113 protein-coding genes, 2 pseudogenes and 1 riboswitch (1 of these 116 cut by a window edge) are annotated in these 107,575 nt (G+C 67.7%); of the genes and pseudogenes, 55 read left to right on the top strand and 60 right to left on the bottom strand.

What is annotated here, in order from left to right:
- Positions 1 to 1,021: the 5' portion of a monovalent cation:proton antiporter-2 (CPA2) family protein gene (locus tag ACP7AB_RS06475; RefSeq protein WP_425988699.1), read on the bottom strand. The gene continues 839 nt to the left of window position 1, outside the view; the window shows 1,021 of its 1,860 coding nt (coding positions 1-1,021); the start codon lies at positions 1,019 to 1,021; its stop codon lies beyond the left edge, outside the window.
- A gap of 60 nt (positions 1,022 to 1,081) precedes the next feature.
- Positions 1,082 to 1,888, bottom strand: coding sequence for an alpha/beta hydrolase (locus ACP7AB_RS06470; protein WP_425988697.1), 807 nt, complete (start codon positions 1,886 to 1,888; stop codon positions 1,082 to 1,084).
- 45 nt (positions 1,889 to 1,933) lie between these two features.
- Between ACP7AB_RS06470 and ACP7AB_RS06465 the strand changes: the two genes are divergently transcribed.
- The 6 genes from ACP7AB_RS06465 to ACP7AB_RS06440 all read left to right on the top strand — a co-directional run bounded on the left by ACP7AB_RS06465 (position 1,934) and on the right by ACP7AB_RS06440 (position 7,490).
- Positions 1,934 to 2,188 (top strand): Lrp/AsnC family transcriptional regulator, encoded by a 255-nt coding sequence (locus ACP7AB_RS06465; protein WP_303694133.1) that lies wholly within the window; start codon positions 1,934 to 1,936, stop codon positions 2,186 to 2,188.
- 260 nt (positions 2,189 to 2,448) lie between these two features.
- On the top strand, positions 2,449 to 3,627 hold the full coding sequence (locus ACP7AB_RS06460) for an acyl-CoA dehydrogenase family protein (RefSeq protein ID WP_425988694.1): 1,179 nt from the start codon (positions 2,449 to 2,451) through the stop codon (positions 3,625 to 3,627).
- A 4-nt stretch (positions 3,628 to 3,631) separates the two neighbouring features.
- Positions 3,632 to 4,753, top strand: a complete 1,122-nt coding sequence (locus ACP7AB_RS06455) for an acyl-CoA dehydrogenase family protein (RefSeq protein WP_425988691.1) — start codon at positions 3,632 to 3,634, stop codon at positions 4,751 to 4,753.
- A gap of 220 nt (positions 4,754 to 4,973) precedes the next feature.
- On the top strand, positions 4,974 to 6,281 hold the full coding sequence (hmgA, locus tag ACP7AB_RS06450) for a homogentisate 1,2-dioxygenase (RefSeq protein ID WP_425988688.1): 1,308 nt from the start codon (positions 4,974 to 4,976) through the stop codon (positions 6,279 to 6,281).
- A gap of 14 nt (positions 6,282 to 6,295) precedes the next feature.
- The gene (locus ACP7AB_RS06445) at positions 6,296 to 6,646 is read left to right on the top strand and encodes a hypothetical protein (protein WP_425988685.1); all 351 of its coding nucleotides are present in this window, start codon (positions 6,296 to 6,298) and stop codon (positions 6,644 to 6,646) included.
- Positions 6,647 to 6,686: 40 nt separating this feature from the next.
- Complete coding sequence (locus ACP7AB_RS06440) at positions 6,687 to 7,490, top strand: DUF1295 domain-containing protein (protein WP_425988682.1); 804 nt, start codon at positions 6,687 to 6,689, stop codon at positions 7,488 to 7,490.
- Between the two features lie 93 nt (positions 7,491 to 7,583).
- On the opposite strand, the gene ACP7AB_RS06435 is transcribed toward ACP7AB_RS06440, so the two are convergent.
- From ACP7AB_RS06435 to ACP7AB_RS06375, 13 genes are all read right to left on the bottom strand, one after another.
- Complete coding sequence (locus ACP7AB_RS06435; protein ID WP_425988679.1) at positions 7,584 to 7,874, bottom strand: hypothetical protein; 291 nt, start codon at positions 7,872 to 7,874, stop codon at positions 7,584 to 7,586.
- A gap of 82 nt (positions 7,875 to 7,956) precedes the next feature.
- Positions 7,957 to 8,925, bottom strand: a complete 969-nt coding sequence (gene glk / locus ACP7AB_RS06430) for a glucokinase (protein WP_425988676.1) — start codon at positions 8,923 to 8,925, stop codon at positions 7,957 to 7,959.
- The gene (edd, locus tag ACP7AB_RS06425) at positions 8,922 to 10,796 is read right to left on the bottom strand and encodes a phosphogluconate dehydratase (RefSeq protein WP_425988673.1); all 1,875 of its coding nucleotides are present in this window, start codon (positions 10,794 to 10,796) and stop codon (positions 8,922 to 8,924) included. The genes glk and edd overlap by 4 nt, the downstream gene beginning before the upstream one ends.
- Complete coding sequence (pgl, locus tag ACP7AB_RS06420) at positions 10,796 to 11,503, bottom strand: 6-phosphogluconolactonase (RefSeq protein WP_425988670.1); 708 nt, start codon at positions 11,501 to 11,503, stop codon at positions 10,796 to 10,798. Before pgl ends, edd begins: the two co-directional genes overlap by 1 nt.
- Before the next feature lie 144 nt (positions 11,504 to 11,647).
- Positions 11,648 to 13,105, bottom strand: coding sequence for a glucose-6-phosphate dehydrogenase (gene zwf, locus ACP7AB_RS06415; protein WP_425988668.1), 1,458 nt, complete (start codon positions 13,103 to 13,105; stop codon positions 11,648 to 11,650).
- Positions 13,106 to 13,143: 38 nt separating this feature from the next.
- Positions 13,144 to 13,767, bottom strand: a complete 624-nt coding sequence (gene hisIE / locus ACP7AB_RS06410) for a bifunctional phosphoribosyl-AMP cyclohydrolase/phosphoribosyl-ATP diphosphatase HisIE (RefSeq protein WP_303694121.1) — start codon at positions 13,765 to 13,767, stop codon at positions 13,144 to 13,146.
- 148 nt (positions 13,768 to 13,915) lie between these two features.
- Positions 13,916 to 14,698, bottom strand: a complete 783-nt coding sequence (hisF, locus tag ACP7AB_RS06405) for an imidazole glycerol phosphate synthase subunit HisF (protein ID WP_425988665.1) — start codon at positions 14,696 to 14,698, stop codon at positions 13,916 to 13,918.
- Positions 14,699 to 14,732: 34 nt separating this feature from the next.
- Complete coding sequence (gene hisA / locus ACP7AB_RS06400; protein ID WP_425988662.1) at positions 14,733 to 15,467, bottom strand: 1-(5-phosphoribosyl)-5-[(5-phosphoribosylamino)methylideneamino]imidazole-4-carboxamide isomerase; 735 nt, start codon at positions 15,465 to 15,467, stop codon at positions 14,733 to 14,735.
- Entirely contained in the window at positions 15,464 to 16,063 is a 600-nt protein-coding gene (gene hisH, locus ACP7AB_RS06395) for an imidazole glycerol phosphate synthase subunit HisH (protein ID WP_425988659.1), read from the bottom strand. The genes hisA and hisH overlap by 4 nt, the downstream gene beginning before the upstream one ends.
- A gap of 145 nt (positions 16,064 to 16,208) precedes the next feature.
- A complete protein-coding gene (hisB, locus tag ACP7AB_RS06390; protein WP_425988656.1) occupies positions 16,209 to 17,636 on the bottom strand; it encodes an imidazoleglycerol-phosphate dehydratase HisB in 1,428 nt (475 codons plus the stop codon).
- A gap of 211 nt (positions 17,637 to 17,847) precedes the next feature.
- Positions 17,848 to 19,155, bottom strand: coding sequence for a histidinol dehydrogenase (hisD, locus tag ACP7AB_RS06385; RefSeq protein WP_425988653.1), 1,308 nt, complete (start codon positions 19,153 to 19,155; stop codon positions 17,848 to 17,850).
- On the bottom strand, positions 19,155 to 20,036 hold the full coding sequence (gene hisG / locus ACP7AB_RS06380) for an ATP phosphoribosyltransferase (RefSeq protein ID WP_425988650.1): 882 nt from the start codon (positions 20,034 to 20,036) through the stop codon (positions 19,155 to 19,157). Before hisG ends, hisD begins: the two co-directional genes overlap by 1 nt.
- A gap of 7 nt (positions 20,037 to 20,043) precedes the next feature.
- Positions 20,044 to 20,364 (bottom strand): YerC/YecD family TrpR-related protein, encoded by a 321-nt coding sequence (locus ACP7AB_RS06375; RefSeq protein WP_303694114.1) that lies wholly within the window; start codon positions 20,362 to 20,364, stop codon positions 20,044 to 20,046.
- Positions 20,365 to 20,648: 284 nt separating this feature from the next.
- Here ACP7AB_RS06375 and ACP7AB_RS06370 point away from each other — a divergent pair, with 284 nt between their 5' ends.
- The 5 genes from ACP7AB_RS06370 (at position 20,649) to ACP7AB_RS06350 (ending at position 27,121) form a co-directional block, all read left to right on the top strand.
- Positions 20,649 to 22,055, top strand: a complete 1,407-nt coding sequence (locus ACP7AB_RS06370) for a circularly permuted type 2 ATP-grasp protein (protein ID WP_425988647.1) — start codon at positions 20,649 to 20,651, stop codon at positions 22,053 to 22,055.
- Positions 22,056 to 22,249: 194 nt separating this feature from the next.
- On the top strand, positions 22,250 to 23,188 hold the full coding sequence (locus ACP7AB_RS06365) for an alpha-E domain-containing protein (protein WP_425988644.1): 939 nt from the start codon (positions 22,250 to 22,252) through the stop codon (positions 23,186 to 23,188).
- The gene (locus ACP7AB_RS06360) at positions 23,188 to 24,024 is read left to right on the top strand and encodes a transglutaminase family protein (RefSeq protein WP_425988641.1); all 837 of its coding nucleotides are present in this window, start codon (positions 23,188 to 23,190) and stop codon (positions 24,022 to 24,024) included. Before ACP7AB_RS06365 ends, ACP7AB_RS06360 begins: the two co-directional genes overlap by 1 nt.
- A 94-nt stretch (positions 24,025 to 24,118) precedes the next feature.
- Entirely contained in the window at positions 24,119 to 24,895 is a 777-nt protein-coding gene (locus ACP7AB_RS06355; RefSeq protein ID WP_425988639.1) for a peptidase, read from the top strand.
- A 138-nt stretch (positions 24,896 to 25,033) separates the two neighbouring features.
- Positions 25,034 to 27,121 (top strand): TonB-dependent receptor, encoded by a 2,088-nt coding sequence (locus tag ACP7AB_RS06350; protein ID WP_425988637.1) that lies wholly within the window; start codon positions 25,034 to 25,036, stop codon positions 27,119 to 27,121.
- A gap of 45 nt (positions 27,122 to 27,166) precedes the next feature.
- On the opposite strand, the gene ACP7AB_RS06345 is transcribed toward ACP7AB_RS06350, so the two are convergent.
- Both ACP7AB_RS06345 and ACP7AB_RS06340 read right to left on the bottom strand, forming a co-directional pair.
- A complete protein-coding gene (locus ACP7AB_RS06345; RefSeq protein WP_425988634.1) occupies positions 27,167 to 29,191 on the bottom strand; it encodes a TonB-dependent receptor in 2,025 nt (674 codons plus the stop codon).
- Between the two features lie 207 nt (positions 29,192 to 29,398).
- A complete protein-coding gene (locus tag ACP7AB_RS06340) occupies positions 29,399 to 30,802 on the bottom strand; it encodes a UDP-N-acetylmuramate--L-alanine ligase (RefSeq protein WP_425988631.1) in 1,404 nt (467 codons plus the stop codon).
- Between the two features lie 43 nt (positions 30,803 to 30,845).
- On the opposite strand from ACP7AB_RS06340, the gene ACP7AB_RS06335 reads away from it, so the two are divergent.
- From ACP7AB_RS06335 to ACP7AB_RS06310, 6 genes are all read left to right on the top strand, one after another.
- Entirely contained in the window at positions 30,846 to 31,664 is an 819-nt protein-coding gene (locus ACP7AB_RS06335; protein WP_425988628.1) for an LD-carboxypeptidase, read from the top strand.
- A gap of 262 nt (positions 31,665 to 31,926) precedes the next feature.
- Positions 31,927 to 32,859, top strand: a complete 933-nt coding sequence (locus tag ACP7AB_RS06330; RefSeq protein WP_425988626.1) for an alpha/beta fold hydrolase — start codon at positions 31,927 to 31,929, stop codon at positions 32,857 to 32,859.
- A complete protein-coding gene (locus ACP7AB_RS06325) occupies positions 32,856 to 35,444 on the top strand; it encodes a hypothetical protein (RefSeq protein WP_425988623.1) in 2,589 nt (862 codons plus the stop codon). Before ACP7AB_RS06330 ends, ACP7AB_RS06325 begins: the two co-directional genes overlap by 4 nt.
- Positions 35,441 to 36,442, top strand: coding sequence for a protein-L-isoaspartate O-methyltransferase family protein (locus tag ACP7AB_RS06320; RefSeq protein ID WP_425988620.1), 1,002 nt, complete (start codon positions 35,441 to 35,443; stop codon positions 36,440 to 36,442). The genes ACP7AB_RS06325 and ACP7AB_RS06320 overlap by 4 nt, the downstream gene beginning before the upstream one ends.
- A gap of 201 nt (positions 36,443 to 36,643) precedes the next feature.
- Entirely contained in the window at positions 36,644 to 36,862 is a 219-nt protein-coding gene (locus ACP7AB_RS06315; protein ID WP_425988619.1) for a DUF5961 family protein, read from the top strand.
- A 54-nt stretch (positions 36,863 to 36,916) separates the two neighbouring features.
- Entirely contained in the window at positions 36,917 to 37,378 is a 462-nt protein-coding gene (locus ACP7AB_RS06310; protein ID WP_425988616.1) for a hypothetical protein, read from the top strand.
- An 83-nt stretch (positions 37,379 to 37,461) separates the two neighbouring features.
- Here the strand turns inward: ACP7AB_RS06310 and ACP7AB_RS06305 are convergent, their stop codons facing one another.
- The 4 genes from ACP7AB_RS06305 to metX form a co-directional block, all read right to left on the bottom strand.
- On the bottom strand, positions 37,462 to 38,055 hold the full coding sequence (locus ACP7AB_RS06305) for a hypothetical protein (protein ID WP_425988614.1): 594 nt from the start codon (positions 38,053 to 38,055) through the stop codon (positions 37,462 to 37,464).
- Positions 38,030 to 38,701 (bottom strand): Mov34/MPN/PAD-1 family protein, encoded by a 672-nt coding sequence (locus tag ACP7AB_RS06300; protein ID WP_425988611.1) that lies wholly within the window; start codon positions 38,699 to 38,701, stop codon positions 38,030 to 38,032. The genes ACP7AB_RS06305 and ACP7AB_RS06300 overlap by 26 nt, the downstream gene beginning before the upstream one ends.
- A gap of 456 nt (positions 38,702 to 39,157) precedes the next feature.
- The gene (gene metB / locus ACP7AB_RS06295; protein WP_425988609.1) at positions 39,158 to 40,351 is read right to left on the bottom strand and encodes a cystathionine gamma-synthase; all 1,194 of its coding nucleotides are present in this window, start codon (positions 40,349 to 40,351) and stop codon (positions 39,158 to 39,160) included.
- Positions 40,348 to 41,394, bottom strand: a complete 1,047-nt coding sequence (gene metX, locus ACP7AB_RS06290; protein WP_425988606.1) for a homoserine O-succinyltransferase MetX — start codon at positions 41,392 to 41,394, stop codon at positions 40,348 to 40,350. Before metX ends, metB begins: the two co-directional genes overlap by 4 nt.
- A 78-nt stretch (positions 41,395 to 41,472) precedes the next feature.
- Positions 41,473 to 41,590: riboswitch (SAM riboswitch) on the bottom strand.
- A gap of 190 nt (positions 41,591 to 41,780) precedes the next feature.
- Here metX and ACP7AB_RS06285 point away from each other — a divergent pair.
- The 9 genes from ACP7AB_RS06285 to ACP7AB_RS06245 all read left to right on the top strand — a co-directional run bounded on the left by ACP7AB_RS06285 (position 41,781) and on the right by ACP7AB_RS06245 (position 51,596).
- Positions 41,781 to 41,915: a hypothetical protein gene (locus ACP7AB_RS06285; RefSeq protein ID WP_425988603.1), complete on the top strand. Its 135-nt coding sequence runs from the start codon at positions 41,781 to 41,783 to the stop codon at positions 41,913 to 41,915.
- A 103-nt stretch (positions 41,916 to 42,018) separates the two neighbouring features.
- Positions 42,019 to 43,758: a homoserine dehydrogenase gene (locus ACP7AB_RS06280; protein WP_425988601.1), complete on the top strand. Its 1,740-nt coding sequence runs from the start codon at positions 42,019 to 42,021 to the stop codon at positions 43,756 to 43,758.
- Positions 43,759 to 43,761: 3 nt separating this feature from the next.
- On the top strand, positions 43,762 to 44,700 hold the full coding sequence (thrB, locus tag ACP7AB_RS06275) for a homoserine kinase (RefSeq protein WP_425988598.1): 939 nt from the start codon (positions 43,762 to 43,764) through the stop codon (positions 44,698 to 44,700).
- Between the two features lie 68 nt (positions 44,701 to 44,768).
- The gene (thrC, locus tag ACP7AB_RS06270) at positions 44,769 to 46,172 is read left to right on the top strand and encodes a threonine synthase (protein ID WP_425988595.1); all 1,404 of its coding nucleotides are present in this window, start codon (positions 44,769 to 44,771) and stop codon (positions 46,170 to 46,172) included.
- Between the two features lie 60 nt (positions 46,173 to 46,232).
- Positions 46,233 to 47,138: a sulfate adenylyltransferase subunit CysD gene (gene cysD, locus ACP7AB_RS06265; protein ID WP_425988592.1), complete on the top strand. Its 906-nt coding sequence runs from the start codon at positions 46,233 to 46,235 to the stop codon at positions 47,136 to 47,138.
- Positions 47,138 to 48,961 (top strand): sulfate adenylyltransferase subunit CysN, encoded by a 1,824-nt coding sequence (gene cysN, locus ACP7AB_RS06260; RefSeq protein WP_425988590.1) that lies wholly within the window; start codon positions 47,138 to 47,140, stop codon positions 48,959 to 48,961. The genes cysD and cysN overlap by 1 nt, the downstream gene beginning before the upstream one ends.
- A gap of 35 nt (positions 48,962 to 48,996) precedes the next feature.
- Positions 48,997 to 50,019, top strand: coding sequence for a tRNA dihydrouridine(20/20a) synthase DusA (gene dusA / locus ACP7AB_RS06255; RefSeq protein ID WP_425988588.1), 1,023 nt, complete (start codon positions 48,997 to 48,999; stop codon positions 50,017 to 50,019).
- Between the two features lie 45 nt (positions 50,020 to 50,064).
- On the top strand, positions 50,065 to 50,742 hold the full coding sequence (locus ACP7AB_RS06250; RefSeq protein WP_425988586.1) for a hypothetical protein: 678 nt from the start codon (positions 50,065 to 50,067) through the stop codon (positions 50,740 to 50,742).
- A 29-nt stretch (positions 50,743 to 50,771) separates the two neighbouring features.
- Positions 50,772 to 51,596: a sulfite exporter TauE/SafE family protein gene (locus ACP7AB_RS06245; protein ID WP_425988584.1), complete on the top strand. Its 825-nt coding sequence runs from the start codon at positions 50,772 to 50,774 to the stop codon at positions 51,594 to 51,596.
- Positions 51,597 to 51,901: 305 nt separating this feature from the next.
- On the opposite strand, the gene ACP7AB_RS06240 is transcribed toward ACP7AB_RS06245, so the two are convergent.
- Entirely contained in the window at positions 51,902 to 52,408 is a 507-nt protein-coding gene (locus ACP7AB_RS06240; RefSeq protein ID WP_425988582.1) for a TIGR02281 family clan AA aspartic protease, read from the bottom strand.
- Positions 52,409 to 52,540: 132 nt separating this feature from the next.
- Positions 52,541 to 52,756 (bottom strand): DUF1289 domain-containing protein, encoded by a 216-nt coding sequence (locus ACP7AB_RS06235; protein WP_425988580.1) that lies wholly within the window; start codon positions 52,754 to 52,756, stop codon positions 52,541 to 52,543.
- Between the two features lie 151 nt (positions 52,757 to 52,907).
- Here ACP7AB_RS06235 and ACP7AB_RS06230 point away from each other — a divergent pair, with 151 nt between their 5' ends.
- Positions 52,908 to 53,060, top strand: coding sequence for a hypothetical protein (locus ACP7AB_RS06230; RefSeq protein ID WP_425988578.1), 153 nt, complete (start codon positions 52,908 to 52,910; stop codon positions 53,058 to 53,060).
- Positions 53,061 to 53,257: 197 nt separating this feature from the next.
- On the opposite strand, the gene ACP7AB_RS06225 is transcribed toward ACP7AB_RS06230, so the two are convergent.
- The 3 genes from ACP7AB_RS06225 to ACP7AB_RS06215 are packed head-to-tail and all read right to left on the bottom strand — an operon-like array spanning position 53,258 to position 56,241.
- Entirely contained in the window at positions 53,258 to 54,280 is a 1,023-nt protein-coding gene (locus ACP7AB_RS06225) for an HlyD family secretion protein (RefSeq protein ID WP_425988576.1), read from the bottom strand.
- Positions 54,281 to 54,304: 24 nt separating this feature from the next.
- The gene (locus tag ACP7AB_RS06220; RefSeq protein ID WP_425988573.1) at positions 54,305 to 55,072 is read right to left on the bottom strand and encodes an ABC transporter ATP-binding protein; all 768 of its coding nucleotides are present in this window, start codon (positions 55,070 to 55,072) and stop codon (positions 54,305 to 54,307) included.
- Positions 55,069 to 56,241 carry an ABC transporter permease gene (locus ACP7AB_RS06215; RefSeq protein ID WP_425988571.1) on the bottom strand — a complete coding sequence of 391 codons (1,173 nt, stop codon included), beginning with the start codon at positions 56,239 to 56,241 and terminating at the stop codon, positions 55,069 to 55,071. Before ACP7AB_RS06215 ends, ACP7AB_RS06220 begins: the two co-directional genes overlap by 4 nt.
- 91 nt (positions 56,242 to 56,332) lie before the next feature.
- Here ACP7AB_RS06215 and ACP7AB_RS06210 point away from each other — a divergent pair, with 91 nt between their 5' ends.
- Positions 56,333 to 58,519 (top strand): S46 family peptidase, encoded by a 2,187-nt coding sequence (locus tag ACP7AB_RS06210; protein ID WP_425988568.1) that lies wholly within the window; start codon positions 56,333 to 56,335, stop codon positions 58,517 to 58,519.
- Positions 58,520 to 58,536: 17 nt separating this feature from the next.
- On the opposite strand, the gene pgsA is transcribed toward ACP7AB_RS06210, so the two are convergent.
- From pgsA to ACP7AB_RS06195, 3 genes are all read right to left on the bottom strand, one after another.
- Positions 58,537 to 59,178, bottom strand: coding sequence for a CDP-diacylglycerol--glycerol-3-phosphate 3-phosphatidyltransferase (gene pgsA, locus ACP7AB_RS06205; protein WP_425988565.1), 642 nt, complete (start codon positions 59,176 to 59,178; stop codon positions 58,537 to 58,539).
- 72 nt (positions 59,179 to 59,250) lie between these two features.
- Positions 59,251 to 59,877: a carbonic anhydrase gene (locus ACP7AB_RS06200; protein ID WP_425988562.1), complete on the bottom strand. Its 627-nt coding sequence runs from the start codon at positions 59,875 to 59,877 to the stop codon at positions 59,251 to 59,253.
- 118 nt (positions 59,878 to 59,995) lie between these two features.
- Positions 59,996 to 60,871 (bottom strand): LysR family transcriptional regulator, encoded by an 876-nt coding sequence (locus ACP7AB_RS06195; RefSeq protein ID WP_425988559.1) that lies wholly within the window; start codon positions 60,869 to 60,871, stop codon positions 59,996 to 59,998.
- A gap of 86 nt (positions 60,872 to 60,957) precedes the next feature.
- On the opposite strand from ACP7AB_RS06195, the gene ACP7AB_RS06190 reads away from it, so the two are divergent.
- Entirely contained in the window at positions 60,958 to 61,596 is a 639-nt protein-coding gene (locus ACP7AB_RS06190; RefSeq protein WP_425988556.1) for a class I SAM-dependent methyltransferase, read from the top strand.
- Positions 61,597 to 61,774: 178 nt separating this feature from the next.
- Here the strand turns inward: ACP7AB_RS06190 and ACP7AB_RS06185 are convergent, their stop codons facing one another.
- Both ACP7AB_RS06185 and uvrC read right to left on the bottom strand, forming a co-directional pair.
- A complete protein-coding gene (locus ACP7AB_RS06185) occupies positions 61,775 to 62,083 on the bottom strand; it encodes a YdeI/OmpD-associated family protein (RefSeq protein WP_425988553.1) in 309 nt (102 codons plus the stop codon).
- Positions 62,084 to 62,119: 36 nt separating this feature from the next.
- Positions 62,120 to 64,024 (bottom strand): excinuclease ABC subunit UvrC, encoded by a 1,905-nt coding sequence (gene uvrC / locus ACP7AB_RS06180; RefSeq protein ID WP_425988550.1) that lies wholly within the window; start codon positions 64,022 to 64,024, stop codon positions 62,120 to 62,122.
- Between the two features lie 113 nt (positions 64,025 to 64,137).
- On the opposite strand from uvrC, the gene ACP7AB_RS06175 reads away from it, so the two are divergent.
- Positions 64,138 to 64,506 (top strand): hypothetical protein, encoded by a 369-nt coding sequence (locus tag ACP7AB_RS06175; RefSeq protein WP_425988547.1) that lies wholly within the window; start codon positions 64,138 to 64,140, stop codon positions 64,504 to 64,506.
- A gap of 82 nt (positions 64,507 to 64,588) precedes the next feature.
- Here ACP7AB_RS06175 and ACP7AB_RS06170 read toward each other — a convergent pair whose 3' ends face one another.
- The 8 genes from ACP7AB_RS06170 to ACP7AB_RS06135 form a co-directional block, all read right to left on the bottom strand.
- The gene (locus tag ACP7AB_RS06170) at positions 64,589 to 64,798 is read right to left on the bottom strand and encodes a flagellar hook protein FlgE (protein WP_425988544.1); all 210 of its coding nucleotides are present in this window, start codon (positions 64,796 to 64,798) and stop codon (positions 64,589 to 64,591) included.
- Positions 64,795 to 66,477, bottom strand: a complete 1,683-nt coding sequence (locus tag ACP7AB_RS06165) for a pilus assembly protein TadG-related protein (RefSeq protein WP_425988541.1) — start codon at positions 66,475 to 66,477, stop codon at positions 64,795 to 64,797. The genes ACP7AB_RS06170 and ACP7AB_RS06165 overlap by 4 nt, the downstream gene beginning before the upstream one ends.
- 102 nt (positions 66,478 to 66,579) lie before the next feature.
- A complete protein-coding gene (gene mtgA, locus ACP7AB_RS06160; protein ID WP_425988538.1) occupies positions 66,580 to 67,275 on the bottom strand; it encodes a monofunctional biosynthetic peptidoglycan transglycosylase in 696 nt (231 codons plus the stop codon).
- A 234-nt stretch (positions 67,276 to 67,509) separates the two neighbouring features.
- Complete coding sequence (locus ACP7AB_RS06155) at positions 67,510 to 68,475, bottom strand: WD40 repeat domain-containing protein (RefSeq protein WP_425988535.1); 966 nt, start codon at positions 68,473 to 68,475, stop codon at positions 67,510 to 67,512.
- 144 nt (positions 68,476 to 68,619) lie between these two features.
- Positions 68,620 to 69,690, bottom strand: a complete 1,071-nt coding sequence (locus tag ACP7AB_RS06150; RefSeq protein WP_425988532.1) for a CobW family GTP-binding protein — start codon at positions 69,688 to 69,690, stop codon at positions 68,620 to 68,622.
- A gap of 207 nt (positions 69,691 to 69,897) precedes the next feature.
- Positions 69,898 to 70,863: a cation diffusion facilitator family transporter gene (locus ACP7AB_RS06145; protein WP_425988529.1), complete on the bottom strand. Its 966-nt coding sequence runs from the start codon at positions 70,861 to 70,863 to the stop codon at positions 69,898 to 69,900.
- A gap of 9 nt (positions 70,864 to 70,872) precedes the next feature.
- The gene (locus tag ACP7AB_RS06140) at positions 70,873 to 71,532 is read right to left on the bottom strand and encodes a hypothetical protein (RefSeq protein WP_425988526.1); all 660 of its coding nucleotides are present in this window, start codon (positions 71,530 to 71,532) and stop codon (positions 70,873 to 70,875) included.
- Positions 71,533 to 71,775: 243 nt separating this feature from the next.
- The gene (locus tag ACP7AB_RS06135; protein WP_425988523.1) at positions 71,776 to 73,098 is read right to left on the bottom strand and encodes a class I SAM-dependent methyltransferase; all 1,323 of its coding nucleotides are present in this window, start codon (positions 73,096 to 73,098) and stop codon (positions 71,776 to 71,778) included.
- A gap of 301 nt (positions 73,099 to 73,399) precedes the next feature.
- Between ACP7AB_RS06135 and rplU the strand changes: the two genes are divergently transcribed.
- The 3 genes from rplU (at position 73,400) to ACP7AB_RS06120 (ending at position 74,998) form a co-directional block, all read left to right on the top strand.
- Positions 73,400 to 73,957, top strand: a complete 558-nt coding sequence (gene rplU / locus ACP7AB_RS06130) for a 50S ribosomal protein L21 (protein ID WP_425988520.1) — start codon at positions 73,400 to 73,402, stop codon at positions 73,955 to 73,957.
- Positions 73,958 to 74,013: 56 nt separating this feature from the next.
- Positions 74,014 to 74,301 (top strand): 50S ribosomal protein L27, encoded by a 288-nt coding sequence (rpmA, locus tag ACP7AB_RS06125; protein WP_425988517.1) that lies wholly within the window; start codon positions 74,014 to 74,016, stop codon positions 74,299 to 74,301.
- A gap of 163 nt (positions 74,302 to 74,464) precedes the next feature.
- Positions 74,465 to 74,998, top strand: coding sequence for a GNAT family N-acetyltransferase (locus ACP7AB_RS06120; protein ID WP_425988514.1), 534 nt, complete (start codon positions 74,465 to 74,467; stop codon positions 74,996 to 74,998).
- 165 nt (positions 74,999 to 75,163) lie between these two features.
- On the opposite strand, the gene ACP7AB_RS06115 is transcribed toward ACP7AB_RS06120, so the two are convergent.
- The 3 genes from ACP7AB_RS06115 to ACP7AB_RS06105 form a co-directional block, all read right to left on the bottom strand.
- Positions 75,164 to 75,361, bottom strand: a complete 198-nt coding sequence (locus tag ACP7AB_RS06115) for a hypothetical protein (RefSeq protein ID WP_425988511.1) — start codon at positions 75,359 to 75,361, stop codon at positions 75,164 to 75,166.
- Between the two features lie 121 nt (positions 75,362 to 75,482).
- The gene (locus ACP7AB_RS06110; protein WP_425988508.1) at positions 75,483 to 76,004 is read right to left on the bottom strand and encodes a BA14K family protein; all 522 of its coding nucleotides are present in this window, start codon (positions 76,002 to 76,004) and stop codon (positions 75,483 to 75,485) included.
- Between the two features lie 56 nt (positions 76,005 to 76,060).
- Complete coding sequence (locus ACP7AB_RS06105; RefSeq protein ID WP_425988505.1) at positions 76,061 to 76,558, bottom strand: hypothetical protein; 498 nt, start codon at positions 76,556 to 76,558, stop codon at positions 76,061 to 76,063.
- Positions 76,559 to 76,728: 170 nt separating this feature from the next.
- Here ACP7AB_RS06105 and ACP7AB_RS06100 point away from each other — a divergent pair, with 170 nt between their 5' ends.
- Entirely contained in the window at positions 76,729 to 77,931 is a 1,203-nt protein-coding gene (locus ACP7AB_RS06100) for a threonine ammonia-lyase (RefSeq protein WP_425988502.1), read from the top strand.
- On the top strand, positions 77,912 to 78,436 hold the full coding sequence (locus ACP7AB_RS06095; RefSeq protein ID WP_425988499.1) for an FKBP-type peptidyl-prolyl cis-trans isomerase: 525 nt from the start codon (positions 77,912 to 77,914) through the stop codon (positions 78,434 to 78,436). The genes ACP7AB_RS06100 and ACP7AB_RS06095 overlap by 20 nt, the downstream gene beginning before the upstream one ends.
- A 75-nt stretch (positions 78,437 to 78,511) precedes the next feature.
- On the opposite strand, the gene queG is transcribed toward ACP7AB_RS06095, so the two are convergent.
- The 3 genes from queG to ACP7AB_RS06080 all read right to left on the bottom strand — a co-directional run bounded on the left by queG (position 78,512) and on the right by ACP7AB_RS06080 (position 81,554).
- A complete protein-coding gene (queG, locus tag ACP7AB_RS06090; protein WP_425988496.1) occupies positions 78,512 to 79,702 on the bottom strand; it encodes a tRNA epoxyqueuosine(34) reductase QueG in 1,191 nt (396 codons plus the stop codon).
- A 181-nt stretch (positions 79,703 to 79,883) separates the two neighbouring features.
- Positions 79,884 to 80,555: a glutathione S-transferase family protein gene (locus ACP7AB_RS06085; protein ID WP_425988493.1), complete on the bottom strand. Its 672-nt coding sequence runs from the start codon at positions 80,553 to 80,555 to the stop codon at positions 79,884 to 79,886.
- A gap of 36 nt (positions 80,556 to 80,591) precedes the next feature.
- Positions 80,592 to 81,554, bottom strand: coding sequence for a cation diffusion facilitator family transporter (locus tag ACP7AB_RS06080; protein ID WP_425988490.1), 963 nt, complete (start codon positions 81,552 to 81,554; stop codon positions 80,592 to 80,594).
- Between the two features lie 131 nt (positions 81,555 to 81,685).
- On the opposite strand from ACP7AB_RS06080, the gene ACP7AB_RS06075 reads away from it, so the two are divergent.
- From ACP7AB_RS06075 to ACP7AB_RS06060, 4 genes are all read left to right on the top strand, one after another.
- Positions 81,686 to 82,876, top strand: coding sequence for a citrate/2-methylcitrate synthase (locus tag ACP7AB_RS06075; protein WP_425988487.1), 1,191 nt, complete (start codon positions 81,686 to 81,688; stop codon positions 82,874 to 82,876).
- 24 nt (positions 82,877 to 82,900) lie between these two features.
- Positions 82,901 to 83,710 carry an undecaprenyl-diphosphate phosphatase gene (locus ACP7AB_RS06070; RefSeq protein ID WP_425988484.1) on the top strand — a complete coding sequence of 270 codons (810 nt, stop codon included), beginning with the start codon at positions 82,901 to 82,903 and terminating at the stop codon, positions 83,708 to 83,710.
- A gap of 39 nt (positions 83,711 to 83,749) precedes the next feature.
- Complete coding sequence (locus ACP7AB_RS06065; RefSeq protein ID WP_425988481.1) at positions 83,750 to 84,070, top strand: Mpo1-like protein; 321 nt, start codon at positions 83,750 to 83,752, stop codon at positions 84,068 to 84,070.
- A gap of 78 nt (positions 84,071 to 84,148) precedes the next feature.
- Positions 84,149 to 84,673, top strand: a complete 525-nt coding sequence (locus ACP7AB_RS06060) for a hypothetical protein (RefSeq protein ID WP_425988478.1) — start codon at positions 84,149 to 84,151, stop codon at positions 84,671 to 84,673.
- Here ACP7AB_RS06060 and ACP7AB_RS06055 read toward each other — a convergent pair.
- From ACP7AB_RS06055 to ACP7AB_RS06040, 4 genes are all read right to left on the bottom strand, one after another.
- Complete coding sequence (locus ACP7AB_RS06055) at positions 84,670 to 85,359, bottom strand: hypothetical protein (RefSeq protein ID WP_425988475.1); 690 nt, start codon at positions 85,357 to 85,359, stop codon at positions 84,670 to 84,672. The genes ACP7AB_RS06060 and ACP7AB_RS06055 overlap by 4 nt on opposite strands.
- Positions 85,360 to 85,420: 61 nt before the next feature.
- A complete protein-coding gene (locus ACP7AB_RS06050) occupies positions 85,421 to 85,999 on the bottom strand; it encodes a hypothetical protein (protein ID WP_425988472.1) in 579 nt (192 codons plus the stop codon).
- An 18-nt stretch (positions 86,000 to 86,017) separates the two neighbouring features.
- Entirely contained in the window at positions 86,018 to 87,199 is a 1,182-nt protein-coding gene (locus ACP7AB_RS06045; protein WP_425988469.1) for a helix-turn-helix domain-containing protein, read from the bottom strand.
- A gap of 41 nt (positions 87,200 to 87,240) precedes the next feature.
- A complete protein-coding gene (locus tag ACP7AB_RS06040) occupies positions 87,241 to 87,795 on the bottom strand; it encodes a 3D domain-containing protein (RefSeq protein ID WP_425988466.1) in 555 nt (184 codons plus the stop codon).
- Positions 87,796 to 88,016: 221 nt separating this feature from the next.
- Between ACP7AB_RS06040 and ACP7AB_RS06035 the strand changes: the two genes are divergently transcribed.
- Entirely contained in the window at positions 88,017 to 88,604 is a 588-nt protein-coding gene (locus tag ACP7AB_RS06035) for a glutathione S-transferase family protein (protein WP_425988463.1), read from the top strand.
- A 160-nt stretch (positions 88,605 to 88,764) separates the two neighbouring features.
- Here ACP7AB_RS06035 and ACP7AB_RS06030 read toward each other — a convergent pair whose 3' ends face one another.
- Entirely contained in the window at positions 88,765 to 90,123 is a 1,359-nt protein-coding gene (locus ACP7AB_RS06030) for a M28 family metallopeptidase (RefSeq protein ID WP_425988460.1), read from the bottom strand.
- A gap of 98 nt (positions 90,124 to 90,221) precedes the next feature.
- On the opposite strand from ACP7AB_RS06030, the gene ACP7AB_RS06025 reads away from it, so the two are divergent.
- The 7 genes from ACP7AB_RS06025 to ACP7AB_RS05995 all read left to right on the top strand — a co-directional run bounded on the left by ACP7AB_RS06025 (position 90,222) and on the right by ACP7AB_RS05995 (position 96,021).
- The gene (locus tag ACP7AB_RS06025; protein ID WP_425988457.1) at positions 90,222 to 90,896 is read left to right on the top strand and encodes a nitroreductase family protein; all 675 of its coding nucleotides are present in this window, start codon (positions 90,222 to 90,224) and stop codon (positions 90,894 to 90,896) included.
- A gap of 29 nt (positions 90,897 to 90,925) precedes the next feature.
- Entirely contained in the window at positions 90,926 to 91,987 is a 1,062-nt protein-coding gene (locus tag ACP7AB_RS06020) for a S1/P1 Nuclease (RefSeq protein WP_425988454.1), read from the top strand.
- A 63-nt stretch (positions 91,988 to 92,050) separates the two neighbouring features.
- Positions 92,051 to 92,842, top strand: a complete 792-nt coding sequence (locus ACP7AB_RS06015) for an RNA methyltransferase (RefSeq protein WP_425988451.1) — start codon at positions 92,051 to 92,053, stop codon at positions 92,840 to 92,842.
- A 157-nt stretch (positions 92,843 to 92,999) separates the two neighbouring features.
- A complete protein-coding gene (locus ACP7AB_RS06010; protein WP_425988448.1) occupies positions 93,000 to 94,106 on the top strand; it encodes an S-(hydroxymethyl)glutathione dehydrogenase/class III alcohol dehydrogenase in 1,107 nt (368 codons plus the stop codon).
- 322 nt (positions 94,107 to 94,428) lie between these two features.
- Positions 94,429 to 94,812: a VOC family protein gene (locus tag ACP7AB_RS06005; protein WP_425988445.1), complete on the top strand. Its 384-nt coding sequence runs from the start codon at positions 94,429 to 94,431 to the stop codon at positions 94,810 to 94,812.
- A gap of 148 nt (positions 94,813 to 94,960) precedes the next feature.
- Complete coding sequence (fghA, locus tag ACP7AB_RS06000; RefSeq protein WP_425988442.1) at positions 94,961 to 95,794, top strand: S-formylglutathione hydrolase; 834 nt, start codon at positions 94,961 to 94,963, stop codon at positions 95,792 to 95,794.
- Positions 95,791 to 96,021, top strand: coding sequence for a hypothetical protein (locus ACP7AB_RS05995; RefSeq protein ID WP_425988439.1), 231 nt, complete (start codon positions 95,791 to 95,793; stop codon positions 96,019 to 96,021). Before fghA ends, ACP7AB_RS05995 begins: the two co-directional genes overlap by 4 nt.
- Here ACP7AB_RS05995 and ACP7AB_RS05990 read toward each other — a convergent pair.
- The gene (locus ACP7AB_RS05990) at positions 96,018 to 96,260 is read right to left on the bottom strand and encodes a hypothetical protein (RefSeq protein ID WP_425988436.1); all 243 of its coding nucleotides are present in this window, start codon (positions 96,258 to 96,260) and stop codon (positions 96,018 to 96,020) included. The genes ACP7AB_RS05995 and ACP7AB_RS05990 overlap by 4 nt on opposite strands.
- Before the next feature lie 501 nt (positions 96,261 to 96,761).
- On the opposite strand from ACP7AB_RS05990, the gene ACP7AB_RS05985 reads away from it, so the two are divergent.
- The 5 genes from ACP7AB_RS05985 (at position 96,762) to ACP7AB_RS05965 (ending at position 100,375) form a co-directional block, all read left to right on the top strand.
- Positions 96,762 to 97,376 (top strand): superoxide dismutase, encoded by a 615-nt coding sequence (locus ACP7AB_RS05985; protein ID WP_425988433.1) that lies wholly within the window; start codon positions 96,762 to 96,764, stop codon positions 97,374 to 97,376.
- Positions 97,377 to 97,490: 114 nt separating this feature from the next.
- Entirely contained in the window at positions 97,491 to 98,417 is a 927-nt protein-coding gene (locus ACP7AB_RS05980; RefSeq protein WP_425988430.1) for an MBL fold metallo-hydrolase, read from the top strand.
- A 150-nt stretch (positions 98,418 to 98,567) separates the two neighbouring features.
- A complete protein-coding gene (gene rpsD, locus ACP7AB_RS05975; protein ID WP_425988427.1) occupies positions 98,568 to 99,185 on the top strand; it encodes a 30S ribosomal protein S4 in 618 nt (205 codons plus the stop codon).
- Between the two features lie 151 nt (positions 99,186 to 99,336).
- Positions 99,337 to 99,918, top strand: coding sequence for a hypothetical protein (locus tag ACP7AB_RS05970; RefSeq protein ID WP_425988424.1), 582 nt, complete (start codon positions 99,337 to 99,339; stop codon positions 99,916 to 99,918).
- A 64-nt stretch (positions 99,919 to 99,982) separates the two neighbouring features.
- Complete coding sequence (locus ACP7AB_RS05965) at positions 99,983 to 100,375, top strand: hypothetical protein (RefSeq protein WP_425988421.1); 393 nt, start codon at positions 99,983 to 99,985, stop codon at positions 100,373 to 100,375.
- Here the strand turns inward: ACP7AB_RS05965 and ACP7AB_RS05960 are convergent.
- The 7 genes and pseudogenes from ACP7AB_RS05960 to ACP7AB_RS05930 all read right to left on the bottom strand — a co-directional run.
- Entirely contained in the window at positions 100,372 to 101,442 is a 1,071-nt protein-coding gene (locus ACP7AB_RS05960) for a sensor histidine kinase (protein WP_425988418.1), read from the bottom strand. The genes ACP7AB_RS05965 and ACP7AB_RS05960 overlap by 4 nt on opposite strands.
- Before the next feature lie 219 nt (positions 101,443 to 101,661).
- Positions 101,662 to 102,072 carry an acyl-CoA thioesterase gene (locus ACP7AB_RS05955; protein WP_425988977.1) on the bottom strand — a complete coding sequence of 137 codons (411 nt, stop codon included), beginning with the start codon at positions 102,070 to 102,072 and terminating at the stop codon, positions 101,662 to 101,664.
- Positions 102,073 to 102,091: 19 nt separating this feature from the next.
- Positions 102,092 to 102,451 (bottom strand): Grx4 family monothiol glutaredoxin, encoded by a 360-nt coding sequence (gene grxD / locus ACP7AB_RS05950; RefSeq protein WP_303694035.1) that lies wholly within the window; start codon positions 102,449 to 102,451, stop codon positions 102,092 to 102,094.
- Positions 102,452 to 102,542: 91 nt separating this feature from the next.
- Positions 102,543 to 103,451 carry an oxidoreductase gene (locus ACP7AB_RS05945; protein WP_425988414.1) on the bottom strand — a complete coding sequence of 303 codons (909 nt, stop codon included), beginning with the start codon at positions 103,449 to 103,451 and terminating at the stop codon, positions 102,543 to 102,545.
- A 6-nt stretch (positions 103,452 to 103,457) separates the two neighbouring features.
- The gene (locus ACP7AB_RS05940) at positions 103,458 to 103,700 is read right to left on the bottom strand and encodes a BolA family protein (RefSeq protein WP_303694033.1); all 243 of its coding nucleotides are present in this window, start codon (positions 103,698 to 103,700) and stop codon (positions 103,458 to 103,460) included.
- A gap of 106 nt (positions 103,701 to 103,806) precedes the next feature.
- Complete coding sequence (locus ACP7AB_RS05935) at positions 103,807 to 104,340, bottom strand: GNAT family N-acetyltransferase (RefSeq protein WP_425988410.1); 534 nt, start codon at positions 104,338 to 104,340, stop codon at positions 103,807 to 103,809.
- A pseudogene (locus ACP7AB_RS05930) lies at positions 104,337 to 104,627 on the bottom strand (JAB domain-containing protein); the annotation flags it as partial. The pseudogene ACP7AB_RS05930 and the gene ACP7AB_RS05935, both read right to left, overlap by 4 nt.
- A gap of 32 nt (positions 104,628 to 104,659) precedes the next feature.
- Here ACP7AB_RS05930 and ACP7AB_RS05925 point away from each other — a divergent pair.
- The 3 genes from ACP7AB_RS05925 (at position 104,660) to ACP7AB_RS05915 (ending at position 107,175) form a co-directional block, all read left to right on the top strand.
- Entirely contained in the window at positions 104,660 to 106,375 is a 1,716-nt protein-coding gene (locus ACP7AB_RS05925) for a recombinase family protein (RefSeq protein WP_426046121.1), read from the top strand.
- 193 nt (positions 106,376 to 106,568) lie between these two features.
- Positions 106,569 to 106,907 carry a hypothetical protein gene (locus ACP7AB_RS05920; RefSeq protein WP_426046120.1) on the top strand — a complete coding sequence of 113 codons (339 nt, stop codon included), beginning with the start codon at positions 106,569 to 106,571 and terminating at the stop codon, positions 106,905 to 106,907.
- Between the two features lie 7 nt (positions 106,908 to 106,914).
- Positions 106,915 to 107,175, top strand: coding sequence for a hypothetical protein (locus tag ACP7AB_RS05915; RefSeq protein WP_426046119.1), 261 nt, complete (start codon positions 106,915 to 106,917; stop codon positions 107,173 to 107,175).
- Here ACP7AB_RS05915 and ACP7AB_RS05910 read toward each other — a convergent pair.
- Together ACP7AB_RS05910 and ACP7AB_RS05905 are read right to left on the bottom strand one after the other, a co-directional pair.
- A complete protein-coding gene (locus tag ACP7AB_RS05910) occupies positions 107,172 to 107,345 on the bottom strand; it encodes a helix-turn-helix domain-containing protein (protein ID WP_426046118.1) in 174 nt (57 codons plus the stop codon). The genes ACP7AB_RS05915 and ACP7AB_RS05910 overlap by 4 nt on opposite strands.
- 158 nt (positions 107,346 to 107,503) lie before the next feature.
- A pseudogene (locus ACP7AB_RS05905) lies at positions 107,504 to 107,575 on the bottom strand (ATPase); the annotation flags it as partial.

The raw sequence follows: 107,575 nt of genomic DNA, 5'->3' as shown, positions 1-107,575 counted from the left end.
CCCCGCCCTCGCCCATCAGGGCGGCGCGCAACAGCCCTTCGCCGTGGCTCTGTTTCAGCCGGGCGACGGCATAGACGCCGATCATCTTCAGCGCCGAGAAGGCCACGACCCCGCCCAGCACCCAGGCCCAGTCGCGCACGACCACGGCGAGGTCCAGCGACATGCCGATGGCCAGGAAGAACAGGCCGAGCAGGATGCCGCGGAACGGCTCCACATCGGCCTCCAACTGGTGCCGGAACGTCGATTCCGACAGCAGCACGCCGGCCAGAAAGGCGCCCATGGCCATGGAGAGTCCGCCCAGACTGACGGCAAAGGCGGAGCCCAGCACCACGACCAGCGCGCCCATGGTCATGACCTCGCGCCCGCCGTAGCGAGCCAGAAGGCGGAACAGCGGGTTCACCAGCCAGCGCCCCGCGACGTAGACCCCGGCCACGGCCGCGACCGCCGACCCGATGGTGACCCAGACCGGCCGGGCGGCCTCCACGGCGGTCCCGTAGGCGCCGGCCAGGGCGGCGACGATCGCCAGCAGCGGCACGATGGAGATGTCCTCGAACAGCAGCACCGACACGACCCGCTGGCCCGCCGGTCCGGATTTCTCGTTCCGCTCGTCAAGCAGCTGCATGACGATGGCCGTGGACGACAGGGCGAAGCCGAAGCCGGCGATCACCGCCGCATACCAGGGCAGGCCCGCCAGCAGGGCGGCGCCGGTCAGCAGGACGGCGCAGGTCATCACCTGCACGGCGCCGAGGCCGAAGATTTCCCGCCTCAGGCTCCAAAGCCGCGCCGGTCGCATCTCCAGCCCGATGATGAACAGGAACAGCACGATGCCGATCTCGGCCACATGCAGCATGGTCTCCGGCTCACGCACGACGCCCAGGGCCGACGGTCCCAGGATCAGACCGGCGGCCAGATAGCCCAGTACGGCGCCCAGGCCGAACCGCTTGAACAGGGGCACGGCGACGACCGCCGCCGCCAGCAGCGCCACCGCGTGGCCCAGACCCATTCCCGTCGGTTCCGCCATGATCCGTCCCGTGCCGCGAGGCTCTATAGTGGCGACGCTTTGCCGCGATTGCGAGGGGCGTCAGGCTTTCGCCAGCTCCACGATCCGCTTCACCAGCCCGCTCTCCGGGTCGCACAGCGGGTCCAGGACGGTGAAGTGGTTCAGGCCCGGCAGGGCCTCGAACCGCGTCTCCACCCCCTTGCCGCCCCAGTGGTCCGCCATGTCCCGTGACTGGCGCACGAACTCGCTCGTTTCGTCCGCCCCGACGACGCAATCCAGCACCGTTCCGCCCGGCGTCGATCCGTTCGGGACGGGCCAGTGAACCGGCGACAGGGCGGCCGCCTCGCGCGCATCCAACCGCAGCGCAGCGTTGAGCGAGGTCGGGATCAGCGGCTCCAGATCGAACAGGCCCGAGATCGCGACGGCCGCCGAAGCCCGTCCCTCCGACAGCATGCAGGCCGCCAGATGCCCGCCGGCGGAATGGCCGAACACCGCCGGTCGCCTGCCGGTCCGCGTGCGGATCAGCGCCACCGCATCCCGAATCTCGCCGACGATCCGCCCCAGCCGCACATCCGGGCACAGGTCATAGGAGGGCACGGCCAGGCTGACGCCATGCTTCAGAAACGCCGGCGCGATCCAGCTGAACCACGATCGATCCAGCGCCTGCCAGTAGCCGCCGTGGACGAAGACCGCGACCGGCGCGTCCGGCCCGGCCTCGAACAGGTCCATGACCTCACGCTTGCCGCGGCCATAGGGCAGGGCGGTCGGCGGATGGACCGCCCGCGCCGCCTCCGCATCCGTCTTCCACCGGGCCATGACGACCGGATGATCGGGCACGGCGGCCCGGTTGTTGTATTCCGCTTCGAGATCGAGGGTCTTACCGGCCACGTCCGCATCCGCTACTCAAGCCCCCGAACACCGGAGCCCACGACCATGATGACCGCCATCTTCGTCTTCATCAAATGCGAGCTGGGCCACGCCAATGATGTCGCCGCCGACATGGTCGACAATGTCGAATATGTCTCGGAGGTCTATTCCACCTCGGGCCAGTACGATCTGCTGGCCAAGTTCCAGCTGCCCCGGGAGATGGACATCGGCACCTTCGTCACGAAGTCGGTCCAGACTCGCCCCCACATCCGCGACACCTTCACCGTCATCACCTTCTCGCCCTTCCTGCCGACGAAGTGACGCCTGGCGTCTCCTCCCCGTGCGCGCTTGCGCATGGGGAGGTGGCGGCGAGCCCTTGCGAGCTGACGGAGGGGTTCTTGCCGCGACAAAGAACCCCTCCGTCTCTCCGGCTCCGCCTCCGAGCCGCCTCCCCATCGCGAAGCCGCGACAGGGAGGAGACAAAACGCTCGAAGCTGACGCGGCGTCACGGTGGCTTCTCCAGACTGATCGCTGCTAACCTGTCCGCCTGAGGCGCAGGCACAGGCGTCAGGGAGCGAACCATGGCCGATCTGGAAACCTTCCGCGCGGAGACGCGCGCCTGGCTCGAGGCGAACTGCCCGGCGGAATGCCGCGGTCCGCTCGACAATGACGAGGACCGCGTCTGGGGCGGCCGCAACGCAACCTTCAAGACCCCGGCCCACAAGCGCTGGATGGACGTCATGGCCGCGCGCGGCTGGACCGCGCCCCAATGGCCGACCGAGTACGGCGGCGGCGGTCTCGACCGGGAAAAAGCCAAGGTCCTGGCCTCGGAGATGCGCCGCATCGACGCCCAGATGCCCCTGTCGTCCTTCGGCGTCTGGATGCTGGGCCCGGCCCTGCTGCAGTTCGGCACCGAGGAACAGAAGAAGCGCTTCCTGCCCGAGATCGTGCGTGGCGAAATCCGCTGGTGCCAGGGCTATTCCGAACCCGGCGCCGGTTCCGACCTGGCCGCCGTCCAGACCCGCGCCGAGGATCGCGGCGACCACTGGATCATCAACGGCCAGAAGATCTGGACCTCCTACGCCGACAAGGCCGACTGGATCTTCTGCCTGATCCGGACCGATACTGAGGCGCCGAAACACCTCGGCATCTCCTTCGTCCTGTTTGACATGGCGACCCCCGGGGTGACGACCCGGCCGATCGAGCTGATCTCCGGCAAGTCCGCCTTCTGCGAGACCTTCTTCGACGACGTCCGCGTCGAGAAGGTGAATCTGATCGGCACGCTGAACCGCGGCTGGGACGTGGCCAAGGCCCTGCTGGCCCACGAACGCACTATGATCGGTGGCATCGGCGACATCGGCCGTCCCATCAGCCAGGTCGCGGCCGACTCGATCGGCCTGGACGACACGGGTCGCCTCGACGAGCCGATGCTGCGGACCAGGATCGCCGAGCTGGAAATCGACGCCGCCGCCTTCCGTCTGTCGATGGAGCGGGTCGGCGACCAGGTGAAGGCCAAACAGGTCTCTCCGGCCATCGCCTCAATGCTGAAATACTACGGCTCGGAGCTGAACAAGCGTCGCCATGAACTGGCCATGGCCGCCGGCGGCTCGGACGCCCTGGAGTGGGAGAGCGAGCGCTCGCACAAGGGCACGCCCGCCCGCGACTGGCTGCGCACCAAGGCCAATTCGATCGAGGGCGGCACCTCCGAGGTTCAGCTGAACATCATCGCCAAACACCTGCTTCAGCTGCCGGGAGCCTGAGCCCATGCCCCTGATCCTGACTGAAGAGCAGACCATGCTGAAGGACGCCGCCGAAGGCTTCCTCAGCGAAAACGCGCCCATCGCCCACTTCCGCAAACTGCGGGACACGAAAGATGCTGACGGCGTGTCGCGCGACCTGTGGAAGGCGTTCGGCGAGATGGGATTCGCCGGCGTCATCATCCCCGAGGAACACGGCGGCTCCGGCCTCGGCGCGGTCGAGGCGGGCATCGTGGCCGAGGGTCTGGGTCGCACCCTGACGCCTTCGCCCTTCTTCGGCTCGTCGATCCTGGCCGCCCGCATCCTGATCGATGCGGCTTCCGCCGATCAGCAGTCCGCCTGGCTGCCGAAGATCGCGGCGGGAGAGGCCATTCTGTCACTGGCTCTCGATGAGGGGCCGAAACACCAGCCGTCGCGGATCGCCACCACGGCCGAACGCAGCGGCAACGGCTTCAAGCTCAACGGCGCCAAGGGCTTCGTCCTCGACGGCCATATCGCGGACGCCCTGATCGTGGCGGCCAGGACCGACGCCGGCGTGACCCTGTTCCTCGTCGATCCGAAGACCTCGGGCGTCGAGATCGAGCGCACGGTCATGGTCGACGCCCACAACGCCGCCCGCATCACCCTGACCGATGTCCATGTCGATGCTGACGCCGTCATCGGCGACGTCAATGCGGGCGAGGCGGCTCTCGAGGGCGCACTGAACCTTGGCCGCGCCTGCGCCGCCGCCTGTCTGACCGGCGCCGGCGACCAGGCCTTCCTGACCACGGTCGAATACCTCAAGACCCGCAAACAGTTCGGCAAGCTGATCGGCGAGTTCCAGGCCCTGCAACACCGCGCCGCCCACCTGTTCACCGAGCTGGAACTGGCCAAGGCCGCCGTCCTCGGCGCCCTGCAACGCATCGACGCCGGCGCCCCGAAAGCCGACCTCGCCGTCTCCATCGCCAAGGCCAAGGCCGGCCGCGTTGCGGAGCTGGCGGTCCAGGAAGCGGTCCAGATGCACGGCGGCGTCGGCATGACCGAGGCGTACGATGTCGGCCTCTATATGAAGCGGGTGCGGGTGCTGAACGAACTCCTCGGCGACGCCGGCTTCCACGCCGAGAAGCTGGCGCGGGCTGGGGGATACTAAACCCTCCCTCTCCCGGCGGGAGAGGGCTTGAGGCCCGCAGAGCGATAGCGATGCGTCTTGGCCGAAAGGGCGAGGGGCTGGCGCTAGCCGGCGAGGGCACGCCCCTCACCCTTTCACGCAAGGACGCCGGCAAGCCGTCGTGCGCTCAAGCCCTCTCCCGCCGGGAGAGGGTGACGCGCTGAACCACCCCCGCTAAACCTCCCGCCAAGGGAGACTCTGCATGACGCTGAACAGCGCGACCTATCTGACCGGTTTCGGCAACCACTTCGCCACCGAGGCCGTCCCCGGCGCCCTGCCGATCGGCCGGAACTCGCCGCAGAAGACGCCGATGGGCCTCTATGCCGAGCAACTCAGCGGCACGGCCTTCACCGCCCCGCGCGCCGAGAACCGCCGCAGCTGGCTCTATCGCCTGCGCCCTTCGGCCCAGCATCCGGCCTATCAGCCGTTCGATCAGGATCGCGTCCGCTCCGGCCCCTTCCACGACGCCCCGCCCAGCCCGAACCGCATGCGCTGGGACCCTCTGCCCCTGCCGACCACGCCGACCGACTGGGTCGACGGCCTGGTCACCTATGGCGGTACTGGCGATGCGGAGGCCCAGGTCGGCGTCGGCATCCACCTCTACGCCGCCAACCGGTCGATGACGGACCGCGTCTTCTACGACGCCGACGGCGAGCTGCTGATCGTGCCGCAGGAGGGCGACCACGCCTTCGTCACCGAGTTCGGACGGATCGAGGCCAGCGCCGGCCATATCGTCGTCATCCCGCGCGGCGTGCGCTTCCGCGTCGAGTGCAGCGGCCCCATCCGCGGCCCCATCCGCGGCTATGTCTGCGAGAACTACGGCAGCCCCTTCCGTCTGCCCGACCTCGGCCCCATCGGCTCCAACGGCCTGGCCAATCCCCGCGATTTCGAGACCCCGGTCGCGGCCTTCGAGGACGTCACCCGCCCTACGGAATGCGTGCAGAAATACGCCGGCCGCCTGTGGGTCACGACCTTCGATCACTCGCCGCTCGACGTCGTCGCCTGGCATGGCAACAACGCGCCCTACCGCTGGGACACGGCCCGATTCAACACCATCGGGACGGTCAGCTTCGACCACCCGGACCCCTCGATCTTCACCGTCCTGACGTCGCCATCGGACACGGTCGGCACGGCCAACTGTGACTTTGTCATCTTCCCGCCGCGCTGGATGGTGGCCGAGGACACCTTCCGTCCACCGTGGTTCCACCGCAACGTCATGAGCGAGTTCATGGGTCTGGTGACCGGCGCCTATGACGCCAAGGAGGGCGGCTTCGCCCCCGGCGGCGCCTCGCTGCACAACTGCATGAGCGGCCACGGCCCGGATCAGGCGAGCTACGAAAAGGCGGTCTCGGCCGACCTCAAGCCACACAGGCTGGACAACACCCTGGCCTTCATGTTCGAGACCCGTCTCCCGATCCGCACCACGGAATGGGCGCAAACCACGCCGACGATGCAGCTCGACTACGACGACGTCTGGACCGGCTTCGCCAGGGGCGACGTCTCCAAATAAGCTAAGGACTATCCATGCGCATCCTGATCGTCGCCCTCGCCCTGTTGTCCGCAGCCTGCTCGCCGATGGCTGAACAGGCCCCGGATGCCGGCGCCCCGACCCAGACCGCCGGGGCGGCTTGCGCCGCGCGGGGCGGGGAGATCATGCGCGTCGGCCGGTTGCAGACCTCGCGCTGCGTCGTGCCCTTCCGGGACGCGGGCAAGGTCTGCCGCGACGGCGACGACTGCCTCGGCGACTGCCGCGCCGAGACCGCCGGTCCGCGCGAGGGAGCGGTCACCGGCGTCTGCGCCCCCAATGACCTGCCGTTCGGCTGCAACACGCCGATCGAGAACGGCCGCGCGGGCCCGACTCTGTGCGTCGACTGAGGCGACGCATCCGTGCAGGTCATGCTAGCGTTTCTGTCGCATGACCCTGCCTGAACTCGCCGCCCTGCTGGGTCTCAACCTGGCCGTCCTCGTCGTCGTGATGCTGGCCCTCTGGGGGCTGGCGCTGCGGCTGAAGGACGTCAGCTTCATCGACGGCGTCTGGCCCTTGGGGATGCTGCTCCTGGCCCTGATCACCTTCCCCCGCACCGACGGCGATCAGACCCGAAAATTCCTGCTGCTCTGGCTCTGCGCCGTCTGGGCCGTCCGCCTGGCCTGGCACCTGCTGCGCCGGTGGCGCGCGAACGGCGTCGACGGCCGCTATGCCGAGATCGTCGAGACCCAGGAGAGGGAGCACGGCTGGAGTTTCGGCAAGACCGCCCTGCTGTTCGTCTTCCTGCCCCAGGCGTTTCTGGGGTGGTTGACCTCCCTGCCGGTGCAACTGGGCCAGGTCGAACACGGGCCGATCGGCTGGCTCGGCTGGATCGGCGCCCTCGTCGTCGTCGTCGGAATTGGTTTCGAGAGCGTCGGTGACGCCCAGCTGGCGGCCTTCCGCAAGGATCCGAAAAACAAGGGCAAGGTGCTGGACACGGGCCTGTGGCGCTACACTCGCCACCCCAATTATTTCGGCGACGCCTGCGTCTGGTGGGGGCTGTGGCTGATCGCGGCCGAGACCGGCTGGGTCGGGATCGCCTCGGTGGTCGGGCCGATCTTCCTGACCTTCACCCTGACCCGCTGGTCGGGGATCGGCATCACCGAGAAGGCCATCGGCAAGTCCCGGCCGAAATACGCCGACTACATCCGCCGCACGAGCGCCTTCGTGCCCATGCCGCCGAAGAAGCTCTGACCGGCCAAACGAAAACCCCCGCCGCTTTCGCGACGGGGGCTCCGTGAACCTTCCAAAGGACAGGCGGGGCTCATGAAACCCCGACAGCGCTCCTTAGTTCGCCGGCGGCGTCGTGACCGGGGCGGCCGGAGCGGCCGGGTCGGACGGCGAGGTGTTCGGCGTGTTCGAGGTGGTCATGCCGCCGTCGGCGTTGCCGGCCTGTTGCTCGATTCGGTCGGCTTCGGCGTTCAGGGCGGTTTCCTGCTGTTCGGTCGGAGCGGCGGCGGCCTGCTGCTCCAAGGCGTCGGCCTGGACTTCGGCAGACTTGTCGGCGGCGGATTCGCCACAGGCGGCGAGCGAGCCGGCCAGGGCGATGGCGGCGGAGGCGATGATCAGTTTACGCATGGGGAATTCCTTCCAGTGAAGCCGGAAAAATGCGCGGCCTCACGGAAGGTTCACGGGTGCGTGAAGAAAAATATGATCGACGTTACGCGATGTCGGCAAAGGCGACCCGTGCGGCCCCGAGCAGAGCGGCCTGTTTGTGGGTGATCACCCAGGTCGGGATATCGGCCATATAGTCCCGGAACCGGCCCTTCCTCTCGAACCGCTCACGGAAGGGGCTGGCCTTCAGGAAGGACAGGATGCGCGGCGCGATTCCGCCGGCGATATAGACCCCGCCCCGCGAACCCATCGTCAACGCCACGTCGCCGGCCACGGCGCCCAGGATGGCGCAGAACCGGGCCAGGGTGGCGCCACAGTGGCTGCGCGGGTCGGCCAGAGCCTCGTTCGTGATCTGGGCAGGATCATCGATATGGGTCTCGCGGCCGTCGATCTGGGCCAGGGCCCGGTGCATGTTCAGCAGGCCCGGACCGCAGATCAGCCGCTCGATCGACACCCGGTCGTAGCGCTGGCGCAGGATGCGCAGGATTTCGTCCTCGACCGGATCGCCCGGCGCGAAACAGGCGTGGCCGCCTTCGGACGGCAGGGCGATCTCCCGGCTGTGGATATCCCGCGCGAGGGCCGAGACGCCGAAGCCGGTGCCGGGGCCCAGCACCGCGATGGCGGAATGCGGATCGCCTTCGGTCGGGCCGCCCAGATGCGCCAGATCCGCTGCCGGCACGACCGGCGCGCCCCAGGCCAGGGCTTCGAAGTCGTTGATCAGCCGCACAGGGTTCAGGCCCAGGGTCTGAAGCTCGGCTTCAGACACCGCCCAAGGGCTGTTGGTCAGGTCGATGGCCCCGTCGGTCACGGGTCCGGCCACGGCGATGACGCCTCCCGAGGGTTTGACCTCGCAGCCATCGATGAAGGCCGCGACCCCTTTCAGGAAGGTCGGATACTGTTCGGCCGGGAAGCTCTCGTGGTGGTCCAGCGTGATCTGTCCGTCGACCATGCGGGCGAGGGCGAAGCGGGCATTCGTTCCGCCGACATCGCCGACGAGAAGGGGGCTGTCGCTCATGCGTCGATCTCCCGGTTGTGCACATTGGGATCGGCGACATCGCGGATCTCGGGTTGCTGCTGCGTCGGTTCGGCCGCGAAACAGATCGAGGCGCCGCGCTCGGCCGACGACACGGCCGCGCGGAAGGCGCCGAACAACTCGCGGCCATAGCCCCAGCTCTGCACCGAGTTCGGCCGTGCCCGCTCGCGTGTGGTCAGGTCGGCGTCGATGGCCAGGACCCCGGCCTCGGCGTCCAGTCGGACGATGTCGCCCTCGAGCACATAGGCCAGCGGCCCACCCTCCAGCGCTTCCGGCGTCACATGGATGGCCGCCGGGGTCTTGCCCGAGGCGCCCGACATCCGGCCGTCGGTGACGAGGGCGATCGGCACGCCGCGATCCTGCAGCACGCTCATCAGGGGCGAGAGGGAGTGCAGTTCCGGCATGCCGTTGGCCTTCGGCCCCTGGAAGCGCAGGACGATCACGCCGCCTGCATCCAGTTCGCCGCGCTGGAAGGCCGCCAGCACGTCTTCCTGGGCGTCGAAAACCCGTGCGGGGCCTTCGACCCTTCGATGCTGCGGCTTCACGGCCGAGATCTTGATCACTGCCCTGCCGAGGTTGCCCTTGACCAGCCGCAGGCCGCCCTCGCTGTCGAAGGGGTCGGAGGCGGGACGCAGGATGTCGCGGTCCAGGCTCTCGGCCACGCCATCCTTCCAGCCCAGTTCGCCGTCGATCATCGCCGGCTCCTGGAAATAATGATGGATGCCCCGGCCCATGATGGTGGTGACGTCGGAATGGATATGACCTGCCCGGGCCAGTTCCCGCGCCACGAAGGCGACGCCGCCCGCCGCTTGGAAGGCGTTCACATCGGCTGATCCGTTCGGATAGATCCGGGCCAGCAACGGGGTCACGGACGACAGCTGGTCCATGTCGGTCCAGTCGATCAGCACCCCTGCCGCCCGCGCCATGGCGACCAGGTGGATGGCGTGGTTGGTCGATCCGCCGGTGGCGAGCAGGGCCACGATCATGTTGACGATGGATTTCTCGTCGATGACGTCGGCCATGCGGCCTTCGCCGCTGACGGCCAGTTCGACCGCTCGCTTTGCGGCGGCCGCCGTCAGGGCGTCGCGCAGGCCCGTCTCCGGGTGAACGAAGGCGGTCGACGGCATGTGCAGGCCGCCCAGCTCCATCATCATCTGGTTGGAGTTGGCCGTGCCGTAGAAGGTGCAGGTGCCCGGCGAATGGTAGGAGCCGACCTCGCTGGCCAGGAGGACGTCGCGGTCGACCTTGCCCTGGGCGTATTCGGCCCGCACCCGCGCCTTTTCGGCATTGGGGATGCCCGAGGGCATCGGTCCGGCGGGGGCGAAGACGACGGGCAGGTGGCCGAACGCCAGCGCCCCCATGAACAGGCCCGGCACGATCTTGTCGCAGACGCCCAGCATCATGGCCGCGTCGAAGGCGTCGTGGGTCAGGGCGACCCCGACCGACATGGCGATGACGTCGCGGCTGAACAGCGACAGTTCCATCCCCGGCCGACCCTGGGTGACGCCGTCGCACATGGCGGGGGTGCCGCCGGCGACCTGGGCCGTCGCGCCGACCTCGCGGGTGGCCTTGCGGATCACATCCGGGAAGCGTTCGAACGGCTGATGCGCCGACAGCATGTCGTTGTAGGCGGTGACGATGCCGACGTTGGGCGTCTTGCCGTCCATCACCTTCAGCTTGTCGACGATGGTCTGGCCCGCGAAGGCGTGGGCCCAGTTGGCGCACGACAGCTTGGCCCGGCCGATGCCGCTGTCCCGCGCCGCATCCATGCGGCGGATGTAGTCGGTCCGCGTCTCTCTCGAGCGTTCGATGATGCGTTGGGTGACTTCCGCCACGACAGGGTGAAGAGCCATCAGTTCGCCTCCGTCCAGACGATTTCGAGCGGGACCTTCGCGGCGATCATCGCCGCGATCGGTTGCACGGCCGGATCGCCCTGGGCCTCCCGCTCGAACACCGAACGCTTGGCTGCGCCTTTCAGGCCCAGGATCACCCGACCCGCCGACATCAGGTACGGCAGGTTGATCGAGATCCGCTCCAAGCTCGGCGCCATCCCGTCACGCCCGTGCGGCACGCCCAGCACCGTGGGCTTCAGCGTCGGCGACAACAGGGTCTTCAGCGTCGGGCTGCCGGGGAACATCGAACAGATGTGCCCGTCCTCGCCCATGCCCAGAAGCACTGCGTCTAACCGCTCGCCGGCCGCGGCCAGCCCGTGCGCCGCCACCGCCGCCGCCCGGTCGACCGTGACCTCGGAATGGTACAGCGGAATGAAGGTCGCCCGTGACGCCGGCCCCTGCAGCAGCACAGCCTTGATCAGCCGCGCGTTCGATTTCGGGTCGGTCTCGGGCACATAGCGCTCATCCACCAGGGTGACCGCGATCTTGTCCCAGCCGATATCCGCCTGGGCCAGGCGGGCATAGACAGGTGAGGGGGTCGACCCGCCGGGACCGGCGAACAGGGCCCTGCCGTTGGCGAGGACGGCGGCGGCCAGGGTTTCCTCCAGCCGCCCGGCGATGGTGGCGGCCCAGGCCTCGATGATGGGGAAGGTCTCGATTTCGGCCATCTTATTTCCGTGCATCCCCGCGAAGGCGGGGACCCAGTTCTGTCGTGAGGCACAAGGTCCGTTGGCGGCTGGGCTCACACGGCGCCGCTGATCGCCCAAAGGCCTGGGTCCCCGCGTTCGCGGGAATGCACGGAGTGAAGCGGGTCATGCTTGCGTGTTCCAGTCCCGGCCGGTTCGCACCATCAGCATGTCGGCGGTATCCGGGCCCCACGTTCCCGCCCTATAAGGCTGCGGCTTGACCTTGCCGTCGACCCAGGCCTGCGACACGCCGTCGACCCATTCCCAGGCCTTTTCCGCCTCGTCGCGGCGCACGAACAGGGTCGAATCCCCGTTCAGCGCATCGAGCAGCAGCCGCTCATAGGCGATCCGGCGGCGCGGGGGCTTGTCCCCGGCCCCGCCGACGCCCCACGACAGACTCATCTGGATCGGCTGAAGCTGCATCCGCTGATCCAGACCCGGCTTCTTGTTCATGACCGTCAGGGAGATGTCTTCCTCGGGCTGCAGCTCGATGACCATGCGGTTGGCGCTGTCTTCCTCGTGGCCGTTGTCGCCGAAGATCGAGTGCGGCACCGGCTTGAACTGGATGACGATCTCGGTCCGCTTCTCGGGAAGACGCTTTCCGGTGCGCAGGAAGAACGGCACACCGGCCCAGCGCCAGTTGTCGATGTCCACGCGGATGGCGACAAAGGTCTCGGTGTCCGAGTCCGCCCCGCGCTCCTCGTCGTAGCCCGGAACGCGCTGGCCCTCGACGGTGCCCGAAACATACTGGCCCCGCACGGTGGTGCGTTCGGCGTCCTCTTCGGTGATGGGGCGAAGGGACCGGATGACCTTGACCTTCTCGTTGCGCACCGAGTCCGGATCGAGGTCAGACGGCGGCTCCATCGCCACCAGACACAACAGCTGCAGCATGTGGTTCTGCAGCATGTCCCGCAGGGCGCCGTACTCGTCGTAGTAGGGCCAGCGGTCGCCGACCCCGACGGTCTCGCCGACCGTGATCTGGACATGGTCGATCGACAGGTTGTTCCACAGCGGCTCGAAGATGACGTTGCCGAACCGAAGCGCGATCAGGTTCTGGACCGTCTCCTTGCCGAGGTAGTGGTCGATGCGGAACACTTGGTTCTCGCTGAACGCATCGGCGACCGCGTCGTCGATGGCGCGGAAACTCTCCAGGTCGCGACCGACCGGTTTTTCCAGCACCACCTTGTCGTCGGCCTCGGCCAGACCCGCCGCCCGCATCGCGGTGACGATCCTGGCGTACAGGGACGGCGACACCGCCAGGAAGCTGGTGCAGGCGCCCGGCCCGACCTTGTCCTTCAGCGGCTTCAGGCTCTCCGCCGAGGTGGCGTCGACGGCGAGATAGTCGAGGCGCGCCTTCATCCGGCTCCAGCTGGCGTCATCCCAGGCGTCGTCGGCCTTGGCCTTGCCTTCGACGGCCGCGCGGACCTTCTCGACATACTCGTCCCGGCTCTCCTCGGAACGGGCCGCGCCGATGATTTTCAGCCCGTCCGGCAACAGGCCATCGTGCTCCAGGAAATAAAGCGAGGGCAGCAGCATGCGCATCGCCAGATCGCCGCCGCCGCCGAACAGCACTAGAGCCGTCATGCTTGCCTGTCTCCCTGTCGGGGACGAGGCCCCGTCGTCTATTGTGGTTGTTTGGCCGGTCGCTCGCGCGAGGCCAACACGTCCAGCACCGCCTGAAACGACAAGTGACGCGCCCGTAACAGAACGAGCAAGTGGTAGATCAGGTCCGCCGCTTCGGATGCGACCTCTTCATCAGGCCCGGCGGCGCCGGCCAGGGCCGTCTCCACGCCCTCCTCGCCGACCTTCTGTGCGGCCCGCTTGGGCCCCTGCGCCAGGAGTTTCGCCGTCCAGCTGCTCTCCGGATCGGCGCTCGCGCGTTCTGCGATGGTCCGTTCCAGCCGCGCGATACGGCCCAGGCCCGGCGCGTCCGCATCGCCGAAACAGCTGGTCGTCCCGAGGTGACAGGCCGGTCCCATCGGCCGCACCGCCAGCACCAGGGCGTCGCCGTCGCAGTCGGGCGTGATCGACACGACCGTCAGCCGGTTGCCGGACGTCTCGCCCTTGCGCCAACGGCCGCCCCGCGAGCGCGAGAAGAAGGTCGCCTCGCCGCTCTCGATCGTCTCCTCCAGCGCCGCCCGATCCATATAGGCGAGCGTCAGCACCTGGAGGGTGTCGGCGTCCTGCACCACGGCCGGGATCAGGCCGGCGCCCTTTGCGAAGTCGAGGCTGGATGGATCGATCATCTTAGGTTCCGTGCATCCCCGCGAAGGCGGGGACCCAGTTCTTTTGCGACGCACGGCGTCCGGGATTGATGTGAGGGACGCGCCGGGCTCTGCCCGATCGTTTGAAAAGCTTGGTCCCCGCCTTCGCGGGGATGCATGCAGAGGGTCGTCACTGCCGCACCTCAACACCCGCGCCCGCCAGGAACGCCTTGAGATCCGGCACCGTGATCTGTCCGGAGTGGAATACGCTGGCCGCCAGCGCGCCCGACACGTTCGCCCCACCTTCGGAAAGAGGAGCGAACACGTCGAGGAAATGTGACGCCGCCCCGGCCCCACCCGAGGCCACCAGAGGGATGGTCAGCCGCGCCCGCGCGTCGGCCAGCTGCGCCGTGTCATAGCCCTTGCGCACCCCGTCCTGGTCGATGCAGTTCAGCACGATCTCGCCGGCGCCGCGCTCCTGCGCCTCGACGATCCAGTCCATCGTCCGCCGCCCGGCGAGGCGCCGCGCATCGGGATCGCCGGTGTATTTGTGCACGACATAGTCGCCGTCCTCGCGCCGACTATCGACGCCGACGACCACGCACTGCGACCCCAGCCGCTCGGCTATCTCGGAGATCAGCCCCGGCCGTTCCAGTGCCGGCGAGTTGATCGAGACCTTGTCCGCCCCGTTGTCGAGACAGGCGGCCGCCTGATCCACGCTGCGGATTCCGCCCGCCACGCAGAAGGGAATGTCCAGCAGCCGCGCGATATCCCGCACCCAGCCATAGTCCAGCGTCCGCCCCTCGGGGCTCGCGGTGATGTCATAGAAGACCAGTTCGTCGGCGCCCTCGTCGCGATAGCGGGCGGCGAGTTCGCAGGCGTCGCCCATGTCGACATGCCCCTCGAAGCGCACGCCCTTCACGACCCGGCCGTCCTTGACGTCCAGGCAGGGGATGATGCGTCGAGCCGTCATTGGACGGCGCGCTTCTTGAGACGGGAGGCGGCGGTCAACTCACAGCCTCGATCGCCTGAAGCGCGGTGAACCGGCCCTCATAGATCGCCCGCCCGACGATAGCGCCGTCGCAGCCGATGGCCTTCGCCGCCCGCAGGTCCTCCAGCGAGGAGACCCCGCCCGATGCCTGCACCTTCAGCTCCGGCCGCCGCTCCAGCACTTCGGCCAGCAGCTCCAGATTCGGCCCTGTCAGCGCCCCGTCCCGGCCCACGTCGGTGATCAGCACATGTTTCAGCGTCCCGACAGGATAGCGATCCAGCGCCGCCCAGAGGTCCAGCCCCGCCGCCTTGGTCCAGCCCTTCAGCGAGGGTACGGGAACCCCGTCCTCGCCGACCCGAACGTCGAACGCCAGAGTGATCCGATCCGGGCCGAACCGCTCCAGCCATCCCGCCACCACGACCGGATTGCTGACCGCCAGCGATCCGACCACGACCCGCGACACGCCCGCTGCCAGCAGCCGCTCCACATCGTCGACGTCGCGCACGCCGCCGCCCGACTGGATCTTGACCTCGATACTGCCGGCCAGTTCGCCGACCAGGGCATGCTGCACCGCGCGGCCTGCCTCGGCGCCGTCCAGGTCGACGATGTGGATCCAGGTCGCGCCCTCGGCGACGAACGCCGCCAGCCGCGCGGCCGGGACCTGATCATACTCGGTCACCTGATCGAACCGGCCGTGCATCAGCCGCACGCAGACGCCGTTCCGCAGATCGATGGCGGGATAGACGATCATGCGTCGAGCTCCAGGAAGTTTCGCAAGATTTGCGCGCCGGCCTTCGCCGAACGCTCCGGGTGAAACTGGCAGCCCCAGCGATTGCCGCGTCGCACCATGGCCGGAACCTCGGCGCCGTATTCGGCGCAGGCGATGGTCGCATCGGTGTCGGGACAGACGTAGGAATGCACGAAATAGGCATAGTCGCCCTGGCGAACGCCCTGCAGGATCGGGTCGTCGGCCAGCCCATGGAGCTGGGACCAGCCCATGTGCGGCACCGGCAGGTCGTCGCGAACAGGCATCCGGGTGACCCGTCCGGGAATGAACCCGAGCATCGTCGCCCCGCCGTTCTCCTCGCTCTCGGCGAACAGCAGTTGTTGGCCGAGGCACAGGCCCAGCAGCGGCCGTTCGAACCTCTTGATGATGTCGGTCAGGCCGAGGGCGCCCATCCGCTCCATGGCGTAGCCCGCCGCCCCGACGCCCGGCAGGACGATGCGCTCGGCCTCCGCGATCACGGCGGCGTCCGAGGTCACGACGACTTCGGCGTCCAGCCGCTCCAGCGCGAACTGGACGGACGCGGTGTTCCCCGCGCCGAGATGGACGATGGCGACGGTCATTTAAATCCTCCCCCATTGGGGGAGGTGGCGCGGCGCCGCTTTGCGCCATGGCGGAGGGGGCTCGCAGAGAACATGGTGTCCGGGGCTGGCCCCCTCCACCGCTTCGCGGTCCCCCTCCCCCGACGGGGGAGGAATGATGCGGCCATCACAGCACCCCCTTGGTGCTCGGCACGGCGTCGCCCTCGACCCGGATGGCCTGCCGCAGCGCCCGGCCGAAGCCCTTGTAGGCGGCCTCGGTCTTGTGGTGGTCGTCGTCGCCGGTGACCGAGATATGCACCGCCGCCCCCATGGCCTCAGCCAGCGAGCGGAAGACGTGGGCCGTCAGGTCGGTGCGATATTCACCGATGAAGGGCGTCGCGAACGTCCCCTCGAACAGGGGATAGGGCCGTCCCGACAGGTCGATGGCCACTTTGGCCTGGGCCTCGTCCATCGCCAGGACGAAGCCATACCTCTGGATGCCGCGCCGCTCGCCCAGCGCCTGTTTCAGCGCCTGGCCCAGGGCGATGGCGCTGTCCTCGATCGTGTGGTGCGGATCCGTGTGCAGATCGCCTTCGCATTGCAGGCGCAGCGAAAACCCGCCGTGCGCCGCCACCTGTTCCAGCATGTGGTCGAAGAAGCCGACGCCGGTCTCGATCCTGATCGGCCCGGTCGCGTCGAGATCGACGGCGCAGACGATGCGCGTCTCTTTCGTGTCGCGCACGGCCTGCCCGACCCGGTGCGGCCGCGTCTTGGCCGGCGCCAGACCGAGCGCCGTCAACAGCCGGTCGTTGACCTCCGCCTTGATCGAAACCGGCAGCCTCAACCGGTCGCCAGAACGGTCCGCCGCCACGCCGTATCTCGTCAGCTCGGCCAACGTCGCCTCGATGTCCGATGGCCGCGCCATCAGGATCGGCCCGACGCCGCTCTCGACGACCATGGCCCGGCCGATCTCGCGGGCCAGCCGCTCCCGTTCGCGCCGCACGGCCGCGATCCGCCCCGCCGTCTCGATCATCCGCGACGGGTCCAGGGCCTGGATCGCCAGCCGCACCACAGGCTCGGGCAGGGCGTAGGGTTCGACCACCTCCGCCAGCCGTGCCAGGGTGTGCGCCTGACCCAGCGCCGCCCCGACCCGCGCCCCGGCCAGCCCATAGGCCAGCGACAGGCTGCGCAGCACGACCAGATTGGCGTGGTCCGCGATCAGGGTCGTCGCCGACGGCGCATCCGCGAACTCGACCAGCCCCTCGTCGACGACCAGCAAGGCCGGCGCGACCCGTTCCGCGATCTCGGCCACGGCTTCCGGTGAGCCCAGAGCGCGGATCACGACCGCCGCCCGCTCGCCGTCGCTGGCGCGATAGATACGGCCCAGCCCGGCATAGGGCTCGGCGTCGGGCGCCTCGACCGACCGGCCGTCGCGCGCCGCCAGTCGCCAGACCAGTTCCAGGCCGTGCGTCAGCCCGCGCACCGCCAGCACCTGATCGGCCGCGACGCCATAGACCTGGGCCATCCGCGCCTGCAGCGCCGACGCCTCGCCGGGATAGTTCTCCAGGCCCTCGCCGCCGGAGACGAGGGGGGCATAGGGGGCGGGCAGGGTCATCGTAGTCCTCCCCCATAGGGGGAGGGGGACCGCCCCCCGGTCCGAGCTCCGCTCGGCCGGACGACAGGCTCCGCGGTGGAGGGGGTTGGCCGCGAATGCGGAGTCCAGGGCGAGCCCCCTCCGTCTCTACGCTTCGCTTCGAGCCTTGAGGATCGGCTCGTATACGAGCCGACCGCAAGCCCCCGATGGGGGAGGATTGTCAGGGCAGGTCTCATCCCACGCTCCTCAGATCTGCTGCGCGGGCGTGGGCCTCCAGCCCCTCGAGCCGCGCCAGCCGCGCCGCGATCGGCCCCAGCCGTTCGGCGCCGGCCTCGGTCACCGTCTGCACCGACATTGAGGTCATGAAGCTGGACGTGGTGATCCCGCCCAGCGTCCGTGCGCCGCCGTCGGTCGGCAGGACATGGCTCGGCCCCGCCGCATAGTCGCCGAGGGTCTCGGCCGCCCAGCGCCCGACGAAGACCGCGCCCGCCGCACGAATGGAGGGCACCAGCTTTTCGGCGTCCTCGACATGCAGGGCCAGGTGCTCGGGGCCATAGAGGTTCGACACCGCCACGGCCTCGGCCAGATCGCCGACCAGCACCGCCCGCGCCTCGGCCAGAGACGCGCGCGCGATGGCTTCGCGGGGCAGGGTGGAGACCTGCTCCTCGACCGCTTCGAGCACCGTGTCGATCGTCGCGGCCCGGTCGGCGACCAGCACCACCTGGGCGTCGGCGTCGTGTTCGGCCTGGCTCAGCAGGTCGGCCGCGACCAACTCCGCATCGGCGAACCGGTCGGCGATGACCAGCAGTTCCGAAGGCCCCGCCGGCATGTCCGCCGACGGCCCGCCGGGCAGCGACGAGGCATAGCGTTTCGCCTCGGCCACATAGGCGTTGCCCGGCCCGAACAGCTTGTCGCAGGCGGGAATCTCGCCGTCGTCGAGCGTCACGCCGAAGGTCATGGCGGCGATCGCCTGCGCTCCACCCAGCAGCCACAGGGCGTCGAGCCCGGCCTCGGCGGCGGCGAGGATCATCGCCGGATGCGCCGAACCGTCCTTCGACGGCGGGGTCACGGCGACGCGGGTCGTCACGCCCGCGACGCCCGCCGGAATGGCCAGCATCAACAGGGACGAGAACAGCGGCGCCGTCCCGCCGGGCGCATAGAGACCGGCCGCGCCGATGGGGCGCCAGACAATCCGCGAGGTCACGCCCGGCGTCGTCTCGACCCGTTTCGAATCCTCGGGCGTCGTGGCCTGATGGAAGACGCGCACATTCTCCGCCGCGACCCGCAGCGCCCGCGTATCCGCCGGGGGCAGGGCGTTGCGCGCCTCGGCGACCACGGCGTCGGTGATGGCGATGCGCCGCGGCGGCGCGCCGTCCAGCTTGATCGCCCACTCGGTCACGGCCTCGCCGCCGCGCGCCTGCACGTCGTCAAAGATCGCGCGCACGACGTCGCCGACACGCGTTTCCGAGCGCCGTTTCGGCCGCGCGAGGGCGTCTTTCCGCTCCGCCGCATCCAGCGATGACCAGTCGAACCGCTTCATCACATCATCTTCTCGATCGGCAGGACCAGGATGGCCGAGGCGCCCGCCCGCTTCAGCTTCTCCAGCGTCTCCCAGAAGACGGCCTCCTGACACACGGCGTGGACCGCGACCGCATCGTCCCGGCCCATCAGCGGCATCACCGTCGGCGCGCCGGCGCCCGGCAGGATCGCCGTGATCTCGTCCAGGGCTGAGCGCGGGGCGTTCAGCATGACATATTTGGCCCCCTGCGAGGACACCACGCCGGCCATCCGCTCGATGATCGAATCCAGCAGGTGCTGCAGCCCCGGCTCCGGCGCCACGGGCGACCGGATCAGCACGGCCTGGCTTTCGAACACCGTCTCCTTGGCGATCAGGCCGTTGGCTTCCAGCGTTGCTCCCGTGGAAACCAGGTCGCAGATCGCCGCGGCCAGTTTCAGCCGGGGGGCCACCTCGACGGCCCCGCGCATGACGACGGTCTCGGCGCCGATCCCACGCTCATCCAGATAACGCCTGAGGATCTTCGGATAGGAGGTTGCGATCCGCAGCCCCTCCAGAGAGGTCGGTCCAGCGTAGTCGAGCGTGGGCGGGCAGGCGAGCTTCAGCGTGCACTTGCCGAAACCCAGCGGCATGATCACCGAGGCGTTCGCGCCACCGTTCTTGCCTTCCTCCAGCACATTCTCGCCGACGATGCCGAGGTCGCAGACTCCATCCGCCACGAAGGTCGGGATGTCGTCGTCGCGCACCCGCAGCAGGTCGATCGGATAGTTCTCGACCTTGTAGAGCAGGTCGTTGGCGCCCTTCACGACGCGAAGGCCGGCGTCCCGCACCAGGTCGAGGCTGCGGTCGGCCAGGCGGCCGGATTTCTGCACGGCGATGCGAAGTCGCCCCTGTACGGTACTCATGGGGAAGTCAGGCTTTCTTGTTCATTCGGTCCAGGACGAGGCGATAGCCCTGATGGTTCATTTCGCGCAGGAAACGCGCGACGCGGACGACGGTTGTCGGGCTGGCGCCCGCTTCCACGGCGATTTCGCGATAGGTCCTGGACTTCTCGTCCAGCAGTCTCGCCACGGCCCAGCGCTCGGCGAAGGCGCGCAGTTCGGCGGGGGTGCACAGGTCGGACAGGAAGGCGTCCAGCTCGGCAGGCGTCTTCAGCGACAGGAGGGCGTCGTACAGCGCCATCCGGTCGTCGGCGGCCTTGTTCACGGCCTTGCGGGAAAGAGGATCGGACATCTGCGCGTTCCACTATGCTGTAACAGTGGAACGGTCAAGGCCTGAGTCACGACCCTCCCTCTTGCGGACGAGGGCGTCGCCTTCCCGCTCCAGAACCCCTTCCTGGCAAAGCTTGCCCCGATGCGCCGGGATGTCGTGACCCGTCAGACCCCCCCCTCCCTCGATGGGGGAGGAATAATTCCGCACCGCAACAAAACTGTTGCGTATCGGTTGTTGCCCGGTCCACGCTGCCCCCGTCACCAGAGTGGCCGCCAGGTTCGGGAGCGACCGTCACGTTCGACGAAATGTCAGGCCATGCCGGATCCCAGGAGGTCCGAAAGAGCTACCGGACGCTTGCCCGGTGGCTCGAAACCGCGCCGCCGGACCTGCTCCAGGCCCGGTCGCGTCAGGCGGAGTTGTTCTTCCGCCGCATGGGCGTGACCTTCGCGGTCTATGGCGACGTTGAATCGAACGAGCGTCTCATCCCCTTCGACGTGGTGCCGCGCATCATCGGCAAGTCCGAATGGGATGAGCTGGAAAAGGGGCTGAAGCAGCGCGTCAGCGCGATCAACGCCTTCCTGAAAGACGTTTACGGCCCGCAGGAGTGCATCCGCGCCGGCATCGTCCCGGCCGAACTGATCTTCACCAACCCACACTATCGGCCGGAGATGCAGGGCCGGCGTCCGCCGGGCGACATCTGGACCCACATCTGCGGCGTCGACCTGGTCCGGACGGGCGAGGACGGGTTCGTGGTGCTGGAGGACAATTGCCGCACGCCGTCGGGCGTCTCCTACATGCTGGAGAACCGCGAGATGATGATGCGGTTGTTCCCCGACCTCTTCGCCGAGCACCGCATCCGCCCGGTCGAGACCTATACCGACATGCTGCTGGCCAGCCTCCGCGCCAGCGCCCCGGACCACGCCGGCGCCGATCCGAACGTCGTCGTCCTGACGCCCGGCCCCTTCAACTCGGCCTACTACGAACACAGCTTCCTGGCCGACAAACTGGGCGTCGAACTGGTCGAGGGCGGAGACCTGTTCGTCAATGACGACATCGTCTTCATGCGCACGACCGAGGGCCCAAAGCGGGTCGACGTCATCTATCGCCGCGTCGACGACGACTGGATCGATCCCCTGACCTTCCGTCCGGACTCCACGGTCGGCGTGCCCGGGCTGATGGCGGCCTACACCGCCGGCAACGTCACCCTGTCGAACGCGGTCGGCACCGGCGTCGCCGACGACAAGGCGGTCTACACCTATATGCCCGAGATCATCCGCTTCTTCTCCGGCGGCGACCCGATCCTGGGCAACGTTCCCACCTGGCGTTGCCGCGAGCCGGACGCGCTCAAGGAGGTCCTCGACAAGCTGCCCGAACTGGTCGTCAAGGAGGTCGGCGGCTCCGGCGGCTACGGCATGCTGGTCGGCCCTGCCTCGACCAGGGCCGAGATCGAGGCCTTCCGCGCCAAGCTGATCGCCGATCCCGACGACTTCATCGCCCAGCCGACCCTGGCCCTGTCGACCGCCCCGACGCTCGACAGCAGCGGCGGCCTGTCGCCCCGCCACGTCGACCTGCGCCCGTTCGTCCTGTCCAGCCCCGCCGGTATCCGCGTCGCGCCGGGTGGCCTGACGCGTGTGGCGCTGAAACAGGGCTCGCTGGTGGTCAACTCCAGCCAGGGCGGCGGGACCAAGGACACCTGGGTGCTGGATGACTGAGGCCGCAACATTCCTCCCCCATCGGGGGAGGGGGACCGCGAAGCGGTGGAGGGGGTCCGCCCCGGACACCGTTTCGGATGCTTTCCCCAACCGTCGATCGAGGCTGTGCGCCCGACGCAATCATGCGCTGCCAGCCCCCTCCACCACGGCGCAAGCGCGCCGCGGTCCCCCTCCCCCGATGGGGGAGGAATAGAATGCTGAGCCGCACCGCAGAGAGCCTGTACTGGACCGGCCGCTATATGGAGCGCGCCGACTTCCTGGCGCGCATCCTCGAGGCCGCCGTGCGTCTGGCCGCCCTGCCGGCCCGCGACGGCGCCGCCGCCAACGCCTGGGCCTCGGCCATCGCCTCGGCCGGCGTATCGCGTCAGTTCGCGGCCAGCGGCCGCACCCCTTCGGAGAAGTCGGTCCGCGAATTTCTGGCCTTCGCCCCGGACAATCCCTCCTCGATCAGGGCCTGCATCACGGCCGCCCGCACCAACGCCCGGTCGGTCCGCACCGCCCTGACCATCGAGCTGTGGGAGGCGATCAACGGAGCCTGGAACGGCCTCAACGAATTCGGCGAACCGACCAAACGCGATGACTTCGTCCGTTTCCTCGAATGGGTGAAGAACGTGAGCCTCGCCGTCGAGGGCGCCTCGTCACGGACCATGCTGCGCAACGACGCCTACTGGTTCCTGCGCCTCGGCATGGCGATCGAGCGGGCTGACAACACCGCCCGTCTGCTGGACGTCAAATACCACCTGCTGCTTCCGGCCGGAGAACGGGTCGGCGGCCAGCTCGACTATTTCCAATGGACCACCCTGCTGCGCGAGGTCTCCGCCCTGACCGCCTACCGCTGGGTCTATCGGGAGTCTGTGCGCCCCTGGCTGGTCGCCGACCTGATGGTGCTGAACCGCCAGATGCCGCGGTCCCTGGCCAGCTGTCAGGGGATGATCGTCTCCTATCTGGACCGGCTGGCCACCGACTACGGGCGCCGCGGCCCGGCCCAGCGCATCGCCTCGGCCCGACTGACGCGGTTCAACGAGACCAATATCGAACAGATCTTCCAGTCCGGCCTGCACGAATACATCCTGGCCTTCCTCAGCGAGAACAACGCCCTGGCTGCGGCCGTCCACGATCAGTACCTCGTCTGATGCGTATCCGGATCGATCACGAAACCCGCTACGCCTACGACCGCGCCGCCCGGTTCATCGTCCAGGTGCTGCGCCTGACGCCGCGCTCGACCGAGGGCCAGCAGGTCCGCGACTGGCGCATCGAGACCGACGTCGACGCCCACCTGCGTCGCTCAGAAGACGCCTTCGGCAACATCGTACACACCCTCTATACCGAGCGGCCCACCAACGCCCTGATGGTGCGGGTGACCGGAGAGATCGCGACCGTGGACACCGGCGGCGTCCTGCGCGGATGCCCCGAGCGGCTCTCGCCTCTCGTCTTCCTGCGCGACACTCCCCTGACCCACGCCGACGGACCGTTGCGCCAACTCGCCGCCGAGGTCGGGGAGCAGGGTGATACGCTCGCCCGCCTGCACCGTCTGATGCAGGCCATCAACAGCACGGTCGCCTTCATGGTCGGCTCGACCACCGCCGACCACACCGCCGCCGACGCCTGGGCCCAGCGTCAGGGCGTCTGCCAGGATCACGCCCAGATTTTCATCTCGGCCGCCCGCCGCATGGGCATCCCGGCCCGCTACATCTCCGGCCACCTGCACCGCACCGACGGGATCGAGAACCAGGAGGCCGCCCACGCCTGGGCCGAGGCCTGGGTCGAGGATCTGGGCTGGGTCGGCTTCGACGCCGCCAACGGCATCAGTCCGACCGAACACTATGTCCGCGTCGCCTGCGGTCTCGACGCGCTCGGCGCCTCGCCCATTCGCGGCATCAGCTACGGCGGGGGGCGCGAGACCATGACCGTGGCGCTGCGTGTGCGCCAGATGCAACAGACCCAGCAGCAACAGCAGTCGCAGGCCTGATCATGAACGCCGTTAACCTCGTGTTGAATCCCGAATCTGTTAACGTCAGTGTTCCATTCGGATGGAGGCCCCGGTTCGGGGCCGGTCTTTGTCTATGACTTACTGCGTCGGCATGATGGTGGATGAGGGTCTGGCGATGATCGCCGACACCCGCACGAACGCCGGTGTGGACAACATCTCCTCCTACAAGAAGCTGCACGTCACCGAGATCACCGGCGACCGCGTCATCTCCATCGCCACCGCCGGCAACCTGTCGGTGACCCAGACGGCCCTGGCCATGCTGGCCGAGGGCGTGCGCATGCCCGGTCACGACGTGCCGGAAACGCTCGAGACCTGCCCGACCCTGTTCCGCGCGGCCCAGCTGGTCGGCTACTGCCTCAACCAGGTGCGCCAGGACCTTCAGCCGACGGTCGCGGCCGATGCGCTGAAGGTCACGGCCTCCATGCTGCTCGGCGGCCAGATCAAGGGCGGCAAGATGGGCCTCTACCTGATCTACGCCCAGGGCAATTTCATCGAGTGCGGGACCGATACCCCCTACCTCCAGATCGGCGAGTTGAAGTATGGCAAACCCATCCTGGACCGGGCCCTGCGCCCCGACACCCCGATGTCCGAGGCGGTCAAACTGGGGCTGATCAGCTTCGATTCGACCATCCGCTCGAACATCGCCGTCGGACCGCCCTTCGACATGATCGTGATCCCGCGCGACGCCCTGCACGGCGACCAGCGCCGCATCGAGGCCGACGATCCCTACTTCAAGGATCTCGGCCGCCTCTGGTCCGAAGCCCTGGCCCAGGCGCATCGGACCATGCCCGCCCCGCCGTGGATGGAACCGACCCCCGCCGCGCGACCCTGTATCTCGGTGGTGGGATAAGCTTCCCCTGTCCCTGTGGGAGAGGCAGACCAGCCCGCGCTCTGAGAATGAAACTGCGACTAACTCGCAAATTGGCTTGCCTGCTCCGGCCAGGCTGCTATTGCGACCGCATCGCAGTTTCAACACCGGATCGTCGCATTGTCCCTCCCCAACGCCGTCACTCTTCGCGTAGTGATCTCAGCCTCTGCCGCCCTCCTGACGGCGCTTCCCGCGACGGCCCTGGCGCAGTCTGGCCCGACCGATCTGGAGCCCATCATCGTCACCGGCGTGACGCGCGGCTATATCGCGCTCAACTCGGTCACCGCGACCAAGACCGACACCGCCCTGATCGACGTGCCGCAAAGCGTGACGGTGGTGACCCGCGCGCAACTGGACGACCAGGCGCTGTACAGCCTTGGCGACGTCCTGCGCTACGTTCCCGGCGTCACCGTGGGACAGGGTGAAGGCAATCGCGACCAGATCACCCTGCGCGGCCAGAACACCACGGCCGACTTCTTCATCGACGGCGTGCGCGACGACACCCAATACTATCGCGGACTGTACAATCTGGAGCGGGTGGAGATCCTGAAGGGGCCCTATGCCCTGATCTTCGGTCGCGGCGGTGGCGGCGGGATCATCAACCGCGTCCAGAAGGCGCCCAGCGCGGCCGGACAGTTTCTGGGTCTCCGGGCCAGCGCGAACAGCTTCGGCGCCTACGACCTGTCTGCAGACCTGAATGCGCCGATCGGCGCCATGGCCGCGTTCCGGATCAACGCCGTCTACGAGCAACTCGACAATCATCGCGATTACTATGAGGGGGAGCGGTTTGCGGTGAACCCGCATGTCGCCGTCGACCTCGGCAACGGCTGGAAGGCCGGTCTGTCCTACGAACATATCGACGACGACCGGGTCACCGACCGCGGCGTGCCTTCGCTCGCAGGCGAGCCGATCCGGGGCTATCGTGACCAGTTCTTCGGCGTTCCCGGCGTCAACCGCACCACTCTGCAGGCCGACATCGTCAAGCTGCGGATCGACGGCACCGTCACGCCTGACCTGTCGTTCTCGACCACGGCCCTCTATGGCGACTACGACAAACTCTACACCAACGTCTTCCCGAGCGCGGCGGCGACAGCCCGGACCGGCACGGTGGCGCTGGATGCCTATAGCGATCCGACCACTCGCCAGAATCTGCTGATCCAGAGCAACCTGGTCTGGACCGCGGCGACCGGCGGCGTGGGCCACATCGTCCTGTTCGGGCTCGAGTACGGGGATCAGGACTCCACCAACCAGCGGACGAATGGTGTCCTGTCCAACCGGACCTTCAACCTGGCCAATCCGGTCTTCCCGACGGTGGTCTTTTCAGCCCCGGCCCGGAATACGGTCTCCCATGTGGAGTCGGTCTCGGCCTATGTGCAGGACCAGATCAGCTTCGGTGACCGGTTCGAGGCTGTCGTCGGCCTGCGATACGACCGCTTCGACATCGACGGGGTCGACCTCCAGCCCAATCCGGACCGGCCGTTCGCCCGGACCGACGAAAAGGTGTCGCCGCGACTCGGCCTGATCTTCAAGCCCCGGCCCGAGGTCTCCCTCTTTGCCAGCTACAGCCAGTCCTTCCTGCCCCGGTCGGGCGACCAGTTCCTGACCCTGTCGACGACCCAGGCGAACCTTGAACCCGAAGAGTTCGTCAACCACGAGCTGGGTCTGAAATGGGACGTCCGACCCAATCTGAACCTCACCGCGGCTGTGTTTCAGCTGGACCGCACGAACGCGACCACGCCGGATCCCGTCAATCCGTTGGTGACCATCAATGTCGGCGAGACCCGTACCCGCGGGGTCGAGCTCGGCATCACCGGCCGGATTTCACCGGCCTGGCAGATCAGCGGCGGCTATGCCTGGCAGGAGGCCGTGCTGCAGGGCAACGACGCAGTCCGGCTGGCCCAGGTCCCCGAGCATCAGTTCAGTCTCTGGAACCGGTATGATGTCACCGACCGGCTGGGTCTCGGCCTCGGCGTCATCCACCAGTCCGATCAGTTCGCCGCCATCCGTACAAGCGCGGCGACCACCCGGCTGCCCGCCTTCACCCGCGTCGACCTCGCGGCCTTCTATGCGGTCAGTGACACCGTGCAGGTCCAGCTGAACGTTGAGAACCTGTTCGACACGACCTATTTTTCCGACGCCCACAACAACTTCAACATCTCGCCGGGTGCGCCGCTGAACGCGAGACTGACTGTGAGGACGCGCTTCTAGGGTCGGTTCCCCGCAGTGAGACGCGGCCCCGCTCAGGCGGGGGCGTCACCAGCTCAGCGTCAGCCCCGCGCGGACGGTCCTTGGCGGCCCATACCCCGCCACCCCGTCGCCCGTCTCCGACACCTCGACCTCGGCGTCGAACAGATTGTCCGCAGCCACCCAGGCGACCACCCCGGTCCGCACCTCGAACTCGGCCCGCCCATCCAGCGTCGTCGCCGCAGCCAGCACGCGGCTGTTCAGATCGTCCTCGAAGCGGCGGCTCTCGAATCGCACCCGCCCGACCAGCGTCAGCCGATCGACGACGCGCCAGTCCGCCCCCGCCGAGACGCTCCACTCCGGCGCCTGGGCCGAGCGCAGTCCCGTCAGCTGCGCCGCCGACGTCCCGCCATCGACCTCCGCATCCGTCCACGACAGAGCCCCATCGACGGTCAGCCGCTCGCCGACCCGATGTCTGGCCGTCAGCTCGACGCCGGTCGCCTCGATCGTCCCCGCGTTCTGCCTCTGCCTCAGCACCCCGCCCGCCGGCACGAAGCCCGCCCTCGGGAAGGCGCCCGGCCCGACGCCGATGGTCACGTTGATGATGGCGTCCTCGATCCGGTTCCAGAACACCGTCGCGCCCAGCGAGGTCGCCTCGTCGTTCCAGGCCAGGCCGGCCTCGACGCCCTGGAGCTCTTCCGGAACCAGGGCCGCGTTGGCCTCGGTCAGGTCGTTGCCGACCCGGAACGGTCTGTGCAGTTCGTTCAGCGTCGCCGGCCGGAAGCCGGAATAGGCGGCCGCCCGCGCCGCCAGCCCGTCGCCCAGATCACGCCGCGCCGCCAGCCGCGCCGAGACCACCTGGCCCGATCGATCCGGCGAACCCTCGTCCAGGGTCGGCTGACCGGTCGTCAGATCACGCTCAACCCGCCGGCCGCTGGAATTCGCCCACCCGTCGACCCGCAATCCGCCGGCCACGAGCCACGGCCCCGCCGTCCACGACGCCTCGCCATAGCCGCCGATCACCGAGGCCTCCCCGCCCGCGACCCGATCCCGGGTGAAGCTCCCGGCCATGAAACGGAACAGCTCCCGCGTCTCGCCCTCGTTGAACCGGGCGTCGGCGCCCAGCTCCCACTCCAGCAAGCCGTTGCCCAGGGCGACGGCCACTCGCCGCAGGGCGACATTGGCGCCCCAGCCCTCGGCCGGGGTCGCGAACTGGTCGTTGGCCGGCGTGGTCGATCCCCGCCCGGTCGCCACTGCGACCGAGGTGTTGGCGAAGTCGCTCTCGCGGCGCCACAGCTGAGCCCGCCAGCCCGGCCGATCGGCCGAGGGCGTCCTCGAAACGGTCGCCGCCCAGCTCTGCCCTGTGGCCGACGACCGGGCGCCCGCCAGACCCGACCCGCGATTCTCCTCATAGGCGGCGGCCCGCAGCGACAGCGCCGTCGCCGGATCGATCGCCACGTCCGCCCGCAGAGATCCGCTCAGCGTCGCCAGATCCAGCGGCCTGTCGACCGCGCCGGCCGCCGCGCCGCGGACGGGGACATAGCCGTCGCTCAGCTCCCGCTGCACCGTCCCGGTCAGGGCGAACCGCTCCGCGCTCAGCGTCGTCGCGGCCGCCAGCCTCCGCCCGCCATACTCTCCGCCGGACAGGTCCAGCGCTCCGCCGTCGCCGTCGCGTTCACGCAGCTGGATCACCCCGGTCAGGGCGCCTGCCCCATAGGGTCCGGCTCCTGCACCGCGCACGATGTCGATGCCCGACAGGCTGTCCGGCGCCACTTGCGACCACAGCACCCAGCCGCCGAACGGATCGTTCAGCGGCACGCCGTCCAGCGTCACCAGTGTCCGTCCAGCGCCCGACGGAGCGATGGCCCTCAGCGATATCCCCTGGGTCGTCGGATTGGCCGCCAGGCTCGAGGTCCGCCGGAACAGGCTGACTGCGGGCACGGTCTGCAGCGCCTCATCGATCCGCCTCGCCCGGCCCAGCACCCCCTCGTCCAGCCGGATCACGGAGAAGGCCGCGTCTCCCGCAGCGGGCGGCAGACGCGCGGCGGTGACGACGATGTCGGGAAGGTCGGTTTGGGGCGGGAGCTGGATCATCGAGCGCTCCAATACTCCACTTCGCCCAATGTTCATCTGCATCAAATCCTCCCCCGTCGGGGGCTTGCGGTCGGCTCGTATACGAGCCGATCCTCAAGGCGCGGCGCGGCTTCGCGACGTGACGGAGGGGGCTCGCTGCCAACCCGGTGTCCGGGGTTGGCCCCCTCCACCGCGAAGACGCGGTCCCCCTCCCCCGATGGGGGAGGATTAAAGGCGCTCCAGCAGCTCCGCCGCGAAGGTGGACAGAGTATCGTCCCGCGCCCCCATGACGATGATCCGGTCGCCCGGCTTCGCCAGCGTCACGATCCGGTCGCCGCAGGCCGCGCGATCGTGCAGGGCCTCGGCGTTGCGACCCTCGGCGCGGACGCCCGAGGCGATGTCCTCCGACCCCACGCTGCGATCCGTGGTGCCGCCGTAATAGACGGGCTCCGGCATCAGCAGCACGTCGTCAGGCTTCAGCAGGCCTGCGAAGGTCTCGATGAACTCCCGCTTCATCAGCTTCAGCGGCCCGAACCCGTGAGGCTGGAACAGGATCAGCAGACGCCCGTCGAAGGCGTGCAGCGTCTTGACCGTCGCGGCGATCTTGTCCGGGTTGTGAGCGAAGTCGTCCAGCACGGTGATCCCGTTCGCGACGCCCACGACCTCCATCCGCCGCCTGATCCCGGCGAAGCTCTCCAGCGATGTCACCGCCGCCTCCAGCGGCACGCCGAGCGCCCGCACCGCCCCCAGCGCCGCCAGCGCATTGGCGACATTGTGCGCGCCGGGCACGTTCAGCGTCGCCGCGATCCGCGCCCCGCTCGACCGCTCCGTCAGGTCGAAGGTCATGCCGGCGGGCAGGGGCTTCAGATCGTGCGCCGACAGGTCCGCCGCCTCATTGCCCAGGGCGAAGGTCAGAACCGCCTCGGCCCTGCCGTCGTCGACCATGGTCTGGGCCAGGGCCGCCGTCTCGACGTTGTCGAGGTTCAGCACTGCGGTCCGTGCTCGCCCGGTGAAGCCGCCGAACAGGTCGCGCAGCTCCTCCATCGACTTGTGGTCCAGCGAGATGTTCGACACCACCGCCACCGTCGGATCGTAGCGGGCGATCGACCCGTCGCTCTCATCCACCTCGGCCACGAACAGGTCAGCGCCGCCGACCAGGGCGCTGGCGAACGGATGGTCCGCGTCGGCGAAATTCCGCATCACCGCCCCGTTCATCACGGTCGGCCTGCGGTCCGCCTGGCTCAGGATCCAGGCGATCATCCCCGTGATCGTCGACTTGCCGCTGGTCCCCGCCACCCCCACCGAGGTCGGGGCCGCGTTGAAGATCTGGCTCAGCAGCTGCGGCCGGGTCACGATCTCCGCCCCGACGCGTTTCGCCGCCGCGATGTCCGGCACCGTGGCCTCGACCGCCCCGGTCGCCACCACGATCTGGTCGCCGCGCACGCCCGACCCGTCCTGGGCATGCAGCACGACGCCGTGGCGCTTAAGCCAGTCGAACTTCTCCGGCGTCCGGCCCTGGTCCAGCGCCCGGTCCGATCCCTCGATCGACGCGCCCCGCGCCTGGACGATCATGGCCAGGGGCAGCATGCCCGACCCGCCGATACCGCAGAAGAAATAGGATGGTTCGCTCATGGTCCGGTGACTAAAGAGGAGAAGCCGGGGAGGGAACACAAGAATGAAAATCGGGGTCGTCGCCGTCTCGTCCCGCTTCGCCAAGGAGCGCGCCGAGGCCATCCAGGCCTGGTTCGACCTCAAGTTCCCGCTGGGCGAGGTGACCGTCGCCTTCCACCCCAACAGTTTCGACAAGTCCGGCCATTTCGCCGGCGACGACGCCGCCCGCGCCGATGCCTTCGTCGAGTTCGCCAACGATCCGCGTCTGGATCACATCTGGTTCGCGCGCGGCGGCTACGGCTCCTGCCGCATCGCCGAAGCCGTCATGCCGCGCCTGACGGATGTGGCGAGGCAGAAGCGGTACCTCGGCTATTCCGACGTCGGCTCGATGCTGGCCATCCTCTACAGGAACGGCTTCGACGTCGCCCACGGCCCGATGGCCTCGGACGGGGTGCGCAACGATCCGACCGGCTTCCGCTCCCTGAACTGGCTGCGCAAGGGCGAGACCGAGGGGCTGGAGCCGTCGCTCCTCACCGACCCGCGTCCGGCCGTCGCCTTCAACCTGACCGTCCTGGATCAGCTGCTGGGCACGCCGCTGGAGCCCGACCTGACCGGCCATGTCCTGATGCTGGAGGACGTTTCCGAGGCCGCCTACCGCCTTGACCGGATGATGTTCCACCTGACCAGCCAGCCGTCGATCCGCCGCGTCGCCGGCATCCGCGCCGGCCGCTTCACCGACGTCACGGTCAACGAGCCCGACTTCGGCCTGACCGGCGAACAGATCGTCCAGTTCTGGTGCGAGCGCTCGGGCATCCCTTACCTCGGTCTCGCCGACATCGCCCACGACCGCGAGAACAAGGTCGTGCCGTTCGGGCCCCGCTGATCCTCCCCTAGGGGGGAGGGGGACCGCAGCGCCCTTGCGCTGGGGTGGAGGGGGTAAGCCACGAATGGTGGCGTGTGGGTGGGCCCCTTCCGTCACGTCGCGAAGCCGCGCGGTGCCTTGAGGATCGGCTCGTATACGAGCCGACCGCAAGCCCCCAAGGGGGGAGGATTAGTGCCGTTCGGGCCACGGCCTTAACCCTATCGCTCCCGTTACCGGCGAACCCTGTCGACATCGAACGCAGGTGTGCGCCACATGCCGCCCGATGGGGCGTAACGGATTCCTGACCCTGCCGGCATGGACACGGGCGGCCATGGTCGGCGTGCTGGGTGGAGCCGTTCTCGCGAGTGCGACGGCCGTATCGGGGGGTACGGTCGAGGCGGAAAGCCGCAGCTTCATCACTTCCGACGGGGCCCGCCTCCATTATCTGGAGGCGGGTCCTTCGGAGGCCCGGACCGTGGTCTTCGTGCCCGGCTGGACCATGCCCGCCTGGATCTTTGAGGCCCAGATCGACGCCCTGTCCGACCGCTACCATGTCCTCGCCCTCGACCCGCGCGGCCAGGGCGAGAGCGAGGTCACCCGCTTCGGCTACACCCATGAGCGTCGCGGCCGCGATATCGGCGAATTGATCGACCATGCCGCCGTCGGCAATGTCGTTCTTGTCGGCTGGTCGCTCGGCGTGCTCGACGGCCTGGCCTGGGTCGCCGACGGCGGGGCCGACAGGATCGCCGGCCTCGTCCTGATCGACAACTCCATCGGCGAGGAGCCGGCGCCGCGCGCCGCCCCGGCTCCGCGCCGTTCTGCCACCCCGCCACCCGAGCCGACGCCACAGGAACGCCGCGCCCGCCGCTCCGCCTTCGTCGCCTCCATCTTCGCCCATGATCCGGGGACGGACTATCGCGCTCGCCTGACCGATCAGGCCCTCCGCATGACCGTTGAGGACGAGCGTCGGCTGCTCGCCTATGACGTGCCGCGCGAGTACTGGCGCGCCGCCGTCCACGCCACCGAGCGGCCCGTCCTCTATGTCGTCCGGCCGCGCTGGCGCGAGCAGGGCGAAAACCTCGTCCGCACCCACCCCGACGCTTCGTTGACCGTCTTCGAGGACGCGGGCCACGCCCTGTTCGTCGATGAGCCGGAGCGGTTCAACGCCCTGCTGCTGGACTTCCTCGACACGCGCGTGGCGAGGACGGTCCATTGACCGCGGCCCCCGATCTGACCGGCAAGACCCGCGCGGCCCTGATCCCGCTGTTCCTGATCGCCATGGGGGTGGTCGGCATCGAGAACGCCCTGACCCGCTATTTCGCCGTCGCGAAATGGTCGGAGTACGGCTACTGGATCATCTCCATCGTCATGGCCGGGTTCGCGCTCTCGGGCGTCGTCACGGCCCTGTTCCGCGACAGCGTCGCCCGGCACGGCGTGATCCTCCGGACCGTCCTGCCTGCCGCCATGGTGATCGCCGCGGCCGTCGGATACCAGCAGGTCACCGCCAATCCGTTCAATCCGCTGCAGCTCCAGAACCCCACCACCTGGCCCGATCAGGTGAAGAACATCGGCCTCTACTACGCGGCCCTGTTGCCCTTCTTCTTCCTCGCCGGCCTCTATATCAGCCTGATCTTCGTCCTGAACCACCGGGAGATCGGCCGGGTCTACGGCTACGACCTGATCGGCGCAGGGCTTGGCGCGGCGCTGGCGCTGGCCCTGATGTTCGTCGTCCACCCCTTCCTGCTGGCCCCGGTCCTGCTGATCCCCCTGGCGCTTGCCCCGGTGTTCCAGCCCGGCCGGTTCCGCGGGCTGGGCATAGGGCTGGCCGGGGCGGCGTTGATCGGGGGCGAGGCCATCCTGTTCCTCGGCGCGCCCCCGGCCTTCTCCGAGTTCAAGGCCATCTACGCCCCGCTCAACACGCCGGGCGCGGCCGTCGTCGCCGAGATCCGCCAGCCGCGCGGCCACTATCTGCTGCTCGAGAACTTCACCGAGCGGGTCGACGCCGACGTCTCCAACAACGCCGGCCTGATGGGCATCGCCGGTCCGCCCTCGACCTATGGCCTGTATCGCGACGGCAACCGCATCGCCTCCCTGCCCAGGTCCGGCCCGCTGGACGCCGCCTACGCCCCCAGCGCCCTCAGCGCCGCCCCCTACGTCGTGCGCCAACAGCCGGCCGTCCTGCTCGTCGGCCTGTCCGGCGGCTATCGCGTTGCCGAGGCCCTGACGCTCGGCGCCGCCCGCGTCGACGGCGTCGAGGGCGAGCCTGTCCTGCGACACGCCCTCAGCGCCGGTCTCGGCCCGTCGCCGGCGCTCGCCGCCGACGCCCGCGTGACCCTGCTGGACGGAGGCCCCATCGCCGCCGCCTGGCGCGCGGGACCGAATTCCTACGACATCATCGACGTCTCCGCCGACTTCGTGGACGCGGCCCCCGCCAATGTCACCGGCGTCACGGAGGAGGCGCTCGCCGCCTATCTCGCCGCGCTCAAGCCGGGTGGGACGGTGTCGATCTCCGTCTCCATCCGCGACTTCCCTGTCTATGCGCTGCGCGTGCTTTCGACCGCCCGCGAGGCCCTGCTGGCCAAGGGGATCGGCGATCCGTCCGCCCACGTCCTGATCTACCGTTCCGCCTGGAACGCCCGCATCCTGATCAGCCCCACCGCCTGGTCGCCCGCCGATGTCGCCGCGCTTCAGGCCTGGTGCGCCGCGCGGTCGTTCGACGTCTCCTGGCGCCCCGGCATGGACGTCGTCGCCGCCCGCGCGACCCTGTTCAACGACCTGCCCAGTGTCTCGTTCGAGACGGGCCAGATGACCTCCGACGGCCCCGACGACGCCATCGCCAACGAGGTCGCCGCCGTCCTCGCCGGCCGTCCGTCTCCGTCGTCGCAAGCCTTCCACGTCCGCCCCGCCACACTCGACCGGCCCGCCTTCTATTCGTCCCTGCGCCTCGAACGCCTCGACACATTGATCAAACGGCTGGAGGTCCTGCCCCAGGCCGAGATCGGCGCCCTGGTGAACATCGCCGTCCTCGGTCAGGCCATCGTCATCGCCCTTCTGGTCCTGGCGGCGCCCGCCCTGTTCCGCCGTCGCGCGGGCGGGGTGAAGGAGAAGTCGAAACTCTGGCCCGCCCTCTATTTCCCGGCGCTCGGCCTCGGCTTCCTGCTGGTCGAGATCTTCCTGATCGACAAGGCGGCCTTCTATCTCAACGACTATTCGTCGGCCTTCGCCCTGGTCCTGACGGCCATGCTGATCTTCTCCGGCCTCGGCAGCATGATCGCCGGCCAGTGCGCGCGCATGCCCAAGGCCGCCTCCTTGATCGGCCTGATCGTCGTCCTCGCCTGGATCGGCGCCATGCTGGTCGGGGCCGAACAGTTCATGATGACCTCGCTGGACCAGCCCTGGGCCGTGAAGGCCGGACTGGTCATCCTTGCCGCCGCGCCCGTGTCGCTGGCGCTGGGCCTGCCGTTCCCGCTCGGCCTGATCCAGGTCGGAGACGGCCGCGCCCTGCCCTGGGCCTGGGGGCTGAACGGCGCCTTCTCCGTCGTCGCTACGCCCTTGGCCAATCTGATGAGCCGGGATGTCGGCTTCTCGTCCCTGCTGATCGTGGCGGCCGGCCTCTACGCCCTCGCCTTCCTCGTCCTGCCGGTCGCCGCGGCTGTCCGAAAGACTGTCCCGGTGTTCGAACCCGCCGTCCCGACCAATCCCTTTGCCGGCCTGCCGGACCCCGTTCCCGCCCGCCTTGACCCCTTCCCGGACCAGAATGGCCCCGGCCAATCCGTCCAGAGCCAGACGAGCCCAGCATGACCCCTGACCGCACGATGATGGACCGCCGCACCCTGCTGAGCGCCGGCGGCGCCGCGACCCTGACCGGGCTCGCCGCCTGCGACGAGAACACGATGAAGTCCGTTCAGGCCCGCCTCAACCCGACCCAGGCGGCGGGCGGGGCAGGGGCCGCCGCGCCCGCCGCCCCGACCACGGCCGCCGCCGGGGCAGCCTCGGCCGTCTCCGCGACCGTCCGTATGCCGACGGAGCCCTGGACCTTCGCCCGTTTCAACGCCGCCATGTCGGCGTCCGGCCGCCCGCACGCCATCACCGAGGCCCAGTTCGCCGAGATCCAGGCCCGCAAGCCCACCGCCATCGAGCGCATCAAGACCTATCTCGACGGCCGTTTCGGCGCCCACGATCCGAACGTGATCCAGGCCTTCGAAAGCCTGCCGCGCGAGTATTTCCACTACGCCTATGCCTCGGACGCCTCGACCGCGTATCAGGCCTGGGAGGCCAATCCCAAGCCCTGGGCTATCGGCCACGGCAGCGTCCTCTCCGACTATCTGGGTCAGGCCTATATGACCCAGCTGGCGGCCCCGAAACCGACCGACGTGACGCTGGAAATCGGCACCGGCTCGGGCTTCCAGTCGTCGCTGCTCAGCCGCATCGTCCGCGACGCCTACACCATCGAGATCATCCAGCCGATCGGCGAAGCGGTCGGCAAGATCTGGGCCCCGCTCGGCTACGACAACGTCCACGGCAAGGTCGGCGACGGCTATTTCGGCTGGCCCGAGGTGACCGAGGGTTTCGACACCATCATGCTGACCTGCGTCGCCCAGTACGCCCCGCCCGAACTGTTCCGCCAGCTCAAGCCGGGTGGCAAGCTGATCATCCCGATCGGCCAGCCCTTCCGCCGCGGTCAGGTCCTCTACGTCTACACCAAGGACGCCGACGGCCGGGTCCGCAGCCGCCGCGACGTGGGCGTCTTCTTCATCCCCATGACCGGCGCGATGCAGAACCGTCCGCAGCCCGCATAACTCTCTCTTCCGTGCACCCCGGCGAAGGCCGGGTCCAGATCACGGATGCAGGCCTCCGGGATTTCGCACCGCGTCTTCTGGTCAACCACCGCGTTCGCCATCTGGCCCCCGGCCTTCGCCGGGGTGCACGGGGGATGTGGGGCGGTCGTTGAATCCATTTCGGGTGTCGCGCGTTCACTCCAGCGGAGGAGGAGCCAGCCCATGCCCGAGGCCGCCCGTTACGTCGCCCATACCGAGTCCGGTCACTGCCACATCCTCGAGGCTCGCAGCTTCGAGGACGCGGCCCTGACCTTCGCTGAGGCCCATTCGCCCTGGGCTGAAGACGACGCCCTGCGGGTCATCGTCCAGGCCGAGGACGGCGGGCCCGAGCACTGCTTCCTCATCCATCTTGCTGCCGAGGCGGTCGAAGCCTGCGCCTAGGCTGGCAAGCGTCACGGTTCAAGGCTAACGCTTCGGGTCAAACCGGAAAACGTCATGCCCAATGCCCGCCCGATCCCATGGTCGATGATCCTGCGCCAGACCCACACCGTCCTGGGCATGGTCATCGCGCCCTCGATCCTGATGTTCGCGGTGACCGGCGGGCTGCAGATCTTCCGCCTGCAGGAAAGCCACCCCGGCTATACGCCCGCACCGCTGATCGAGAAGCTGGGTCGGGTGCACAAGGACCAGGTCTTCGCCGTGCAGCCGCCGCGCCCGCCCCGGCCCGAGACGGCGCGTCCGGCCGGAGCCGCGGCGCCGCAGGAGGCCGGGAAGCCCGCGACCCCGCTCTCGAAGAGCCTGCTCCAGTGGTTCTTCGTCCTGGTCGCGGTCGGCCTGTTCCTGTCGACCCTGCTGGGCGTCTGGATGGGCGTGACGATGGGACGGCTGAAGATCGTCGCGCGCTGGGCGCTGCTCGCCGGGACGGTCATCCCGGTCGCGATCCTGCTGATCCCCTAGGCGGCCTGCGCCTAGGCGGACGTCCTCCTCTCGAAAGGGTGCAGAGGCTTGGGATTATCAGATGGCCGTCGATGTGGGTGCCGCTAGCGAGCCCCTGTCCGCGGCTGTTCGGATCGCCAGCACGACCGCAGCCCTTCTAACGCTGCCGCACCAAACTCCGCGATGGCGCCGCCATTGCTGCGCATTTCGACGAAAGTGCCTGCAGTGTTGTCGGACTGGGTGCCACGGCCCCAGATGCTCACCGACAAGCCGTCGGCTACGACGCGGCGGGGGCGCCGCGCGTCAGTGGAGGGGCCGGTAAATGACATTCCCGGGACCTCGATTCTCGGCGCGGACAGCTCGGTAGCCCAAACGACGACGTTGCGAAGTGCGGGGCAGTCAGTCGAACTGGTCCAGGTGACTTCATCGGCGCCGCCGGCGGAATGGTGGTCCCGCCGAGCGACGAATTCGAACCAGCGATAGCCAGCCGGCATGCGGACCGAGGAATCGGCCACCGCATAGAGGGCGACGCCATTCCAATCTCGGCTCAACGCCGCCTCCGTTTCGAATCCCGCGACCGGCTGGATCCCGTTAAACATTTGGTTTCGATATGAAGCGCCGTCGGCCGCGCTCGCGGGACCGGCGACGAGCCCCGCCAACGCCAGGATCAGGCTAGGATTGGTGACACGGTATGCCATTGGGATTGACCTCCGGACCTTTCACATTGTCGGCCCCTGCCGCGATGTTCGATTGATCATATATCCGAATTTGCATCCGGGAGGGACCGCCGGGCGAGTCCTCGCCAGCGCCCACAACATAAAACCGCAGACCTGTCTGTGGCCCGTTGGCAAAGGCTACCTGACCTTGCCAAGCTGCCAGATTGTCACGATCGGCAGAACTCGGCACCGGTCCTGAACCCGGATGGCTGTGGATCAGGCCAACGACATTTTCCCAGCCGAAGCTCCCTGGATTAAAAGCGCACTCACCCGCTCCGAGCGGGCCCACGTCGAGGTTTTCAGGGGTCACATCGCCAGTGATTGGATTGCGAATGAGGACCATGCATCTCTCGCGACCGTCTAGCAGCGGATCGTTGCCCGCGTCTGCGATGAAGCGCCGATAGGCTTCTGCGGCTGCCGCATCCAAATCCCATTCCAGCCTTCTGACCCCGTCCGCGCAGGGATCCCCGACCGGCTGCGGATTATACTCCGGGTCACCCATGTCGGGCACTTGGACAGGAGTCTCCCCTCCTTCGGGACCTCTCGTCGGCCAGTTCTGCTGGACGGTGATGCGACGTTGACCGACGCTGATGTCGAGCGACCCGGGCGGATGATACGGATCAGTCATGTAATCCTCCTGAGATTGTGGATACAATCTGAGCGTGCAGTTCATTTGGCGCAAGTGAAAATTTCATCACCAAGTGCCGCGTGCCAACTTCGCGCACGCGGCTCAGTCATCTTCCAAAAGCATACGAGCGAACTGCTTCCGCTGACGTTTAGGCCGCCTTAGCTGAGGTCCAAGCTCAGACCGGAAGCCCATGCGCTCTGTCGTTCGCTGGCTTGACCTCATGATAGCAATCTAGGAGAAAATAGGAAATAATTCCGATTCCGCCCTTGCGGCGCCTGACCGTTGTGCCCATGTCTCGGACAGGTCTTTGAAATCGCCAGACACGACGACCGACCGTGCAACCTGAGTCCAAAACAGACAAGAGAACTTTTCGCCTATAGTACAATGAGATAGCTCGGCCTGCTTTGAACTTCCCGCAGGTTTTGGACTCTTTGCACCGTATTTTTTGGAGTCCAGTCAGGCCGCCTCGGCCCGCACCGTCGCCAGGGCATCCAGCGCCTGGACCAGATCCGCGATCAGGTCATCCTCGTGCTCCAGACCGACCGACAGCCGCAGCAGGCCTCCGGTGATCCCGGCGACGACGCGGGCCTCCGGCGTCATGGCCGCGTGGGTCATGGTCGCCGGATGGGCGATCAGGCTTTCGACCCCGCCCAGCGACTCGGCCAGGGTGAAGGTCTCCAGCGTCTCGACCAGCTGGCGCACGGCCTCGACCCCGCCGGCCAGTTCGAAACTGAGCATGGCGCCCGGTCCCTGCTGCTGGCGTGCGGCCAGCGCATAGCCGGGGTGCGACGTCAGGCCCGGATAGTGGACGACCGACACCGCCGGGTGGGCCTGCAGCAGATCGGCGACCTTGCCCGCCGTCGTCTGCTGCCGTTCGATCCGTGCAAAGAGGGTCCGCACCCCGCGCAGGGTCAGATAGGCGTCGAACGGCGAGCCGGTCACGCCCATGCAGTTGGCCCACCAGGCCAGCTCCGCGTGATCCGCCGGATCGGCCGCGATCACCGCCCCGCCGACCACGTCGGAATGGCCATTGATGTATTTGGTCGTCGAGTGGACCACGATGTCGGCGCCCAGTTCGATCGGCCGCTGCAGCGCCGGCGACAGGAAGGTGTTGTCGACCACGACCCTGGCCCCCACCCGGTGGGCGCGGGTGCAGATGTCGGCGATGTCGACCACGCGCAGCAGCGGGTTCGACGGCGTCTCGATCAGGACCAGCCTGGGGTTCAGGGCCAGCGCCGCATCCAGCGCGACGGGGTCGCCCTGATCGACCCACAGCACCTCGAAATGCCCCTTCCTGGCCCGGGCGCACAGCAGGCGGTGGGTGCCGCCGTAACAGTCGTGCGGCGCGATCAGCAGGTCGCCCGGCTCCAGCAGGCTCAGCGGCAGATCCACCGCCGCCATGCCCGTCGCCGTGACCACGCAGCCGGAGCCGCCTTCCAGCTCGGCCAGGGTCTCGGCCAGGACGTCACGCGTCGGATTACCCGAGCGGGAGTAGTCGTATTTCCGCTTCTGTTCGAAGCCCGCGAACGAATAGTTCGAGGACAGATAGAGCGGCGGCATGACCGAACCGTGGGCCGTGTCGGTATCGACGCCGGAGCGGGCGCAGGTGGTGCGGACGTCGTGCGGGCGCTTGCCGGTGGGACGGGTCATTGGTCGATCTCCTTGAGCGCGGAACGGAGGATGGCGGCGACCGCCTCGTCCTCCTTCAGAAAGGCGTCGTGGCCGTAGAGGGACGGAGCCTCGACCAGCCGCCACAGGGTCGGCAGCCGGGCGGCCAGTTCGCGAATGTCGTCGATCGGCACCAGCCGGTCCGAGGTGAAGCCGACCAGGGTCACTGGCGTCCGGATCGCCTCGGGCGTGACGGTGTGGCGGTCGATCGAATCCGACAGCGACAGCCACCGCGCCGGGGTCGTGTGGATCCGGTAGGCCTTGCCGCGCGCGGTCAGGTAGTCGCAGACTGGATAGGCCTGGCCCGCCGAGGTCGGGGCCGTGGTCTCGAACCGGTCGCCGAACTCCTCGGCGGTGCGATAGGTGGTCATGGCCAGTTCGCGGGCCAGGGCGACCCCGTCCTCGGGGCGGCCGGCGGCCTCGGCCAGTTGCAGGATGCGCCGCTGGATGCCGCGCCAGGCCGTCGCCTGCGGATGGGCCCGGTGGGCGGCGGAGACCACAACCAGCTGCTCGACCCGGTCCGGGAACAGCGCGCCGAAGGCCAGGGCGATCATGCCGCCATAGGAGCAGCCGACGAAGGCCGAGACGATAGGATCGCCGATCTCTTCGAGAATCAGCCCTAGCAGCCGGGCCTGGTCATGGGTGGTGATGGTGACCGGCTTCGAACCGTCGGCCGCCTCGGGCGCGTAGTCGAAGGCCAGGACCTGGAAGCGGCCCAGGTCGATCGGCCCGCGGATCGAGACCGCGCCCGACCACCAGCCCAGGCCGTTGGTCTCGGTCCGGTGCACGAACCGCCCCGCCGAGATGCCGCCGGCCACGACCACCAGCGGCGCCCCGGCCCGGCCGTGCAGCCGCCCGACGATCTGGCGCTGGCCCAGTCGCTCGCCCGAGGTCAGACGAAAGTCTGCGGGGATGTCGACGGCGATATCGACCGCACCGCCGCCCTTGCGGGCAAGGATCGCAGTCGAGCGCGCTGTCGGGCGACAGAGGGGTTCTGCGGAAATCTGTTGAGTGTCGAAAGCCATGGCGTCGTCTGCATCGTCCCGCCCAGCAAGGCTCCGGATGCGATGACAGATCGTGGAGACGCCGCCTCATCGACGCTCCACTCATCTCTCGCGGACCCTTCGAAAAGGATCCTCGCAGGAGTTGGCACCGTTCGGCTGGAAACCGATGGTTGCCCCGACGTCAAAGGGCCTATCCCTCGGTCGGTCTTGATGAGTGACTTTACGGTGCGGGTGCGAAGACCGCCGGTCAAGAGAAAAAATCTACCCCATTGCTCACGTGCGGCGCGATCCCTGTGACCGAAAGGTCTCGCAGGGGCCCGGGGACGCAAAAAAGATGCACGAACCGGGTTGACGGCGATCGTTTGCGCCGACACCCTGACATCAACAATTTTCCAGAGGTTTCGCCCGTGTCCCGTCTCGGCCGTATCGCCGTTTCGACCTCGACCGCCGCACTCGCGGGCCGGTCGATGACGCTCGACACCCTCATTTCGACCACCACCGGCATGACCATCACCGGCCCCTCGCGGGCGGGAACAGGTTAGCGCGCAGGTCGAAAACACCTCAGCCAACCCAGACCCGCCCGGCCCCGGCCAGGCGGGTTTTCTATTGCCCTGATCCCAACTCCTCCCCGAACGGAACATCCAGATGCCCCACTCCAGCGCCCGCCTCGCCGTCGTCGAGAAACCGATCGCCGCGCCTTCGCCCACCGCCGAAGTGGTGGTGCTGAAGTTCGGCTCCTCGATCCTGCAGGACCAGTCCTGCGCCCCCGCTGTCGCCTCCGAGATCTACGGCCACGTCCGCGCGGGCCGGAAGGTGATCGCCGTGGTCTCGGCGCTGGGCGGCCACACCGACCGGCTATTTGCCGACGCGCGCGCCCTCGGCCTCGATCACGAGAACGACCTCCTTCCCGGCTATGTGGCGCTGGGGGAGGAGAAGGCGGCGGCGCTTGTGGCCATCGCCTGCGACCGGATCGGCCTGGATGCGGCGGCATTGTCCGTGCGCGAACTGGGCATCTTGGCCGACGGCCCGGCCGAGCATGCGCATCCCGTCTCGCTGCGCAGCGACGCCCTGTGGAAGGCGCTGGCGGACCATCAAGTCGTCGTGGTTCCGGGCTTCGGCGCCGTGGGTGAGAAAGGGAAGGTGGTGCTGTTGGGGCGCGGCGGTTCGGACCTGACGGCGGTCTTCCTCGCGGCCGAACTGGGCCTCAGCCGCGTGCGTCTGGTGAAGGATGTCGACGGCCTCTACGACCGCGATCCGGCCTCGGCCTCGGGCAAGCCGCTGCGCTATCGCCGGGCCAGCTGGGACGACGCCCGTCGCCACGGCGGCGCCCTGGTGCAGCACGACGCGATCGACATGGGCCAGCAGCGGTCGGTGGAGATCGAGGTGGCCGCGCTCGGTCGCGCCGACTGCACGGTGGTCGGAGACCATTCCGCGCCTCCCGGGCCGTCGATCCCTGATGCGCCTCTGAAGGTGGCCATCGCGGGCTGCGGCGTCGTCGGCGGCGGCCTGCTGCAACGGCTGCTGAAGGACAACCGGTTCCAGGTGGTCGGCGTGCTGGTGCGCGATCCATCCAAGCTCCGGGATGTGGAGGCGCCCGCCGAGCTGTTCACGTCAGACCGTGAGTCGCTGCTGGCGCTTCGGCCCGACATCCTGCTGGAGGCCCTGTCGGAGGGCGGCGCCGGTCACGACCTGATCCGCGCGGCCCTGGAACGCGGCATCGATGTCGCCAGCGCCAATAAACAGGCGATCAGCCGCGACCCGGCCGGTCTCGCCGATGCCGCCCGTGCTCACGGCTCGCACCTCGCCTATTCGGCGGCGGTCGGGGGCGGGGCGCCGATGATCGAGACCCTGCGCGTGGCCAGGGCGGCCGGGCCGGTGAAGGGATTCGAGGCGGTGCTGAACGGCACGGTCAACTTCATGCTGACGCGGCTTCAGGCCGGCGCCGATTTCGCTGATGCCCTGGCCGATGCCCGGGTCGCGGGCTTCGCCGAGGAGGATCCGTCGTCGGATCTTGAGGGCCGCGATTCGGCCGCCAAGGTCCGGTTGCTGGCTTTCGAGGCCTTCGGGCGGACGCCCGCCGAAGCCGACGTGCCCTGCGCCGTCCTGTCGGAGGCGTTCAAACCGGCCGGGCCGGTCCGCCAGATCGGCGCCTGTGTTCGGGACGGGGAGGGGCTGAAAGCGTCGGTTTCGCTTGACGTGGGCCTCGAGGATCCGCTCTTCCAGAGCCTGGACGGGGAGCGCAACGCCTTGAAGGTCTATGGCGAGGACGGTCGAGTCTGGTCGTGCAAGGGGCGCGGCGCGGGCCGCTGGCCGACGACCGAGAGCGTGCTGGCGGACCTCGCCGACATCGTTCGCGCGCGCCATGCGTCGCTGGGTCACCACTAGCGCGTGGCCGTTTTCACTCCGGTCACCGACGATGACGCGCGAGCGTTCCTGGCGGACTATCCGCTGGGCGCGTTCGCGTCCCTGCATCCCATCGCCGAGGGGGTGGAGAACACGAACTATCGGCTGGAGACCAAGGGCGCCCGCCATGTCCTGACCCTGTTCGAGGCACGCACCGACGCAGCATCTCTGCCGTTCTGTCTGGGCCTGACCGACCATCTCGCGGGCCGAGGACTTCCGGCGCCGAGGCCGTTTCGGAGCAAGGATGGCGCCTGGGTCGGGACGCTGAACGGCCGACCGGCGGCGGTGATCGAATGGCTTCCGGGCGCCTGGCTGCGGGACCCGTCTTCGGCCGAGGTCGAGGCGGCCGGGGCGATGCTGGCGCGACTGCATCTGGAGGCCGGCGGCTTCCCGGTCCAGAGGGCCAACCCTGTCGGGCCCGTGGTCTGGCGGGCGCTGGCGGATCGGTCTGCTACGGTGGCCAGCGGGGAGGACCGCGAGATCCTGGACGGCGTTGAAGCGGCCCTGGCGCGGCTTGGTAACCCGTGGGCGGAGGATTTGCCTCGCGGACCGATCCATGCCGACTATTTCCCCGACAATGTCCTGTTCGACGGAGGTCAGGTATCCGGCGTCATCGACTTCTATTTCGGCTGCACGGACCTGTTGGCCTACGACCTTGCTATTGCCCTGAGCGCCTGGGGATTCGATGGCTCAGGCATGGCCATCCCGGGTTCGGTCGACGCCTTCCGGTGCGGATACGAGGCTGTGCGCCCCCTGACCCGGGCGGAGGCCGCCGCGCTGCCGACGCTCGGCGAGGCCGCCGCGATCCGCTTCACCCTGACCCGGCTTCACGACCGCATCTTCCACGACCCGACCAAGCTGGTGACACCCAAGGACCCGGCCGCCTTCTTCCGGCGGGCGGCGTGGTGGCGCGAGGCGGCCTGAGCGTTTCGGCACGAACCCGACTTACACCCTTTGGCGAACCCGCTTCGCCGAACCGAACCAGAATGACGATGGCCCAGACTTCCGAACGCTATGTTTCGACTCGCGGCGAGACCTCCGGCAGCGACTTCGCCGAAGTCTTGCTGCGCGGCATGGCTCCCGACGGGGGCCTCTACGTGCCGGGAGCCTGGCCCAGCCTCTCACCCGAGAGCTGGGCGGCCGGGTGCGGCTATGTGTCGATCGCGACACGAGCCATGTCGGCCTTCATCGGCGACGCCCTGCCAGCTGGAGCGTTGGACCGGGGGCTGGCTCGACTGACGGCGGGCTTCGAGCCCGCCGAGGTGACGCCGCTGCGTTGCCTTGAGGACGGCCTCTATATGCTGGAGCTGTTCCACGGTCCGACCGCCGCATTCAAGGACCTGGCGATGCAGCTCGCGGCGGCGCTTTCGTCCGAGGCGCTGGCTGCGTCGGGCGAGCGACTGACCCTGGTTACGGCGACCAGTGGAGACACCGGCGCGGCCGCCGTGGCCGCCTTCGCCAATGCCGATCGGGTCCGGCTGATCGTGCTCCATCCGCATGAGCGGGTCTCGGCAGTCCAGCGCCGCCAGATGACCACGGTCGAGGCCCCGAACGTGCTGAACCTGGCCGTTCGCGGGGACTTCGATGACTGTCAGCGGCTGGTGAAGGGGTTGCTGGCCGACGAGAGCCTGCGGGACGGGGGCCGGTTCTCCAGCGTCAACTCGATCAACTGGGCGCGTCTGGCGGGGCAGATCCCGTATTACCTCTCGGCCGTGTCGCAGTTGGCCGCGCTGGGCGAGACGCGGGCGCCGGTGTTCGTGGTCCCGACGGGCAATTTCGGCGACGCTTTTGCCGGGATCGCGGCGTCGCGGATGGGGTTGCCGGTCGCCGGGTTCGTCGCCGCCGTGAACCGCAACGACGCCCTGGCGCGCGCCATCAACGATGGCGTCTATGCCAGGAAGGCCGCCGTCGAGACCGCCTCGGTCAGCATGGATGTGCAGGCCCCGTCGAACCTCGAGCGGCTGGTGTTCGAGGCTTCGGGACGCGATGCGAACCTGACCCGCGCCCTGTTCGAGACCTTCGCCCGCGAGGGTTCGGTGACCCTGCCGCCGGCCCTGCTCGACGCGATCCGCGCCGAGGTCTCGGCCGTGTCGGTCAGCGAGGAGACCACCCGCAAACAGATCGCGCATGCCCATGCAACCTGGGGTCAGGTTGTCTGCCCTCACACCGCCGTCGCATTGTCGGCGGCGCGCGGCGTGGACCGGGCACGAGGACCGGTCGTGGCGCTGTCCACGGCCCACCCGGCCAAGTTCGGCAAGGACGTCGCGCCGGTGCTCGGCTTCGACCCGGACCCACCGCGTGTCATCCGCGAACTGGGCGACCGGGCGGAGCGGTTCGAGATCATCGACGCCGACGCCTCGGCGGCTCTGGCGGCGGTGCGGGCCTTCTCAAGTTAGGCCGACCTCACGGGGTGCACAGCGCCACGGTTGTTGCTATCGACGGGTGTGACCGATCCGATGCCCTCCGCCCGCCTGACCCACCTCCAGTCGCTGGAGGCCGAGGCGATCCATATCCTGCGAGAGGTGGCGGCCGAGATCGAGCGGCCGGTGATGCTGTACTCGATCGGCAAGGATTCCGCCGTGATGCTGCATCTGGCGAGAAAGGCCTTCTTCCCCGGTCCGATTCCGTTCCCGCTGATGCATATCGATACGACGTGGAAGTTCAGGGACATGTATGCCCTGCGCGACCAGGTCGCGGCGGCGGGCGACGTCGATCTGAAGATCTGGGTCAACGAGGATGCGCGGTCGCGGGGGATCAATCCGTTCGATCACGGCTCCATCCATACCGACCTGTGGAAGACCGAGGGGCTTAAACAGGCGCTGGATCACCACGGCTTCCAGGCGGCCTTCGGCGGGGCGCGGCGCGACGAGGAGAAGTCGCGGGCCAAGGAGAGAATCTTCTCCTTCCGTTCGGCCGGGCATCGCTGGGATCCGAAGAACCAGAGGCCGGAGCTCTGGCGGCTGTACAACACGCGGATCGGGGCGGGGGAGAGCATTCGCGTCTTCCCGATCTCGAACTGGACCGAGCTGGACGTGTGGCAATACATCGAGCAGGAGGCGATCCTGATCGTGCCGCTGTATTTCGCTCGGCCGAGGCCGGTGGTCGAGCGCGACGGGGCGTTGATCATGGTCGACGACGAGCGGATGCGGCTGGCGCCGGGCGAGGCGCCGCAGGTGCGGTCGGTGAGGTTCAGGACCCTGGGCTGCTACCCGCTGACCGGCGCGGTCGAGAGCGAGGCGACCAGCGTCGCCGACATCATCGCCGAGATGAAGGCCTCCACCACCTCGGAACGGCAGGGGCGGGTGATCGACCACGACCAGTCCGCCTCGATGGAGAAGAAGAAGGCGGAGGGCTATTTCTGATGAAGTCCCTGCTTCGCTTCATCACCTGCGGCTCGGTGGATGACGGCAAGTCGACCCTGATCGGGCGGTTGCTCTACGATACCAAGACGATCCTCGACGACCAGATGTCGGCGCTGGAAGCGGACTCGAAACGGGTTGGGACCCAGGGTCAGAACATCGACTTCGCCCTGCTGGTCGACGGGCTGGCGGCCGAGCGGGAACAGGGCATCACCATCGACGTGGCCTATCGCTTCTTCGCCACCGAGCGGCGGAAATTCATCGTCGCCGATACGCCGGGCCACGAGCAGTACACGCGCAACATGGTCACCGGCGCCTCCACAGCCGATGTGGCCGTGATCCTGATCGATGCGCGCAAGGGTGTGCTGGTCCAGACGCGGCGGCATTCCTACCTCTGCGCCCTGTTGGGCATCCGCAAGGTCGTGCTGGCGGTGAACAAGATGGATCTCGTGGGCTGGGATCCGGCCGTGTTCACCGGGATCGTCGCGGACTATCGCGCCTTCGCCGACAGCATCGGTCTGGGCGATGTGACGCCGATCGCCCTGTCGGGCCTGACCGGGGAGGGTGTGGTCGCGCCGTCGCCCGGGGAGTTCGACGGGCCGACCCTGCTGGAGTGGCTGGAAGGGGTCGAGGTCGGTGATGACGCCGCCGCCCAGCCGTTCCGGATGCCGGTGCAGTGGGTCAATCGTCCGAACCCGGAGTTTCGCGGCTATGCGGGTCTGATCGCGGCGGGGACGGTGCTGCCGGGCGATCGCGTGCGGATTCTGCCGGCCGGGCGCGAGAGCCGGATCGCGCGGATCGTGGCCATGCCCGGCGACCTCGTCGAGGCGGCCGCCGGCCAGTCGGTGACCCTGACGCTGGAGGATGAGATCGACATCTCGCGCGGCGACGTGATCGCGGCGGCCGAGGCGCCGCCCGAGGTCGCGGACCAGTTCGAGGCGACGGTCGTCTGGATGGACGAGGAGACCCTGTCGCCCGGCCGCTCCTATCTGCTCAAGATCGGCGCGCGGACAGCGACGGCCCAGGTCACGGCGATCCGTCACCGGGTCAACGTCAATACGCTTGAGAAGCTGGCGGCCAAACGGCTGGAGCTGAACGACATCGCCGTCTGCAACATCTCGCTGGATCGGCCCATCGCCTTCGAGCCCTATGAGACGAACCGGGACCTGGGCGGCTTCATCCTGGTCGACCGGATGAGCAACCGGACGGTGGGGGCGGGGATGATCCGCTATGCCCTGCGCCGGGCCGATAACATCCACTGGCAGGCCATCGACGTGGACCGCTCGGCGCGGGCGGCGATGAAGGGACAGAGGGGGGCAGTCGTCTGGCTGACTGGATTGTCCGGAGCCGGAAAGTCGACCATCGCCAACCTCGTCGACAAGCGGCTGCATGCGCTCGGGCGACACACCTATCTGCTCGACGGGGACAATGTCCGCCATAGGTTGAACCGCGACCTGGGCTTCACCGAGGAGGACCGGGTCGAGAACATTCGCCGGGTCGCCGAGGTGGCGAAACTGATGGCCGATGCGGGCCTGATCGTCATCACGGCCTTCATCTCGCCGTTCCGGGCCGAGCGGCGGATGGCGCGGGAGATGATGGCCGAGGGAGAATTCCTGGAGGTGTTCGTCGATGCGCCTCTGGCGGTCGCGGAGGCGCGCGACGTCAAGGGGCTGTACGCCAAGGCGCGGGCGGGCGACCTGAAGAATTTCACCGGCATCGATAGCCCGTATGAGGCGCCGGAAGCCGCCGAGATCGTCATCGACACCACGGTCCTTGGCGCGGTCGAGGCGTCCGAGGCCATTGTGAAGCGGCTGGGGTTGGGCTGACTTTCGGGCGTCTTGCGCGTATGGGGTCGCCGACGATGACCCATCCCGCCCACAGACTGTCCGTCGCGCCGATGATGGACTGGACCGACCGGCATTGCCGGGCGTTCCACCGTGCCCTGTCGACGCGGGCCCTGCTCTATACGGAAATGGTCACAGCGCCGGCGGTGATCCATGGTGATCGGGAAAGGCTGCTGGGCTTCGACGCGGTCGAGCATCCGGTGGCGCTGCAACTCGGCGGATCCGATCCGGCGCAGCTGGCCGAGGCCGCGCGGATCGGCGCGGCCATGGGGTATGACGAGATCAATCTGAACGTCGGCTGTCCCTCGGACCGGGTGCAGTCGGGGCGGTTCGGGGCCTGCCTGATGCGCGAGCCGGAGCTGGTAGCGGAGTGTATGGCGGCGATCCGCGAGGCGGTCGACGTGCCGGCCACGGTGAAGTGCCGCATCGGGGTGGACGATCAGGATCCGGCGGTCAGTCTGTTCGCCACGGTGGACGCGTCGGCGGCCGTCGGGGTGACGACCTTCATCGTCCATGCGCGCAAGGCCTGGCTGAGCGGCCTGTCGCCCAAGGAGAACCGCGACGTGCCGCCGCTGGACTATCCGCTGGTGCGCCGGCTGAAGCGGGAGCGGCCCCATCTGACCGTCTGCATCAATGGCGGCATCGGCTCGCTGGACGAGGCGGAGGCGCATCTGGACGCGAGCGACGGCGTGCAGCTGGACGGGGTCATGCTGGGTCGGGCCGCCTATCACGAGCCGGCCTTGCTGGGTCAGGTCGACCGTCGGGTGTTCGGCGCGGCGGGCGCCGATGTCGATCCGTTCGAGGCGGTCGAGCGGTACAAGCCTTACCTGGCGGCGCGGCTGGAGGAGGGCTGGGGCCTGCATGCCATGACGCGGCATATGCTGGGCGTAATGCATGGGCGGCCGGGCGCGCGGGCCTTCCGGCGCATCCTGACGGTCGAGGCGATCAGGCCGGGTGCGGGTCTGGACGTCGTCGATCGCGCCGTCGAGGCGGTGCGTGAGGCCGAGGCGCGGCGCGACCGGGTCGAAGAGGCCGCCTGACAGGGTCAACGGTCCGTTAAGCGTAACCGGGACAAGGCTGCGGCCATGACCCGCATAGCGCTGATCGTTCTCACTCTTTTGACAGGCTCGGCCGGTATGGCGGAGGCGCAGAGCCGTCATCCGCGCTCGCCGATCACGGCCGCCCTGAACGCCGGGACGACGGGCGTGGGCGCCGAAGTGCAGCTTTCGCTGGGTCCAGTGTTTGTAGTGCGGGGGGGCATCGACACGCTGGGGTACGATTTCGATCAGTCGTACAGCGACATCGACTATTCGGGCCGGTTTGACTTCGACACGGTGTCGGGGTTCGTCGATCTGCATCCGTTCCTGAATGGGTTCCTCATCTCCGGCGGGGTCTATGTGGGAGACCGCACAATCAATCTCAACGGGCAGCCCACGACGCCGGTGGAGATCGGCGGGGCGACCTTCACGCCGGCGCAGGTCGGGACGTTGAGCGGCCGGATCAAGCTGTCGGATACGGCGCCGTTCGTGGGCGTCGGCTATGACGACAGCTTCTATCGCGAGGGGCGTTGGGGCTTCCGCGGCATGGTCGGCGTGGCCTGGAGCCAGGAGCCGGAGGTCGGGTTGTCGTCGAGCGGCGGGACCCTGTCGAACGATCCCGTCTTCCGCGCCCGGCTGGAGCAGGAAGCGCGGGAGATCCAGGAAGACGCGAAGGACAAGGCCCTCTTCCCGGTGGTGCAGCTTGGCGTGACGGCGCGCTTCTAGAGACGGGCGGGTCGCGCTAGACCGCCCCGGTGACCTCCCTTCCCCTGAACGAACTGGCCCTACTGGCCGCTGCGGTGCTCGCGGCGGGGCTGGCGGGCGGACTGATCGCCGGCCTGTTCGGGGTCGGCGGCGGGACGGTGCTGGTGCCGGCGCTGTTCTATGCCTTCTCGGTGCTGGGGCTGGGCGGGGAGAGCAACCTGCATGTCGCCATCGGCACCTCCCTGCTGACCATCGTGGCGACGTCCTGGCGGTCGCTGGGAGCGCACCGGTCGCACGGGGCGGTGGACGAACAGGTGCTGAAGACCTGGACCCCGTGGGTCGGGGCGGGGGCCTTGGTCGGGGCGGCCATCGCGGGGCTGACCTCGATGGAGGGGCTGGCGATCGTCTACGGCGTCTGTCTGGCGATCGTCGCCGCGCAGATGGGGCTGCTGCCCGAGACCGTGCATGTCCGGGAGGACCTGCCGACAGGCTGGTGGCGGCGCGGGATCGGCGGGCTGATCGGCCTCTTGTCGGCGATGATGGGTGTCGGGGGCGGCAGTTTCGGCGGGATGGTGATGACCCTGTGCGGACGGCCGATCCATCAGGCCGTGGCGACGGCGTCGGGGTTCGGCATCGCCATCGGGGCGGCGGCGACACTGGGCTTTGTCGTGTTCGGATTTGGCGCAGATGGCCGGCCGCCGCTGAGCCTGGGTTACGTCAACGTCCCGGCGGCCGTGGCCATGGGGGTGCTGACGACCCTGGTGGCGCCCTATGGCGCACGGCTGGCGCACCGGCTGGATCGCAAGGTGCTGCGGAAGGCCTTCGCGATCTATCTGCTGGCGACCGCGATCTCGGTGGTGGTGAAGGCGCTGTAGCGTCTGAATGCAGTCTTTGCGGCCGCTGGTGAGTTCGTGGCGATTTCCGCTAGTGAGACACTGCAAAATCCGACGATTTCGGTCAGGGTTGCTACGGCAGATTCAGCAGAAAACTGCAGAGCCTGCATTTGCCAGTAGGGGCTGTTCTCCCTCCCCCTCGGGGGAGGGTGGTCGAAGCGAAGCGGAGATCGGGTGGGGGCGGCAAGGCAAGACATCAAGGCCTGCACCCGTATCACCCTGCCGCCCCCACCCCGTCGCTACGCGACGACCCTCCCCCAGGTGGGAGGGAGAGCGGCGCTCTCAAATCAAGGTCTGAGCGTCAAACCGGTCGGTCGCGCCTCGAAGGCGGAGAGGCGGCCGAGGTAGCTCATGCCCAGAAGGGAGTGGGGCAGGCCCTCCTCGACGACGAGAGCGCGGACCTTTTCGACCCGGGCGCCGGCGACGGCGACGTGATCCAGATCGATGGGGGCGGCCTTGACGGGGCCCGACGCGGTCTCGATCGTCTGGGTGAAATCGGCGGGGGTCAGGCGCAGGCCGAGACGCAGGGCGTCCTGGCGGGTCAGGGCGACGACCGAGGCTCCGGTATCGACCAGGACGCGGATGGCCCGACCGTCGATGTCGGCCTCGGCCCAGTAATGGCCGTCGGCGGCGCGGGCGATCTGGGCGGGTTGGCCGGGCGCGGCGCGCACCGTCGCGGAGGCCCCGCCGGGAACCACCATCATCGCAGGCAATTCTGCGGCCTGGGCCGTGCGGGGTTCCTGGTGGGTCAGCCACCAGGCGACGCTCAACGAGGAGACGGTTGCGATGCCCATGACGATCGCTGACTGGATATCTAGACGCAACGCGGCACACCTTCGTGACGGACCGCTTCTGCGGATGACCGCACAGTGCCTGCGCCGGGTTGGGATGCGGTGAAGCGACGTGGCTGACGAGGGGTTAACGGTTCAACGGCCGAGCTTTGTGGGGTCTATGCGAGCCTCCCGCGTCGGAAGTTCAGATATGATTTCAGTGCGTTGATCGTCGGTCAGCTGGCTCCAGCCGCCGATCTCCGCCAAGGTCCGGTAACACCCCAGGCACAGTCCCGTAGGCCCATCGACGATGCAGATCTGCACGCACGGGGTGGCGATGGAGTGTGGCTGTGAGGCTGCATTTGAAGACATGATTACGAAAACTGATCCGAAGCCGGACTAAAAAACTTGCAAATCTGCGGAAATGTGTGAGGGTGTCATCGACGCGAAACGACTGAGAGGGTGAAAATCCCTGCGAGCACGACGCGTCTCTTTTCATCGTTCAGCGAAAGGAGACGCCAGGATGAACGACAAGGAGAGAAACCTCCAGCACGCCATGATGTCCTTTGCCTTGTGGGGCGGGATGCTGGTGGGCAATCGACCGTCTCGCCAAAGCGAGCGGGTGGTCAGCCACCCGTCCAACTTCGTACCCTTCCGGTACGGCAAGAAAGACTGAGATCAATGCCCTCTCCCCTTGCGGGAGAGGGAGATCGCGCACGGCGGCGGAGCCGTCGTTTTGGCGCGGTCGGGTGAGGGGTCACACAGACGCTCACCGGTGAGGCGGCCAGGCCCCCTCACCCTTTCGGCTAAACCGCATCGCTACGCTCTGCGAGCCTCAAGCCCTCTCCCGCAAGGGGAGAGGGTCGTTTGTTGTCAGCTCGCCGCCCGCGCTTCGGGCGTCTGCATCGAGCGGGTGGCGGGGACGCCGACGGTCGGGGTGCGCGCGGCGCCGGCGGCCTGGCCGGGCTTCATGAACTTCACCAGGACGCGCTGACCGATCAAGAGGGGGGCGTCGCCGGCGGTGACGACCACTTCCACCACGCGCTCATCGGACCGCTGCGAGGGGTCGTCCGAGGCCAGTTTGCGGGCGCCGAAGACGGCGGCGCGACGCAGGACCGTGCCGATATAGACCTTCGACGGATCGCCCTCGGGGGTGATCTCGACGGCTTGGCCGGTCGTGACGTTGGGGATGTCCGACTCCACGATCTCGGCGCGGGCGATACGGGGCGCATTGGGCTCCAGATCGAACATGTTGGACACGTTCAGGGTCGAGGCGCCGGCGCCCGGGTTGGCGTAGCGGCGCACGATGCGGCCGTTGGCCGGCGAGCGGATCACCGTCAGCTCGACATTGTAGGCGGCCTGGTCGCGGCGGGCGCGGGCGGTCTGGACCGCCGCCTGTTGCGAACCGAGGCGGGCCTGGGCCTGGGCGATGCCGTCGCGGGCCTGGTCGAGACGCTGGGCGGCGACGAAGTTGGTGGCGACGAGCCGTTCCAGCCGGTCGTACTCGCGCTGGGCGGTGCGGATATCGACCTGGATCAGGTTGAGCTGGCTCTGGGCCGAGGCGAGATCGGCGGTCGAGGTCTGAAGCGCCAGACGGGCCTCGTCATCTTCCTGACGAGCCAGGATCTGGCCGGCGACGACGGTATCGCCTTCCTGCACCAGGACCTCGCGCACGATGCCGCCGCGCCGGGCCGCGATCTGGATGATGCCGCCCTCGATATCGACCTTGCCGTTGGCGATGGCCGCGTAGGGGCTCTCGACCTTCTGGGCCTCGGCCTTCTCGGCTTCAGCCTTCTTGGCCTCGCCTTGGCTGCGCATGAACGAGAATCCGGCCACGAGCACGATGATCAGCACGATGCCGATCCAGAGCCATTTGTTCTTCAGGAAGGCGGGCATGACGGTTTGAATCCTCGGGCGGTCTTAGTGGTGGGACGCCAGGGTGGCGTTCGGATTGGGCGTGCGGCGTTCGTCGGAGATGATGACGCCGTCCTCGATCTTGATGACCCGGTCGGCCCATTCCTCGAGCCGGGGGTCGTGGGTGACGCAGATCACGGCCGCGCCGTATTCATCCGCCGCGCGACGCAGCAGACGGATGACGATCTGGCCGTTCTCGCCGTCCAGCGCCGAGGTCGGCTCGTCGGCGAACAGGATCTTGGGGTCCTTGGCGAGGGCGCGGGCGATAGCGACGCGCTGCTTCTCGCCGCCGGAAAGGGCGGAGGGGCGCTGGTGCAGGCGCGGGCCCAGGCCCACCTCCTCCAGCGCCTGGGTGGCGCGTTTCTTCGCCTGGCCAGGCGTCAGGCCCTGGAATTTCAGCACCACCTCGACCTGCTGCAATGCGGTCAGGGCCGGGAACAGGTTGAAGCCCTGGAAGATGAAGCCGCAGTGATCCAGACGGAATTTGTCGATCTTGCCCGCCGACAATTTCCACAGGTCGTCGACGTCGAGTGTGTCGACGCGGCCTTCCTCGGGACGCAGCAGGCCGGACAGGGCGGCGATCAGGGTCGACTTGCCGGAGCCGGACGGACCCATGACCATGGTCAGGTCGCCGTGGCGGGCGTCGAAATCGACATTCTTGAGGACCTCGACAAAGGCCTTGCCGGACTTGAAGCGCTTGACCAGTCCCTTGGCCTCGATGGCGAAATCGCCATGCTTGCCGTGAACCTTGGTGTGCTGGACGAAGTCGGTCATCGCAGCAGGTCCGCGGGCTGGCTGTTCTTGAGGATGCCGAGGGACAGCAGGCCCGACAGCATGGCGATGACGATCAGGCCGCCGCCGACGACGACCAGCAAGATCGGCGGCAGGGCGATGATCACGGCGTTGGCCAAGGCGAAAGCCTGAATGCCCATCGTCAGCAGGATCGCGGCCAGCACTCCCACGCAGCCGACCCAGAAGCTGAGTTCCATGACGATGCGGTTCAGCGAGCCCATGCCGACGCCGAGCGCCCGCAGGGAGGCGAACTCCTTGATGTTGGCCATGATCGCGCCGCGCAGGGTCTGCCAGGTGATGGCGATGCCTATGATCGTGCCCAAGAAGACGCAGCCGCCGATGATGATGACGAGGATGCCTTCCTCGAACATGGCGCCGGCGTTGGCGTCAGCCAGTTCCTGACGCGTCCAGGCCTTCCACTGGCCATTGCCGGCGGCGTTGAGCTCGGCGGCGACGCGGATCGCCTGGGTCGGGTCCTTGAGCTTGACCATCAGGGGCCCGACTCTGGCCCCGGTGTCGGCCTGGCCCACCATGCGCAGGGTATCGCGCGACATGATGACAGTGGCCTGCATCATGTTGGGATAGCCGCGGGTGACACCGACCACGGTGACCGTCTGGCCGTTGTAGAGGGCGCGGTCGCCCAGTTTGACGCCCAGCTTGCTGATGGCCGTCTCGTCAATGGCGACGGTGTAGGGCTGGCGCAGGGCGTCGACCAGTTCCCGGGAGTAATCGGTCGGGATGGTCACCGAGCCCGGCGTGGTGTCGATGATGGAGGCCTGGACGAACTGCTGGCGCGGCGTGCCCATCTTGGCCCGTTCGGCCTGGGACATGGTGGGATCGATGTCCTTGACCGACTGGAAGCTGCCGCCGGCGCCGTCCAGCGGCTGGACCTCGACCACCTGCGGATTGTTGTAGACGAGGGGAATGAAGCGACGCGGCACGCCCGACGGCCCGCCGATCAGCGACTTGGCGCCCGGCTGCATGACGATGATGTCGGCGCTGGAACGCTCGATGGTCGCGGTGAAGCCCTTGCCGATGCCGATGAAGACACCCGTCATGGCGAGAACGAGCAGGCCGGACAGGGCCAGGGCCATGACGGCGGCCATGTAGCGGCGCCACTCGAAGAGCAGCGTGGAAAGCGCGAGCGACATAGTCTTTGAAACATCCCTGACTTGCAGCGTTATCTGACCTGCTGTCGGGTTCCCTCCAAGTTAAATCGGGTTAAGGGAAAAAGGGCTTGCCATGGCCACGCTTGCCGCGCCGTCGGCGGCGGGACTAGCTATCGCCACACAAGATCGCCGGGTCGCCGGCGCACCGGGAAGAAACCAGATGCACTATCGTTCGCTCGCCGCCGCCGTTTCGATGGCGGCCCTCGTCTGCGCCGCCATGCCCGCTGCCCCGGCCCGGGCCGAGGAGGGGATGTGGACGTTCGACAACTTCCCCATCGCGCGCGCCAACGGGACGCTGGGGACCTCGATCGACCAGGCGTGGCTGGATCGCGTGCGGTTGAGCTCGGTGAAGTTCGGGGGTTGTTCGGCCGGGATCGTGTCAGGCGAAGGCCTGGTCATGACCAACAACCACTGCGTCGCGACCTGCGTGGCCAACCTGTCGACCCAGGCCGTGAACTACGCCGAGACCGGTTTCACGCCGCGCAATCGCGAGGACGAGGTGAAATGCCCGGGCGGGACGGCCGAGGTGCTGACGGGCATCTCCGACGTCACCGAGCGAGTGCATGCGGCGGGCGCGGGTCTGACCGGACAGGCCTTCAACCGGGCGCGCGACGCCGAGATCGGGCGGATCGAGACCGAGGCCTGCGGCGACGTCACGGACAGGCGCTGCCAGGTCGTGACCCTGTACCGGGGCGGTCAGTTCATGCTCTACACCTACAAGAAATACACCGACGTCCGCCTGGCCTTCGCGCCTGAGGATCGGGCCGCGACCTTCGGCGGCGACCTGGACAACTTCTCCTTCCCGCGCTTCGCCATCGATGCGGCCTTCATCCGCCTGTACGAGAACGGCGCCCCGGCGGTGACGGCGACCCACTTCGTCTGGAACGCCGACAGGCCGGTGGAGGGGACGCCGGTGTTCGTCACCGGCAGCCCGGGCGCGACCCAGCGTCTGCTGACCCAGGACCAGCTGTTCACCGTCCGCGATGTGGTCCTGCCGCTGGACCAGCTGATCGCCTCGGAACTGCGCGGCCGGTTGATCCGGTTCTCCGAGGAGTCGGAGGAGAACGCCTTCATCGCCATGGATCCGATCGTGGGCCTGGAAAACACCTACAAGCGCGGCCTGGGGCGGATGCGCGCCCTGACCGATCCGGGCTTCATGGCGACGCGGGCCGGGGGCGAAGCCGATTTCCGCAGTCGGGTCGCGGCCGACGCCGCCCTGGCCGAGCGCGCCGCCGATCCGTGGGGTGCGCTGGCGACCGTCCAGCCGATCGCACGCGAGCTCTATCCCGCCTACGCCCTGCTGGAAGGCGGCACGGGCATCGGCACCACGCCGGTCGCCGGCGGGTCGCAGCTGTTCCTGTGGGCGCGGACCCTGGTCCGCGGCGCGCAGGAGAGGGCCAAACCGTCGGCCGAGCGCCTGCCGGAGTTCGGCGATGCGCGCCTGTCGGGTGTGCAGTCCGGCCTGTTCGCCGAGCGTCCGACCTATCCGGCGCTGGAGCAGGTGCGGATGGAGTGGTGGCTGTCCAAGACCCGCGAGTGGCTGACCGTCGACAATCCCGCGGTGCGGGGCCTGCTGGGTCGGGAATCGCCCGAGCAGCTGTCGGCCCGTCTGGTCGAGGGGACGACACTGGCCGATCCGGCCGTGCGCCGCGCCCTGTGGGAGGGCGGACTGGCGGCCATCGAGGCGTCGGACGACCCGATGATCCGGTACCTGCTGTCGATCCAGGACGAGACCCGCGCCGTGCGTTCGGACTGGGAGACGCGCGTGCAGGCGCCGACCGATCAAGCGGCCGAACGACTCGCCGCCGCGCGCTTCGCCGCCTATGGCGACACCGTCTATCCCGATGCGACGGGGACGTTGCGGCTGACCTACGGCAAGATCGAGGGATCGGACGTGCCCGGCCAGCGCTGGGGACCGTTCACGACCTTCGGGGGTCTGTGGGACCGGGCGACCGGGGCCGCGCCGTTCGACGTCGCGCCGAAGCTGTTGGCCGCGCGCGACCGTATCGACGCCGACACCGTGCTCAACATGACACTGTCGTCCGACACCATCGGCGGCTCGTCAGGATCGCCGGTGGTCAATGCGGCGGGCGAGATGCTGGGGGCCAATTTCGACTCCACCGTCCTGACCCAGCGCAACGCCTATGGCTACGACCGCAACGTCAACCGCAGCGTGATCGTCACCACGGGGGCGGTCACCGTGGCCCTGCGCGATGTCTACGACATGGGCCGGTTGGTGGAGGAGCTGGGGGTCGACTGACCCCCGCCGCTCCTGGCCTATCCGGCGTCCTTCTCCGCCAGGGACCGCCTCGCTGTCTCGAAATACTGCCAGCCGGTCCAGACCGTGGCGATGGCGGCGAACCAGATCAGGCTGTCGGCGAACAGCTGGAAATACGGCAGGTATTCGAAGTCGAGGCCGAAGCCGTCCCAGTTGCGGGCGAACAGCTGGCAGCCCAGGGCGACCAGCTGGACGGTGGTCTTCCACTTGGCCAGCAGGGTGACTTCCAGGGTGACGCGGCCGGCGATGGTTTCGCGCAGGGCCGAAACGGCGAACTCCCTGAACAGGATCAGGCCGCAGGGGATGGCGATCTGGGGCACCGAGCCCGAGGTGAGGACACCGAGGATGGCGCCGGTGACCAGAACCTTGTCGGCGATAGGATCCAGGATGGCGCCCCAGCGCGTCTCCGAATGCCAGCGCCTGGCCAGATAGCCGTCGACCCAGTCGGTCGAGGCGGCGACCACGAAGATGTAGAAGGCCGCGCGATAGAGGCCGAACTGGTCCTCCGGGCTCAGATAGGACGACAGGATCGGCACCCCGCCGGTCGCGCCGGCCAGGATCAGGAACATGACCACCCCGGCGACGAGGCGCAGGCCGGTCAGGATGTTGGGGATCGGATTGGCGTGGTGATTGGGGGTCATGGGGCGCTCCGATAGCTCAAACGCGATCTGCCATGCTTCGCTCCCCGAAGCGAGACGTCTGAGCTCGCGGACCTAACCCATTGGCTCGAACCGACCCGGGCCCTCAAGGGACCGCAGGACTCCGTCGGCGATTCCGAAGTGAAGACCGCTGAGGGCCAGGGTCCCGGCCGCCTCACGTTCAGTGATCCAGGGAAAGGTGCGCAGATTCTGAAGCGACAGGCGGACTACGGCCTCCTCCGACACCTGTTCGATGTCTTCGGGCGGGCACTCCTCACAGACGCGACGAACGACCGGAGCACCCTGTTGCACCCAGGGCGCGACAAAGTCCTGGCAGTCGGCCGGGGCTCCGGTGCGCATGGCGGCGACGCCGCCACAGCGGGCGTGACCCATGACCATGATGCGTCGAACGTGCAGCACCTTCACGCCGAACTCCAGCGCCGCCGAGACGCCGTGCAGAAGGCCATCGGGCTCATAGGGGGGGACCAGGTTGGCGACGTTGCGGACGACGAACAACTGGCCGGGGGCGGTGTCGAAGATCAGGGCCGGGTCGGCGCGACTGTCGGAACAGGCGACGACGAGGGTGTGGGGCTTCTGGCCGTCAGCAGCGAGCGCCTCATACTGGGCTCTCGCCTCGGGCCAGTGGCTGTCGCGAAAACGATGATAGCCGGAGACCAAGGCTGCGTGGGAATGTTGGGGCATGGTGTCGGTATAGGCATTTTGCCCGTATCGGGGGAGAGGGAGACGCTCCGCACGAGCGGATTGAATGGCGGGACGGACTCCCGTGAATCGCCGGCGTCCGGCCCTGGACAGCCTGCCCCTACATTCGGGCCAGTTCTTCGGCGAGAATCGTCTGGACCATGCGGACGCGAGGGCTGGTTTCCAGTTCCTGGTGGGTGACCAGCCAGATCGGCACCGGAATCGGGGGCGCGTCCGGCAGGAGATTCACCACGCCGGGCGTCCGGTCGGCGACTTCGCGCAGCATCACCGCTATGCCCATTCCGCGTTTGACCATTTCCCAGATCGCAACCGAGGACTCAGAGACAATCCTGAGATCGGCGGTGTCGATCGGGATGCCGATTTCACGCAGAAAGCCGGAGAAGCGCGGGTCATCGAAGCCCATCAGGTCCGGCCTGGCCAGATCGGCAAGCCCCTTGGGCCGGCCGTTGCGGGCAACCCAGTCCCCGGATGCAAAGAAGCTCGCTTCGGCATCGCGGATATGCCGGCCGACCAGACCGGGGCGATCAGGACGGACATGGCGAATGGCAATGTCCGCTTCCCCACGATGCAGATCGCTGATCTCGTTGGAGGCGACGATCGCGATCGTGATCTGCGGAGCTTCGGATCTGATGCGCGCCACGATCCCGGGAAGAATGTAGGCCGCAAAGGTATCGGTGGCCGAGATACAGACCCGCCCGCCAATCTCCTGCGCCCGGCCACTGGCGGCGAGAACGAGCGTATTCGCTGCGTCCCCCATGATGCGAATATGATCGAGCAGTTCCTCCCCGGTCTGGGTCAACACCAGCTTGCGGCCCCGCCGTTCGAACAGGGTCACACCCAGATCGGCCTCAAGCGCCAGAACCTGCCGGGATAATGTGGGTTGGGTCAGGCCCAGATGGCGAGCCGCCGCCGACAGGGATCCGGCGACAGCGGTCGCGTGAAATCCGCGAATATGGTTCCAGTCCATTGGCTTCATGCATTTACGCATATCATGGCTACGAATTTCGGCAATTTACCCGATCCGCGCATATGATACTGGGCGTTGCACAGGAGCGCATCACCATGAGTACCGCCAGCGACGCCCGCTTCTGGGACAGGATTTCGCGGAAATACGCCAGGGAGGCCATTGCCGATCAGGGCGGCTATGAGCGCACCCTGGAAAGGACCCGTGCCCTGCTGAAACCGGACGACCGGGTGCTGGAACTGGGCTGCGGGACCGGAAGCACGGCACTGCGACTGGCAGGTGGTGTGCAGAGCTATCTGGCGACGGATGTTTCCGCCGGAATGATCGCAATCGCCAAGGAGAAGCATTCGGCCGATCCCACCCCGACGCTCGCCTTCCAGATCGCGACCGCAGAGGCATCAATATTCGAGGCCGGGCGGTTTAACGCGGTGCTTGGGTTCAACTATCTCCACATGGTCCGCGACGTGCCGGCAACGCTGGGCCGCATCCAGACCCTGCTTGCGGCGGGGGGCCTGTTCATATCCAAGACGCCCTGCCTCGGGGATATGAACCCGCTCATCAGCCTTGTCCTGCTGCCGGGAATGCGCGCGATCGGCAAGGCTCCCTATGTCAGCGTCTTCCGGCAGGCCGAGTTTTGCCAGCTTGTAAGCGCCGCCGGCTTCGACATCCTCGCTACAGAAAACCACGCAACCAAGGGGAATGATCGCCGTCCCTGCATCGTGGCCCGCAAGCGGTGACCTGGGCCGACGAAGTTTAAGGCGAAGCCGTCTACCGCTCCCCCGCAGGGTGGAAAAAGCCGTAAATCCGTTTCGCCATCGGCTGGTTGATGCCCTCGACCTTGGCCAGATCGACCACCGCGGCGCGGCTGACGCCCTTGGCCGACCCGAAGGCGTGCAGTAGGGCCCGGTTGGCAGTCTACGGCCTCCGCCGCTTCCCGTCGATCAGCACCGCCTGTTGCCACGGGCTGGGGGCCTTGTCGGTGCGGTGGATGCAGCCGGCCCAGCAGCAGGGACGTTTCTTGCCCTCGAGCAGTTCTTCGGTCGTGCGCACGATGCGGCGCTGACGGGTCGCGGGCTGTTTGGCGTCCTCGACCCAGCAGATGAATTCGTTACGGCCCAAGGGCGTCAGACCCTGCCAGAGCGCAAGGACCCCGGAGTCGGACTGCAGGGCAGACTGAAGATCGGCGGCAGCCTGATGGACAGTGCCCTGGGCAAATTCACTCACTGAACCCTCCATCCCAGACGCATGACCGACGTCACCCTACCCCCGCGTCTCCGGGTGGAAGAAGCCGTAAATCCGTTCGGCCATCGGCTGGTTGATGCCCTCGACCTTGACCAGATCGACCACCGCCGCGCGGCCGACTCCCTTGGCCGAGCCGAAGGCGTGGAGCAGGGCCTTCTTGCGGCCGGGTCCGACGCCCTCGATCTCGTCGAGCGGGTTCTTCTTGATGTCCATCGAACGGCGGGTGCGGTGGGCGCCGTTGGCGAAGCGGTGGGCCTCGTCGCGCAGGCGCTGGATATAGTAGAGCGCCGGCGACTTCAGCGGCAGCATGAAGGGCGGTTTGCCGGGTACGAAGAACCGCTCCATTCCAGCGTCGCGGTCCGGCCCCTTGGCGACGCCGACAGCGAGGATGTCGTCCAGACCCAGATCCGCCAGCACCGCCTGGACCTCGGCCAGTTGCCCGGCCCCGCCGTCGATCAGCAGCAGGTCGGGACGGACCACCTCCTCGGCGCCGTCTTCCTCATCCTTGACCAGGCGGGAGAAGCGGCGACGCATGACCTCGCGCATCATGCCGTAGTCGTCGCCCGGAGTGAGGTCGACGCCGCGGATGTTGAACTTGCGGTACTGCGACTTCTGGAAGCCCTCGGGGCCGGCGACGATCATGCCGCCGACGGCATTGGTCCCCTGGATGTGGGCGTTGTCGTAGACCTCGATCCGCTCGGGCGTGCCGTCCAGCCCGAAGGCTTCGCAGACCTCGGTCAGGATTTTGCCCTGGGCCGAGCCCTCGGCCATCTTGCGGCCCAGCGCCTCGCGGGCATTGGTGTGGGCGTGGTCGACGAGAGACTTCTTGTCGCCGCGCATCGGCCGTTCGATCGAGACGACGCGGCGGCCGTCCGCCTCCTTGGCCTTCATGGAGAAGGCCTCTTCCAGAAGTTCCTTCTCGAACGGGACGACGTTGGACAGGATCAGACGGGCGACCGGCTTGTCCTCGTAGAACTGGCCGAGGAAGGCCGAGAGGATTTCCGGGTCGGTGTCGGACTTGTCGACGCGAGGGAAATAGGCGCGCCCGCCCCAGTTCTGGCCGCCGCGATAGAAGAAGACCTGGACGCAGGCCTGACCGCCCTCGGAGAACAGGGCGAAGACGTCGGCCTCGGCCACGCTGTCGGCGCTGACCGAGTTCTCCATCGTGATGGCCGACAGGGCGCGGATGCGGTCGCGGACGCGGGCGGCCTGTTCGAAATCCATTGCCTCGGCGGCCGTGGTCATCTCCTGCGACAGGCGTCCGATCACGGCGCGCGACTTGCCGCGCAGGAACAGCGACGCCTCCTCGACCAGGTCGCCATAGTCCTCGAGCGAAATCAGGCCGGTGCAGGGGGCCGAGCAGCGCTTGATCTGGTGCAGCATGCAGGGGCGGGTGCGGGTCTCGTAGACGCTGTCCGAACAGGATCGCAGCAGGAAGGCCTTCTGCAGGGTGTTCAGGGTCCGGTTCACAGCCCAGGTCGAGGCGAACGGGCCGAAATACTCGCCGTCGGTGGTGTGGGCGCCGCGATGCTTGCGGACCTGGGGCGCGCGGTGGTCCTTGCGGATCATCAGTTCGGCGAAGGACTTGTCGTCGCGCAGGACGACGTTGAAGCGGGGCTTCAGCTTCTTGATGAAGTTGGATTCCAGCAGAAGCGCCTCGGTCTCAGACGCGGTGACCACCAGCTCCATCGAGCGCGTCAGGGAGACCATCAGGCCGATGCGCTGGGTGTGGAACCGCCCCTGGGCATACTGGAGGATGCGCTTCTTGATGGAGCGCGCCTTGCCGACATAGAGGCAGGTCCCGTCTTCGCCATACATGCGGTAGACGCCCGGCTTGTCGGGCGCGCGCCGGGCCTCGTCGCGGATCAGCTCGGCGGCGACGAGGGGGACGGTCGAATCAATGGGCGGGGCGTCGGCGGGCATCCAGGCGAATATAGGCGTCGGACGGCGATCTGTCAGAGCGGCTTGATCGGCTTCGGAGAATGACGGAGGATTCACGCGACCGGCGGCGCGTCTCCGGTTTCGGGGGCTCCATCATGCAACGCATCGCCATCTCGATCGTCCTTGCAGGCCTTGTGGCTGCGTGCGGACAACAGTCGCCGGCCGCCGGTGAGGCCGGGGCCCCGGTCGCCGAACTCGACTTCATCGACGCCGTGCCGATCGTGGAGGATGAGGTCGCGCCTGTGGCTCAACCCCGACCCGCCGCGAAGAAGGAAGAGCCCGAGGAGGACCGTGGACCGGCCGCGGATAAGGCCGCCGAGGCCGCACCGGCCCCGACTGCGCCCCCGTCGCCCGAACCGGCCGCGGACGATGCGACATCTGCCACGCGGCGGGCCAATGAGACGACCGCGACTCCCGACGTCGCCACGGCGCCCGAAACTCCTTCCCGGCCTGACCAGATGTGACTCAGGCTCCAGATCCTGGCGAGAGCCCGAGTCACGCTTCATGTCGGACCCGCGTGGCGGGTCCACCAGAAGCGATCAGGCTCTAAGCGAACATATCCAGAAGCGCGCCGGCCATGTCGTCGGCGGTCCTGAGCACGGCGATATTGGCCGAGACGGAGGCCTTGGCCTCGATCCGTTCGACCATCTCGGCCTCGAGGTTGTCGAGCGGGGCCTGGGCGGTTCGGACGGCGCTCTGCTCGAACCGGGCCATGGCCGAGGCGAGGCCTCCGGCGGCGATCGAGGCGGCGTTCATCGCGAGATCCTGAGGTTCTCGATGGCCCCGGCGATGCGGTCGAAGGCCGCGCCGATGCCGGCGGCGCTGTCGACCGGGAAATAGTGGTCGGCGTCGGTGGCGCAGCGGCGCAGCAGGGTCTGGGCCGAGCCGTCGACCTGGACGGCGACGGTGTACACCTCGATGTCCTGGTCCTTCATATTGCCGCACATGTCCTCGACCCCTGCGGTCGCATGATCGAAGCGGTTGTCCATGGCGGTGCGGCGCTGGGAGTCGCTGCCGGAGGTGATGCCGAGGCGGTTCTGATAGATATAGCCGAGGCCGCTGTAGGAGCCCCGGTTGGGGTTGCTGCGGTCGCTCATGACGTTCTCGCCGTCGGTCATGATGATGATGATCTTGGTCAGCCGCGTGGTGCCATAGGCGCGGCCGTCGCCGAACGGGGCGTTGGGCGACAGGGTGTGCCAGCCCCACATCGTGCCCAGGGGGACGTTGGTGTTGCCGCTGGCGATCATGTTGTTCACCGCGGTGCGCAGGGCGCTATAGTTGTCGGTCAGCCGGATCAGCGGCTGGAGATCGCAGCCGCGATTGGGGCCCCAGCTGGTGCTGAACGTGCCCGACCGCTTGCTGGAGGTCCTGTATCTCGTGCGGTCCCGCAGGCGCAGACCCCACTCGCTCTCGCGCGCCGTGGTGCTGGCGAAGGTGGAGTTGTTGCCGGGGCGGGCGTCGTCGAGATAGTCGTTGTCCTCGTCGTCATAGTTCCCCCAGGTCGAGTCTTTCGGGTAGTCGCCCTCGTCGGGCTGGTCCGGGGCGAAATAGGGCACGAACATCCGGCCCTCGGTGCCGGACAGGGGGGCGGTGTCGCGGATGTCGAAGGGGGCGAGCCGGGCCTCGACGCAGCCGCCCCAGGTCGTGCCCACGTCGCCGAACAGGGTGAAACGCCCCCGAGCCACGCTGAACAGGCTGGTCGGGTTGGACGCGGCGTTCCAGGCGCCGCCGCCCGTGTGGGTCGTGGCGTTCGACATATAGCTGGGCACGGTGTTGGAGCCGCCGGTCGCGATGCGCACGGTTTGCGAGAAGGGCACCAGCGAGATCTTGATCGCGTCCGGTTCGATCGACCGGCTGTCGGCCGCCTCCAGCCGGTCGATCAGGTCGATCGCGGCGGCCTTGGTGTTGGTCAGCTTGGCCCCCGACATCGAGCCGGTGTTGTCCAGCACCAGGGCGACCTCGACCCGGTTGTTCGAACGCAGAACCTCGGAATGGGCGCCGACGGGGATCTGGTCGCCCGTGCCGCGTCCCACCATCGGCAGGATGATGTTGGCGACGAGGGCCGTGACATCGACCCTGGCGTCGCCGACCACGGCGCCGGTGCTGGGGTCCAGAACGAAGGTCGTCTGGGCGGTCAGCAGGGTGATGTCGTTGTAGGGCGCGAGGTTGGCGCGGAGCGAGGCCAGGCCCACGCGGGTGATGTCGGTGTTGGCGGTGTAGGGCGACCGGGCGGCGGCCAGGGTGGCGGCGTCGAGGGCGTCCTGAAGGTTCGCCTTCACGGTTGAGGCGCGGTGGATGTCGATGCCGCCGAAGGTGATCAGCAGCAGCACCGGGATCACGAAGGCCGAGATCATGGCGATGTTGCCGCGCGTGTCTGAGGCGAAACGGCGCGCGACGTCCCGCAGTCGACGGCTCCTCCGGTTCTCGGTCGTCATGGCCCACCCGTGTGCGCGGCGGCCCCGGACGGAGGACCGCAATCGACCTCGTCTAGCGCGTGACGGTTAAGGTTTCGGCCAAGGCGGACGGTTAACGGACGATCAGTTCAGCACGCAGGACGCCAGCCCCTCGTTGCGAACGACGCGGGCGTTGGCCTGGACGCTGGCGGCGCGGCGGCGGACATAGGGGCCGGGGGCGCCGGCGTTGTAGCGGCGCGGGCTGGGCAGGATGGCGGCGATCCGGGCCGCCTCGCGCGGGGTGAGGTCGGCGGCGGACTTGTCGAACCAGTGCCGGGCGGCGGCCTCCGCGCCATAGACGCCGGGGCCCATCTCGGCGACGTTCAGATAGACTTCCATGATGCGGCGCTTGGACCAGACGGTCTCGATCATCAGGGTGTAGCCGGCCTCGAGACCTTTGCGGACCCAGTCGCGACCGGGCCAGAGGAAGACGTTCTTGGCGGTCTGCTGGGAGATGGTGGAGCCGCCGCGGACCTTGCGGCCGTTCTCGTTGTTCTTCAGCGCTCTTTCGATAGCTTGCATATCGAAGCCGCCGTGGCTGCAGAACCGGGCATCCTCCGCGGCGATGGCCGAGGCGACGAGGTTGGGCGAGATCTGGTCCAGCGAACGCCAGCGATAGTCGAGCCCGTGACCGGCGACGAACTCGCGCGCCATCAGAAGGGTCAGGGGCGGGGGCGCCAGGGTGTGGATCAACACCCCGCCGATCGGCAGGACGAAGAGGACCAGCAGGACGGTCAGGATCGGACGGCGCTTGCGCCGCCGCGGCTGTTCGTCAGTCATGATCCCTCCCGGCGCGGAGTTTTGGCCGGGAAGCGTGGCCATGCAAGGGCGAGGTTATTTCGCGTTCACGTCCCACAGGAAGATCACCGCGAAGGCGCCGACCACGACCAGGACCAGGATGCCGACGGCCATGCAGCCGAAGGCCATTCGCGGCGTCTCGCCTCCCGGTCGACCATTCATCAGGAACCCCCGTTCGCGCGGACGATAGGGTGCGTCGGCGCGGGGTGTCGAGGCTCAGAGATCGGCGACGCCGGCCTGTCCGTCCTCGTCGGCCCAGGCGACGCGGGTCGCGTCGGGGCTCATGGCCAGGGCGATGATGGGCGCGCCCTTGTCGGCCTTGATGAAGTTGAGGCCCTGGCCCGCCGGATCCGAGACCCAGACCCGGCCGTCGGCCAGGCCTGCGGCGAGGCGGCTGTGCGGGTCGGCCGACGCGACGAGGTTGACCAGGGTGGTGTCGTCGAAGCCGATTTCCGACGCCTCGCGACCCATGGGGCCGTTGGAACTGTCGAAGGGCCAGAGCACCGCGCCTTGGGCTCCCGAGGTCGCCAGCAGCCGGCCTTTGGCCATGAAGGCGACGGAGCGGATCTTGGATGGATAGCCGCCCATCCGCATGTTCTTCGCATCCTTCAGCCGCCAGCCGTGCAGCTGGGCGTCCTGCATCATGCTGACGACAAAGGCGCCGTCGGGCGAGAAGGCCACGCCGGTGTGCGACCCGGCCCAGGCCAGCTTCGTCGGCTTCTGTTCGGCGATCCGGGCGTACCAAAGCCAGGCGCCGCCGTAGGTGGACGCAGCGATCCGCCGGCCCTTGGGGTCGAAGGCGACGCCGGAGACGGTGCGCTCATGCGTGAAGTCGCGACGGAAGCCGGCGTCGGTCGCGTCGATGACAGACAGGGTCTTGCCGGCCGAGAAGGCGATCAGGTTCGTCTCGGGTGAGGCGTCGATGGAATCGATCCACTGGCCCTTCGCCGTCGCCAGCACCCCGGCCTCGCCCTTGCGGCTCCAGATCACCCGGCCGTCGTCGCCGCCGGTCACCAGGCCGTCGCCGGACGGATGGACCACGGCGCACAGGATAGCGCCGTCATGGACCGCGTCGAAGGTCCGGTCCTCGAACCGCACGGAGCCGTCGCCCAGGGCGAAGACCGCGCCGGAGGAGTCGAAATGGGCCGAGGTGACCTGGGCGTCGAAGGTGAAGGTGGTCATTCAATTATCCGATCATCCCCGCGCAGGCGGGGACCCAGTTCTGTTGGCGACCGGTATCACCGAGTCCGCTTTGAAATCGATCCCGCGCACCGTGCCTCACAAAAGCACTGGGCCCCCGCCTGCGCGGGGATGCACGGATTTGGGTTAGGCCGCGCAATCCTCGAACCCGGCGCGGATGGCCGCTTCGTCGAGGTCGCGGCCGATGAAGACGGCGCGGGACCAGCGGCGTTCACTGGCCCCCCATTCCCGCTGGAGATCGCCCTCGAGGATCATGTGGACGGCCTGGAAGACGAGGCGGCGGTCCTCGCCCTCGACATTGATGATGCCCTTGGCGCGCAGGATGTCCTGGCCTTTTTCGCCGAGCAGCTTGTCCAGCCAGGCGGTAAAGCGGACGCCATTCATGGGTCGGTCGAGGCTGAGGGAGATGCCCTTGATGTCGTCGCCGTGGTCGTGGCCGCGCGGGCCGTGGTCGTGGTCATGCCCGTGGTCATGATGATCGTGGCCGCAGTGCTCGTCATGGACGTGGCCGGCCTCGCCGTGGGCCGGGCCGGAAACTGAGTTGGCGAACTCGGGATTGATGTCGAGGATCCGCTCCAGATCGAAACCGTGCAGGCCGAGGACCTGGTCCAGCGGCACGTTGGCGCGTTCGGCGCGGGTGATGGGGGCCAGCGGGTTCAGCTTGCGCAGGCGCTGTTCGACGGCGACCAGTTCGGCCTCGGTCGCCAGGTCGGTCTTGTTGAGGATGATGCGGTCGGCGAAGGCGACCTGTTCGCGGGCCTCCTTCGAGTCGTCGAGGCGGGCCATGACGTGTTTGGCGTCGACCAGGGCGGTGACGCTGTCGAGCGTGGTCTTGGCCTTGACGTCCTCGTCTACGAAGAAGGTCTGGGCCACCGGGCCGGGGTCGGCCAGGCCCGTGGTCTCGACGATGATGGCGTCGAAGGCGGGGGCGCCGGGCTTCTGGCGCTTCATCAGGCCGGCGACAACGCGGATCAGGTCGCCGCGCACCGTGCAGCAGACGCAGCCGTTGTTCATCTCGAACACATCCTCGTCGGCGCCGACGACCAGGTCGTTGTCGATGCCGATCTCGCCGAACTCGTTGACGATGACGGCGTAACGCTTGCCGTGGTCCTCGGTCAGGATGCGGTTGAGCAGGGTGGTCTTGCCGGCGCCGAGATAGCCGGTGAGCACGGTGACGGGGATACGGGTGTCGGTCATGGGCGCTAGATGGCGGCTGGGATGCGGGAATGGAAGTCCCTCTCCCGGTGGGAGAGGGCTTGAGCGCCCGGGAGCCGTCCGGCGATCGGTCTTGCGCGAAAGGGTGAGGGTCGGGTGCAACCCGGTGAGGGCACGACCCTCACCCTTTCGGCTGGCGCATCGCTTCGCTCTGCGAGCCTCAAGCCCTCTCCCACCGGGAGAGGGAAATTAACAGGTCGGGCAATCCGGCATCACATCCGTTTCGAGCTGGAGCGTCGTGTGGGCAATCTTGAAACGGGTCTTCGCCAGGGCCTGGGCCTCGGCCAGCAGGGCGCGGGGGTCGCCGCGGTCGTGGACGAGGTGGGCGGTCAGGGCGGTCGTCGTGGTCGACAGGTTCCAGACGTGCAGGTCGTGGACGGCGCGGACGCCGGGAAGGGCGACGAGGGCCTGGCGCACCGCCGCGACATCGACCGAGCCGGGGGCGGCGTCCATGGCGAGGCCGACCGAATCCTTGAGCAGGCCCCAGGTGCCCCACAGGATCACAGCGACGATGGCGATCGAGACGATCGGATCGAGGATCCACCAGCCGCTGAACATGATGATCGCGCCCGAGATGACCACGCCGATGGAAACCCCGGCGTCGGCCATCATGTGCAGGTAGGCGCCGCGCGCGTTCAGGTCGGAGTGCTGGTCGCGCATGAACATCAGGGCGGTACCCAGATTGATGATGAAGCCGATGCCGGCGACGATCATGATGACGCCCGACTGGACCGGGGCGGGATCGGTCAGGCGCTGGACCGCTTCGAAGGCGATGGCTCCGCAGGCGAAGATGAGCAGAAGTGCATTGGCCAGGGCGGCGAGTATGGTCGCCTTGCCAAAGCCGTAGGTCAGCTGTTTGCCCGCCGCACGACGGGCCAGGACGGCCGCGCCGCCGGCCATGGCGAGACCGAGGACGTCGGACAGGTTGTGACCCGCGTCGGCGAGCAGGGCGGTCGAGCCCGAATAGATGCCGGCCCCGAACTCGCAGGCGACGAAGGCGAGGTTGACGAGCAGGCCGACGAGGTAGCGCCAGTCGCCGGTGTCGACCGGGCCGTGGGCGTGGCCCGCGTGGCCGCCTGCGCCATGCGAATGACCGTGGCCGTGGTGATGACCGGCATGGTCATGATCGTCGTGGGCGTGATCGTGTGCGGTCATGGCTCCAGCCTAGTGCTGGTGTGTCACGATGACCAACCCGATCGCGATCAGGGCGAGGCCGAGGATGGCGCCCTCGTAGCGCGCCCACCGTTCCAGCCTGAGCACCGAGGCGCCGGCGCGGGCCAGGGTCGTGAAAGTCGCCATGCCCAGGATGGTGCCGAGCGCGAAGGCGAGGGTCAGCAGCGCCAGGGCTCCGACGCCTTCCTGGGCGGACGACATATAGATGGGCAGCAGCACCTCGCCGGGCGACAGGGCCATGACGGCGACCAGGCCCCAGAAGGCGGCAGCGTGCGACACCGTGGGCTCGGCGAGGTCGAGGGCGGGGCCGCCGGCCATCACCGGCCGCCGGATCGCCGACTTGATCAGATAAAAGCCGCCGAAGGCGAACAGCAGGACCGCCGACAGATGGGGCAGAAATCCCGCCACCAGTCCGTCCAGCGCAAGGCCGGCGGCGACGATCAGGCTGCCGACGACTGCGGTGCTGGCGATGTGGGCCAGGCCGGCGGCGCTGACGGCCAGAAGGTTCTTCGTCAGGCTCCAGCGCTGTGCGCGGCCGACGAGCACGAACGGCAGCCAGTGCGTCGGCAGGGCCGCGTGCAGGAAGGCCGCGGCGAACCCGCCGGCGACGAGGGAAAAGAGGACCGGCTGTTCAAAGGCGGGGGGCGACATTGACCCCGATATAGCGTGTTACTTTATAACGGTCGAGGGAGAATCGTCTCCTCCCTGTTCGCCGCTTGGCGAATGGGGAGGTGGCGCGGCGCGGTTTCGCGCCGTGACGGAGGGGGCGAGGTTATCTGTCGGGTGAGGCCGAACGGCGATCACGCGGCAAGACGGTGTCGCCCCCTCCGTCAGCTCGCGAAGAGCTCGCTGCCACCTCCCCATCGCTGCGCGACAGGGAGGAGACGTCCGACCTCACCGATAGAGACTGCCCCGATCCAGAGGCAGGCCGCTCGGGCCCGCTCGGCGGCGCTGGGCGACCGTCTGGTAGACGAGGATCGAGCCGCGCTCGAAGCCCTTGGCGCACATGGCGAAGAAGATGAGCCACAGGCGGGTGCGTTGCTCGCCGACCATGGCGACGGCCTCGTCACGGCGGGCCATCAGGCGGCGGGACCATTCGGCGGTGGTGGCCTGGAAATGTTCGCGCAGGTCCTCGACGTCCAGAACCTCGAAGCCCAGACGGCCGAGGTTGGTGACCGTCATACCGATGGTGTCCAGCTCTCCGCCCGGGAAGATGAAGCGGCCGATGGTGCGGGTTGCATTGGTCTGGGGCGTGATGTTGCCGGGCTCACGGCCGCCGCGCCGGGTCGAAGCCTGGTGGAAATAGAGACCGCCAGGCTTCAGCAGGCGGTACATCTCCAGGAAGTGGCGGTCGTGGTTGGCGAAGCCGACGTGTTCGAACATCTCGACCTGGGAGACGGCGTCGAACTGTTCGGTCATCTCCAGGTCGCGGTAGTCCTTGAGTTCGAGCGTGATTCTGTCCTGCAGGCCGAGGCGGGCGATCTTGGCGTTGGCGAAGGCGAGCTGTTCTTCCGACAGGGTCACGCCGTGGACGGTGACTCCATAATGCCGGGCCGCCCAGCACGACAGGCCGCCCCAGCCGCAGCCGACGTCGAGCAGCTTCTGGCCCGGCTTGAGGCGCAGCTTGCGGCAGATGAGGTCCAGCTTGCGGGTCTGGGCGTCCTCCAGCGACTGGTCCGGGTCAGCGTAGGAGGCGCTGGAATAGACCATCTCCGGGTCCAGGAAGAGGCCGTAGAAGTCGTTGCCGACGTCGTAGTGGAAGGAGATGAAGTCCTTGTCCCGGCGCGCGGACTTGTCCTGGCGCTGGCCGGCCTCGCCGGTGGGGTCATAGGCGGCGTCGCCGACGCTGCGGGTCGAGCCCGCCATCAGGAAGGGGATCAGTTCGCGCGCGATCAGTCCCTTGTTGACCCGGCGCGGCAGGTGGACGGCGCGGCCGTGGTCCCAGCGGTCGGCGGCCTCCAGCGGCGAGCCGCCCTCGATGCGGACGTCTCCGGTGGCGTAGAGCTCGAACAGGGTCATGAGGCCGGGCTTCAGAACCAGGCGACGCACGGCGGACGGGTCGGCCAGGACGATGCGGATGTCGTCGCGGGCGTTCGGACCCAGGGGGATGACCTCGCCGGTCCAGAGCTGGAGCGACAGGTCGGCCTGCAACTGCTCTGCTATGTGGGAGGCGATGCGGCGGGCGGCGGTGACCCGGCGGTCGATGGTCTGGGTCATGGTGTCTTCTCTCCCCCAACTCCGTGCACCCCGGCGTAGGCCGGGGTCCAGTTGGCGGACACCGACGGCTGGAGATCACAGAGGGCTTTAATCCCGGCATCCCGCGTGTGATCTGGACCCCGGCCTTCGCCGGGGTGCACGGTAGGAGAATAAGGGTCAAGCCCAGCGCGGACGCCAATTAAGAGGCTGAACAGCGCCTTTCGCGTTGACTCCGAGGGGCCGGTCCGTATATGTCGCCGCTCTTCGCCCGCGGGGTCTACCCGGCGGGCGCATTCTTTTTTGCGTTAGCCAAGGCTTCAAGATGTACGCGGTGATCAAGACCGGCGGCAAGCAGTACCGGGTCCAACCGGGCGACACGATCGTCGTCGAGAAACTCGATGGCGATGCTGGCCAGGAACTGAAGTTCGACAGCGTCCTGATGCTGGGCGGCGACAATGGCGTGACCCTGGGCGCGCCGTTGATCGACGGCGCCTTCGTCGGCGCGACCCTGATCGAGACCCGCAAGGGTGAGAAGGTCAAGATCTTCAAGAAGACCCGTCGTCAGGGCTATCGCCGCACCAACGGCCACCGCCAGATGGAAACGGTCCTGCGCATCACCGGCATCGACGGCGCCGGCGAGGTCTCCAAGTGGGACGGCAAGATCGACCTGATGACCAAGGCCGAGATCAACCTGCGCGCCCGTGGCCTGGCCAAGCGCGAAGCGACGTCGGACCTGGGTTCGACCGAGACGGTTGTGACGTCGTCCAAGGGTGGCGAAGTGCAGGCCGCCGTGGTCGAGAGCTCGGCTCCCGCCAAGAAGGCTCCGGCCAAGAAGGCCGCCGCCAAGACCGAAACCGCCGCTTCGACCGACGAAGCCTAAACAAGACGCGCGCCAGCAGGCCCAACGGCCGTTAGCGCAACGAAAAGAGAGTTCAGATGGCTCACAAGAAATCCGGTGGTTCGTCGCGTAACGGTCGCGACTCCCAATCAAAACGCCTCGGCGTGAAGAAGTTCGGCGGCGAGCGCGTTCTGGCCGGCAACATCCTCGTGCGCCAACGCGGCACCACCTTCCACCCGGGCGACAATGTCGGTCTCGGCCGCGACCACACCCTGTTCGCCACCGAACATGGCGCGGTGAAGTTCACCAAGAAAGCCAACGGCCGTTGTTACGTGTCGATCATTCCGGCGAACGACGACGCCCAACAGGCGCTCGCCGCCGAGTAACGCAGAACCGGATTCCGGATCGCGTTGCTCCTTAAAAGCAGCCGATCCGGACCAGGGAAATTTTCCGCGGGGAGTCTGGATCACAGGCTCCCCGTTTGCGTTCCCCGCCTTGAAGTCCGCCCAAGCCCTCCAAGGAGGCGGACCGCATACCGAGGCTGGAAACATGTGCGTCATCGAAACCTCTCCGGTCGTTGAGACCCGGCGTCTGGTGCTGCGCGCGCCCGCGCCCCAGGACGTGCCCGCGATCGCCCGCCTGGCCAACGACCATGACATCGCCCGCATGACCAAGCGGATGCCGCACCCTTTCGGACAGGGTGATGCGCAGGACTTCGTCATCGCTGTCGCGGCCCAGAACCCGGCCAGGGCCATGACCTTCCTGATCGAACATGAGGACCATGGTCCCGTCGGCGTCATCGGCCTGTTCGAAGACGAGGATCGGGTGCCGGAGACCGGCTACTGGATCGGGCGGGAGTTCTGGGGCCGCGGCCTGGCGACCGAGGCGCTGGAAGGCGCCCTGGTCTGGGCCTCGAAGCGCTGGAAGCGCCGGGCGCTGGTGGCCGGGCATTTCGCGGACAACCCGGCGTCCGGTCGCGTGCTGGAGAAGGCGGGCTTCCTCTACACCGGCGAGACGCGGCGGGCGTTCAGTCGCGCGCGCAAGGCGGACATCGACACGCGCATGATGGTGTGGCTGGCCTAACGCGGTTTTCTCCCTCCCCCTCGGGGGGGGGCAGGTCGCACAGCGACCGGGTGGGGGCGGCAAGGCTGGACGGCGCAGGTCTGTGGCTGGATCGCCGGCCGTTCCCACCCGGTCTACGCTTCGCTTCGACCACCCTCCCCCGAGGGGGAGGGAGAAGGCCGTGCATCAACTGCCCGCCAGGCTCGGACCGAACGCCACAACGGCCGCGACGACGCCGCCGATCACGGCTGCACAGGCGCCAGCCACGAAGGCGAAGGCCGTGCGGGTCTGGCGGCGGCGCATGCCGCCCGTGCGGACGCTGCGGATGATGACGAAGGGCGACCGGTCGAAGGCTTCCGAGCCGATGATATTATGCTGGGACATGGAGACGCTTCCCGAACTGAAGACCGGTCCGTGACGGACCGGGATCGACGAAGGCGGGGCCGGTGCGTCTGAAAGATGGCGAACGGCGTTCAGGCGCGAACCTGTGATCGAATGACCGTGGTTATCCGCAGAAGACCAGTCGACCGGACCAGGCGCGGTAGTAGCCGCTGACCGGATCGTAGGAGCGGTAGCGCGAGGCGCAGTAGGCCGACCGCCCCGAATCGCGACCGTTCGAATATCCGGCGCCGTAATCGTTCTGCACCTGACCGCCGTAGCCCGAGCCGGGATAGACCTGATCCGGGCGACCATAGGCGCCGTAGTATTGGGTTCCCTGATTGTAGGGCTGGTAGACGTAGCCCCCGCCGTCGTGCTCGCGGCCATACCGGCTGTAGCGAGGGTTCGAGCTGTAGGACCTGTAAGGCCGCTGGTCGCGCCAGCGGGCGTCACAGTCGTCGCGGGCCCGGTCCCAATAGGCGTCGCAGCGATAGTCGCCGGGGCGATCCTGCTGGCCGTTGTAGTCGTTTCCGTAGCGGCCGTAGCTGGACCAGGTCCGGGCCTGGTCTGGATAACCCCAGCTCTGGGCCGCAGCCGGAAGAGCGACCGAGGCGGTCAGGAGGGCGGCGGCTAGGGCTGCGGCTTTCATGGTCAACGCCTCGGCTGGTGCGGGATCGGCCCGCCGGTGGATCGGGGGTAGGCCTTTTACAGGGTGACGTTTGCGGTCGCGCCGGCGCGGGTGACGACGTGGCGCATCAGAACGATGCGGTCGCCGCCGGCGCTGACCGGGGTGATCAGGAACCAGCCGCCGTCGGGCAGGCCGTCGAAGCGGAAGCGGCCGTTCTCGCAGGTCGTCGAGCGGACATAGGAGCGGTAGTCGGCGTTGGGGTCCGGCACGGTGCGGGCGCGGATCACGGCCTCCGGGACGGCGGCCTGATCGGTCGAACCGTACAGGGTCTGGAACCGGGCGCGGGTATAGGGGGTGTCGGGCGTCAGGGCGACCGAGCCGGTGCAGGCGAAGTTCTGGCCATCGCGACCGTAGGCGACGCGGCCGTCGATGTCAGCCGTGCCGGTGCGGACCGACCAGCCGAAGTCGGCGGCGTTGAAGGCGGCGGACGGCGCATACGGCGCCGGACCCGGAACGGGCGCACAGGCGGTCACTACGGCTGTGACGGCAAGGACGGAAGCGAGGCGGATCGACATCGGAATTCTCTCGGAGAGGCCTGCGGGATCGCCTCGAGGGCGAGGTCACAAGACGCCTAACGCAGGTGTAAGGTCAAGGTTGCGGGACCTGACGGCGGGCGCCACAAGTCGGGGATAACAGAGCGGAGGGCCGGTTCGGACCCGCCGCCAAGCTGGTCTACAGGGACCCCATGACAGTCGTATTTGCAGACATCCAGGCGGCACAGGCGCGCATCGCCGGCCAGGTCGATCGAACCCCCGTGCGCCATTCCCGGCGCCTGTCGCAGCTGACCGGGGCCGAGGTCTGGATCAAGTACGACAACCTGCATTTCACAGGCAGCTTCAAGGAGCGCGGGGCGCTGAACCGGCTGCTGTCGCTGACGCCGGAGGAGCGCAACCGCGGCGTCGTGGCGGCCTCGGCCGGCAATCACGCCCAGGCCCTGGCCTATCACGGCGGGCGGCTGGGTATTCCCGTGACCATCGTCATGCCGGAGGGGACGCCCTTCACCAAGATCGACGGCACGCGCAGCCACGGGGCGACCGTGGTCATCAAGGGCGCGGACTTCACCGGCTCGACCGAGGAGGCGCATCGGCTGAGGGACGAGGAAGGGTTCGTCTTCATCTCCGCCTTCGACGACGAGGGCATCGTTGCGGGGCAGGGGGTCTGCGCCATCGAGTTTCTCGAGGACGCGCCGGACCTCGACGCCCTGATCATTCCCATCGGCGGCGGCGGGCTGATCGCGGGCTGTTCGATCGCGGCGAAGGCGATGAAACCGGACATCCGCATCTTCGGCATCGAGGCGGCCATGTACCCTTCCTTCAGCGCACGGAGGAAGGGCGAGACGCCGAAATGCGGCGGGGCGACGATCGCCGAGGGCATCGCGATCAAGGCCGTCGGCGACATTCCGTTCGCGCTCGCCGATCCGCTGGTCGAGGACGTGCTGGTCGTCGACGAGGAGGATTTCGAAAAGGCGGTGGCTTTGTTCGCGACCCTGGAAAAGACGGTGGCCGAGGGCGCCGGCGCCGGCGGTCTGGCGGCCCTGCTGCGTTATCCGGAAAAGTTCAAGGGGATGAAGGTCGGGCTGGTCCTGTGCGGCGGCAATATCGACCCGCGGATGTTGGCCGTGGTGCTGAACCGCGAGATGGTCCGTGAACGGAGGCTTATCATTTACCGGATCCTCGGCGACGACCGGCCGGGCATGCTGTCGGCCATGGCGGCGGTGATCGGGGGCCTCGGCGGCAACATTATCGACGTCGTCCACAACCGGCTGGCGCTGGACGTCCCGGCCAAGGGGGCGGAGTTCGACATCATGGTCGAAACGCGCGATAGCGCCCATTCCGACGCGATCGGACAGGCTTTGAAGGACCAGGGATATGCGCTTCGGATGGGTTAGCATCGCCGTCATCGGCAGTCTCGCCCTGGCGGGCTGCAACCGCGATGCAGCGGCCGGCGCTGATCTGGAAGCCAATGCCCGGGCGGCGGCCTTCTTCATGGAGACCAACGCCAAGGCGGACGGGATCGAAACCCTGCCGAGCGGCCTGCAGTACAAGGTGGTTCAGTCGGGGCCTTCGGGCGCCGCGACGCCGGACCGCAACGACCTCGTGCGGGTGGACTACGAGGGCGCCCTGACCGACGGGTCGGTGTTCGACAGCTCCTTCTCGCGCGGCCAGCCCTATGTGACGACGGCGGAGCAGGTCGTGCCCGGCTGGACCGAGGCCCTGCAGCGGATGAAGGTCGGCGACGAGTGGATGCTCTACGTGCCGCCGGCGCTGGGCTATGGCGAGCGCGGTCAGGGCGCTGACATTCCACCCAACTCGGTGCTGGTGTTCCGGATCAAGCTGCTGGACGTCGCCCCGGTGCCGGGCGGGGGACGCGGGACGGGGCTGGCGACGGGGTAAGACGCAGATTTTTCCCTCCCCCTCGGGGGAGGGGCGTCGCTTAGCGACGGGGTGGGAACGGCCGGAGATCCGGACTCAGACCGTGGTTGTCTCGCCGTGCCGCCCCCACCCGGTCTCCGCTTCGCTTCGACCACCCTCCCCCGAGGGGGAGGGAGAAGCCATACGCCACTCCGCACGAACACCCTCGTCGTCTTCGCCGGCTAGCCTTGCCTCGCGCAACTCAGCGAACGCCTCCGTCCCCAACAGCCGCGACAGCGCCCACACTGCGGCCCCCCTGACGAGCGGCGACCCGTCGTCCAGCAACCGCTCCGCAGCTTCGACCAGCCCCCCATCCCCGCTGTTGCCGATCGCATAGAGGACGTTGCGCACGAACCGGTCGCGGCCGATGCGCTTGATCGGGCTCTTCGAGAACAGGATGCGGAAGGTCGGGTCGTCGAGCGCGGCGAGGTCGGCGAGGCGGGGGCTGACCGAGATCTCGCGCGCAGCCAGCCGGGTTTCGCGCGAGGCGACGGCGAACTTGTTCCACGGACAGACCGCCAGACAGTCGTCGCAGCCGTAGATGCGCGACCCGGTCAGGGCGCGGAACTCCACCGGCCAGGGCCCGGCGTGTTCGATGGTCAGATAGGACAGGCAGCGCCGCGCATCGAGCTGGAACGGTGCGGGGAAGGCCTTGGTCGGACAGGCATCGAGGCAGGCGGTGCAGGAACCGCAGTGTTCGGTCTCGGCCGCGTCGGGCTCGATGTCGGCGGCGCAGAGGATGACGCCGAGGAACAGCCAGTTGCCGTGGTCGCGGCTCAGAAGGTTGGTGTGTTTGCCCTGCCAGCCGAGGCCGGCCCGCTGGGCCAGGGGCTTTTCCATCAGGGGGGCGGTGTCGACGAAGACCTTCACCTCGGCATTGAGGCGCGAGGCGAGCTGGCCGGCGAGGATCTTCAGCCGGCCCTTGATGACCTCGTGATAGTCGTCGCCGCGGGCGTAGACCGAGATGTAGCCGGCGCTGCGGTCTTCCATTTCGGGCAGGGGATCGTGTTCGGGCCCGTAGTTCATGCCGAGCACTATGGCGGTCCGGGCGGCGTCCCACATTGCCGTCGGGTGGGCGCGGCGTTCGAGTGTGGTCTCCATCCAGCCCATCTCGCCGTGTCGACCGGCCTCGACGAAATGGGCCAGGCGTTCGCCGGCAGACCACGGGTCCGACGCCGACGCGAACCGGCACACGTCGAACCCGAGTTCGGCGGCCTTGGCGCGGAGGGTGTCGCGGAAGTCGGACATGGACTGCTTATGGCATCCCTTCTCCCCTTGCGGGAGAAGGTGGCCCGCAGGGCCGGATGAGGGGTCATGCCGACGGCTGGAGGGAGGAGCGCGAGCACTGACCTTCGATGGCAGCGTGACCCCTCATCCGACCTCGCTTCGCTCGGCCACCTTCTCCCGCAAGGGGAGAAGGGAAGGATCGCTAGAAATCCAGATCCGCGTAGTGCGGCGCCGGAGCCAACCCTTGGAACCGGTCCGCGAGCAGGGGCCGGAAGCAGGGGCGTGACTTGATCTTCATGTACCAGGTCTTGAGCCCCGGCCAGTGGGCCCAGGACACCTCGCCGAAATAGTCGAGGGTCGACAGATGGGCGGCGGCGACGATGTCGGCCTGGGACAGACGCCGCCCCGCCAGCCAGTCGCGGCGGGTCAGGAGGGCGTCGAAGACGGCGAGGTGGTGCTTCAGCGCCTCGCGACCCTCACGCAGCATCCGCGCCTCGGGCGGGCCGAGGCGGAGGAGGGGCTTTTCCATCCGCTCGTGCAGCAGGACGGCGTTGACCTCGTCGGTGAAGCGGCGGTCGAACCAGGCGGTCAGGCGATGCGTCTCCGCGCGCTCGGCGGCGTCGGCGGGCATCAGCAGCGGCGTCTTCTGCGCATCCTCGATCCAGCCGAGGATGGCGGGCGCCTCGCACAGGGTCAGGCCCTCGACCTGAAGCACGGGCGGCATGCCGGAGGGGTTCAGGTCGCCGAGGGGGCAGTCCGCCTCCCAGGGGCGGACGAGAACCTCGGTCCATTCGATGCGCGCTTCGCCCAGGGCCAGACGCGCGGTGCGGCTGCCGGGATCGAAGGGGAAATGGAACAGGACGTTCGCCGACATGCGCTCGTCCTGCACCTGTGGCCGTTAAAGGCTCGTTTACGCTGAGGGCGACGCTGTGACGGGGACTGACGGGCCGACCGGACCGCGCGGGTCGGCGTGGATCAGCACGTCGGCGCCGGGGAAGGCGGCCTTCACCCGGTCCTCGGCGGCGACGACGATGTCGTGCGAGGCCTCGAACGACAGGCTTCGGTCCAGATCGATGTGCATCTGGACCATCAGCCGGTCGCCCGACATCCGGGTCCGCAACTGGTGCACCCCGCCGACCCGGATGTCCGACAGGACGGCGTTGGTCAGGGCGACGCGGTCGGCGTCCGACGCCTCGCGGTCCAGCAAATGGTCGCCCGCGCCCTTGAGTACGCCGACCGCGCCCCAGAACAGCCAGACGGCGACCACGAGACCGGCGGCGGCGTCGAGGCCGGGCGCGGCCAGCCAGGCGCCGGAAACCACGCCGATCAGGACCACGGCGCTGGATGCCAGGTCCGCCGAGTAGTGGGCGCGGTCGGCCGAGACGGCCATGGAGCCCGAAGCCTTCAGCGACCGGGTCTGGAGCCAGACCAGCAGGCCGGTCAGCAGGATGGAGAGGATTACGACGCCCACGGCCCAGGAGCCGCCGACGACCGGCCGGGGGTCGAACATCCGCTGCAACGCTTCCCAGCCGATGAAGACGGCCGAGGCGAAGACCAGCCCGGCCTGGACCAGGGCGGCCATGGCCTCGCCCTTGCCGTGGCCGAAACGGTGGTCGGCGTCGGCGGGGGCGGCGGCCCAGCGCACGGCGAAGAAGGTGGTCAGGGAGGCGATCAGGTCGAGCGCGGAATCAGCCAGCGAGGCCAGGATGGACACCGACCCGGACGCGCCCAGGGCGAAGGCCTTCATCGCGATCAGCAGGACCGCGACGCCGACCGACAGGCCGGTGATCTGGCGCGTCGAAAGGGTGGCGACGGCGCCCCAGGGACCGGATCCGGGGGCGGGTGTCGGCGGCGGCGAGACAGGGGAGGTCATCGCCGCCCTTTTCGCTGATCGCCCGTCGGTTGCCAATGGAGGACTCCTCAGGAACCGCCGTTAGGCTTGCGGTCATCAAAGCGCCCCAAGGTGCGCGCGGATTAACCGCGAGGGGACGGGGACTTGCAGCGATGACGCCAGGCGTTAGCGAGCGGGATGGAGAGACGGCGGATCAATGGATCCCCCGCGCCGAGGTCCTGTCGCTGCTGGGGGTCAAGACCCAGACCCTCTACGCCTATGTCAGCCGGGGGCGGATCACCGCCCGACCCGACCCCAACGATCCTCGCCGCAGCCTCTATGCCGCCGCCGATGTGGCGCGGCTGAAGGGCGCGAGCTCGGGCGAGCCGGCGGGCGTGGTCGTGCCGTTCGAGCCGGCGGTGAAGGGCGAGGGCGTGATCCGGTCGACGGTCAGCCTGATCTCGGACGGGCGGCTCTACTATCGCGGCCGCGACGTGGCCCAGTGGGCCCAGAACGCGACACTGGAGGAAACCGCCCGGCTGCTGTGGGGCGCCGGGGATTCGAACCCGTTCGCGGGCCTGGGCGTGCGTGTCGCCAGCGCCGGCGGATCGTCGCATCGGGCGCGACTGTTCGCGGCCCTCGCCCGACGCGCGGAGGAAGACCCGTCCTCGACCGGCCGTTCGCCTGAGGTGCTGAAGATCGAGGCCGCCGTGGCGCTGAACGAGGTGGTCGACGCCATGGCGGGGCCGGGTCCGCGTCTGTTCTTCCATCAGCGCCTCGCGCGCGGCTGGAAGATGCTGGAGCGCGACAGCGTGCATCTGAGACGCGCCCTGGTGCTGGCGGCCGATCTCGATCTCGATCCGGCGGTTCTGGCGACGCGGGCGGCGGCCTCGGGCGGGGCGTCCCCGGCGGGGGCGGCGTTCGCAGGGCTGGCCACGACGGCCGGATCGCCAGCGGCCCTGACCCTCACCCGGGCCATCGCCTATGTCGCCGAAGCGCGACGCGACCCCGCAGGCTCGGCCCAGAGGCGGATGGCCGACGAGGGCTCAATCCCCGGCTTCGGCAGCGACACCTTTCCGCATGGTGATCCGCGCGTTGAAGCCTTGCTCGCGCTGGCGGACCTGCCCAACGACCTGACGGCGGTGATCCGCGAGGGGGAGGCGGCGAGCGGACAGAGGACCGGGTTCGCCGGGGCGTTGGCGATCATGGCGCGGCGTCTGGACCTGCCGCGCGACGGGGCCTCTGACGTGCTGCTGATCGGCCGGCTGACCGGTCTGATGGCCCACGCGCTGGATCAGATCATCGACGGCTCGCCTATCCGGGTGCGCCTGCGCTATGTCGGACCCCGACCGCAGGGCGAGTGACCCGGCATTCTGAACGGGGACACTATGACGGACTGGATCGCGGCGATCATCCTGGGGCTGGTCGAGGGGCTGACCGAGTTCATCCCGGTCTCGTCCACCGGCCATCTGCTGCTGACCAAGAGCCTGCTGGGCCTGCCCAACGAGCCGTGGGACACTTTCATCGTCATGATCCAGCTGGGCGCCATCCTGGCCGTGGTCGCCCTGTATTTCGCCCGGTTGTGGAAGGTGCTGATCGGCCTGCCGGGCAAGGATCCGGCTGCGCGCCGGTTCGCCTACTCCGTCCTGCTGGCCTTCTTCCCCTCGGCCCTGATCGGCCTGCTGGCTCACGACTTCATCAAGGCCGTGCTGTTCAACCCGACCATCGTCTGCGTCAGCCTGATCGTCGGCGGCTTCGCCCTGATCGCACTGGAGCGGTGGGCCCCGCAGCCCCGCGAGCACGACGCCATGGGCTTCTCGCTGAAGACGGCGCTGGGCGTCGGCCTGTTCCAGTGTCTATCGATCATCCCCGGCGTGTCCCGCTCCGGCGCCACTATCGTCGGCGGCCTGTTGCTCGGCGTCGACAAGCGGGCGGCGGCGGAGTTCTCTTTCTTTCTCGCCATCCCGACCATGGTCGGGGCCTTCGCCCTGGACTTCTGGGAGAGCCGCGAGCTGCTGGTCGGCGACACGGTGACCCTGATCGCCATCGGCTTCGTGGTGTCCTTCATCAGCGGCCTGTTCGTGGTCCGGACCATGCTCGATTTCGTGGCGAAGCACGGCTTCACTCCGTTCGCCTGGTGGCGGATCGCGGTGGGGGTCATCGGTCTAGGGCTGCTGTACTCGGGCGTGATCGCCTGAGGCTTGTCAGCCCGCGTTCGTCGGGTGCAAGCTGAGGTCATGACCAGCCGGCCCGTCAACGGCGAACGTTTCGCCTCGTTCGCAGCCTTCTATCCGTATTACATCCACGAGCATTCCAATCCGGTCTGCCGGCGCATCCATATCGTCGGATCGGCGCTGGTCATCGTGGCCGCGTTGCTGGGGCTGTTCGTGAACGCCTGGTGGTTCGCAGCCATGCCGCTGGTCGGCTACGGGTTCGCCTGGGCCGGGCATTTCTTCTTCGAGAAGAACCGCCCGGCCACCTTCAAATACCCGCTGTGGAGCCTGATGGGCGACTGGCGGATGTTCTTCGAGACGATCAGCGGCAAGCGGAAATTCTGACTGACGATCACTGTTCTGTCAGTCGACTCGCGTCCCGGGCGAGCGCATCCTGCGGCGGGGGCGTCGGGACATATCGCGATGATCGGGCATATCAAGAGACGGCTGGGGCAGTATGGCGCGGCCTGGGTGGCGGCCTTCCTGGCGACGGGTGCGGCGATCCTGGTCGGAATGCTGTTCGAGGATCTGATCGTGGTCGCCGACCTGGTGCTGCCGGTCATGATGGCGGCGGTCGTGCTGGCCCTCGGCGTCGGGCTGATCGCCAGCCTGATTTCGCTCGAAACGGTGGGGACCAAGCTGGCCGTCGGAGCGCTGGCCCTGCTGCTGGTCCTGCCCCTGATGTGGGCGCCGGTTGCGGCGGGCGTCGCGATCGCCTTCTTCGCCGATCGCTCGATTGAATATTCGCAGGTCTACGCCGCCTTCCAGATCGGGGTCAGCGAATTGCTGTTCCCGCTGGAGGAACTGGTGCGGTCAGGCGCAGTGTTCGGCAGCGTTTGGGCCTTGTTCCAGGGTGTCGCCAGCATCGTCGGCTTCATTTCGGCCCTGTCGAACATCTGGCCGATCCTGCGCCGGCTGCTCGGGCCGGAGCCTGCGGCCGCCGCCTAGCGGTTGGCCGGATCGCGGAAGGCCCACAGGCTGATGGCGAAGACGGCCGCCGCGTCACGGTCGGGCGAACCGGCGGGCGGCAGATAGAAGGTCGGCCGCATCCCGTTCAGGTCGACGCCTCCGATCTCGATCCCGTCGCGGGTGATGACATAGCCCATGACGCTGCCGCCGCCGAACGGCAGGCCGCCGATGCGCCGCGTCTCGGTCCGGTATTCGACCCCGTTCCACATCAGGCTTCCCGCGCGCTGGGGCTGCTGGATGCGGCGCAGGATCGAACCGCGCGCAAGGGCCAGCCCCATGCCCGCGTCGGCCGGGGCCGCGCCGCCGTACTCGCAGTCATAGCTCAGGGTTTCGCGGTCGAAGGTGATGCCCAGGATGTTGCGATGACCCTGGCCGCCGCCGCAGTTCCCCGTGACCTCTCCGGCCGGGGTGGCGATCGACAGTTCGGCGGTGGCGAAGTCGCGCGACTGCCACGGTAGATTCACTTCGGAATCCCGCAGACTGGCCCAGCCCGTGTATTCGCCGATGGCGAAGCCGGGGCGGAACAGGCTCGGGCCGCGTCGGCCCGACAGGCCGATCCGCTCGGTGCGGTCGCGCATGGGAACGGCGGCGTCCTGTGCCGAAGCCAGGACGGGAGCCGCGAATGTCAGGGCGGCCAGGACGATGGAAACAAGACGGATTCGCATGCGGACCTCCTCCAGCTCAAGGCAGCCATGCTAGACCATAGGCGTGGCGGCTGGAATGCGGTCAGTTCGATGCAGGGCCCTGATCCGCGATCCGCGTCAGACGGGTTTGGTTGCGGAACCGCCAGGCGTCGTCGGACGCGCCGACCGGCCGGACGTCTTTCACCTCGGTGAGTTCATCGCCGTCGCGCGTCTCGGTGATCCGGATATCGGCGGGTGCGTCGTCATCCTCGCCGACCCGGCGATAGATCAGGGTCCAGTGTGTGGAATCGACGAAGGCGCCGACCTCTACTGCCTCGGTCGACAGGTCGGGCGCCTTCCCGGCGCGGAAACTGGCCGAGGTCGATGTCGCCGCTTCCGCGTCGTCGAGACTGATCGTCGTGATCCAGACCGGATTGTTCGGGCCGTCGTTGAACAGCGAGCGACGGATCAGGGTCGCCCCGTCGCCCGGCGTTTCGATGGTGGTGACGACCGGGATCTCGAACAGCTCATCGCTCTGGTAGTCCCTGTAGCCCAAGGCGCCGGACCAGCGTCCGATCAGGCCCAGACGAAGCTCGACGGCCGTCTGGGCAGGCTGGGCCTCGGCCACGACGGGCAGGAAGATTGTGAGGGAGAGGAGGAGCAGCAGAAGGCGAACGGGCATGTCGGGTCTCCGGTCCTGTCAAAAGCGACCCGCGGACCCTGATGGCGATCCGTTCGGTTCGCGCCTCATTTCCGGTTCCGAAGGCCGAAAATCATGATCTGAGACGCGTCGACGATAGCGCGAGGGGGCGACGCCGAAGCGGGCCTGGAAGGCGCGGTTGAAGCTGGCCTTGGAACTGAACCCGGCATCGAAGGCAAGGGTGAGCAGGTCCTCCGCGGACCCTCCATTGAGGGCGGCTGCGACCGCCTCGGCGCGGACGCCGTTGATCCAGGCGGCGAAGTTCAGGCCCAGCCCCAGATTGATCGCCCGCGACACCCGACCGGTGTTGGTGGCCAGACGCCGGGCGACTCCGGGCAGGCTCAGATCCGGCTCGCTGGCCCATCCGCCTGCCCGGAGTCGGGCGTCGAAATCCTGTCCGATCGACGGCCAGTCGGGACTTGAACGCGCATCGTCCCTGGTCGGCGCGGTCAGGACGGGGAACCGCTGCGTCGAGTGACGCCAACCCTCCACGCCGAGATAGAGGCCGATCCCGGCGAGGGCGAGATAGAGGCCCGTCTCCTGAAAGAAGTCGATGCCCCCCGACAGCCGGTCCCAGAGGGTGAAGGCCAGATACAGGAGGAAGGTCACGATCAGCGCCACGATGACGCGGCTCAACCAGCGTGCTGCGAAGCGGTCGCCATCGCTTCGCTGATCGGCGAGCGTCGCCCGGTAGGCGCGCAGAAGTCGCAGCGCCGCGACCGAATAGACCGCCAGCGAGACCAGCAGCAGGACGTCGAACGCCGGTCCGATCCAGTGTCGGTGGCCCGACGTGTACCAGCTCCACTTGGCATCCAGCGGCAGGGTGAAGGCGACGAGGAAATAGACCAGTTGGACGGCGCCGGGCGTCAGGTGCAAACCAAACCGCTCCGGGCGCCGGCCCTGCACCAGGGCGCTGGTATAGCCGTACAGCAGCGGAGGCAGGGCCAGGGTGATCGCGAAGGGTGCGAAGGTCAGCCATCGCCAGGCATCGTAGGCGCCGGCGAAACCGATCACATAGGGGGTCAGCAAGCCTGCGAGCACGACCAGGACTGCGGCGAGCAGCCGGTTCGAGAGATGGTTGGGCGCCGGCAGGGTCAGGGCGACGGCCAGGGCGAGCATCTGGATCGCGGCGAAGCCGAGGATCGCGACGCGCCATCCGAAATACAGGGTCACGCCATCCATCGCGTCAACCTAGAGCAGGACAGACGGCGTCGGCAAAGCCGTTAGTTGGAAGCGGTGTTCCAGGCGGGGGGGCAGCCGTCGAAGCGGCCGGCGTTGGTGATCGTCAGTCGTTGCTGGTTGAAGCGCAGCACCGGCTGCATCGAGCCGCGACCGTTGCCGGTGTAGAGATCGACGCGCTGGCCGCGGATCGCGCCGCCGGTGTCCGAGGCGTACCAGTAGCCGTCATGGATCGTGCCGTCGGCCATCCGCATGCCGACGGTCTCGCGGATGAACAATTTGGTGCGGCGGGGAATGACGCGCGGGTCGGTGGCCAGGGTGCGCATCGGGATCGGACGGCAGCCGAGCGAATCGTTGCCCGTCGCTCCGCCGCCGCCTGCATGATAGAGGCTGGCGCGCGCGTTCCAGTCGGGATCTTCAGCCATCAAGGCGGCCTGTTCGGGGGTCAGATCTGCAGAAGCCTCGCTGGAACCGTCCGCGACGTCAGGGCTGACCGCTACCACGGGGTCGGCCGCGACGGCCGTCTCGTAAGGCACCGGATCTCCGGCTGGAAAAGCCGAAGCCCAAAGCATGGCGAACGCCGCGAGGGTGTTGAACACAGATCGAACTCATCGTGACACCGGTCCCCAGAAACGTACCGGCGGCAGGCTTGTCGTTCGGGCCTGTGGCGAGAATGTGTCGATTACCCTGCTGCGACCGTCTGTCCCCATGCGTGCATGGATCAGTCAACCGTTGCCTGAGATAAGCGGAACGGGGGTTGGGCAACGTCTGCAATCGCGATAGCAGTATAGCCGGATCAGAAATCCTTTGCTGGGGTGAGATGCTTACTGTTCACGGAGATATTCGCTCCGGCAACTGCTTGAAGGTCAAGTGGATGCTGGACGCGCTCGGGCGTGATTATCAATGGGTCGAGGTTGATATCATGTCGGGCGGGAGCCGGACGCCGGAATTTCTCCTGCGGAATCCGTTCGGTCAGGTCCCAACCCTGACGCTGGCAGACGGCCGGACTCTGGCCCAGTCCAACGCCATCCTGCTGCATCTGGTCGAGGGGACGGCCTGGATCCCGGCCGACGCCTGGGAGCGGGCGAAGATGCTGGAGTGGCTGTTCTGGGAGCAATACAGCCACGAACCCTATGTCGCAGTGGCCCGGTTCCAGCGGGTCTATGCCGGCAAGCGCGCGGACGAAGTCGAGCCGCGCCTGATCGAGCGGGGGCATGCGGCGCTGGCGCGGATGGAAACGGCTCTGGCCGGGACGGACTGGCTTGCGGGCGGGCAGGCGGCGACCGTCGCCGACCTCGCCCTGGTCGCCTATACGCGCGTCGCCGACGAAGGCGGGTTTGAGATGGGCGCCTATCCGAACGTCCGCGACTGGATCGGGCGTGTTGAGACAGCGTTCGGGATCAAGTGAGCCGATTGGAGCTCCGTGCATCCCCGCGAAGGCGGGGACCCAGGTTTTAGCTGCACATCAGATGCCGGGCGCGAGTTCGATCATCCCGCCGGGACCCTTCCGTGCGCGGAGCCAAAAAGCCTGGGTCCCCGCCTTCGCGGGGATGCACGGCGTGGGAGACCTACCTCGCCTCCGGCCGACCACCGTCCGCCCACTCGGGCGTGAAGTCGCCGTCGGCCATGGCCTTGAGCGGTGCGACGAGGGACTGGATGGCGTTGGTCATGAAGGGGATGTCGAGGTTCTCGATCGTGTCCTCGGCCGTGTGATAGGTCGGGATGGTGGCCCAGCCCGAGATGGTGTGGGCGACGATGCCCTTCAGGGCCAGGGCGTAGTTGTCCGAGCGCTGGAAGAAATTCTGTTCCGGATAGGGGTCGGGCCCCACCAGGGCGCCGCGTTCCTTTAGCGCCGCGCCGAAGTTGGAGCGCTCGAAGCCGGTCATCATCATCACCCCCGCAGGCAGTTGCGGATCCTGATCGCCGATCATCTCGATCTCCAGGTTGGCGGCGATGTCCTCCAGCGGGATCGGCGGATGGTCGACGAAATAGCGCGAGCCGAGCAGGCCGGCTTCTTCGGACCCATAGGCGACGAACATGATGCTGCGTTCGTGCGGCCCCGAGGCGGCGAGGGCGTTGGCCAGTTCGATCACCGCCACCGTGCCCGAGGCGTCGTCGTTGGCTCCGTGCATCACGACGCCGTCCGAGCGGACGCCGATGTGGTCGAGGTGGGCCGAGACCATCAGGACGCCGGCCGAAGGATCGGTTCCCTGCAGCCAGCCGATGGCGTTCGAGGTGAAGCCTTGCTCCACCTCCGACGGACCAGGATCGTAGGAGGCAGTTCCGCCAGCGGACGCGAGACGGTCATAAGCCTCGGGCGCCATGACCAGGATGACCGGCCCGACGCGCGGCGTGGCGTCGGCGAGGCGGATGACCGGATCGCGCGAGCCGCCGTCGCCGGTGGCCGCGGCGAGCGCCTCCGTCCGGCGCAACAGGATCAGTTTCGCGCCGCTGCGCATGGCGGCGCCGAACAAGGCGCGCACTCCCGGACCCTCGGCCGGAGCAATCATCAGGGTCTCGCTGGCGGTGGGCAGGGCGGCCGGGTCGGCGGCGACCGTCACGGCGCCCGAGGCTGCGTTCAGCCCGCCCGTCAGGATGGCGAAATCGGCGCCCTGGGTCAGGGTGGTTCCGCCGACAGTCACGGTCGCGGCGCCCGACGGCGTGGTCTTCACCACCGGGGCGCGTTGGACGTAGCCGGTCATGCCCGGAGCGGGGGTCAGGCCGGCGAGGCGAAACTGGGCGGTGACATAGGCGGCGGCGATGGCTTCGTCGCGCGTGGCGCTGCCCCGGCCCTGCAGTTCCTCCCCGGCCAGAAAGCCGATGTGGGCGGCGACCGCGTTCTGGTCGATGACCGGCGTTTGTTGCGCCACCGCCGGCGCGGCGAGCAGGGCGATCAGAGAGACGGCGGCGAACGAGAGACGTTTCATGACGAGCCCCAAAAGAACAGGCGCAAGGCGTAGGGGGCTGGTCGCCTTGCCGTCAAGCCGGGTGGAGCTTCGGCCTGTCAGCCTCTAGGGTTTGCCGCATGAAGGATCATCTCGCGACGCCTCTCCCCGGCTATCCCGACATCGACGACGCCGAGTGCCTGCGAAGGGCCGAACGTTTTCACGGGATCATGACAGGTCGCAGGACAGTGCGGGAATTCTCGGACCGCCCGGTCGACCGGGCGGTGGTGGAAAAGGCGATCCTGACGGCCGCCTCGGCTCCGTCAGGCGCCAATCACCAGCCGTGGTTCTTCTCCGTCATTGAAAGCCCCGAAGCCCGGGCGCGCATCCGCTCGGCGGCGGAGGCGGAGGAGCGCGACTTCTATGAGACGAAGGCGCCCCAGGAATGGCTGGACGCCCTGGCGCCGCTCGGCACCGATCCGGACAAGGGCTTTCTGGAGGTCGCGCCGGTCCTGATCGCCGTGTTCGGCCAGAAGCGCGGCGGGCCTCGCCCGGGTGACGCCAAGAAGAACTACTACGTCCCGGAGAGCGTCGGCATCGCCACCGGCTTCCTGATCGCGGCCCTGCATCACGCCGGCCTCGCGACCCTGACGCACACGCCCGCGCCAATGAGTTTCCTGTCCGAAATCTGCGGGCGGCCGGAGGGCGAGAAGCCCTTCCTGCTGCTGGTGGCGGGTCACCCGGCCGCCGATGCGACCGTGCCGCTGGCCGCGCTGGACAAGAAGCCGCTGGACGCCGTCGCGGCGTGGATTTAACGGCGGGGCATCCCAGCCGGAGCCCCGCCATGAAGCGTCCTTCCCTCAAGCATCTGGTCATCGTCGGCGTCGCCGCCCTGATCGTCGGAGCCGGCGGCGTCTTCACCGCCACCCGGGTCGACGCCTGGGGCGCGACCGGCCACCGCACCATCGGCGTCGCCGCCATGCGCGGCCTGTCCGACGAGCTGCCGGCCTTCCTGCGCAATCCGGGCGCCGTGGCCGAGGTCGGCGAACTGTCGCGCGAGCCCGACCGCACCAAGGGCGCCGGCCAGCCGCACGACCGCGAGCGCGACACGGCCCACTTCGTCGACCTGGACGACAACGGCCATGTCATGAACGCCTCGGGCCCGACCCTGTCGGAACTGCCCCAGCTGAAGAGCGAATACGACGCCCTGCTGGCCGCCTCGGGCATCGAGGTCAACGACGCCGGCTACTTGCCCTACGCCATCATGGACGGCTATCAGCAGCTGGCCCGCGACTTCGCCACCTGGCGCGTCCTGAACGCCGCCGAGGCCCGCGAGCTCGATCCCGGCAAGCGCGCCTGGTACCGCGAGGACCGGCTGCGTCGCGAGGCCCTGATCCTGCGCGACATCGGCTATCTGTCCCACTACGTCGGCGACGGCTCCCAGCCGCACCATATGTCGATCCACTACAATGGCTGGGGCGACTATCCGAACCCGGAGGGATTCACCAATGCGCGCAGCACCCACGGCGCGTTCGAGGGCGGGTTCATCCGTCGCAACATGCGGCTCGACGCGGTCGAGGCGGTCATGCCGACGCCGAACCTCGAGGGCTTCGACCTGCGGGCGCGCACCGCGACCTATCTGAATGCGACCCTGACCCAGGTCATTCCCTTCTACCGGCTGGAGAAGGCCGGCGCCTTCGCGGCGGATGCGGAAGGCGCGGTTCTGGCGCCGGGCGCCGGGTTTGCCACGGCGCGTCTGGCGGCGGGCGCGGCCGAACTACGCGACCTGATCACCCTGGCCTGGCGCGACGCGGGCACGCAGTCGATCGGCTGGCCGGCGGTCAAGGTGGCCGAGGTCGAGGCCGGCACGGCCGATCCGTGGCTGGCCATGATCGGCGAGGACTGATCGCTCCTCTATTCCGCTCATCCCCGCTTTCGCGAGGATGAGCGGGAGTTTAGGGGTGGCGCAATGATCCCTATCCCCCCCGTCGTCATCCTTGACCGGTCGCAGATGGCCGAGAACATCGGCGCGGTGGCGCGGGTGATGGCCAATTTCGGGCTCGACCGGCTGCGGCTGGTCAGCCCGCGGGACGGCTGGCCCCAGGACCGGGCCTGGCCCCTGGCCTCCGGGGCCGACTGGGTGCTGGACGGGGTCGAGGTGTTTGACAGCGTGGCCGCCGCCGTGGCCGACCTGACCACCGTCTTCGCCACCACCGCCCGCCCGCGCGAGACGCGCCAGCCGGTCCGCACGCCGCGCGAGGCCTCGCGCGTCCTGTATGATGACGCCGCCTCCGGCCTCGGCGTCGGCCTGCTGTTCGGCAGCGAACGGGCCGGGCTGGAGACCACCGACATCGCCCTGTGCCAGGGCATCGTCACCATCCCCATCGACCCCCGCCACCAGAGCCTGAACCTGGCCCAGGCCGTGGCCATCACCGCCTATGAGTGGCGCACCCTGGTCCTCGACGCCCCGCCGCCCAACTTCCGCGAGGGCGAGGCGCCGGCGTCCGGCGACCTTCAGCTCGGGATGTACGAACATCTGGAGCGCGAGCTCGAGGCGGCCGGCTTCTTCCATCCGCCGGAGAAGTTCCGCTCCATGAGCCAGAACCTGCGCGTCATGCTGGGCCGCTCGGCCTTCAGCGCGCAGGAGGTCGCGACCTTCCGGGGCGTGATAACCGCCCTGTCCAAGGGTAGAGGACGGGTCCTGGAACGTCTGGCGCGCGAACGAGCGGATCGACAGGCTGGCGCACGCGACGAAGACTGATATTCACACCGATCATCCCCGCGAAGGCGGGGACCCAGTGCTTTTGTGAGGCGCGGTGCGAGGGATGGCAGATCGCACACGGCCGTTGGCGGCCTTCGCCCACAGGACTGGGTCCCCGCCTTCGCGGGGATGATCGGAACTTTTGCTGGAGACTCCCATGAAAACCCGCGCCGCCGTCGCCTTCGAAGCCAAACGTCCGCTGGAGATCGTCGAGGTCGATCTGGAGGGGCCGCGCGCAGACGAGGTGCTGATCGAGATCAAGGCGACGGGCATCTGTCACACCGACGCCTATACGCTGGACGGACTCGACAGCGAGGGCATCTTCCCCTCGATCCTGGGCCATGAGGGCGCGGGCGTGGTGGTCGAGGTGGGGCCCGGCGTGACCAGTCTCGCGGTCGGGGATCACGTGATCCCGCTGTACACGCCCGAGTGTCGGCAATGTAAAAGCTGCCTCAGCCGCAAGACCAATCTGTGCACCGCCATCCGCGCGACCCAGGGCAAGGGCGTCATGCCCGACGGCACCTCGCGGTTCAGCTACAAGGGGCAGGCGATCGCCCACTATATGGGCTGTTCGACCTTTTCGAATTTCACGGTCCTGCCCGAGATTGCGGTGGCGAAGATCCGCAAGGACGCGCCGTTCGAAAGCGCCTGCTACGTCGGCTGCGGCGTGACCACGGGCGTCGGCGCAGTGGTCAACACGGCCAGGGTCGAGCCGGGCGCCAACGCCGTCGTCTTCGGCCTGGGCGGTATCGGGTTGAACGTCATCCAGGGCCTGAAGATGGTCGGGGCCGACATGATTGTCGGCGTCGACCTGAACCCCGCGAAAGAGGAGTGGGGCCGGCGCTTCGGCATGACTCATTTCGTCAACCCGAAAAACGTCAGCGACGTCGTCGCCCATCTGGTCGAGCTGACCGGCGGCGGGGCCGACTACACCTTCGACTGTACCGGCAACACCACGGTCATGCGCCAGGCGCTCGAGGCCTGCCACCGCGGCTGGGGCGAGAGCATCGTCATCGGCGTGGCCGAGGCGGGCAAGGAGATCTCGACCCGCCCCTTCCAGCTGGTCACCGGCCGGGTCTGGCGCGGCTCGGCCTTCGGCGGCGCGCGGGGCCGGACCGATACGCCCAGGATCGTCGACTGGTATATGGACGGCAAGATCGAGATCGACCCGATGATCACGCATACGCTGCCGCTGGAGCGGATCAACGAGGCCTTCGACCTGATGCACGCGGGGACCAGCATCCGCAGCGTGGTGGTGTTTTAGGACGCCCGGCGTTTGTCATCCCGGAAGCCGCAAAGCGGCTATCCGGGACGGGCCGTTGAGGTTGCCCCTTGGTCCGGTCGCCGCTTGGGCGAACCGGACCCAGCGTTGATCGGGAACACCTCTGATGCGTCTGCCCTTCTCCCGGTCCAGCCTCTGGCTGACCGGGAGAAGATGAGGGTGGGTGCGTTCCGTCCCGGATAGCCGCTGCGCGGCTTCCGGGATGACAAGGTTTTGAGGAATAGACGCTGCTCGGCTTTCGGGATGACAAGGTCGTCGAAACCGGGTTAGTCTCTAAAAGAAACGTACAAGCAGGAGGAAAGCCATGTTCACCCATATGACCGTCGGCGCGAACGACATCGAGGCGTCGCGCCAATTCTATGATGCGGCGCTCGGGGCGCTGGGGATCGACGCGGCCAGTGGACCGGACGCCAAGGGCCGCTACTGGTGGCGCACGCCGCGCGGGGCCTTTGCGGTCTGCAAGCCGATCGACGGCGAGGCGGCCTGTCATGCCAACGGCGGCACCATCGGGTTTGCGGCGAAGGATATGGAGGCGGTCGCCGCCTTCCATGCCGCCGGGATCGCGGCCGGCGGGACGGCCATCGAGGACCCGCCCGGCCCGCGCGAAGGGCCGTTCGGCACGCTGAACCTGGCCTATCTGCGCGACCCTTCGGGCAACAAGATCTGCGCCATGCACCGGGCCGGCTGATTTTCTTTTCCGTGCATCCCCGCGAAGGCGGGGACCCAGTGCTTTCGTGAGGCACGGTGCGTGGGATGGGGGTCAAGTGACAACAAGGGCCTCGTCTATCGCCCAGAGAACTGGGTCCCCGCTTTCGCGGGGATGAGCGGAGTTTGAGATGGACGTCACAAAACAGCATCAGGTCCACGGCGGCGCGCTGCATTACCTGCGTCACGACAGCGCCGTGACCGGCACGCCCATGACCCTGTCGGTCTTCGTTCCAGCCGGCGACGGCCCGTTCCCGGTGCTGATCTGGCTGTCGGGTCTGACCTGCACCGAGGACAATTTCACCACCAAGGCCGGAGCCTACGCCTCCGCCGCAGAACATGGCTTGATCATCGTCGCGCCCGACACCTCGCCGCGCGGAGAGGGTGTTGCCGACGACCCGGCCTATGACCTGGGCCAGGGCGCGGGCTTCTATCTCGATGCGACGCAACCGCCCTGGGCGCCCCATTTCCGCATGGAGACCTATGTCGTAGAGGAACTGATCGTCCTGATCGACGTCGAGTTTCCGACGACGGGCACGCGGGCGATCAGCGGCCATTCGATGGGCGGACACGGAGCGCTGACCCTGGCGCTGCGTCACCCGGAGCTGTTCCGGTCCGTCTCGGCCTTCGCACCCATTTCGTCGCCGACGCGATGCCCGTGGGGCGAGAAGGCGTTCACCGCCTATCTGGGCGAAGACCGAGCCGAATGGGCCAAACACGACGCCGCTCTTCTGATCGAGGCCGGCGCCGCGCGCGGACATTTCGACGACATCCTGATCGACCAGGGTGACGCCGACCCCTTCCTGGTCGAACAGCTGAAGCCCGAGTTGCTGACTGCCGCGGGTGAGGCGGCGGGGCAGGCGATCACCCTGCGGATGCAGCCCGGCTACGACCACTCCTATTTCTTTATGGCCAGCTTCATCGCCGACCATGTCGCCTTCCATGCGGAAAGACTGAAACGATGACCGACGCGACCTATGACGACCTGTTCGCCGCCCTGTGCAACGAACTGGGCCACTGCCTGCACGAGAAGGGGCAGAAGAAGGTGATCGCCGCCCTGCCGTCGGGGCTCGATGCGGCGGTGAAGGTGGTGCTGGAGGCCGACGGGGTCGATTTCCTCAACGCGCCGGGCAGCCTGAAGCGGGCGGTGCGCGACTGCCTGAAGGCCAACCTGCCGGCGGACGCCGTCTAGAACGGAAAGGGCGTGAGCGCGCGGGAGCAGAGACGTTCTTCGACCCGATCATGGATCTTGCACCGCAGCTGGCGCCGGTTCCGCAGCGTATCGTGCAGTGCGTCGGCGACGCACAGGATCTGGTCGTCGGCCATGAATTCGGCCGCGTAGAGAAGTTCATGTTGCAGGGCGTCAAGCGCGTGCTGGCTGAGTTTCGGCGGGGCGCAGGCGGGCGGGTCGCAGGCGAATGTCTGTCCCATCGGATGACCTCTCCTTCCGCACCTATCAAGGGTCGCAGGCAAGAGCGGTTCCCCGGAAAGATGCTTAAGCGATAGCCAAGGCGCAGGGAGCGGTGGCGACGCTGTGGCCCAGGCACGGCCGCAGGCCAAGTCGTTCGGCCGGCGGCGTCGGAGGCTCGGGGTCCGCCGCGGGCCCGTTCTCTGTATCGGTATCAGTTGTGCGAGGCTTCTTGTCGAACATCGCAAGACAAGATGCGATCGCGGTGAGAAATTTGACGCCATTCATGGACATCGGGGCGATTTTTCGTTCGTCGTCCTCTTTCGAGTTTGGATAAAAGATGAGATTTACCTCCCGGGAGATGCCCGTTCGGAAGAACAACTGGTGAGGAATACCATTGTTCCGTCTTTTGTTTCCGGCATCGTGCGCAGAAAGGCTGTTTTTCTCTGCCCAAGCCTTTGGTGGCGGACACCGGACGCCTACATGCGCGTTACGCCTTCATCGAAAACAAGGAGCCTCTCCCCATGGCCTTCACCCTGCCGCCGCTGCCCTACGCCTATGATGCGCTGGAGCCCGCCATCGACTCCGAGACGATGACCTTCCACCACGACAAGCATCACCAGGCCTATGTCGACAACCTGAACAAGGCCGTCGACGCCGATGCGACCCTGCAGGGCAGGTCGCTGGAAGATCTGTTCGCCTCGATCTCGACCGCGCCCAAGGCCGTGCGCAACAACGGCGGCGGTCACTGGAACCACGCCCTGTTCTGGGAACTGCTGGCACCCGTCGGTCAGGGCGGCGAACCCTCGGCCGAGCTGACCGCCGCGATCGACCGCGACCTGGGCGGGCTCGACAAGTTCAAGGAAGACTTCAACGCCGCCGGCGCCGGCCAGTTCGGCTCGGGCTGGGCCTGGCTGATCGTGCAGGACGGCAAGCTGAAGGTCACGTCCACGCCGAACCAGGACAACCCGTTGATGGACGTCGCCGAACAGAGGGGCGCCGTCGTCCTGGGCGCCGACGTCTGGGAACACGCCTACTATCTGAAATACCAGAACCGTCGTCCGGAATACCTCAAGGCCTTCTGGACCGTGGTGAACTGGAACAAGGCCAACGCCCTGTTCGCGGCCGCCACGGCCTGATCTGGCAGTTCTGCAACAGGCAGCGGGCCGTGAAAAAGCTTCACGGTTCGCCGTCTGGCGCCTTGCGCGCGCCGACCTATCTGAGCTGAGCCGTTCGCTCGCCCCGAGGACATCATGACCGCCCAGTTCAAGCTCGCCGCCGCCCTGATCCTGTCGGGCCTGATCGTCGCCGGGTGCCAGAAGCCCGCCGAGAAGGCCGATGCTCCGGCCGCACCGGCTGCGCAGCCGGTCGCCAGTGTCGACGTCTATCCCTTCGCCATCGGCACGCTGCAGGCGGTCGCGCTGAAGGATGGCGACCTGACGCTGGACAACGCGGCCGGCTCCAGCCCCTGGAGCGACACGGCCGGTGTCGCCGAAGCGTTGCGTCCGACGGGCGATGTGAAGATCCATCTGTCGATCCAGCCGCTGCTGATCCGTGGCGACGACAAGGTCGTGCTGATCGACACGGGCGCGGGCGGCGGGATGGGCACGGCCAACAAGCTGCCGGCCTCGCTGGCGGCGGCCGGGGTCCAGCCGGCCCAGGTGACCGACATCCTGATCTCGCACGGCCACGGCGACCACGTGGGCGGCCTCGTGCAGAACGGCGCCCTCGCCTTCCCGAGCGCCACGATCCGCATGAGCGCCGCCGAATGGACCGCGCTGCAGGCCGACGCCGAACTGGCCGCCCTGATCCCGATCATCACGCCCAGGGTCGAGACCTTCGAGCCCGGCGCCCAGGTGACGCCCTCGATCACGGCCGTCGCCCTGCAGGGCCACACGGCCGGCCACACAGGCTACGAGATCGTCTCCGGCCAGGACCGGCTGCTGTATCTGGGCGACGCCCTGCACAGTTCGATCATCTCGGTCGAGCGGCCCGAGTATGTGAACCAGTGGGACTTCGATTCCGACGCCGCCATCGCGACACGGCTGGCGGTGCTGGGGCGGGGGGCGACGCAGTCCCTGCGCGTCTATGGCGTCCACTTCCCCTACCCGGGCCTGGGCAAGTTCCAGCGCCGGGCGGACGGCTTTATCTGGGTTCCGGAAACGGCGGCCCAGCCTTGACTCGATAGGGTGGGGAACGCATAAGCCGCCCCTTCACGCGCCTGACCCTGGTCCGGCGCGCGAATTCACTACGGACGATGCGTGGACCGCCGTTGAGATCGTCCCTCCATTCGGGGAGGGGCCGGGCCGCATCATTTTGAAGAGAACAGAATGTCGAAGCGCCATAGCGCCAAGTATAAAATCGATCGGGCCATGGGTGAGAACCTGTGGGGCCGCGCCAAGTCGCCGGTCAACAAGCGTTCCTACGGTCCCGGCCAGCACGGCCAGCGCCGCAAGTCCAAGGTTTCCGACTTCGGCCTGCAGCTGAAGGCCAAGCAGAAGCTCAAGGGCTACTACGCCAACCTGACGGAAAAGCAGTTCCGCAAGACCTATGACGAGGCTGCTCGCCGTAAGGGCAACACCTCGGAAATCCTGATCGGCCTGCTGGAGGCCCGTCTGGACGCCACGGTCTATCGCGCCAAATTCGTGCCGACCCCCTGGGCCGCCCGTCAGTTCGTCAACCACGGCCACGTCACCGTCAACGGCAAGAAGGTGAATATCGCCTCCTACCGCCTGCGCGTCGGCGACATCGTCGAGGTCAAGGAAAAGTCCCGCAACATGGCGCTGGTGCTCGAAGCCCAACAGTCCGGCGAGCGCGACATCCCCGACTACCTGGAACTGGGCGACCGTGGTTTCTCGGTCCGCTTCGTCCGCTTCCCCGAACTGGCCGACGTGCCGTTCGCGGTGAAGATGGAGCCGAACCTGGTGGTCGAATACTACAGCTCGTAAGGCTTCGCCTTCCGCGCATTCCTTTTGGGCTACCGCGCGTTCGCGCTGCTTGAGCCAGAAGACTTTGAAGGCCCCGGAGAAATCCGGGGCCTTTTTCGTTCGCGCCGGACGTGTAAGGCTGGACCAGTCTTGAATAGTGCCCGGTGCTTCCATGCCCCTGCTCTCGCTCCTGATCCCTCTCGCGCTCGGCCAGGAGGCGACGTCGGATCCTCTGGCTCAGGTGATGAACGCGCAGGCGCAGACCTATTCGATGACAAGACCGTCGCCGGGCATCCATTTTTCGCCTCGGGCCGCGGCCGCCTATGCGATGGACTCAGGGTGCGTGCCCGCCGTGATGACGGGCAGGCCGGCAATCGAGTTCTTCCACACCGCAGCCTCCCGCCGAGGTGTCGATGAGGACGGGCGCTACACGGTCTCGGTTCAGGTCCACCTGAAGCAAGAGGCCAACGGCGCCTGCACCGTGACCTCGACCGCCGGCGAGCCGGAGCAACTCCGCGAGGCGGTGTTGAGCGCCCTGGACGATCTGGGTGCGGTTCGCACCGTTGGCGCCGATACGGGGGCCTATTCGCTCGATTCCATCGGATCGTTCCGACAGGAGTTGCACTGTCTGACCCTGAACGATCAGGCCTTGTTCCTGGTCCTTTCGACGTCGTCGGCGCGCAATCGGCCAAGGCTTCAGGCCAGCCTGGGTCGGGATGTCGAGGTCAGCTGTCCCCGCCGATCCGACTCCTGATATTTGAAGGTGCGCGGAATCGCGATTTGAGCGATACTCTCCGGACGGATCCGGGACCAAGGGCATGAAGAGAACGATCGTCATCGTGGCGGGCGGCCTGGCGGTGATGCTGGCGCTGAGCGGTTGCGCCCTGTTCCGTCAGGATACCCCAACGCGCACGGCCGCCATGCCGGGCCAGATCGAGCCGATCCATGCCGCCGCCATCACGCGCGACCTCGCCGTCTTCTGGGTCAGCTCGAACGGCTGCACCGACAAGTCGGACCTGCGGCCGGTCGTGGATCACATGGGCGCCGACTCGACCATCACCCTGCGCCGGATCGAACAGGATGACTGCAAGACCCCGATGGCCGACGGCGTCGAGGTCATCTGGTCGTTCGAGGAACTGGGACTGACCCCCGGCTCGCGCGTGTCGGTCAACAACCCCTATCAACTGCCGTCGACGATTCCGACGACCTAGGCGGCGCCGCTGCTGGCCGCCAGCGAGGGGGTCTCGACGGCCGCGAGCTGGCTGTGGATCACCGAGATGACGACGCCGTGGCCCGGGCTTTCCACCTGGATGCGAGCCTGAAGCTGCTTCGCCAGGGCCTCGACGATGCTGGTGCCCAGGCCGGGCATTGCGCTCGCCGCGTCCTTGGGCATGCCCACGCCGTCGTCGCGAACCGTGAGGGTCCAGTTCAGCCCGTGGCTGCTGTAGCCCACCACGATCTTGCCGGAGCGGCCGCCGGGGAAGGCGTGCTTCAGGGCGTTGATCACCAGTTCCGTCACGATCAGACCCAGGCTGACCGAAACGTCTGCACTGGTCGAGCTGTCGTCTGCCTCGACCCGCAGCGACACACGCGTCGGGTCGTGGATCATCGACGCGCCGATGCTCTTGCACAGCTGGGTGAAATAGGGGGCCAGCTCGACCTCGCCGAGACGTGACGTCGCCAACTGCTGCTGCAGGGCGGCGACCGACATGACGCGGCTGTGCGCATCCGTCAGCTGGACGCGGGTCTCGTCGGAGTTGGTCTTCCTGGCGCTCTGAAGGATGACGCTGGCGATGATCTGCAGGCTGTTGGCGACCCGGTGCTGCAGTTCCTGCAACAGGATGGCCTTTTCGCGCAGCAGGTCGTCCTTTTGCTTTTCGCCCTCGCGGGCTGCGGTGACGTCTTCGACTGTCAGCAGCAGCCTGACCGGCTGACCGTCTGCAAGCGCCAGCCGCCGGGCGTTGATGACCAGCTTGCGCACGCCTTGGCGCGAATCCTTCAGGTCCATCTCATAGGCCTCAATGGCAGCATCGCCTGCGGCCGTCGCCTCCAGCAGCACACGAAGCTGAGGCTTGTTCCACTCGCCCGTCCCGGCCTCGCCAAGGAAGCGGCCGACAACCCGGGCCGGATCGACGTCGAAAGCCCGGCAGAACGATTCGCTGGCGGCGATCACAATCAGCGACTGGTCCAGAAGCAGCAGGGGCGCCGCAGAGGACTCCACCACAGCAAGCGCGAGGCTGAACGGACCGTCGGGATGCAGGGGCGGGTGGGCAGCCACGGCTGACCCTTCAGGTGATCCGGAGGCTCGCGAAGCGAAAGCCATACCCGACAGAGAAATGCGGAGCAGGACGGCAGCCGGTTTTCTGAAACAGGCCGACGTCGTGTTGAAACCTATTGCGCGCGCGCGTGTTTCACGCAACGGAAAAACTTCAGATCCATAAGAGTCCGGATCCTGAATAAGGTAAAGCTTGAGAAGTGTATTGGTTGCCGCCAGCCGTCAGCGGCGCTCGAAGGTCGGCAGCATGTCCGCGGGGATGCGTGTCGGCCGCATCGTAGTGGCATCGACCAGACACCATTCCGAAACGCCCTGGGCGCACAGCCGGCCCTCGCCGTCCTCGATGCGGACATGGCGGGCGAAGCGCGGACCTTGCGGATCGCCGACCCAGGTGCGGGCCACGGCCGTGTCGTCGGGCATCAGGGGACGCAGATAATCGATCTCGTGCCTCAGGGCGACCCACGACCATTTCGCCCGCGTCGCCTCATCGAAGTGGGCGTTCCAGTGGGCCGTGCCTGCCTCCTGCAGCCAGCCGACGTAGACGACGTTGTTGACGTGGCCGTTGTCGTCGATGTGCTCGGGACGGATCTCCAGCGGGACCTCGAAGACCTCGCGGTCCTCGCGCGGGGTCAGGGTCGGGCGGGCCAGGACCTTACGCCTCGCCGAGAGGAACGCCCTTTTCGACCATCAGGGCGGTCAGTTCGCCGGCCTGGAACATCTCGCGCACGATGTCCGACCCGCCGACGAATTCGCCCTTCACATAGAGCTGGGGAATGGTCGGCCAGTCGGTGAAGGCCTTGATGCCGTCGCGCAGGCCGTCGTCCTGAAGCACATCGACGCCGACGAAAGGCGCGCCGACATGGTCGAGGATCTGGACAGCCAGCGAGGAGAAGCCGCAACGCGGGCTGTCGGGCGTACCCTTCATGAACAGGACGACGTCGTTCTGGGCCACGGTCCGGGCGATGAAGGCGTGGGCCGGATCGGCGGCGGTATCGAGGGCTTGTTCGGACACAGGGAGACGCCTTTCGTTGAAGGCGTCAGCTAGGGATGGCGGGGGCGCCGGTCAAGGGACGCGAGCACAAGCCTGCGTGTCCAGACGGATATCAGGCGGCGACTCTAGCCATCTCGATCTGGGCCGCGAGGCCAGGCGGCATGTCGCGCTCGGGCACGGCGGCGAGGGCGTTCAGGCGTTCGGCATCCCGGGCGGTGATCAGGACGCTGGAGATCGCCGGGTCGGTCATGGCGTGGGCGAGGCAAATGGCCTCCGCCGTCCAGTGCGGCGTGCGATGCAGGAAGGCGAAGGTGCCGGCATGGGCCAGTGGGTCATCCTTCGCCTTCGAGCCGCCGCCAAAGCCGAACAGGCCCTTCTTGGGCTGATGCACGGTCGCGGCCTTCTTCTCCGTGTCGAGTTCGGCGGGGAAATAATCATAGGCCAGGATGGCCATGTCCTGTTCGCGCGCGGCGCGGAGGCGGGAGCGGATCTTCCAGTCGACGTTGACGTGGAAGGGGGTGCCCAGCACGTCGAAGGCGCCGGTCGAGACATAGGCGTCCATCACCTCGCCGGAACCCGAAACGCCCAGGTAGCGAACCCGCTCGGTGGCGCGCAGAGCCTTCAGGGCGTTCAGCGAGCTCTGCGGCAGCTCGTCCTCGCCGGGTTCCTCCAGCAGGGCGACGTCGATCCAGCCGAGGCCGGAGACATGCAGGCAGCGGTCGATGGCGCCGGTCATGCCCTCGGCGGAGAAGTCGCGCTGCGACCCCCGGCGGCCGTCGCCGGCGCCGAGTTCCAGGCTGACGTTCAGCAGCTTGCGCTCGACGCTGGCCAGGGCCTGGCCGACCACTTCGGCGAGCACCGGATCGGCCGTCTCCAGCCGGTAGGAGTTGATGCCCGCCTCCAGCGCCGAGAAGATCAGGTCGTTGGCGGCGTTCACGCCGCGCGACAGGCTGTCGACGCCGAGATTGAGCGTCAGGGTCGAGATGGCGGCGCCCGATGCGCCGAAGGGGCGATAGCGCATGGCGGATCAGCCTGTCGTGGAAGGGGCGGAGGTTTCGAGCGCGAGGGCGTGGAGTTCGCCGCCCATATGGCCCTTGAGCGCGGCATAGACGAGCTGGTGCTGTTTCACGCGCGGCAGGCCGGCGAAGGCGGTCGAGACAATGCGCGCCTTGTAGTGGTCGCCGTCGCCGGCGAGGTCGTCGATCACGATCTCGGCGTCGGGGAACGCCTCGATCAGATAGGCATGGAGGGTTTCGACGGGCATGGGCATGGCGGCGACAATGCCCCGTAAACCTTAATGTGAGGCTACGGTCCTGTCGGGCTATCGCGCGGTCGCGCTACCTGGGCCCATTCTGGCTGGCTATCGCGCGGTCGCGCTACTTGAGCCCGGACGGACTGATCCGTTCCAGCAGGATCGTCGGCTCGCCGCGATAGACGCCGTCGGCATAGCGGACGTAGCCGGCGCGGCCCGCGAGGCGCAGGGACGACAGGTTGCCTGGGCCGATCATGCAGACGGTGCGCGGCGCCTTCAGCACCGCGTCCGCCCACGCGAGCGCGGCGGACACACCCTCGCCGGCCAGACCCTGACCCTGAAACGCCCCGCCGATGCCCCAGCCCAGCTCGGGCGCCTCCATCGGCGGGACCACGTCGCGATGGTAGTCCAGCACCCCGACCGAACCGACGTAGGCGCCGGTCTCCGTCAGCCGCATCGACCAGTTGCCGCGCCCCAGCGCCGACCAGTGGCCGAGATCGCGCAGCAGACGGAACCACACCTCCTCCGGCGACAGGTCCCGTCCGGTGATGTGCCGGGTGAAGGCCTGGTCCCGCCACAGCATCACGAGATCGTCGTAGTCGTTCAGGCCGACGGGCGTCAGGGTCAGGCGCGGCGTGGTGAGAACGGGTGCGGTCACATCAGTCCCAGTTGCTTGAAGCTGGCCACGCCCTCGCGGCCGACGATCAGATGATCATGGACCTCGACGGAGAGGGCCTTCGCCGCCTCGATGATCTGTCTGGTTATGTCGATGTCGGCGCGGCTGGGGGTCGGGTCGCCGGACGGATGATTGTGGACCAGGATCATGGCGGCGGCGCTGACCTCCAGCCCCCGCCGGACCACCTCGCGCGGATAGACCGGGGCATGGTCGACCGTGCCACGGTTCTGGATCTCGTCGAGGATCAGCTGGTTCTTCTTGTCCAAGTAGTGATCGTTCTACAAAAACGGTATGAGGGGTCATGAACGCGATCATATATCGCCGCTTTTCCTCGGATGAACAGGAGAAGGGTTCGAGTGATACCCTGGCACGCCAACAGGAACGATGTGAGGCGTTAGCCGTCGCTCGTGGCTGGAAAGTTGCCGAAACAATCACAGACCGGGGGCTGTCGGCATTCAAAGGCGAGCACCTGCGTCCTGAGGCTGGGCTTGGCCAGTTTCTGGAAAGACTTAGGCGTGGTGAGTTCGAACCGGGCACGGTGCTGGTTGCCGACAACCTTTCGCGACTGTCCCGCCGCCCCGTCGATGAGGCCATGGCGTGGATTTACGAGGTCACAAGGGCGGGTGTGCAGATCGCCATAGCGGACACACAGGAAGTCTTCCAAGCCAACCCGAGCATGGGCGACTTCCTCGCCACCTCGATCAAAGCGGCGTTCAGCCACGAAGATTCCCGCCGCAAGTCTGACATGACCCGAGCGTCCAAGGCCCGCCTCTGGAAACTGGCCGAGAGGAAGGAGGGACGATGGACCAACCTCGCGGGCCGGTTGCCCGGTTGGCTGAAACGCACGCCGGGATGTGACGGCTGGCTGGTCAACGAGGAACGCGCAAAAATCGTGTTCCGAATCTACCGTCAGTCAGCAGACGGGATTGGTGCCGTCACCATAACTCGAATGCTCAATGACGACGGGATCGAGCCATTTGGTGAAGATGGAAGGCACATAGCTGGCAAACGCCAGTGGGGCAGATCGCACGTTCGGCAGCTTCTCGTCAGTGCCATCGTCGAGGGAGACTACCGACCGAGAGCAGGTATGTTCGCTGGGCAGGTCATTCACGGGTTCTTTCCCCGCATCGTGGATGCCGACATCATTGCACAAGCCAGAGCCTCTCTTATGGGTCGCAAGAAGGTCCGAGGCGAAGGCACCAAGGCCGGGACTTCAAACCTGTTCGCTGGCGTGACCAAGTGCGGGGAGTGTGGACGAAAAGCCTTCCTTTCCACCTCTGTGCAGAAGGGCAAGGCTTACCCCTATATCCGCTGTGAGGGCGTGTCTGAGGGCCGATGCGACAACCGTAACGGCTATGCCTACCGGGCCTTTGAAGCGACGGCTCTCGATCTACTGCTGGACCTTGCTCTTGATGATCGCTTCTTCGAATCGAGAGGCGAGCTTGGTAAGGCGCGGACGCGAAAGGCGGAGATCGAAAAGGCACTGGCAGACCGCCGCGCCTTCAAACTCAATCTCCTTCGCAGTTTCATCACGCCCGACCCGGAAGTTGCCGTCGTCATTCAAGAAGTGACGGCCGACATCGATCGGATGATTGAGGAGTTGGACGACGTGGAACAGGCGATCCAGACCGCCTCTGGAAAGGTCGCCGATGTAGAACATGTCCGACGTATCGGCGATATTCGCGAGGCGGCTAACTCGGAAGTGGAGGCGGTTCGACTCCAGGCCAGGGCGAAGCTGGGTCGCGCTATGCGGGCCATCGTCGAGACGGTCGAGATTAAGCGTGATGGAGAAGGTGAAAAGTGGTTCGAGGTTGTCCTCGTGGGCGGCTTGATGATGATTGGGATCAACACGAAAGGACAGGTCATCGCTCAGTTTGAAGAGTTGTTTGGCATGCCGCTTTGGTCAATTCTGCCCGCCGATGTCCAAGAAATGTTCGCCCCCCTGATCCGACGATTGGAGATAAAGCGGGCCAATCGTTCGTTGAACGCGACCACACGGCCACCAAGGGTGCACTAACGCGCTCAGGCCCGCCAGATGATCGGCGAGGGCGAGGGCGAGGGTGGGATCGAGGACGCCACCGAGCGGACTAGGTTTCGATGTTTTGGTCGATAGTTAGGCGCGGCGATCCGAGCCGTGTTCAACGGTCGTTTTGCGCAGTGGCTGTCGATAGATATGGACGCAGAAGGTGCGGCTCTGAGATCATAGCTTTATGACCCATTCCAACTCTATCGCCCATGGCAACGCCTACGATCTTTACGTTGCCGCTGGTCGTCTCCTCCAGAGCCCCATCTTCCTTCAGTGCAGGGAATACTGGCACGCGCCGCCATACGGACTTGACTACGCGCAGACGTGGTTGGCCGACGGTCCTTCCGGGCGTTGGACCGCCGTCTATCAGGGGTATTATTTGGGCGTCGCGTTCGAGGATGAGGCCGACGCAGTCATGTTTACGCTGCGCTGGGGCGACACGATCGATATCCTGGAGCTTGGCCCCGAGTGTCTGACGGATGTCAGGTCGCCATCGTGGTTTGATGCAAACGTTACCCCCTGATCTCCGCGTGTCCACGAGTCACGCTTTCACGATCCTGGGCTATCAGACGCCCGCTCAAGCCAAGGCATGGTTCGCTGGTAAACGCGGCCTGTTCGACGACGTCGAGGCCTGGTTGCAAGAGACTATGCCCGACCGTTTTCGTGCAGATCGCGAATCCTTCCCGGGGATTTTCCAAGTCGAGGTCGATGACGAGGTCGATGCCGTATTGATCAAGTTGGCTTGGGGCGACCATCTGGCGGCGGAAGGTGATCCGCCCTGGATCGTTTAGGCCCGGGCCGCCTGATCGGCCATTGCCCGTTTGACCCGTTGAACCGTGGCGGTGGAGAAGCCGGTAGCTTTGGCGATCACCCGGATGGACTGGCCCTGTCCGAGGCGGGTCCGGACCTTGTCTAGCGCGATCGGAGGGATGGCGGGACGGCCAAGTCGAACGCCTGTCAATCGGCGTCCAAAAGGGACCCCCTATAGGCGTGCAATAGGGACCCCCTTTTGGTGTTCTGGATGGACGTCACGAGCGCACCGCTTGCGAGGGTTGGGGCGTAGGGAGGGCGTAGCCCGACTGGAGGCTCAACCCTCGCTTGGCGTTCTTCCTGGTAGGGTCAGCTGCGGTGTTTGAAGCGCCAGCTGTCGTTGCCGGTCTCGACGATGTCGCAGTGGTGAGTGATGCGGTC

Source organism: Brevundimonas sp. TWP3-1-2b1 (genome assembly GCF_049896165.1).
Lineage (GTDB): Bacteria > Pseudomonadota > Alphaproteobacteria > Caulobacterales > Caulobacteraceae > Brevundimonas > Brevundimonas subvibrioides_B.
Note: the sequence above shows the minus strand (reverse complement) of the source record. Positions and strands in the feature narration are given on the sequence as shown.

What these genes read in the sequence shown, in the direction of transcription:
- hisG (WP_425988650.1), bottom strand. Translation starts at nt 20,036, where the DNA reads ATGAGTACCGTACAGGGGCGACTTCGCATCGCCGTGCAGAAATCCGGC.
- ACP7AB_RS06230 (WP_425988578.1), top strand. Translation starts at nt 52,908, where the DNA reads ATGAACGACAAGGAGAGAAACCTCCAGCACGCCATGATGTCCTTTGCC.
- ACP7AB_RS06110 (WP_425988508.1), bottom strand. Translation starts at nt 76,004, where the DNA reads ATGAAAGCCGCAGCCCTAGCCGCCGCCCTCCTGACCGCCTCGGTCGCT.
- ACP7AB_RS06015 (WP_425988451.1), top strand. Translation starts at nt 92,051, where the DNA reads ATGATCCCTATCCCCCCCGTCGTCATCCTTGACCGGTCGCAGATGGCC.
- queG (WP_425988496.1), bottom strand. Translation starts at nt 79,702, where the DNA reads ATGTCCGACTTCCGCGACACCCTCCGCGCCAAGGCCGCCGAACTCGGG.
- ACP7AB_RS06440 (WP_425988682.1), top strand. Translation starts at nt 6,687, where the DNA reads ATGACCCTGCCTGAACTCGCCGCCCTGCTGGGTCTCAACCTGGCCGTC.
- ACP7AB_RS06465 (WP_303694133.1), top strand. Translation starts at nt 1,934, where the DNA reads ATGATGACCGCCATCTTCGTCTTCATCAAATGCGAGCTGGGCCACGCC.
- ACP7AB_RS06060 (WP_425988478.1), top strand. Translation starts at nt 84,149, where the DNA reads ATGATCGGGCATATCAAGAGACGGCTGGGGCAGTATGGCGCGGCCTGG.
- hisF (WP_425988665.1), bottom strand. Translation starts at nt 14,698, where the DNA reads ATGACGGCTCGACGCATCATCCCCTGCCTGGACGTCAAGGACGGCCGG.
- ACP7AB_RS06030 (WP_425988460.1), bottom strand. Translation starts at nt 90,123, where the DNA reads ATGAAACGTCTCTCGTTCGCCGCCGTCTCTCTGATCGCCCTGCTCGCC.
- pgl (WP_425988670.1), bottom strand. Translation starts at nt 11,503, where the DNA reads ATGGCCGAAATCGAGACCTTCCCCATCATCGAGGCCTGGGCCGCCACC.
- ACP7AB_RS06050 (WP_425988472.1), bottom strand. Translation starts at nt 85,999, where the DNA reads ATGCCCGTTCGCCTTCTGCTGCTCCTCCTCTCCCTCACAATCTTCCTG.
- ACP7AB_RS06215 (WP_425988571.1), bottom strand. Translation starts at nt 56,241, where the DNA reads ATGTCGCTCGCGCTTTCCACGCTGCTCTTCGAGTGGCGCCGCTACATG.
- ACP7AB_RS06155 (WP_425988535.1), bottom strand. Translation starts at nt 68,475, where the DNA reads ATGACCACCTTCACCTTCGACGCCCAGGTCACCTCGGCCCATTTCGAC.
- hisH (WP_425988659.1), bottom strand. Translation starts at nt 16,063, where the DNA reads ATGACCGTCGCCATCGTCCATCTCGGCGCGGGGAACACCGCGTCCGTC.
- ACP7AB_RS06135 (WP_425988523.1), bottom strand. Translation starts at nt 73,098, where the DNA reads ATGACCCAGACCATCGACCGCCGGGTCACCGCCGCCCGCCGCATCGCC.
- ACP7AB_RS06300 (WP_425988611.1), bottom strand. Translation starts at nt 38,701, where the DNA reads ATGACTGATCCGTATCATCCGCCCGGGTCGCTCGACATCAGCGTCGGT.
- cysD (WP_425988592.1), top strand. Translation starts at nt 46,233, where the DNA reads ATGCCCTCCGCCCGCCTGACCCACCTCCAGTCGCTGGAGGCCGAGGCG.
- hisB (WP_425988656.1), bottom strand. Translation starts at nt 17,636, where the DNA reads ATGACCCTGCCCGCCCCCTATGCCCCCCTCGTCTCCGGCGGCGAGGGC.
- ACP7AB_RS06075 (WP_425988487.1), top strand. Translation starts at nt 81,686, where the DNA reads ATGACGCCAGGCGTTAGCGAGCGGGATGGAGAGACGGCGGATCAATGG.
- ACP7AB_RS06330 (WP_425988626.1), top strand. Translation starts at nt 31,927, where the DNA reads ATGGGGCGTAACGGATTCCTGACCCTGCCGGCATGGACACGGGCGGCC.
- ACP7AB_RS06070 (WP_425988484.1), top strand. Translation starts at nt 82,901, where the DNA reads ATGACGGACTGGATCGCGGCGATCATCCTGGGGCTGGTCGAGGGGCTG.
- ACP7AB_RS06310 (WP_425988616.1), top strand. Translation starts at nt 36,917, where the DNA reads ATGCCCAATGCCCGCCCGATCCCATGGTCGATGATCCTGCGCCAGACC.
- ACP7AB_RS06165 (WP_425988541.1), bottom strand. Translation starts at nt 66,477, where the DNA reads ATGACGACCGAGAACCGGAGGAGCCGTCGACTGCGGGACGTCGCGCGC.
- rplU (WP_425988520.1), top strand. Translation starts at nt 73,400, where the DNA reads ATGTACGCGGTGATCAAGACCGGCGGCAAGCAGTACCGGGTCCAACCG.
- rpsD (WP_425988427.1), top strand. Translation starts at nt 98,568, where the DNA reads ATGTCGAAGCGCCATAGCGCCAAGTATAAAATCGATCGGGCCATGGGT.
- ACP7AB_RS06460 (WP_425988694.1), top strand. Translation starts at nt 2,449, where the DNA reads ATGGCCGATCTGGAAACCTTCCGCGCGGAGACGCGCGCCTGGCTCGAG.
- dusA (WP_425988588.1), top strand. Translation starts at nt 48,997, where the DNA reads ATGACCCATCCCGCCCACAGACTGTCCGTCGCGCCGATGATGGACTGG.
- edd (WP_425988673.1), bottom strand. Translation starts at nt 10,796, where the DNA reads ATGGCTCTTCACCCTGTCGTGGCGGAAGTCACCCAACGCATCATCGAA.
- ACP7AB_RS06150 (WP_425988532.1), bottom strand. Translation starts at nt 69,690, where the DNA reads ATGACCGACACCCGTATCCCCGTCACCGTGCTCACCGGCTATCTCGGC.
- metB (WP_425988609.1), bottom strand. Translation starts at nt 40,351, where the DNA reads ATGACCCGTCCCACCGGCAAGCGCCCGCACGACGTCCGCACCACCTGC.
- zwf (WP_425988668.1), bottom strand. Translation starts at nt 13,105, where the DNA reads ATGACGGCTCTAGTGCTGTTCGGCGGCGGCGGCGATCTGGCGATGCGC.
- ACP7AB_RS06065 (WP_425988481.1), top strand. Translation starts at nt 83,750, where the DNA reads ATGACCAGCCGGCCCGTCAACGGCGAACGTTTCGCCTCGTTCGCAGCC.
- ACP7AB_RS06365 (WP_425988644.1), top strand. Translation starts at nt 22,250, where the DNA reads ATGCTGAGCCGCACCGCAGAGAGCCTGTACTGGACCGGCCGCTATATG.
- pgsA (WP_425988565.1), bottom strand. Translation starts at nt 59,178, where the DNA reads ATGACCCCCAATCACCACGCCAATCCGATCCCCAACATCCTGACCGGC.
- rpmA (WP_425988517.1), top strand. Translation starts at nt 74,014, where the DNA reads ATGGCTCACAAGAAATCCGGTGGTTCGTCGCGTAACGGTCGCGACTCC.
- ACP7AB_RS06020 (WP_425988454.1), top strand. Translation starts at nt 90,926, where the DNA reads ATGAAGCGTCCTTCCCTCAAGCATCTGGTCATCGTCGGCGTCGCCGCC.
- ACP7AB_RS05995 (WP_425988439.1), top strand. Translation starts at nt 95,791, where the DNA reads ATGACCGACGCGACCTATGACGACCTGTTCGCCGCCCTGTGCAACGAA.
- ACP7AB_RS06190 (WP_425988556.1), top strand. Translation starts at nt 60,958, where the DNA reads ATGAGTACCGCCAGCGACGCCCGCTTCTGGGACAGGATTTCGCGGAAA.
- ACP7AB_RS05925 (WP_426046121.1), top strand. Translation starts at nt 104,660, where the DNA reads ATGAACGCGATCATATATCGCCGCTTTTCCTCGGATGAACAGGAGAAG.
- ACP7AB_RS06115 (WP_425988511.1), bottom strand. Translation starts at nt 75,361, where the DNA reads ATGTCCCAGCATAATATCATCGGCTCGGAAGCCTTCGACCGGTCGCCC.
- ACP7AB_RS06225 (WP_425988576.1), bottom strand. Translation starts at nt 54,280, where the DNA reads ATGCCCGCCTTCCTGAAGAACAAATGGCTCTGGATCGGCATCGTGCTG.
- ACP7AB_RS05965 (WP_425988421.1), top strand. Translation starts at nt 99,983, where the DNA reads ATGAAGAGAACGATCGTCATCGTGGCGGGCGGCCTGGCGGTGATGCTG.
- ACP7AB_RS06105 (WP_425988505.1), bottom strand. Translation starts at nt 76,558, where the DNA reads ATGTCGATCCGCCTCGCTTCCGTCCTTGCCGTCACAGCCGTAGTGACC.
- ACP7AB_RS05990 (WP_425988436.1), bottom strand. Translation starts at nt 96,260, where the DNA reads ATGGGACAGACATTCGCCTGCGACCCGCCCGCCTGCGCCCCGCCGAAA.
- ACP7AB_RS05970 (WP_425988424.1), top strand. Translation starts at nt 99,337, where the DNA reads ATGCCCCTGCTCTCGCTCCTGATCCCTCTCGCGCTCGGCCAGGAGGCG.
- ACP7AB_RS06085 (WP_425988493.1), bottom strand. Translation starts at nt 80,555, where the DNA reads ATGTCGGCGAACGTCCTGTTCCATTTCCCCTTCGATCCCGGCAGCCGC.
- ACP7AB_RS06435 (WP_425988679.1), bottom strand. Translation starts at nt 7,874, where the DNA reads ATGCGTAAACTGATCATCGCCTCCGCCGCCATCGCCCTGGCCGGCTCG.
- ACP7AB_RS06005 (WP_425988445.1), top strand. Translation starts at nt 94,429, where the DNA reads ATGTTCACCCATATGACCGTCGGCGCGAACGACATCGAGGCGTCGCGC.
- ACP7AB_RS06120 (WP_425988514.1), top strand. Translation starts at nt 74,465, where the DNA reads ATGTGCGTCATCGAAACCTCTCCGGTCGTTGAGACCCGGCGTCTGGTG.
- ACP7AB_RS06445 (WP_425988685.1), top strand. Translation starts at nt 6,296, where the DNA reads ATGCGCATCCTGATCGTCGCCCTCGCCCTGTTGTCCGCAGCCTGCTCG.
- cysN (WP_425988590.1), top strand. Translation starts at nt 47,138, where the DNA reads ATGAAGTCCCTGCTTCGCTTCATCACCTGCGGCTCGGTGGATGACGGC.
- uvrC (WP_425988550.1), bottom strand. Translation starts at nt 64,024, where the DNA reads ATGCCCGCCGACGCCCCGCCCATTGATTCGACCGTCCCCCTCGTCGCC.
- hisIE (WP_303694121.1), bottom strand. Translation starts at nt 13,767, where the DNA reads ATGATCGATCCATCCAGCCTCGACTTCGCAAAGGGCGCCGGCCTGATC.
- hmgA (WP_425988688.1), top strand. Translation starts at nt 4,974, where the DNA reads ATGACGCTGAACAGCGCGACCTATCTGACCGGTTTCGGCAACCACTTC.
- ACP7AB_RS06100 (WP_425988502.1), top strand. Translation starts at nt 76,729, where the DNA reads ATGACAGTCGTATTTGCAGACATCCAGGCGGCACAGGCGCGCATCGCC.
- hisA (WP_425988662.1), bottom strand. Translation starts at nt 15,467, where the DNA reads ATGATCGTCTATCCCGCCATCGATCTGCGGAACGGCGTCTGCGTGCGG.
- ACP7AB_RS06200 (WP_425988562.1), bottom strand. Translation starts at nt 59,877, where the DNA reads ATGCCCCAACATTCCCACGCAGCCTTGGTCTCCGGCTATCATCGTTTT.
- ACP7AB_RS06455 (WP_425988691.1), top strand. Translation starts at nt 3,632, where the DNA reads ATGCCCCTGATCCTGACTGAAGAGCAGACCATGCTGAAGGACGCCGCC.
- ACP7AB_RS06220 (WP_425988573.1), bottom strand. Translation starts at nt 55,072, where the DNA reads ATGACCGACTTCGTCCAGCACACCAAGGTTCACGGCAAGCATGGCGAT.
- ACP7AB_RS06055 (WP_425988475.1), bottom strand. Translation starts at nt 85,359, where the DNA reads ATGCGAATCCGTCTTGTTTCCATCGTCCTGGCCGCCCTGACATTCGCG.
- mtgA (WP_425988538.1), bottom strand. Translation starts at nt 67,275, where the DNA reads ATGACTGACGAACAGCCGCGGCGGCGCAAGCGCCGTCCGATCCTGACC.
- ACP7AB_RS06010 (WP_425988448.1), top strand. Translation starts at nt 93,000, where the DNA reads ATGAAAACCCGCGCCGCCGTCGCCTTCGAAGCCAAACGTCCGCTGGAG.
- ACP7AB_RS06335 (WP_425988628.1), top strand. Translation starts at nt 30,846, where the DNA reads ATGAAAATCGGGGTCGTCGCCGTCTCGTCCCGCTTCGCCAAGGAGCGC.
- metX (WP_425988606.1), bottom strand. Translation starts at nt 41,394, where the DNA reads ATGGCTTTCGACACTCAACAGATTTCCGCAGAACCCCTCTGTCGCCCG.
- ACP7AB_RS06195 (WP_425988559.1), bottom strand. Translation starts at nt 60,871, where the DNA reads ATGAAGCCAATGGACTGGAACCATATTCGCGGATTTCACGCGACCGCT.
- ACP7AB_RS05920 (WP_426046120.1), top strand. Translation starts at nt 106,569, where the DNA reads ATGACCCATTCCAACTCTATCGCCCATGGCAACGCCTACGATCTTTAC.
- ACP7AB_RS06175 (WP_425988547.1), top strand. Translation starts at nt 64,138, where the DNA reads ATGCAACGCATCGCCATCTCGATCGTCCTTGCAGGCCTTGTGGCTGCG.
- ACP7AB_RS06210 (WP_425988568.1), top strand. Translation starts at nt 56,333, where the DNA reads ATGGCCACGCTTGCCGCGCCGTCGGCGGCGGGACTAGCTATCGCCACA.
- ACP7AB_RS06240 (WP_425988582.1), bottom strand. Translation starts at nt 52,408, where the DNA reads ATGGGCATCGCAACCGTCTCCTCGTTGAGCGTCGCCTGGTGGCTGACC.
- ACP7AB_RS06170 (WP_425988544.1), bottom strand. Translation starts at nt 64,798, where the DNA reads ATGAACGCCGCCTCGATCGCCGCCGGAGGCCTCGCCTCGGCCATGGCC.
- ACP7AB_RS06340 (WP_425988631.1), bottom strand. Translation starts at nt 30,802, where the DNA reads ATGAGCGAACCATCCTATTTCTTCTGCGGTATCGGCGGGTCGGGCATG.
- ACP7AB_RS05940 (WP_303694033.1), bottom strand. Translation starts at nt 103,700, where the DNA reads ATGCCCATGCCCGTCGAAACCCTCCATGCCTATCTGATCGAGGCGTTC.
- ACP7AB_RS05945 (WP_425988414.1), bottom strand. Translation starts at nt 103,451, where the DNA reads ATGCGCTATCGCCCCTTCGGCGCATCGGGCGCCGCCATCTCGACCCTG.
- fghA (WP_425988442.1), top strand. Translation starts at nt 94,961, where the DNA reads ATGGACGTCACAAAACAGCATCAGGTCCACGGCGGCGCGCTGCATTAC.
- ACP7AB_RS06355 (WP_425988639.1), top strand. Translation starts at nt 24,119, where the DNA reads ATGACTTACTGCGTCGGCATGATGGTGGATGAGGGTCTGGCGATGATC.
- ACP7AB_RS06145 (WP_425988529.1), bottom strand. Translation starts at nt 70,863, where the DNA reads ATGACCGCACACGATCACGCCCACGACGATCATGACCATGCCGGTCAT.
- glk (WP_425988676.1), bottom strand. Translation starts at nt 8,925, where the DNA reads ATGAGCGACAGCCCCCTTCTCGTCGGCGATGTCGGCGGAACGAATGCC.
- ACP7AB_RS06035 (WP_425988463.1), top strand. Translation starts at nt 88,017, where the DNA reads ATGCTTACTGTTCACGGAGATATTCGCTCCGGCAACTGCTTGAAGGTC.
- ACP7AB_RS06025 (WP_425988457.1), top strand. Translation starts at nt 90,222, where the DNA reads ATGAAGGATCATCTCGCGACGCCTCTCCCCGGCTATCCCGACATCGAC.
- thrC (WP_425988595.1), top strand. Translation starts at nt 44,769, where the DNA reads ATGGCCCAGACTTCCGAACGCTATGTTTCGACTCGCGGCGAGACCTCC.
- ACP7AB_RS06280 (WP_425988601.1), top strand. Translation starts at nt 42,019, where the DNA reads ATGCCCCACTCCAGCGCCCGCCTCGCCGTCGTCGAGAAACCGATCGCC.
- hisD (WP_425988653.1), bottom strand. Translation starts at nt 19,155, where the DNA reads ATGAAGCGGTTCGACTGGTCATCGCTGGATGCGGCGGAGCGGAAAGAC.
- ACP7AB_RS06370 (WP_425988647.1), top strand. Translation starts at nt 20,649, where the DNA reads ATGTCAGGCCATGCCGGATCCCAGGAGGTCCGAAAGAGCTACCGGACG.
- ACP7AB_RS06250 (WP_425988586.1), top strand. Translation starts at nt 50,065, where the DNA reads ATGACCCGCATAGCGCTGATCGTTCTCACTCTTTTGACAGGCTCGGCC.
- ACP7AB_RS06345 (WP_425988634.1), bottom strand. Translation starts at nt 29,191, where the DNA reads ATGATCCAGCTCCCGCCCCAAACCGACCTTCCCGACATCGTCGTCACC.
- ACP7AB_RS06305 (WP_425988614.1), bottom strand. Translation starts at nt 38,055, where the DNA reads ATGGCATACCGTGTCACCAATCCTAGCCTGATCCTGGCGTTGGCGGGG.
- ACP7AB_RS06080 (WP_425988490.1), bottom strand. Translation starts at nt 81,554, where the DNA reads ATGACCTCCCCTGTCTCGCCGCCGCCGACACCCGCCCCCGGATCCGGT.
- ACP7AB_RS06140 (WP_425988526.1), bottom strand. Translation starts at nt 71,532, where the DNA reads ATGTCGCCCCCCGCCTTTGAACAGCCGGTCCTCTTTTCCCTCGTCGCC.
- ACP7AB_RS06375 (WP_303694114.1), bottom strand. Translation starts at nt 20,364, where the DNA reads ATGTCCGATCCTCTTTCCCGCAAGGCCGTGAACAAGGCCGCCGACGAC.
- ACP7AB_RS06235 (WP_425988580.1), bottom strand. Translation starts at nt 52,756, where the DNA reads ATGTCTTCAAATGCAGCCTCACAGCCACACTCCATCGCCACCCCGTGC.
- ACP7AB_RS06095 (WP_425988499.1), top strand. Translation starts at nt 77,912, where the DNA reads ATGCGCTTCGGATGGGTTAGCATCGCCGTCATCGGCAGTCTCGCCCTG.
- ACP7AB_RS06045 (WP_425988469.1), bottom strand. Translation starts at nt 87,199, where the DNA reads ATGGATGGCGTGACCCTGTATTTCGGATGGCGCGTCGCGATCCTCGGC.
- ACP7AB_RS06360 (WP_425988641.1), top strand. Translation starts at nt 23,188, where the DNA reads ATGCGTATCCGGATCGATCACGAAACCCGCTACGCCTACGACCGCGCC.
- ACP7AB_RS06315 (WP_425988619.1), top strand. Translation starts at nt 36,644, where the DNA reads ATGCCCGAGGCCGCCCGTTACGTCGCCCATACCGAGTCCGGTCACTGC.
- ACP7AB_RS06320 (WP_425988620.1), top strand. Translation starts at nt 35,441, where the DNA reads ATGACCCCTGACCGCACGATGATGGACCGCCGCACCCTGCTGAGCGCC.
- ACP7AB_RS05985 (WP_425988433.1), top strand. Translation starts at nt 96,762, where the DNA reads ATGGCCTTCACCCTGCCGCCGCTGCCCTACGCCTATGATGCGCTGGAG.
- ACP7AB_RS05980 (WP_425988430.1), top strand. Translation starts at nt 97,491, where the DNA reads ATGACCGCCCAGTTCAAGCTCGCCGCCGCCCTGATCCTGTCGGGCCTG.